Below are 113,495 nucleotides of genomic sequence, written 5' to 3'. Positions count from 1 at the left end.
TTTGGCGGTCGGTTAAAGGCAATGGTTTCAGGCGGCGCACCGCTGAACCCCGATGTCGGCGTGTTTTTCGATGCGATGGGCCTGACCATGCTGCAAGGCTATGGCCAGACCGAGGCTGGGCCGGTGATATCGTGCAACCGCCCGCGTGTCGGCATCGGCATGAACACCGTCGGTCCGCCGATGAAGGGCGTCGAGGTGAAAATCGCCGAGGATGGCGAAATCCTGACGCGCGGCGAACTGGTGATGCATGGCTATTGGCGCAACGATGCCGAAACCGCGCGCGCCATTCCGCAAGACGGACCCAACGCAGGCTGGCTGCATACCGGCGACATCGGCCACATCGACAAGCAGGGCCGCATCGTCATCACTGATCGCAAAAAGGACATGATCGTCAACGACAAGGGCGACAATGTCTCGCCCCAGAAGATCGAGGGCATGCTGACGCTGCAGCCGGAAATTGCCCAAGCCATGGTCAGCGGCGACAAGCGGCCCTACATCGTCGGCCTGATCGTGCCCGATCCCGAATGGGCGCTGGAATGGGCGCGCGCCCAGGGCGAACACTTCGATTTCAAGGAATTGCAAAACCTGCCCGCCTTCCGCAACGCCATCCGCAACGCGGTGGACCGGGTGAACAAGGACGTTTCGGTGATCGAAAAGGTCCGCCAGTTCACTTTCGCGGACGAAGCGTTTTCCATCGACAACGAGGAAATGACGCCAAGCCTGAAAATCCGGCGGCACAAGATCAAGGAGCGCTACGGCGCACGAGTGGACGCGCTGTATAAGGCGTGAGGGTAAAAAGGCATGGTAATTATCCCCCTCGCTTAAGGTTCTCGCAATTTCGTCATCCTGAACTTGTTTCAGGATCCATCCATCAACACACACTGCTGTTTGTGGGGAGAAATGGATGCTGAAACAAGTTCAGCATGACGGAGTTGGAGCTTACGTTGCCGAAGAAGATAATGGCCTAAGGGCGTGAGAGGGCTTCTCGCGCAACCTTTGCAGGGCCACCCCTGACCCCTCCCGTAAATGAGAGGGGAGCGAGACTAACGCAGCCGCAGGCGGCGTTAGTCGCAACGGGGTGGGCTTTCCGGCATATCGCACTGGCGACTACCCGTTGGCCTGCGCCTTTAACTGGTAGAGCAGGTCCAGCGCCTCGCGCGGGGACAGGGCGTCGATGTCGAGACCGTTCAGCCGCTCGCGCAGGGCGTCGACCTTTTCCTCTGCCGCTTCGATGGCGGCCGCAAACAGAGGCAAGTCATCAAGCCCTGCGGCAAGACCGCCGGTTGCCGCACGGCCTTTCTCCAGCTTTTCCAGCACGGATTTGGCGCGTTTTACCACGGGCGCTGGCACGCCTGCCAGCCGCGCAACGGCAAGGCCATAGGACTTGTCCGCCGGCCCTTCGGCCAGTTCGTGCAGCAGCACCAAATCACCCTTCCATTCGCGCGCGCGGACGTGGTGGAGCGAGAGCGAATCGCACGATTCGGCAAGGCGCGCGAGTTCATGGTAATGCGTGGCGAAGAGGCAGCGGCTACGGTTGATCGAATGCACCGCCTCGACAACTGCCCATGCCAGCGCGAGGCCATCATACGTTGATGTGCCGCGCCCGACTTCATCAAGGATCACAAAGCTGCGCTCGGTCGCTTGTGACAGGATCGCGGCGGTTTCGACCATCTCGACCATGAAGGTGGAGCGCCCGCGCGCCAGATTGTCAGACGCGCCTACGCGGCTGAACAGGCGGTCGACCATGCCGATGGTTGCGGCCTGTGCGGGCACGAACCCGCCCGCTTGCGCCAGCAGCACGATCAGCGCGTTCTGGCGCAAAAACGTCGATTTACCGCCCATGTTCGGCCCGCCGATCAGCCAGAGGCGATCAATTGGCGCAAGGCGGCAATCGTTGGCGACAAACCGTTCGCCCTTGGCCGCCAGCGCGGCTTCCACCACCGGATGCCGCCCGCCGGTGATCTCAAGGCACGGCTCGTCCACCACGCGCGGCAGGGACCAGCCACCTTCGGCTGCGCGTTCGGCCTGGCCTGCCGCCACGTCGATACGCGCAAGGGCTGCGGCGGTTTGGGCGATAGCGGCCTTGGCCAGCACGGCTTGGCCCACCAGTTCCTCGAAATGCACCTCTTCGGCGGCCAGCGAATGGCCCCCGCTTTCCGCAATGCGGCTGGCCTCTTCGTGCAGGGCCAGCGCGTTGAAGCGCACCGCGCCCGCCATTGTCTGGCGATGGGTAAAGCCGGATTCGGGCGCCATCAGCCGGTCAGCATGGCGCGCGGGCACTTCGATGAAATAGCCCAGTACGCCGTTGTGGCGGATTTTCAGCGCCGCCACGCCGGTGTCATCGCGGTACTTTGCCTCAAGCGCGGCAATCGCGCGGCGCGAATTGCCCGAAACACGGCGCAATTCATCCAGCGCCGCGTCATACCCTTCGGCAATGAAGCCGCCTTGCGACCGTTCGGTCGGCGGTGCGGGCACCAACGCGCGGGCATAAAGATCAACCAGCGCGCCGTGCCCTGCCAGCGATGGCAGAAGGTCATCCAGCGGCGCAGGCCGGTCCGACCTAGCGCGCAGCATATCGTGCAGCCGCCGCGCTTCAGCCAAACCATCGCGCAATTGCCCCAGATCACGCGGAGAGCCGCGCCCTGCCACCACCCGCCCCAGCGCACGGCCGACATCGGGCAAAGCGCGCAAGACGCCGCGCAGATCACCGCGCAACAGCGGATCGTCATGCAGCCAGCTGACCAGTTCCAGCCGCCGGTAAATGGCGCGCGAATCCGTCAGCGGTGCCGACAAGTCCTCGGCCAGCAGCCGCGCGCCTGCGCCCGTCACGCAACGGTCAATCGCTTCCACCAGACTGCCCTTGCGCGCACCGCCGGTGCTGGTCAGGATTTCAAGGCTGGCCCGCGTGGCTTCATCCATCGCCATGTGCGTGCCTGCCTCACGCGCGACGGGCGGCAGCAGCAATGGCAAAGCGCCCCGGCCCACATGGTCAAGGTAACCGATCAACCCGCCTGCCGCTGCCAGCATCGCGCGGGTGAACTGGCCAAAGCCATCCAGCGTGGTGACACCGTGCACCGCCTTCAGCCGCGCTTCGCCCTCATCACTGCCGAATGACCGATTCGGCCTTGCCACGCATCCGGACGGCGCATCATCCCATGTTTCAGGCGCAACTATTTCTGTTGCCCCCAGCCGCGCCAAAGCGGCACCCATCTGATCAGCAGAGCATTCTTCCAGCTCCATCCGTCCGGTGGAAATATCGCAAGCGGCAATGCCGATGACCCCGCGCACATCGCACACCGCCGCCAGCACATTGGCGCGGCGCGGTTCGAGCAGGGCTTCTTCGGTCAGCGTTCCGGCGGTGACAAAACGCACGATGTCGCGCGCGACCAAAGCCTTGGAACCCCCGCGTTTCCTGGCTTCTTCGGGCGTTTCAACCTGTTCGGCAATGGCCACGCGGCACCCTGCACGGATCAGGCGGGCAAGGTAGCCTTCTGCGGCATGGACCGGCACCCCGCACATCGGGATGGGCGCTCCGCCATGTTCACCGCGGCTGGTCAGCGCAATGTCGAGCACTTGCGCAGCGGTCTTCGCATCGTCGAAGAACAGCTCGAAAAAGTCGCCCATGCGGTAGAACAACAGGCAGTCGCTCGCCTGCTCTTTCAGAGCAAGATATTGCGCCATCATCGGAGTTGGGGCATTAGGCGTCACGCGGAGGTGGCTAGACCAGCCGCGCGTGTTTCTCAAACTGTCAAAGCCGGATATCCGCAACTCTGCACCAAACGGGCTAGAGCCGGCACCGGTCTTGCGGGTTGTGGGTGTGGAGTAAACAGGGTTTTGACGCAAGTCCGCGAAAAAGATTGGTTGGCAGGTGTCAAACACTTGCTGGCGCGCGCCGGAGCGTTGCCGTGGCTGTCCGGCCCCGGCATTGCCATTGGCGTGCTGTTGATCTGCCTGCCTTTCGCGCTGGTCGAAGTGCCGCCCCTGATCGATATTCCCGGCCACATGGGTGCCGCCGCGATTGAAGCGGCTGGCCCCGGCAATCCGCTGGAAAAGTATTTTACGTGGAAATGGGTGTTCACGCTGAACATCGGCGGCGGCGTGCTGATGAAAGTGCTGGGCGCACAGTTCGGCATCCTGGCGGCGGGCTGGTGGAGCACAGTGCTGGCCACGGGCCTGTTTGCAGGCGGTTGCCTGTGGACCATCCGCATGCTGAACCCCAAGGGCGGACACGCTGCGGCATGGTCCTTGATGTTCGTGTTCAGCTTTCCGCTGCTGACGGGCTTCCTCAACTACATCCTTGCCACCGGCCTTGCGCTCACCGCGTTTGGTGCATCGCTCTGGCTGGAAAAGCGCAACCCGCGCGCGCGCGCCGTAATGCTGGTGGTGGCGCAACCGGTGGCCATGCTGTGCCACGCCATCGGCGGCTTGCTGCTGGCATTGCTGGTTGGCGCACATGCCTTTGGCCGCGCCATGGACGAACTGCCTGAAGGCTGGCGCTGGCGTGATCTGGCCAACCGTGAATGGCTGAAATCACTGGACTGGAAGGCCATCGGCCTGCGGTTGTGGCAGGCCTGCTGGCCGCTGCTCGCCACGGTCATCACCATCGCGCTGTGGAAAGCGTTTTCGCCCGAAACCAAATCGGTCAACATCTGGCGCTGGGACCAGAAGGCATGGTCCTTTGTCCTGACGTTGCGCGATCAGTCCAAGCTGCTGGATTTCGGCACTTCGATCATTGCGGGCCTGCTGGTGCTGGTCGGGCCGTTTCTTGGCGCGCGCTGGCGCTGGCGACAGGGCTTGCCCGCGCTGATGGTGTTCGTGCTGTTCCTTGCCATCCCCAGCGATATCAACGGATCATCGTTTGTTGATATCCGCCTGCTGCCGGTTGCTGCAATGCTGGGCCTAGGCCTTCAGGACTGGAGCCGCGCGCGCAAGCCGGAATGGGCCAAGTGGGTCGCCTACAGCGGCATGGGCCTGCTGGCGCTGCGCCTTTCGGTCACGGCGTGGAGCTTTGCCGGGTATGAGGACGATTACAAAAAGCAGCTTTCGGCGCTGACGCACGTTGAACCCGGCAGCCGCGTGCTGGCCTTTGTCGAACACTCGTGCATCAACGAATCATGGCGCAATACCCGCCGCGATCACCTTGCCAGCCTTGCCAGCCTCTACCGGCAGGCGTGGGTGAATGATAACTGGGCGGTTCCCGGCCTGCACATGGTGGTGCCGCGTTTCCGCCCCGGGCGCAATTTCACCGCCGATCCATCGGAATTCGTATGGTCGCGCCGCTGCGCCGGTGGCTGGCGTCGTACAGTCGATAACGCGCTGAAGTTCGCGCCGATTGAACGCGTCGATTATGTCTGGCTGATCGATACCGGCCTGCCGCGCAAGGGCGACCCGCGCCTGCAACTGGTATGGCAGGAAAACCGCAGCATGTTGTTCAAAGTGCGCCGCCTTGGCATGCCCGCCTTGCCGCCAAAAGATTTGTGAAAACGCCCGCAACCGGCGCCTCGAAGGCAGGATTGATAGGTCCTGCCCCTATGCGCCTTGACGTAGCGGCCAAGGTCCGACAGTGGCTTAAACTTATCGCCAGATAGACGGGGAACATGATGTCCGAGGAAAGCAACGTCCGCTTCACCGAGCGCGAGGCGCTTTTCTATCACAACACGATCCGCCCCGGTAAGATCGAGATCATCGCATCCAAGCCGATGGCGACCCAGCGCGATTTGAGCCTTGCCTATTCCCCCGGCGTTGCCGTGCCGGTGCGCGCCATCGCGGAAAACCCGTCCGATGCCTATGAATATACCGCCAAGGGCAACCTTGTAGCGGTCATTTCCAACGGCACGGCCATCCTTGGCCTTGGCAATCTGGGCGCGTTGGCGTCCAAGCCGGTGATGGAAGGCAAGGCGGTCCTGTTCAAACGCTTTGCCGATGTGGATTCCATCGACATCGAACTCGACACCGAAGACGCGGACAAGTTCATCGAAGCGGTTGCGCTGATGGAGCCAAGTTTTGGCGGCATCAACCTTGAAGATATCAAGGCGCCCGAATGCTTCATCATCGAACAGGCGCTGAAAGAACGCCTGAAAATCCCGATCATGCACGATGACCAGCATGGCACCGCGATCATCTCTGCCGCCGGACTGCTGAACGCCTGCTTCCTGACCGGGCGCAAGCTGAACGAGGTCAAAGTCGTGGTCAACGGCGCGGGCGCGGCTGCCATTGCCTGCACCGCGCTGATCAAGGCGATGGGCGTACGCCACGACAACGTGATCATGTGTGACCGTTCGGGCGTGATCTATCGCGGCCGTGAAGGCGGCATGGACCAGTGGAAAAGCGCGCACGCGGTTGATACGACCGCGCGCAGTCTTGAAGACGCGCTGGATGGTGCGGATATCTTCCTCGGCCTGTCTGCCGCAGGGGCGCTCAAGCCTGACTGGGTAACGAAAATGGCCCCGCAGCCAATCATCTTTGCGATGGCCAATCCGGACCCTGAAATCACCCCGCCCGAAGCCAAGGCGATCCGTCCCGATTGCATCGTCGCCACGGGCCGGTCGGATTATCCCAACCAGGTCAATAACGTGCTTGGCTTCCCGTTCATTTTCCGCGGTGCGCTCGATGTGCGCGCCACGGCGATCAACGAGGAAATGAAGATTGCCGCCGCGCGCGCGATTGCCGAACTGGCGCGTGAACCGGTGCCTGAAGAAGTTGCCGCCGCCTATGGCATCAACCACACTTTCGGGCTTGATTACATCATCCCCGCGCCGTTCGATCCGCGCCTGATGGAAGTCGTATCGTCCGCCGTGGCCAAGGCCGCGATGGATTCAGGCGTTGCGCAAAAGCCGATCGAGGATTTTGACGCCTATCGCAACAGCCTCAAAGCACGGCTGAACCCCACCACGTCAGTGCTGACCAACGTCTTTGCGACGGCCAAGAATGATCCCAAGCGCGTGGTCTTTGCCGAAGCCGAAAACGAAGTCGTGCTGCGCGCGGCCATCCAGTTCAAGGATTTCGGCTATGGCACGCCGGTATTGGTGGGCCGTACGCCTGCCGTGCTTGATCTGCTGACAGAACTGGGCGTCAGCAATCCGGAAGCTTACGAAATTCACAACTCGTCGGTTTCGCCGCTGGTGCCCGAAATGGTCGCCTACCTTTATGAAAAGCTCAAGCGTCGCGGTTATATGGAACGTGACGTGAAGCGCATGGTCAATCATGATCGCAACGTCTTTGCCTCGCTGCTGGTTGCGCTGGGCCATGGCGATGCCTTGATCACCGGCATGACGCGCACGTTTGCGCAGTCGATGAAGGACGTGCGCCGCGTGCTTGAGCCCAAGCCCGGCCATTTGCCATTCGGCATCCACCTGATGGTCGCCAAGAATTACACCGTGTTCATGGCCGATACGACCGTGAACGAGCGTCCATCTGCCGAAGACCTTGCGCATATTGCCAAGGAAACCGCGGCTGTTGCCCGCCGCATGGGCCACGAACCCCGCGTCGCGTTCCTGTCCTACTCAACCTTCGGCAACCCATATGGCCGCTGGCTTGATACGGTGCGCGGCGCAGTGGCCATTCTGGATGAAGAAAATCCCGGCTTCGAATACGAAGGCGAAATGGCGCCCGATGCCGCGCTTAACCCCAAAGTCATGGCGAACTACCCGTTCAGCCGCCTGTCCGCCCCTGCCAACGTGCTGATCATGCCGGGCCTGCAATCGGCCAATATCTCGGCCAAATTGCTGCGCGAACTGGCAGGCAATGCGGTGATCGGCCCGATGCTGATCGGCATGGAAAAGCCCGTGCAGATCGCCGCGATGACATCGATCGCGCCCGATATCCTGACGCTGGCCGTGTTGGCAGCAGCCGGAATTGTCGGCTGATGGGTTGAAACACTCACCCCGCTTGGCCTGTGCAAGGGGCAAGCGGGGTGGTTATCGTCCAGCCATTGCCTTGACCCGCGCCAGATAGGTGCGGCCAATCCGCTGCACCGAACCATCGGCCAGTTCCACAGACCACACGCCCAAGCCATCATGCTTCAGGCCCGCGATACGGTCTTTGCGCACGATGGTTGAACGGTGCAGGCGGATGAAGCAATCAGGATCAAGCCGCGCTTCCAGTCCGGCGATGGTGTGCAGCATCATGTAACTGCGCTGGCCGGTGTGGAGCCGCACATAATCGCGTTCGGCATCAATGCGTTCAAGATCGGCAGCGGCCACGCGGATCAATTCCGAACGGTGCGGCACCCAGAATTCATCGATCCACTCACTTGCCGGTTTTTCCGGCACAAGCGGCGTTTCAACCGGCGCACTTTTCCGCGCTTGCGCCCGCTCTACCGCACGCTCCAACCGTTCTTGCGCCACGGGTTTCAGCACATAATCCACAGCGTCGCAGTCAAACGCCTCAACCGCGAAATCATCATGCGCGGTTACAAACACCACCGCCGGACGATTGGCCTGGCCCGCCAGCGCCCGCGCCACGCCAAGGCCGTCGACTTCGGGCATGGTCATGTCCAGCAACACAAGATCGGGCGTCAGCGCTTCGATCAGGCGCAGTGCCGCCGCGCCATCGCTGGCTGTACCGACCACTTGCAGGGCCGGGATGCGCGAACACAGGATCTGCATGCGCTCCACCGCCAAAGGTTCATCATCGACGATCAGCGTGCGCATCGCATTTCCCTCAACATTCGTTCCGCACAATCGGCACGGTCAGCACGGTGGCATATCCGCCCGCCGGCAGGGAACCGCTTTCCACTTTGGCCACATCTTCGCCAAACCGCGCGGCCAGACGGCTGCGCACATTAGCAAGACCGATCCCGGTGCTGCCTTTGACGAAACCTTCGCCCGGCCCGTCATCGGCTACGGTCAGGATCAGGAACCCGCCTGCCTCGCGCGCGGAAATGCGGATGGTGACCGGACGGATCGTGGTGGAAACGGCATATTTGATCGAGTTTTCAACCAGCGGTTGCAGGATCATCCCCGGCACACAGGCGCTCAACAGATCATCGGGCACGTCAAATTCGCACTTAAGCCGTTCAGGGAAGCGCACCGCTTCGATATCGAGATAGTGGCGCTGCAAGGCCAGTTCGTCCTCCAGCGGCATGTCCTGTGTAGGATCGCCCGCCAGACTGTGGCGATAAAACCGCGAGATCGACTGGATCATCCGCTCGGCCTGTTCAGCCCGTCCGACCATGACCAGCGCCGACAGCGAATTGAGCGTGTTGAACAGGAAATGCGGGTTCACCTGATAGCGCAAGCTGCGCAATTCTGCCGCCTTGGCCGCGCGCGCATATTGCCCTTCGCGATATTCCGCCGCGCGCAATTGTTCACCATTGCCCAGCGCCAGATAGAGCGCAGCCCATGCAATCAACAGGAAATAGCGGCCCAGCGCCACATCGGTCAGCTGCCGCCACAAGCCTTCGCTTTCCACCGACTTGCGGATGATCGTCACACTTTCAGGCCCGCGCACTTCTTCGCCGATCACGTCGGACGGCGATATTGCAGGAACATCGGGCGCAGTTGCCTGTGCGGCCTTGGCACGGTTGACGCGTTCGATAACCTGCCGCTTGGCTACCTCCAAAGCCTGGGCGTTACGCAGCGCCTTTTCTGCGGTTTGCCTCGCTGCCACGCGCTGCTTCTCGGCCGTGGCGCGGGCGCGCTCTGCTGCTGCGCGCGCCTTTTGGGCAGCAATCGACGACGCGGGGTTTGCGGGGGCTTCAGGCGGCTGTGGCGGTTCGGGCGCGACAGCATCTGCCACCGGTTCCACCGATTCCACCTCATCATCGGCATCGCTGCGGATGATATAACCGCCCGTGCGGACTTCCGAACGGCCATCGGCAAATTTGCGCACCACGACCCCTGGCTGCGTAATCACCATGCTGCCATCCTCGTTCTGGACGACTTTGGTGTTCTTCATCGTTTCGGCAACGGTCTCCTCGACCATCGCCTCCAGTTCCGCCAGCGTTTCATCATCAAGCACGGCGTTGGGCGATGCTGCTGCACCCGATGAAGCCTTTGTTTTCGGCGGTTCAACAGGTTCAGGCGGAACAGGGGGCACCGGAGGCATGAGGCCTTCGTCCAGCACATCGACCAGCACATTGCCTGCCATATCGTGCCGGATCTGCACGCCGGGACTGCCATCGGCATTGCGCACCGTCACTTGCTTTGCGGTTTGCCCGTCAGCCTGTTCGCGAGAGATGCGCTCGATCATGCGCTGCTCAACGGGGGCAAAGGCCCACTGGTTGACCACGGCCAGTGCCAGTGCGGCAGGCAGCATGATTACCAGCGCCGCGCCGCCGCGCACGGGCAACGACCGGCCATCAAACCGGCGCAACAGGGGCCAACAGGCAACCGTCACCACGATCCCCGCCACCGTCACCGCCGCGCGCCGCCACAACAGGTCGGAAAAGTCGCCCAGTTCCACCACCAGCCCGCGCACGGTAATCAGCAGGAAATAGCACAACCACAGCGCCACCGCGGACAGCACGACTTGTCGCGCAGGCACGCGCGCTATGCCGGGATCGATGCCGGCAGTGGAATTGGCCAATGTCATTTGCACACGCCTAAACGCGAACGGCCCGACGCACCAGAACGGTGGTCGGGCCGGATATGCGGTTTATCGAACGTGTTATTCCCCGAAATAAGCCAATTCAGATATTTTCGTTAATCTGTTACGAATGCAAAATTCCGCCTTAAACGCGGAAATCAGGGGAACTTAATTAATGTCAGAAGAAGCAGGATCGGCAGCCAACGAAAGTGCGCCGTCACAAACAGTCGAGTGCCCATTTTGCGCCGAAGATATCTCCGTGAGGGCCAAGAAATGCAAGCATTGTGGCGAAACTGTAGATGTGACACTGCGTCATGCGGAAGAAGCCCTCCGCGCCAGCAACCGCAACACCAATGTATTTATGAATGCGGCGGTATCATCCGGTCCGCAATATCAACGCCCCATCAAAAGCAAGGTTACGGCAATCATCTTGGCATTGCTACTCGGCGGCATTGGCGGTCATAAATTTTATCTTGATCGGCCAGGGCAAGGCATTCTCTACCTCATCTTCTGCTGGACATTCATTCCATCTGTGATCGCATTGATCGAAGCAATCATCTATGTCGCCACTAGTGATGAAGCATTCCACCTCAAATATGGCTGACTTGAAATAGGCGGCGCGGATAATGGCGCCGCCTGACTTCAAACCAAAAGGCCCTCGTCCGCAATCTTCTTTTTCCACACCAGCGGGGCAAGCTGGTGGACGTTGTTGCCTTCGCTGTCCACGGCCACGGTCACCGGCATATCCTCGACCGTGAATTCATAGATCGCTTCCATGCCAAGGTCTTCAAAGCCCACGACTTTGGCTTCCTTGATCGCGCGCGCCACCAGATAGGCCGCGCCGCCAACCGCCATCAGATAGGCCGATTTGTGCTTGGCAATGGACTGCGTGGCGGCAGGCCCGCGTTCCGCTTTGCCGACACTGGCCAGCAGGCCAAGGTCGAGCATCAGGTCGGAGAAGCTGTCCATCCGCGTGGCGGTGGTGGGACCAGCAGGGCCGACAACTTCTTCACGCACCGGATCGACCGGGCCGACGTAGTAAATCACGCGGCCCTTGAAATCGACGGGCAGTTCCTCGCCTTGCCCCAGCATGTCCTTGATGCGCTTGTGCGCAGCATCGCGGCCCGTCAGCATCTTGCCGTTGAGCAGCAAGCGGTCACCCTGTTTCCAGCCCTGCACCTCTTCTGGCGTCAGCGTATCAAGGTTCACGCGCTTGGCCGCCGAATCAGGCGCCCAGTGCACTTGCGGCCATTCATCCAGCTTGGGCCGTTCCAGATAGGCGGGGCCGGAACCATCCAGCGTGAAGTGCGCGTGGCGCGTGGCGGCGCAGTTGGGGATCATGGCCACAGGCTTGCCCGCAGCATGGCACGGCGCGTCCATGATCTTGACGTCAAGTATGGTCGAAAGCCCGCCAAGCCCTTGTGCACCGATGCCCAGTGCATTGACCTTGTCGAAGATTTCGATGCGCATGCGCTCAATGTCGGTCTGTGGCCCGCGCAGCTTCAACTGCGCCATGTCAATCGGCTCCATCAGCGCCTTCTTGGCCAGCAGCACGCAATGTTCCGCCGTGCCGCCAATGCCGATGCCCAGCATTCCCGGCGGGCACCAGCCAGCACCCATTTGCGGGAGCATTTCCACCACCCAATCGACAATCGATTCGCTGGGGTTCATCATTTTGAACTTGGACTTGTTTTCCGACCCGCCACCCTTGGCAGCAACGTCGACCGAAACCTTGTTGCCTTTGACCATATCCACGTGAAGCACGCAGGGCGTATTGTCCTTCGTATTGCGGCGGGTGAAGGCGGGATCGGCAAGGATCGACGCGCGCAGCTTGTTGTCCGCGTTCAGATAGGCCCGGCGCACGCCTTCATCGACCACATCCTGTAAAGACAGGTCTGATTCGAGGCGGCAATCCTGGCCCCATTCGATGAACACGTTGACGATGCCGGTGTCCTGACAGATCGGGCGGTGGCCTTCGGCGCACATCCGGCTGTTGGTCAAAATCTGCGCAATCGCATCCTTGGCAGCCGGGCCCTGTTCGGCCTCATAGGCATCGCCCAGCGCGCGGATGTAATCCATCGGATGGAAATAGCTGATGTATTGAAGGGCATCAGCCACGCTTTCAATCAGATCTTCTTGCCTGATCGTCACCATTTCCGCCATCGGTCTTCGCTCCAAGTCCTAGAGAAACTGCCAACGCCCCTTACGCTTCGATAATCGACATGCAAATCCCTTGGAAAGCACAAGTCGATATTCTAAGGCGTTGGCGGTGTTGATGGCCGCGCCTACAAGCCGTGCCAGTTTATCAGAAGATGAGGGTTGAAATGACCGTGGTTGAAGATCGCCCGGCATCGGCTGAGATGCTGACTGCCCGCCGCGCAATGATCGATAGCCAGCTTCGCGTTACCGGGGTGAATTCGCCCGCTATTCTTGCCGCTTTTGCCAAAGTGCCGCGCGAGGATTTCGTGCCGGAAGAACGCCGCGCCGTGGCCTATGCCGATCGTGCCGTGCCGCTCGCCGATGGCACCATGCTCTCGCCCGCACTGACATACGGGCAGATGCTCGAAGCCGCCGAACCGGCGAAGGCCGACAGCGTGCTGGTAATTTCGGGCAACGGATATCTGGCTGCACTTGCCGGACAGCTTTGCAGCAACATTACGCGCGCCGCCAATTTGGCTGCCGCCCAAGGCGGGCCATACTCGCTGGTTCTGATTGATGGCGCTGCCGAAGTCCTGCCCGATCGGCTTTGCACCTTGCTGGCCGATGATGGCCGCGTCGTCACCGGTCTGGTTGAGCGTCATGTGACACGGCTCGCCTTGGCCCGCAAAGCCGCCGGACGTGTCGTCCCGACTGCCTTGGGCGAAGCTGACTTTGCGGTCCTGCCCGAATTTGCAGCTCCCAAGAGCTGGAGTTTCTAAGGCTTATGCCGCCCTTGAAGGCTCTGTGCCTTTTACTGACGACCAGCGCTGCCCTCGCGGTGTCGACACCTGTCTTGGCGGATGATCTGCGCGAGGCACTGGTTGCGGCATATAATACAAACCCGACGCTGCAAGGCGCGCGGGCTACGCAGCGGGCAACCGACGAAGGTGTGCCACTGGCGCGCGCGCGGGCCTTGCCCAGCCTGTCGGGGCAGGCGAACTACACACGATTTCTGCGGCAGAACCCGCTATCGTTCGTGCTGCTCGACAGCTCAAAGAGCGTCGACGTCAGCCTGGGCATTCCGGTTTACTCGGGCGGCGCTGTAAAAAACGCGATCCGTGCAGCCAAGACCCGCGTCGAAGCGGGCCAGGAAGATTTGCGCGCCACGGAATCGGGTGTCTTCGCCCAAGTTGTCGCAGCCTATATGGACGTGATCCGCGATAGCGCGATTGTCGGGCTCAGCCGCAACAACGTCGAAGTTCTCGACGTCAACTTCAAGGCGACGGGTGACCGTTACGAAATTGGCGATCTTACCCGCACCGACGTTGCCCAATCGGATTCGCGTCTGGCGCTGGCGCGTGGTGATTTGCGCAATGCCGAAGTCAACCTGATCGCCAGCCGCGAACGCTATATCCAGATCGTCGGCAAGGCGCCGGTTGATCTTGCACCGCCGCCACCGCTACCCGGCCTTCCCGCAACGCCGGACGAAGCGGTGAACTTCGCACTGGAGAACAACCCGGATCTGCTCGCCGCGCGCGAACGCAGCAAAGCGGCGGGTTATGATGTGAAAATTGCCGGTGCGGCAAAACTGCCCACGGTATCGTTGAGCTCTCAGGGAAGTTATCAGGATACGGCGGGTACGTTGGCCGGTGCCGGAGGAGGATCTTTCAAGCAGCGCGCGACGACGGCCCAGGCAGGCGTCAGCGTTTCGATCCCGCTGTTCCAGGGCGGCGCTCCGGCAGCGCAAACCCGCCAGGCCCAAGCGCGCGAATCAGCCACGCTTGAACAGGAAATCGCGGTTGAGCGCGAAGTCATCGCATCGGTGCGTTCGTCCTACGCTTCGTGGAGCGCGGCGAACGAAATCATCGCAATGAACCAGACCGCAGTCGACGCCGCCGCGCTCAGCCTTGAAGGCGTGCGTGCGGAAAACACCGTGGGCAACCGCACCATCCTCAACATTCTTGACGCCGAACAGGAACTGCTGCGCGCGCAAGTCCAGCTCGTCACCGCGCGGCGTAATGCCTATGTTGCGGGCTTCAACCTGCTGGCCGCAATGGGCCGCGCGCAGGCCCAGGACCTCGGGCTGGATGGCGGTGCGCTCTATGATCCGCAGACCAATTATGACCGGGTGCGGCGCCGCATGTTCGATTGGGACCGTGATCCTGATCCAAAACCGGTATCGACACGTACCGTTGACACACCGGCGCAGAATGCGACAATCACGCCGACACAGCTTCCGTAAAAAGAATCGGTGTCAGGGACTTTCGGGGAGCAGCTTCAATGCGCCAGGTTGGCGAACCATCCGTCGAGGAAATCCTCGAATCGATCAAGAAGGTCATTGCGCGCGATAGCCGCACGGAAGCACTGACCCGTGCCGAAGCGGTGCAAACGCGTCCGCGTGCCGAAGTGACCCAGTCGGTTACGCCCGACCCTGCCGACAGCCCTGTTGAAGTTCTTGAACTCACCGAAGCTGCAGGTGAAGCCGAAGATCATGTCGATGATCACGGCCTGATCGCAGAGACGACCACAGCCTCAATGCGCGAATCGCTTGCCGCTTTGTCGATGCTGTCGCAGCCCGGTGTCGCCCCGCAAATCGTGCGTTCGGGCGAAACCTCGCTTGAAGGTCTGGTCCGCGAAATGCTGCGTCCGATGCTGGCCGACTGGTTGGAGGCCAACCTTCCGGCCATGGTCGAAAAAATGGTGTCTGCCGAAATCGCACGGATCGCTGGCAAGCGCGGCTAATACTGGCTCCAAATGACCAACCCTGCAAAAAAGCTGGCTCTGGCAGAGCGGGCGCTCGAAAAGCTGGGCGGCTTTGCGATGAAGCGCCACATCCTGATCTGTGCGGGCGCTGACAAGGACAAGTGCGCGCCCCGCGATGAAACCGAAGAAGCGTGGAATTACCTTAAAAAGCGGCTGTCCGAACTGGGCCTTGGCGGCAATCAAGGCATTCTGCGCAACAAGGTAGGCTGCCTGCGGGTATGTCTGGTCGGGCCGGTCGCCGTGGTTTACCCCGACAATGTCTGGTATCATTCGTGCCATCCGGCCGTGCTGGAACGGATCATTCAAGAACACGTGATCGGCGGCGTTCCTGTCGAGGAATTCCGGCTGAACCCTCCCACCGATGACGCTGCGCCCGCCTGAGGAGGCCAACGGTTCGGACGTTACGTCGCGCGATGCGTTTTGTACGCGTTGGCCGCGCGGCGGATGTGGGTATTGGTGATCGCACCTGCCCACACGCCATCACGTACGGCAAAGGCGCTGACCAGATCGCGGTGATCGCGCTGGCTTTGCTCCATGTCGGCGCGCGAATATTGCTCTGCCGTGCGGTGAACCACCACTTGGCTGACCACAAAGCGTAGCAATTGTGCCAGCCGTTCGGACTGCGCCGCTGCCAGAATACCGGCATGGAACCGGCGGTTACCTTCGACAAAGCCCGATACGTCAGGCTCCCCCGATTGCCGGATTGCAGCATCGATGAAGTCGCAATGGGATTGCAGCGCTGCGATCTGTTCATCCGTGATCAGCCGCGCCGCGCGCTGTGCGCAATGGCTTTCCAGCATGGCGCGCAGGGTGAACATCTCCTCCTCGTCCTCATCCGACCAGACGGGCACGAAAACGCGATTGGTGTCTGAGCGCTGAAGCAGCATTTCCGCCACAAGTTCGGCAATCGCTTCGCGCACCGGTGTGCGCGAAAGCCCGCAGAACTGGGCAAATTCATCTTCGGGCACGAATTGCCCGGCGGGAAAATGGCCGGACAAAACCCCGGCCCTGATCTTGCGATACGCTTCTTGCGAGGCCTTTGACACATCACCCCCTGAAGCCGTGGGAAGAGCGGTGCAATCACCACTCTTCCCATGCCTTTTTCACCTTAGAACGACGCGCCCACTTCCACCCCGATCAGGCGGCGCGCGCCCGGCGTGATGAACGATCCGCCAAATTCGATCGCCGGAATGGCTTCAGCCACGAACTTGCGGTCGAACAGGTTTTCCGCAAACACGGCGATCCGGTAGCGGTCCGTGGTGATCCCGGCACGCACGTTCATCACACCAAATGCATCACGCTTGGCCACATCATAGCGCGCATTCCCGACCACGCCGGGCAATGCCAGTGCCGATATCGGCAGCAGGCCGGAGAACAGCGTCGGGCGCTCCTGATCCTGCACCGAATGGAACCACGTCGGGCCGGTAATGCGATAATCGGCGCGGAACAGCAGCTTGGCGCTGCCTGAAAGAGGCGCGGTGATTTCGCTGCCAAGGTTGATCGTCCAATCGGCGGTATAGGGCGATTTGTTGCCCACCGTGTAAGGCCGCGATGCGTTGCGCTTGATTTCGCTGTCGGTCACGTTGAACGAACCGAACACCTTCCAGCCGTCAACGACCTTGCCGGTCAGGTTCAGTTCCGCACCCTTCACGTCCACGCGGTCAATGTTCGAAACCACGCGCAGCAGGCCGAAGCTGCCGACAAAGAATTCGAAGAACTGCATGTCGTTGACCTGCGTGTAGTACCCGGCAAGATCATAAGTGATGCGGCCATCCAGCACTTCGCCCTTGATGCCCGCTTCAAACGCGCTTGATTTTTCCTTGCGGTACAAGTCGTTGATCGTCACGCCAGCATTGATGAACTGGTTGAAGTTGGCGTTCACCACAGCGGCCGAACCCTGATTGTTGAACCCGCCCGATTTGAAGCCGATGCCCCAGTTGGCATAGATGTTCAGTTCCGGCGTCGGGTGGAAGCTGGCCGTGATCTTGGGCTGCAACTGCTTGAACGTGGCGCTTTGCGGGGTGAATGCGCCAAACGCCAGACCGGGGTTGATCGGCCCGCCGGTGAATGGATCTGCCACGTTGGGCACCAGCGAATTGGCCTCGCGGTCCTCGATGTCATAACGCAAGGCAAGCCCTGCGCTGAACACATCGGACGGCTTCCATTCCGCTGCACCGAATGCTGCATAGACATTGGTGTTGAATTCATCGGCCAGCAACAGCGAAGTCGGGTTGCTGCTGTTTGGAGCGTTGTAAAGCTGCTTGATCACGCCCGCGCCGGTATCTGCGCCAAGGCTGACGCCGGTCTTGCGATCGATGTGCAGGTAATAAGCGCCCAATTGCCATGTCAGCGGGCCATCATCGTTTGATAGCAAGCGCACTTCTGCGCTGTAATCGGTCTGTTCGCGCAGCTGGTACTGCGTGCCGTCGCACGTCGTCGGGCTGTATGGTCCGAAGGTGGAGCCGTTGGCCGGTGCGAAGATGAACGGCACAGGGATCTGGCCAATCGCGCCGGGCTGGTTGACGGGGAATCCGGTCAGCGCCGCCGTGCTGGCAAAGCAGCTGGCAACCGAGCTGTTCACCGCAGGATTCGCGTTGCTGATGTAGCGCGCAAAGTCGGCTGAAGTGCCATCGGCAACAAGGTCTTGCTTGACGTCAGAATAGAGGCCCCAGGCAACCAGCTTCATGCCATTGCCGAATTCATGATCAAGTTTGGCCGAAACGTCGAAGCTTTTCTGGTCGTTCGTCGCACGGATGTTGTTCGAGAATGCGAACGGGTGCTTGTTGATGTCCTCATAAAACGCAGGGTTCACCGCGCCGAACAAGGGCAAGTGGAACGCGGCGTTGAACGGCAGTGATGCGCCGCTGAACTTCGAATAGCGCGCCTTGACGTCAAGCTGCGTCGCAGTGCCCTGCCCAACCATGATCCGGCCATCAACCGCCCAGCTTTCCTTGTCGTCCACCGTCTTGGCATTGCCAAGGAACGAATTGCGCCACCAGCCATCGGTGGTGAAGTAATAGCCCGACAGCACGAAGCCGACATTGTCGCCCAATGGTCCGGCGACATGCGCGGTGGCTTCGACCGTGGCTTCATTGGCATAGGAAGCGCGCATGGCCCCGGTCAGCGTGTCGGTCGGCTTCTGCGTTTGCAGAACAATCGCACCTGCCGCAGCGTTGCGGCCATAAAGCGCGCCTTGCGGGCCTTTGAGGATTTCGACCTGCGTCAAAGTGCCCTGTGGCTGGTTCAATTGCGCGGTATTGGTCTTCAAAATGCCATCGACCACCAGCGCGACCGAGCTTTCCGCATCGCGCGCACCGTTGATACCGCGAATGTTGATCTGCGTGTCGCCTGCCTCGGCGGTTCCGGTAACAATCGTTACGCCGGGCGTCAGCTGCGCAAAATCGTCCGCCTTGTTGGCGCCGGTGTTTTGCAGCGCTGCTGCGGTCAAGACCGCAACCGAGGCCGGTACATCCTGCAACCGCTCATTCTGCCGACGCGCGGTGACGATGATGGCATCGCCCTCATCTTCGGCAACAGCGGTGTCCTGCGGCGCTTCCTGCGCGAAAGACGGTGATGCGGCGGCGAGCAGAAGGCCCAATGCCGATGACGTGATTAAAAGACGGCTAGCACGCATTCTCAAACCTCCCTGTTGGTTCGATTACGTTGAAAATCTTTTTCGTAAGCGTGTGCGGGGCAACCCTCACCCCAACACGCACTCTTGCGAGGCTAGCAGCTTATTGTATACAAAGCACTGCGGTCAAGGTGGAAGAAAACATGCACCAACGTGCAGGTTTCGGCCTCAACTCAAATGGCTGCACAATCTTTGCACGGTTTCGATTTGGTTTTTTGAATACGAATTGGCATTTTGCACACGTCTTTGGTGAGAGCGATGAACTTCCGGCACACCCCCACTTCGGCGATTTCATCGGCCCGCCTGCCGGCAAGGGCGCCCGCGTGAACCGGGCTATCACCTTTCTCGAAGTCGGCCCGCGTGACGGGTTGCAGAACGAGAAGGCACTCGTCTCCACCGCCGACAAGCTTGAACTGATTCGTCGCAGCATTGCAGCAGGCGCGCGGCGGATCGAAGTGACCAGTTTTGTCAATCCAAAGCGCGTGCCGCAAATGGCCGATGCCGAAGCTGTCTGCGCCGGACTGCCCAAGGTGGACGGCGTCAGCTACATCGGGCTTGTCCTGAACGCCAAAGGGGCAGAACGCGCCATTGCCACCGGCGCATTGCACGAACTGGGCGCAGTTTGCGTTGCCACTGACAGTTTTGCCATCGCCAACCAGGGCCAGACCAGCGGCGAATCGGTGGATGCAGCCAAAGCGATCATCGCGATGGCGCAGGCTGCGGGCCTGAAGGGTCAGGTTACCATTGGCGCATCATTTGGCTGCCCGTTCGAAGGCGAGGTGAGCGAGGACCGCGTCGTGGCCATGGCCGTCGCGCTGGCGCAAGCCAACCCTATCGAGGTGGGCCTTGCCGACACCATCGGTGTTGCCGATCCGGCGCACGTCTCGCGCCTTGTCCGCCGCGTGGTGGAAGCCATCGCACCGGTCCCGGTGCGCGTCCATTTCCACAACACACGCGGCACCGGCATCGCCAATGTCTGGGCCGCGGTTGAAGCAGGTGCAAGCGTGGTCGACGCGGCTTTGGGCGGCCTTGGCGGTTGCCCCTTTGCACCGGGCGCTGCAGGCAATGTGTCAAGCGAGGACGTGGTCTATATGCTGGGCCGCGCAGGCGTGGCAACCGGCATGAACCTTGGCACAATGATCGAAACCAACCGCTGGCTTGCCGATGTGATGGGCCGCAAACTTCCCGGAATGGTGGCCCAGGCGCCCGCTTTCCCGAAATCTGATCAGGAGTAACACCCGATGGGCTATCGCCTTGGCGTCGATGTCGGCGGCACTTTCACCGATCTGCTGCTGTTCGATACATCCAGCAGCGCGTTCTGGCGGCACAAGACGCCATCGACCCCGCACGACAGTTCCGAAGGCATCCTGAACGGGGTGACGGCCATCTGCGCCAAGGCCGGAATCGGTGCGGGGGACATCGATTATTTCCTGCACGGCACAACCGTGGCCACCAATGCCGTGCTGGAAGGCAAGGGCGCGAAGGTCGGTCTGGTCGCGACCGAGGGTTATCGCCACATCATGCAAATCGCGCGCAGTTTCGTGCCGGGCGGGCTTGCCGGATGGATCATCTGGCCCAAACCCCAGCCGCTGGCTGCGTTGGAAGATACCGTCACGATCAAGGGCCGCATGGATGCCGAAGGCAACGAACTGCGCCCGATCGATGACGCCGACATCCGCACGCAGCTTTCGGCGCTCAAAGCCAATGGCGTTGAAGCGATCACCGTCAGCCTGATCAACGCCTATACCAACGGCGCGCACGAAAAGCGCGTGGGCGAACTGGCGGGCGAAATCATGCCGGGCGTTCCGGTATCACTCAGCCATGAAGTCCTGCCCGAAATGCAGGAATACGAACGCACGCTGACCACGGTTGCCAATGCTGCGGTGCGCCCGATTGTGGGCAAGTACGTATCGAACCTGCGCTCGCGCCTTGCCGATGCCGGGATGAACGGCAAGCTCTCGCTGCTGCGTTCTGACGGGGGATTGATGAGCGCGCAAAAGGCCGAAGAGCACCCGGTCAACATCCTCATGTCCGGGCCTGCTGGTGGCGTCACCGGCGCAATCTGGGTGGGCCGCAATGCAGGCATCAAGAATATTCTGACGCTCGACGTCGGCGGCACCAGCACCGACGTTGCGCTCATTGAAAACCTCGAAGCGCGCCGCCAGCGCACCACCGAGGTAGGCCACCTTTCCGTCCGCGCCTCTGCCCTTGACGTCAAAACCGTCGGCGCAGGCGGCGGATCAATCGCTTATGTTCCTGAGCTGACAAGAGCCCTTCGGGTCGGGCCACAAAGCGCAGGAGCAGTGCCGGGGCCGGTCGCCTATGGAAAAGGCGGCACGTTGCCCACCGTAACCGACGCCAACGTTGTGTTGGGTTACCTTCCCGAGAACCTTCTGGGCGGCACATTCAATCTGGATCGTGAAGGCGCGAAAAAGGCGGTGCAGACCATCGCCGACGCCCTCGGGATCGATCTGATGGCCGCCGCGCGCGGGATCATCGATATCGTCAACGAAAACATGTTCGGCGCGCTGCGCATGATCTCGGTCCAGCAGGGCTATGACCCGCGTGACTTTGCGCTGATGGGCTTTGGCGGAGCGGGTCCGCTCCACGTCAACGCCGTGGCCCGCCTGATGGGATCGTGGCCCGCCATATCACCCGTCAGCCCCGGCGTGCTGTGTGCTTTGGGCGATGCCACCACGCGGATGCGCACCGAAACCGCGCGTTCGTTCAGCCGCCTTGCCACACAGACGCAAGCCGCAGACCTGATCGCCATTCTTGACGAAATGGCCGCACAGACCCGCGCCGATCTGCTGGCAGATGGCGTGCCCGAAGACGAGATCACCACCGCGTTCGAAGTCGATGTGCGCTATGCCGGACAAGCCTTCGAAGTGCCGCTGACGATCACCGCCGATGTCCTGACCAGTGATGGCATCGCCGGAATCCTTGCCCGCTTTGATGCCGAACACAAACGCCTGTTCACCTTCAACATGGATACCCCGCACGAGATCGTGAACTTGCGCGCCGTTGCCATGGGCCGCGCGCTCGATCTGCCCGCTGCGCCGCTGGAACAGGGTGACGGCAATCCCATTGCGGCCAAGATGCGCGATCACACCTTGTGGATGGACGGGCGCGAACAGGCCGCCGTGATTTATGATCGCGCCAAATTGCGCGCCGGAGACGTGATCCCCGGCCCTGCCATTGTGTGTGAAATGGATTCGACCACACTGATCGAATCCGGCTGCACCGGCACTGTTGATGCCGTCGGCAACATCCTGATCACCCTGAAGTGAACGACCTTCTCCCTCCTCCGTTCGTGTCGAGCGAAGTCGAGACACCGCGCACCAGTGTCTCGACTACGCTCGACACGAACGGCGGCAGGGCAGCAATTGATGGAGCATTATGATGCCCGCGACGATCATCCAGACCAACGAAACCCCCTTCAACCGCGTCCCCATCGATCCGGTCACGCTCGACATCATCGAGAACGCGCTGCGCAACGCGCGCATCGAAATGGACGCAACGCTGGTGCGCACCGCGATGTCTCCGGGCATCCGCGAACAGGGCGATGCCTTCCCGCTGATCGCCGATCATACCGGCAAGATGATCGTCGGCCAGTTCGGCAGCTTCATCGGCGGCTTCCTTGATAACTATGCAGGGACGCTGGAAGACGGCGACATGATCTTCCTGTCAGATCCCTATTCGGTCGGCGGCGCGGTCAGCCATTCCAACGACTGGCTGGTGCTGCTGCCGGTGTTCAAGGACGGACGCCTGATCGCCTATACCTCGATGTTCGGCCACCAGTCCGATATCGGCGGCAAAGTCGTCGGCTCGATGCCGATCAACGCCCATTCGATCTTCGAGGAAGGCGTGCGCATTCCGCCGGTAAAGATCTGGAAGAAGGGCGAATATAACGAAGATCTCGTCCGCCTTGTCATGCACCAGACGCGCAAGCCCGATTGGTGCGCGGCAGACCTTAACGCCCTGATCGCATCGTGCCGCGTGGCCGCCCGCCGCGTGATCGAAATGGCGCAGCGGTTCGGCGATGATGTCTATGTTTCGGCCACGCAGGAACTGCTGGCGCGCAATCACCGTGCGATGAAATCCCTGATCGGCATGGCGATTGCGCAAGAGCCAGTCAGCTTTGAAGACTATATCTGCGATGATGGCATGGGCTTTGGCCCCTACAAGATCAAATGCACGATGTGGCGCGAGGACGGGCGCGTAGTGCTCGATTTTGCGGGCACTGATCCGCAATCGGTCGCCTCGATCAATTTCCTGCTGAACGAGAACATGTTCAAGATGTTCTTCGGCATTTACATGATCATGGTGTTCGATCCGCAGATCTTGTTCAACGACGGGTTCTATGATCTGATCGATGTGCGCATCCCCGAAGGATCGCTGCTCAAGCCCAAATTCCCTGCCGCGCTCTCGGGCAGAACCCATGCGCTGGGCCGCATTTTCGATATTCTGGGCGGATTGCTGGGGCAAAAGACCCCGGAATTCCTCAACGCGGCCGGATTTTCATCAAGCCCGCACCTGTTCTATTCGGGCAATGATGAACGCCCCGGCAAAAAGGCCGAATGGTTCCAGCTGTTCCAGATCGGCTTTGGTGGCGTGCCCGGACGGCCAATGGGCGACGGTCCTGACGGCCACTCGCTCTGGCCGGGCTTTACCAACGTGCCCAACGAATTCCTCGAACGCTATTTCCCGATGGTGATCGAACGCTACGAATGCGAACCCGATTCGGGCGGTGCAGGCCTGCATCGCGGCGGCAACGGCATCCGCATGACCTATCGCTTCCTGTCAAAGGGCACAATCGCCATCCATGATGACCGCTGGTTCGTGCCGCCATGGGGCGTAAATGGCGGTGAACCGGGAGCGCGGGCGCGCAAGATCCTTGAAAAGGCCGATGGCACGCAGATCATCGTCGGCAACAAAGTGGAAGACGTTGAAGTGGAAGCGGGCGACCAGTTGCACTTCATCACCTGGGGCGGCGGCGGCTGGGGCGATGCTCTGGCGCGCGATCCGGCGCTCGTGGGCCTCGAAATCCGGCAGGGCCTGATCACGGCAGAAGGCGCAAAGGCCTATGGCGTGATCGCCGATGCTCACGGTACGGTCAACGCAGAGGCCACCGAGGCCTTGCGCACCGAACTGCGCAACACTCGCGGCGAACTGCCGCTGTTCAATTACGGGCCGGGCATTGAAGCCCTGCGCGCCAATTGCGAAGCGGAAACCGGCCTTCCCGCGCCGATCCAGCCCGAATGGCCGCTTCTCGAAGCGGCGGAGTGATCATAATGACTGCTGATAATCCCGGAGCTTTGCGCGATATCCGCGTCGTCGAACTCGGCCAGCTTCTCGCAGGTCCCTTCTGCGGCCAATTGCTGGGCGATATGGGTGCCGACGTGATCAAAGTGGAGCCACCCGTAACCGGTGATCCCATGCGCGATTGGGGCCAAGGCGCGGAAAAAGTCCAATGGGAAGTGATCGCGCGCAACAAGCGCTCGGTCAGCGCCAATTTGCGCGTGCCCGAAGGTCAGGCCTTGGTGCGCAAGCTGATCGCCCATGCCGATGTGCTGATTGAAAACTTCAAGCCTGGCACGATGGAAAAGTGGGGCCTGGGGCCAGACGTATTGCTCGCCGAACACCCCGGCCTGATCATCGCGCGCATGTCGGGCTATGGCCAGACCGGCCCCTATTCCGACCGTGCAGGCTTTGGCGGCATTGGCGAGGCAATGGGCGGCTGGCGCTATATCGTGGGCGAACCTGATCGCGCGCCCAGCCGAATGGGCGTGTCGATCGGCGATACCCTGACCGCGACTTACGGCTGCATGGGCGTGCTGGCCGCGCTGCACGAACGTGACCGTTCGGGCCGGGGGCAGGTGGTGGACGCTGCGCTCTATGAATCCGTGCTGCAAGTCATGGAAGGCCTCGTGCCCGAATATGACCGCACCGGCTATATCCGCGAACGCTCCGGCTCGGTCCTCAAAGGCATCGCTCCATCGAACGTCTATTCGTGCAAGGACGGCGAATTCATGATCGGCGCGAACCGCGCGGTGAAAATCAGGACGAGCTGGACGACCTGATCAACGCCTGGACCCGCACCCTGACGATGGATCAGGTCGACGCCCTGATGATCGAACACTCGATCCCAGCAGGCCGCGTCTACCGCGCGCCCGACATGCTGGAAGACCCGCACTTCAGGGCGCGCGAGGCGATCATCGAGGTGGAAACCGAACGCTTCGGCCCGCTGAAAATGCAGTCCAGCTTCCCCAAACTCTCCGCCACCCCCGGCTCCGTCCGCCGCCCCGCGCCATCGGTGGTTGGCCAGCACAACGCCGAAGTTTACGGCGAACTGCTCGGGCTCGGCGAAGCCGAACTGGCCGCGATGGCGCAACAGGGCGTGATTTGAGGCTGTAGCAGCCTATTCAAAAAAATGAGGGAAGTGGACAGATAAACAAAAAATTGAAATTATTGCAGATGCTGTTAACCATTTTTCTAATATTTAGTGGCGCCGAGCGTCATAAAATCGACCGACGGCATGAATACGAGGGCAATCATGGATAACTCCAAACTGTTTGCAGTGCTATTTGGACTTTTTTGGGCAATAGTTCCCATCAGTTGGGCGCATGCCAACCCAAGTCAAACCATAACACTCTCCACTCAAGTTTCTCCCCAATACGTATCAGGTAATTTAATTGGCTGCCAAATTTCATTTGAAGCCGTTAGAAATGATCCGGAATATTCAGAAGGTAGATATGTCTATCTGACAGGAAATTTGTCATATCTATACTTTGAGGGTAAAGATATGATATTATCTCTTAAATTGGGAGTTAAAGGCCTAGAAGAAAACTCATCCTTCCTAGCTCCTAATGAAGTTTATCTTATGAATGGACATGAGACAAATAAAGCAGACTTCTTGAACAGCAACGACAGTGGGGAAGGTTTTAAAATATTCGCATTTTCTTTTAGTGAAATTGGAATTGATGCTACGATTGGTAGTATTTCTAAAAATGAAAATTTTACTTTTTCTTACGCGATGACTCCCGGCGGTTTAAATGCAATCGTTCCAATTAATTTAAGAGTTGAAAAGGAGGATCTTTCAGATTCTAGTAGAACTGTCATCAGCGACAGAAACCCTGACGAGTGGAAAAATTGCATGAGTTCAACCTTAAAGGCGGCCAAAATGAGATTGAAATAAATGATCGCTCGGCATTTCCAATTTCCCGACTAACCCATTCAAACTATCCACCGCCCTTTTCCCGTTCAATTTCGCGCCAGCCGATGTCGCGGCGGCAGAAGCCTTGCGCGAAGTTTATTGCGTCAACAGCGGCATAGGCCAGATCGCGCGCCGCCTTCACGGTCGGCCCCTTGGCCGTCACGTTCAGCACGCGTCCGCCATTGGCCGACAGAACGCCATCGCCCGAAAGCGTAGTGCCTGCGTGGAATACTTTGGCACCGCCCGCCTCGGCTGCGGGGATATGGTCAATCCGCCCGCCCTTCTTGGGCGTTCCGGGATAGCCTTCAGCCGCCATCACCACAGTCATCGCCACGTCGGATGAAAAGCGCGGGGGCTGGATCGCTGACAGCTTGTTATCAGCGCACGCCAGCAGCAGTTCCACCAGATCACCTTCGAAGCGCATCATCAGCACCTGGCATTCGGGATCGCCGAAGCGCGCGTTGTATTCGATCAGCTTGGGGCCTTCGCTGGTCAGCATAAGTCCTGCGTAAAGCACGCCCGAATAGGGATTGCCCTCGTCCGCCATCGCTTTAACCGTCGGCGCGATGATCTTGGCCAGCGTTTCGGCTTCCAGTTCGGGCGTCAGCACACGGGCGGGGCTATAGGCGCCCATGCCACCGGTGTTGGGGCCGGTATCGCCATCGCCCACACGCTTGTGATCTTGCGCAGAGCCGAACGGCACGATGGTCGCCCCATCGGTCAGGGCAAAGAAGCTGGCTTCCTCGCCGGTCATGAATTCCTCGATCACCACTTCGGCACCCGCGGAACCGAACGCGCCATCGAACATGTCGTCCACCGCAGCCTCGGCCTCGGCCATCGTCATCGCCACGACCACGCCCTTGCCCGCCGCCAGTCCATCGGCCTTGATCACCACCGGAGCGCCAAAGCGCGCCAAAGCAGCGCGCGCGTCCACCAGTGATTTTGCGCGGACATAGCCTGCGGTGGGGATGCCAGCGCGTTCGCACAAGTCTTTGGTAAAGCCCTTTGATCCTTCCAGTTGCGCTGCCGCCTGGCTTGGCCCGAACACTGAAAAGCCCGCCGCTCTCAGCGAATCCGACAGGCCATCCACCAGCGGCGCTTCGGGGCCGACCACGATCAGGCCGATGTGATGCGTCTCGCAGAATGTCACCACGCTCGCGTGATCGGTCAGCTCCAGCGCCACCAGTTGCGCGTGTTCGGCAACGCCGGGATTGCCCGGCGCGGCATAGAGCTTGCCCAGCAGTGGCGATTGGGCCAGTTTCCAGCTAAGCGCATGTTCGCGCCCACCAGACCCGATCAGCAGGATATTCATGGCATTCCCTTCCGCGCCCGATAGCGACGACGACATCAACGGCTCGGGCGGGCTCCTAGCGAGGGAATCGGCTGGCGACAACGCTCCGGCCCTTTCCATCTCCGAGATTTCGCAACTGCTCAAGCGCACGGTCGAGGATCGCTTCGGATTTGTGCGCGTGCGCGGCGAGCTTTCGGGCGTCAAACGCGCGGCTTCCGGCCACTTGTACCTCAGCCTCAAGGATGAAAACGCCAAACTCGACGGCGTGATGTGGCGCGGCGGCGCGCAGAAGCTCGGCTTCCGCCCCGAAGACGGCGTTGAAGTGATCGCCACCGGCAAGCTGACCACTTATCCTGGCCGGTCGAACTACCAGATCGTGATCGACCGCATGGAAATCGCGGGCGAAGGCGCGCTGCTGGCGCTGCTTGCCAAACTGAAAGCGCGGCTTGACAGCGAAGGCCTGTTCGATCCCGCGCGCAAAAAGCCCCTGCCGTTCCTGCCGCGCGTGATCGGCGTGGTCACATCGCCCACCGGCGCGGTGATCCGCGACATCCTGCACCGCTTGTCAGACCGCTTCCCCACCCGCGTCATCGTCTGGCCGGTGCTGGTGCAGGGCCAGGGCGCAGGCGCACAAGTGGCAAACGCCGTGCGCGGCTTTTCCAACATGCCCGCAAATGGCCCGATCCCCCGGCCTGACTTGGTAATTGTCGCGCGCGGTGGCGGCTCCATCGAGGACTTGTGGGGCTTTAACGAGGAAGACGTGGTCCGCGCGGTGGCGGAATGCTCCATCCCGATCATCAGCGCCGTGGGCCACGAGACTGACACCACCTTGTGCGATTTCGCCGCCGATTTGCGCGCGCCCACGCCCACCGCCGCTGCCGAACTCGCGGTGCCGGTGCAGGCCGAGCTTGCCGCCTTCGTCGCCGATCTCAACGCCCGCCAGCGCCGCGCGCTTGCCCGCCAGCTTTCCCAGGCCAAAGAGCGGCTCGAAGCGCGCAGCCAACGCCTGCCCCAGCCGCAAACCCTGCTGCAAGGACAGGCCCAGCGGGTTGACGATCTGGCCGACCGCTTGCGCCGCGCCCTCGTTCACCGCACCGAAATCGCCGGATCGCTGCTCGCCCGCCATGCCGGAGCCTTGCGCCCCGCGCTGCTATCCGCACGGGTAGCGCGTGAGCGTGAGCGCCTTGCCGCGCAACGCCTGCGCCCCGAAACGCTGCTCCAGCGGATCGATCATGCACGCGGCAAAGTCGATGCGCTTGACCGGTTGCGCCGCTCGCTTGATCCCAAGGCCCCGCTGCAACGCGGCTATGTCCTCGTCACCGCGCCCGATGGCCATGTCGTGCGCAGCCGTGCCGATGCGGCAACGCACCCGGCGCTGCGTATCGAATTTGCCGACGGCACGCTGGATGTGGCGACAGACACCGCAAACCCGCCACCACGCCCTGCGCCAAAACCGCGCCCGGTTGCATCGCCGCCCGGTCAGCAGGAATTGTTCTGAAGCCACAAAGCCGCTAGGTTAGCTTTCATGTTAATGTCCCAGAATGACCGCCTTGCGCGGATGCACTATCTCCCCGGCAGTTTGCGCCAGTTGTCCGCAGGCGATCACGTGATCTGCGCCGTATCGGGCGTGAAAATCCCGCTCGATATGCTGCGCTATTGGTGTGCCGAGCGGCAGGAAGCCTATGCCTCGTGCGAAATTTCAACGCGCCGCCATCTTGAAGGCCAATGATCGGCAGGCGACAATTCATCGTGGGCAGCAGCGCGACCGTTGCTGTCCTAACGCTCGGCAACACGCCGCCCGTCCCCATCGCAATCGATAAGGGCGGGCAATTGACGCAAGGCGGGTGGCTGCGCGGCAAAGTTTCGCCCAATGTCAGCGCGCTAACTCTGGATGGCAGGCCGATCCCTTTCGCCAGTGATGGCAAATTCCTGATCGCGTTTGATCGTGATGCCGGTCCTGCCGCGCAATTGGTCGCGGTCCACACCAACGGCAGAAGCTTTGCGCTTCCGCTGGCGATCAGCCCGCGCGCATGGAAAATTGAACATATCAACGCCGCGCGCCGCCCCGGCGGCATTACGGACGAAAATTACGCCCGCCTGCGCAAGGCAGAACTCGCCCGCATTTCCGCCGCGCGCAAGATTGAAACCAGAGCGCAAGGCTGGCGGCAAGACTTTATCCGCCCCGCACCCGGCCGATTCTCGGGCCGGTTCGGATCGCAGCGCGTCTATCGCGGGCAACCCGGCGCTTATCATTCCGGCCTTGATATAGCAGGCGGCGCAAACACGCCCTTTGTCGCGCCGGCTGATGGCGTGGTGATTCTGGCGGCCAGCGCCCCCTTCAGTCTGGAGGGCAACCTCCTGATGATCGACCATGGCATGGGCCTCAACAGCGCCTTCCTGCACAGTTCACAACTGCTGGTTAGCCAGGGCGATTCTGTGGCCCGGGGACAAGCCATCGGGCGCATCGGGCAAACCGGACGCGCCACCGGGCCCCATTTGCACTGGTCGATGAAGTGGCACGAACACCGGATCGATCCCATCCTGATGCTGCGGGAACTGGTTACAGACGCAACCCGTTGACAGGGCCGGATGGCCGCTTGTTACGACAAAAGCAGTCTCGGTTGTAATTAATGGCAAGTGAACATGCGGTAAGTGTAATTTTTGCGCACCAGTCCCGATCTGCGGGAATGCTGGCATTCACGACCTGCCCCAAGGACAGTGTGGCACTTTTGCTACACACATTGCGGATTTATTTCGCAACTCTCATTCCTGTATGTAACTGACCGGCTAAATCCGCCAAACGGAGAAATCTTTTTCCGGATGCACCGATGTTTAACCACAACGAGACAACATCTGGTGCGGTCGGAAAAGTGCTTGTTGCCAATCTTCGGGGGCGCAGGCGGACAGGACAACAAGGGACTGTACACGTGAACAAAAAAACTTTCTCCGCGCTCCGAGCGAGCGCAGCGCCACTGGCGCTGGTAATTGCAGGCTTCGCCGCCTCAGCCGCCTTCGTTGCACCAGCAATGGCGCAAGATTTTACAAACGCTACCGCGAGCGGCCAAATCGTTGGCGAAGATGACGCACCGATTGCGGGCGCAACTGTTGAAATCCGGTCGAACGATCAGGGCTTTACCCGCTCGGTCACAACCGATTCTTCGGGCAACTACCGCATCCCCACCCTGCCACAGGGCACATACACCTTCACCGTAACGGCTGACGGTTATTCAACCTTCACCGATCCGGCAGTCCGCATCACGCAGTCTGAAGGCGGCAACTCGTTCCGACTTGCACCAGCAGGCGCCGGCACCGCATCGGCTGATGGCTCGATCGTCGTTACCGGTCAGCGCATCCGCGTTTCCGATTTTGACCGCACCACCACGGGCCAAGTCATCTCGGTCGCCGACGTTGCAGAGCGTATCCCCGTTGCACGCGATCTTACCTCGGTCATTCTGCTTGCTCCCGGCACCAGCCAGGGCGACAGCGCATTCGGCAGTTTGCCCTCAATTTCAGGCGGTTCGGTTTCAGAAAACACGTTCTTCGTCAACGGACTGAACATCACCGATTTCCGTGAAGGCCTCGGCTCTGTCACGGTTCCTTTCGAATTCTATCAGACGGTTGAAGTCAAGAACGGCGGCGTTCCTGCTGAATTCGGTCGCTTCACCGGCGGCTTCATCAACGCTGTTACCAAGTCGGGCGGCAACGAATTCCACGGCGGCATCTTGGTAAACTGGCAGCCCGATGGCCTGACAGAAGATCGCAAGAACACCCTGATCGACCAGAACGATCAAGATTCACGCGAACAGATTCAGGCAATTTTCAGCCTTTCCGGCCCAATCATCAAGGATCGACTGTTCTTCTACGGTTTCTACCAAACGAACTATAACAAGTTTGGTGATACGCAGTTGACCACCAATCCTAACACCACGATTGATGATCCAGCCAGCGCCGATCCGCTCGACCGTCTGCAGGTCCAACCCTACAGCACCGGCCTGCGTCGTCTTGAAGACAAGATCCGTTCGCCATTCTACGGCGGCAAGCTCGACTTCCTGCCATTTGACGGTCATCGCCTCGAGTTTACCTACTTCAACTCGACGCAGCAGACCTATCGTGATTCGTTTGGCGTAACCGACACCACAGGCGGCGGCTACGATTCGCGCGTTGACACCGGCGTTGTTCGCGGCGCGTATCAGAGCACGGCCATCATCGAAGAAGGCGGCGAAAACTTCGTAGGCCGCTACACCGGCCAGCTTACCGACTTCCTCACGATTTCGGGCGCTTACGGCAAGAACAAGAGCCAATACATTGCCGGTTCTTCGCAGCCGAACTATCCGTTCATCAGCGACACGTCGGGCAACTTCAGCCCTGCGCTTTCGGGTAACCCAATCCAAGGTATCGAAACCAACCTCGACACCCGCGAATTCTACCGTGGTGACGTCGAACTGTTCGTAAATGCCTTTGGTGAGCACCACTTCAAGGCAGGTTACGACCGCGAAAACCTGACGACTGACTCCACCAGCAGCTACACCGGCAATGTTGCTTACACATATGTGAACTCGGGTTCGGGCGACGTATATGTAACAACGCCAAACACGCTGTATGTCACGGGCCGTACCTTCATTAACGGTGGTGTTTTCACCTCGCGCAACGAAGCGTTCTACCTGCAAGACAGCTGGTCACTGTTCGACAACCGTCTGGTCCTGAACCTTGGCGTACGTAATGACCGCTTCTCGAACAACAACGTGAACGGCGAAACATACTACAAGTCGGGCAACCAGTGGGCGCCACGCCTTGCGGCCACATTCGACCCGTTCGGTGACAAGCGCACGAAGATTTACGGTTCTTATGGCCGTTACTTCCTGCCTGTCGTTGCCAACACCAACATTCGTTTGGCCGGTGCTGAACTCGATTACACCCGCTACAATCTTGTTTCGGGCGTAAATCCTGACGGTACTCCAATCCTTGGTGCGCCGGTTTTGGGCTTTGCTGACGCGGCACCATGCCCCGACACCAATGTTCGCAACTGCGATATCATCTCGGATGGTGTAGCAACGCCAACCATCGCTACCGTTTCGAAGAACCTGCGTCCGCAGTCGGTTGACGAATTCGTGCTCGGCTTCGAACATCAGCTTGGCAACGGCATTCGCGTTGGTCTGTTCGGCCAGTATCGTAAGCTGAATGACTCGCTCGAAGACATTGCAATCGATGCTGCTGTAAACAAGTATTGCGACGACAACAGCCTTGATTGCACGACTGCATCGGGTAGCCCGATCTGGTCAGGCTTCCACCAGTATGTGCTGGCAAACCCAGGTCGCGATGCGCAGATCACTCTGTCGGATCCGGTCAACGGTGAAACCACTCTGCGTACGATCGACTTCTCGGCAGCTGATCTTGGCTATCCGCGGGCACGTCGTACCTACAAGGCAATCACCGCCACGTTTGATCGTGACTTTGATGGCACGTGGAGCCTTTCTGCTTCGTACACATGGTCGAAGTCTGAAGGTAACATCGAAGGCGGTATCCGTTCGGATAACAGCCAGACCGACTCGGGTCTGACCACCGCATTCGACCAACCGGGTCTCGTCAACGGTGCCTATGGCTACCTGCCAAGCGACGCGCGTCACAAGTTCAAGGTCTTTGGCTCTTACAAGATTGCCGATTGGCTAACACTTGGCACGCAATTCCAAGCAGTGTCGCCACGCAAGTTTGGCTGCATCGGTCGCGTACCAGTATCGGTTGATCCATTCGCTGGTGCATATGGCGCGGCAGGTTTCTACTGCAACGTGGACTCCTCGGGTAACGTGATCACCAACCCTGCATTCAAGGCATTCCAGAACAACGCAGCGGGAACGAGCCTTTCGCTCACGCCACGTGGTTCGCAGCTTGAATCAGACTGGAACATCTTCACCAACGTGTCGGCCGTATTCACACTGCCAACCGACGCGTTTGAAGGTACCTTCCGTGTCGACGTGTTCAACGTCTTCAACCAGCAGGGCGTACTCGACGTTCGCGAATTGGGAACGCAGGGCAACGGTCGTCCACGCGGTGACTATGGCACCCCGCTGTCGTACCAGCAGCCGCGCTTCTTCCGCTTCCAGTTCGGCATCAATTTCTGATCTGAAGCGAAATACCGTGTAAAACGGAGGGGTGGCTTTCGGGCCGCCCCTCTTTTTTTGCCCGGCGCTTTTCTATAGGCAACCTGCATGACTTCCGAGCAAGCCGCGCAGTTGCTGCGCACCTTCGTCAGCGCCCTTGAACGCCGCAACAGGCGCGATGCCAATGCCGCTGCTTTCGCTTTGCTTGAAGGCAATCCGCCGCTTGGCAAAAACTGGCATTCCATCGCCAAAGTCATGCAAACCAATGGCGAATATACCGCCGCCAATGATGCGATGGCGCGTTATGTCGCCCATTATCCGGCCGATCCGCAGGCCCGCTTTCTTCAGGCTGCGATGCTGGCCCAGACCGGGCAACTGGAACGCGCACAGGAAACCATGGGCCACGTGCCCTTCGGCGTGCCCACCCCATCGGGCCACCATTACATTCGCGGCACAATTGCCGTGAACATGGGGCAAATGGAGGAGTCCGAGCGGCAACTTCTGGCAGCGCTGGATGTTGACCCGCAATTGGGGCAGGCCATGCTTTCCCTTTCCGCAGCCAGAAAGCGCACGGCGGGCGATCCTGTCGGCGACCGCATTCTTGCCGCTGAAACGGCTATGGCAGGCGCTCCCGCCCTTGAACGCGCGCATTATCACTATGCCGCCGGGCGGGTCCATTTTGACCGCAAGGAACCGGACGTCGCCTTCCGCCACTTTGCCCAAGGTGCTGCGCTTGTCCGCACATGGCGTCCGTACGATGCCGCCGCCGACGTGCGGGATGCCGCGCAATGCCGCGATGGCTTCGACCGGGCCTTCGTTGATCGCGTGAATGCCGGGGTGTCGATCGATACCAGCGCGCCGATCTTTGTCACAGGCCTGCCCCGTTCGGGCACGACGCTGGTCGAACAGATTCTCGTCAGCCATTCTGCTGTTACCGGCGGCGAGGAAATGGGCCGCATGGCGGTGGTGCAGCGCGATTTGCCCGGCAGTGGCGGCGCTGGTCTGGCAAGCTATCTGGCTGCGGGCGGCCATGCCGATGACCTTGCCGCCCTTTACATTCATCTGGGCCAGGAACGCTTTGGCAAACAGGGCCGCTTTGTTGACAAGGCGTTGAATACCAGCCGGTTCATGGGTCTGATTGCCGCCCTGCTGCCACAAGCGCCGATCATCTGGCTGCGGCGTGATCCGGTGGACTGCGCATGGTCAGCCTTTCGCACCTACTTCCTGCAAGGGCTCGATTGGAGTTGGGACCTTGCCGATATCGCGCAACACTTTACGCTGGAGGACGAACTCTTCCGCCACTGGACCGCGCTGTTTCCAGACCGCATTCTTGTCGTCGATTACGAAGATCTGGTGCGCCATCCTGACGACCACATTCGCCGCATCCTTGCGCATTGCCACTTGCCCGAAGAACCGCAAGTGTTCCGCCCGCACGAAACCCGGCGCGTCGTATCCACCGCCAGCGTCATGCAGGTGCGCGAACCGATCAACACTGGCGCAATCGGCCTGGGCGATGTTTACCGCGGGCACCTCGCCCCGTTTATCGCGCGCTATCGGGCACCGGGGCAAGACGCACCCGCCACATCCTGATCCCGCCGGAAGCGGCCAAAGGCATGGGTTCCAGCCACGCAGTCGCTTTGCCCGCGATGAGGTGGGCCATGAAGCCGTCGGGCGCAAGGCGGCTATAGAGCTGCGCCTCGCCATCTGTCGGGCAAATGACCACCATGGTTGCGCCGCGACGGGCCATGATGGCGCGGGCGCCGTGGTCTGGCCCCAGAAACGCAACGAGCAGATCGCGCATGGCATCGCTTGCGCGGTGATGCGCAGTGGCAACCACGGTATGCGGGGTGTTGACCAATATGGCCGGGCCCAGATCCAGCCCTGACAGGATTATGGTGGTGGGCACGCGGCCCAGCGCGGGCAGGGCCGCGGGAAGTTTGCACCGCTCCATCGCCGTTGACCGGGCCGGTTGGCGCATCACAGCCTCTCCCGCAAGGCCAATGGCCACGCCCGGCACCAGAAGTACCACCAGAAACACCATCCGCCCCAGTCTGCGCAAGACCAGAGGATCAGCCTGCCACGCGGAAACTTGCGCACGGAACTGCCAAGCCGCCGGGATCGTCGCGAAAAGGCAGGAAACCGCAGAAGCGCGCGTGACCAGCAGGCCGACCACGGTCGCCCCCGCCAGCAGCAGCGCCATATCCAGCCACCAATCGCGGCTCGCCTGATCCTGAGCATTACGCCACAACCGCCAGCAGGCGATCAGGCCGAACAATGGCAGCAGCACCATAGTGGCGCTGACAAGCAGGACTTGCCGCCAAACGGGCAAACCTTCGGACACCGAATCCAGCCACACGTTCTTGACCAGCGGATCAAGCGCGGCAAACGCGTCCAATCCCACACATTGCGGCGCGCGCGCTGCCATCAGCGCCAGCGCGCCAAGGCCGACACCGGCCAGCACAATCAGGCTTAACGCCGGAGGCCGACGGCGCAGGCGCGGCAGCAGCAAACAACAGCAACCCGCGCTCCACAACAGGACCATCACATGCACCGGCGAAACGGCATCGCAGTGATCGGCAAGGTCTGACAGCCCGCGCGTCAGCAGGAAAAGGACCGCGCTCGCCAGGCCGAGACTGGCCATGTAAGCGCCCAGCCACTCGCGCTGTCCGCGCAACAGGCGCAAGGTGCAAACCCCGGCAAAGATGATCGCCAAAGGCAGTGATTCCAGCGAAATCGCCAAAGCCAGCGCCAGCGCCAACCCGGCAACAGCCCCGCCCACACGCTCCCCGCGCGAGGCCATGCCGTTCAGCGCGACAAGCGCGAGGACGAATTGCCAGCCGTGGTGATCAATCGTCAGCGGCATCATGCGGATAGAGGCAGGAATGGCGGCAACCACCATTTGCGCGGCAATAATGCCCGATAATGTGCCAAACTGGCGCGCGGCCAGACGCGCGCTCAGCAGCATGGCCGAAGCCAAAGTCAGCAACGGCACCAGCACAATGGCCATGATCTCGGCCTGCGCCTGCCCCAGAAACGGGCGGAACAGCAGGATGACCACGGCCAGCGGGATATCCACGATGCGCGTCCAGTGCATCGCCACTCCATCGGGCGGGGCAATGCGATACTGGTGAAGATCAAACCAGCCCTGCCCGTTCAGCAGATCGCGGACCTGCTGCATACGCAAGGCATCGTCAGCATCCATGAACCCGGTAGGACCAATGCTCCCGCGCATCGCCACCATCATCAATACAGACGTGACAGCCCACAGCAGCAGCACCGCAACAACGGGCGTTTTGGCGCGGTCTTTGGTGAAAGGCGCTCCGGCCTGAATCGCCCTCATTGAAAGACAATCCGTTTGCGCAGCAGCCACGTCGCGGTAAAGCTGACGGCGATGGCGAGGATTTTGGACGCCCGCGAATCCATGCCCAGCGCTGTCCCCATCCCCACGATCAGGGTGGTCAGCGCAAGGCCGATCAGCGCAGACCCCACGAACAGCGCCTTTTGCCGCGTCCGCGCGCCCCGCTCTTCGGCAACACTATCGGCAAACACCGCCCGGCTTGAAAGCAGCCAATGCGCCACAATGCCCAGCGAATATCCTGCGGCCGAGGCAAGCACAGGCGCAATCCCCAGCGCCAGCAGCGCAAGGAATGATCCCATATCCACCGCCAGCGCGCCAAGACTGGCGAGCAGGTAGCGCAAAAGCAACATGCGGCGCAGACGGTTGATCATCGGCAGCATTATCCCGGTTATGGCTGGATCAAGCGGCCTTTGATGCGGGCTTGGCGGCAGATTTATCCGGCACGATGCGTTCAGGCACATCGCGCACCGATGCCAGCGCAGCGGCCTGATCGGGCGTTACCGCAACGCGGGTAGGGATCGCCTTTTCAGCGCCCTCGTCACCAGCCTCATGATATTCGGCGTCTTCGTTGACGCACCACGTATCGTAAATCCGCGCGCCTGCAGCGATGTTTTCCACCGTCAGCATCGCGGTCATCATCGCGTGGTCCTGATTGTTATAGCGGTGCATCCCGTTGCGCCCGACAAGGTGCAACGTCGGGTGCGCGGCTTCCAGTTCACTGCGCATTGCATCAACATTGGCGGCATATTCATCGTCGTAAACCGGATAGGCCTTTTCCTGTCGCACCACCACGCCGCCGATGACCTTGTCCGGGCTGACCAGGCCAAGGATCGCCATTTCGCGGGTCGCCAGCGCAATCAGATCATCGTCCGATGAATCCCACAGCGCGTCCCCTTCAAAGCAGAAATATTCCAGCCCCACGCACGCCACGCTTTCATCGGGCACCATTTCGGGTGACCATGAGCGGAAGTTCTGGATGCGGCCCACCTTCACTTTGCTATCGTGAATATAGATCCAGTTATCGGGAAACAGCTCTTCCGACCGGATCTTCAACGCAACGGTCAGGAAATCGCGATAGCGCAAGCGGCTGCCCTCAAGCGAGGACGCGGGCAGCGGATGCAGCCGCGCGGCCAGTTCACGCATTGGCGCCGAACTGATCGCATGGGCCGCCTCGATCATCACTTCGCCGCCGTTTGCATTGCTGGCCGACAAACGCCAACCGCCCTGCCCATCTGCGGCGAGTTGCTTGAAGGCATGGCCCATCAACACTTCGCCCTTGCCCGTCGCAAGGATCTTGTCGCGCGCGGCGTCCCACATCATGCCGGGGCCAAGGCGCGGATAGCGGAAGGTTTCCAGCAAAGTCTTGGTCTGCATGCCATCGTTCGGGCGCTTGTTCAGGCCCAGGCTGCGCTTGAGACCATCGACAACCGCGCCCCACAGCGAAAGGCCCTTGATACGTTGGGCCGCCCAGTCCGCGCTCATTTCATCGCAGGGCATGCCCCACACCTTCTCGGTGTAAGTCTTGAAAAAGATGGAATAGAGTTTCTGGCCGAACTGGTTGATGGTCCAGTCCTCAAAGCTTTTCACATTGCGGTTGGGAAAGGCCTTGGCCTGCGCAAAGCTTGCCATGCACAAAGCGGAACGCATTATGCCAAGGTTCCACAGCGCTTCGAACGCCCGCAACGGATAGGAGTAAAACTTGCCCTCGTAATAGATGCGGCTCATCCGCGGGCGCTGGATGAAATCATCGGGCAAAATCTCGTTCCACAAGTCCACCACTTGCTTGGATTTCGAGAAGAAGCGGTGGCCGCCGATATCGAACCGGTAGCCTTCATGCTCGACCGTGCGGCTGATACCGCCGACATAAGTCTGGTCTTTCTCGATGATCGCCACCGAAAATCCGCGCCGGGTCAAAAGATAGCCTGCGGTAAGGCCTGCAGGGCCCGCGCCGATGATGGCCACGTCAACCTTGCGGGTCTGCGCGCCACTTTGCCCGGACCGGCCCTCAACCACCTTCTCACCGCTAACCATCGAAGCCCCCGTCCAAGCGCTATTCGCTGGCCTTCAGAGGTGAACAAAAATGGCTAAGACTTGGTTAACAACAGCGTGCGGATGCGCGAAAAGTGCCTGTTTCGGCCTTATCCGTGCAGCTTATTTGCGATGTTACCAGACTGGCCCTCATCGGGTTGCAATGGCGCTGTAATCCGCGCCAATTCATCAAGCTGGAAGGTCTGTTCAAACAGCAATCCATAGTGCGGATGATTGCGCCAGCGCACTTTGGCATAGATTGTGGGCAAGGCCCCGGCTTCAATGCGCACCAACTCGTTCATTAACAGCCACTTGTCACACGCGACACTGCCACCGCGTTGCGAAATGTCCCTGAACCCCACGCTCACCGCCTCGCCGCCGGAATGGAGCATGGCATCGAGTTGAACCCGCAGCCGGACCTGCCGTTTCGGGTATGCGCCACTGTTTTCGTCCAGCAAACCTTCAAGGTTCACCTCGTCAACAAAGCGCAAACCTGCGTATTCACCCTCTTTCCAGATCACTTCCAGGGGGTAGCAATCACCATTGCTCATTTCGACAAGGATCGTGCTGTATTGGTCTGGCAGGGGCGAAAACAGGCGGACTTTGACGCCCATCGATGATGCATCGCGAATGATGCAGAGAAATTCGCGGGTACGTTGATCCTGATCGCTCCGACCGTCCGATACATCGGGAAGGCGTTCGTCATTGCGGGCCAAGCCAAATCCCCTTGCGTGGTGTTCTCGGCAAAAAACCGGGGATCACATGAGGCCCCGGCATGAAAAGTATAGCCCGCGAAGTCCTACTTTGGGGTTAACCACATTTCCGGAGTTGAACGTTTTTGCTTTCGGTCGGGACTTACGCCGTTGGCAAACACGATGGGTTTGCAAAGCCCCACCCCGTCATGCTCAACTCGTTTCAGCATCCATCGCTCAACAGGCTCTGTCGGTTTGAATAAAGAAATGAAAGGGTTTCACGCAGAGGCGCAGAGAAGAAGTGGAGGCGCGGAGGGGGCAGTCTTTGCCGCAAGGCCATCCAAAAATCCGGCCATAAACAATACGGCTATGTCAGCCTTGAAACAACAGCTTCGCCCCCAAACCCAACCTCTCCGCGCCTCCACTTCTTCTCTGCGTCTCTGCGTGAAACATGACAACCTTCGGGGAACGCCCCGCTCGCATGCGGTTCTTGCGCTAGCGTCATGCTGAAACAAGTTCAGCATGACGGTGGTTGAGAAGTCTCGGTGCCGGAAGGTGTAAACGCCAAATCGCCATTCAGTTGGCGGCTTTGCCCATCACTCTGGACCAATCGACCAATTTGAAGTTCTGGGCAGCCGGCGCATTGTTGCCATCCTGCGCCACAAAAAGTCCCATCGGATAGGACGGCCCGAAATCCCCCAACGCCAATTCGATTCCATCGGTATCGCTGGTCGCGCCATATTGGCCAGCAGCAATGCGAAAACGCTTGGTTGGCTGTGCCGTTGCCAGGTCCAGCAGGACATAAGCATTGTCGCCCTGGCTTGATGCCACCAGCCAGCCGCCCGTCGCGCCTTCAGGCGCAAGCGCCAGCCCCTCCACGTCATCTACCAGGCCCTGCCCTGCGCTCACTTTGGCAAATACGGTTGCGGCCAGACTGGCGCTGCGCAAATCCACCCGCCAGATGCCGATATCCTCTTCAGCCACATAAAGCGTGCCGCTGCGGTCATCGACAACGCAGCCTTCGGACTGCGTGGCGAACTTCACGTTGCGTAAATGCTCCGCCTTGATCGCGCCTTCACGTGCCACCAACCGGCTTTCGGCAACGGTGCCATCCTTCAACACCACATAGGCCCGCGCCATTTCACCATCGGCCAGCGCGCCACCCATGCAAAAACCATAAGCTTCAGCAGGCGCATGGCCTTGCGGCAGGAACGTCTGCGCGCCAAGCGTTGTCAGCTTGCCCGTTGCGCCATCCAGCGCGAACAGTGCGATGCGCGGTTCCGCCCGGTCGGAACGATCACTGGCCGCCACCACAATCACCCCGGGCCGCACTTCGCGCAGATCAACGTTATTGAGCGCGCCCGCCGCCACGAAATCGCGCACTTTGCCGTCCAGGCCATAGACATAAAGCCCGGCCTTCTTGTCCGTGCCCACAATCAGACTGGCAGCAGGATTGCCAGCATTGCGCCAGATCGCCGGATCATCCGCCGCGTCTGCCGCCGCTGTACCCACCGGCGCAGTCTCGCCCGAAGCCATGACGTCATGTGCCGGATAGAACGGACGCGGCGGGGTCTGCACCCCGGCGCAGGCGGTAAGGGCCAGCACCGGCAGCAAAGCCCCCGGTACCTTATGCAGCGCTGAACACGTAATCGAGGATAGGCCACGTGATGCGCCGCGAACGAAATGTTTCATATATCCCCTTTAAAACCCGGTTTCGGACCCGGGCATAGGGGCACAATTTGACATTCACGCAACAGCCAAGCGTCAAAAAGTACTATATTTCAGCAAGATGACGACGCTGGCCAGAAAAGCTTGGTGCGGACGGCGGGACTCGAACCCGCACGATCAAAGATCAAGGGATTTTAAGTCCCTGGCGTCTACCATTCCGCCACGTCCGCATGTGCAACTTGCGCTTGCCACAGCATCAAAGCCGCCGCAACGGTCAGTTGCAGCGGCTTGTGCATGGTGGCATTGTCATGGTGTGCGTCAGTCGGCGTTGAGCCGGACACGCATTTCCTTGCCAGCCTTGAAATAGGGAACGCGCTTGCCCGGGACTTCGACAGTTTCACCCGTGCGCGGGTTGCGACCCTTGCGCGGATCACGGTCACGCGTGGAGAACGCACCGAAGCCGCGCAGTTCCACGCGGCCACCATCAGCCAACCGCTTGGCAATTTCGTCAAAGAACACGTCGACAACGCGTTCGATTTCTTCGCTGCGCATATCCGGGCTCTCTTTTGCGAGAGCCTGCAGCAGCTCCGATCTAATCATTCGATACCCTCCGCCAGACGCAGTTGCTGCGTCCCCCTTTTGTTTACGACCCCTGCGCCCAAACCCCCGTAAGAACGCATTAAGCATTCCTGCCACGCAAAAACCCGCATTACAATCGGTTGATTTTGTCTTCGTCGCACCAAAATGAACAGATTCACCCCAATTCGGTCAAATTTGCTAACTTGAGGCCAAGCAAATGCATTCTTTGGACAATTACAGGCCATTCTTCGGTTAGGAATGATTCGCGCTCACGCTTGCGCAGCGCCTCAACGGCCCCTGCCGCAACGAACATTCCGATTCCCCGCTGGACCGTCACGAATCCTTCGTCCTGGAATTGCTGGTAGGCTTTGGCGACCGTCAAAGGGTTGGCACCCTGTTCAGCGGCAAATGAGCGGACGGATGGCAGCATCGTGCCTTCGGGATAGCGCCCTTCAAGAATGCCGGCGCAGATTTCATCGCGCAGGCGCAAATAGACAGGGCGGCCCGGATTGGTCATAGGTGATGCACTGCCATAATACAGTGATGCCATAATACGGCTGTGCACGCAACGACGGCCTTCCTCCACTTCAGACTGGTTGCGTTTGAAAATAGTTTCTTGCCACGCACGTTCGTGCCACTAAAGCCGTGACGCCACGCTCGGGAGAGGCGCATGGCACCTGGCAACAACGACGAGAACGCCCGCCCATATGGCTTCGGACAACATCAGCGCCACCAATCCTGCCCAACCGACGCATGGCGACTGGTTTGGCCATCCCGCACAATTGAAACGCCTGTTCACCACCGAAATGTGGGAGCGGTTCGGCTATTACGGCATGCGGGCCATTCTGACGCTCTACCTTGCCAAGCATTTCCTGTTCAACGACACGACCAGCACCGGCATTTACGGTGGCTTCACCGCGCTGGTCTATCTGACGCCGCTCGTCGGCGGGCTCATTGCCGACCGGTATCTGGGATCAAAGCGTTCGGTCAAATTCGGCGCGATCCTGATGGCGCTGGGCTATTTCATGCTGTGCTTTGGTGGCGATGCCGCCAAACCTTATGCAACGATTGAAGGCCAACGCTACGAAGTCAGCATTGCCGAAACGAACGGGGCCGAAGTGCGCTCGCTCGAAATGGGTGGTCAGCGCCTGCAAATCGTCGGCAATGATGACAAATCGGTCTCGTTAAAGGCGGCAGACGGCACCGAAGCACGGCGCATTGCGCCCGGCGGCTTTGAATCCGATGGCGAACGCTCGCCCTTCCACGTCGCATTGCTGCTGGTCGGCTTGTCCATCGTCACGGTCGGCAACGGCTTTTTCAAACCCAATATCTCGACCATGGTCGGCACGCTTTATGCCGATGGCGACCGGCGGCGCGATGCGGGCTTCACCATCTTTTACATGGGCATCAATCTCGGCTCGCTGATTTCGCAGTTCTTCTGCCCGATCCTGGCCGAAGCGGTGGGCTGGTGGGCAGGCTTTGGCCTTGCAGCCCTTGGCATGACATTCTCGTGGTTGCTGGTGCAGTTCGATGGCGGGCGGCTGAACGGCTATGGTGAGCGCCCTGCCGGAGCCGATGCCAGCAAGGACTGGCTGATCTATGGCGCGGCACTGGTCTGCGTCCCGCTGTTCTGGTTCCTGTTCATGAACCTGATGGCCTATGTTCCGCCACAGGCTGGCGAGGGCCTTGCAGGTTATTTCCTCGGCCTGCCGATCATGGGCAAGCTGATGTTCGGCACGTTCCTGATTGCGGTGCCCGGCATCCTGATCTGGGCACTGACGGCGGGCAACCGCGTCGAATTCCAGATGATGGTCGCCGCGATGGTGCTGATCGTGTTCAACACCGTGTTCTGGACCCTTTTCGAACAGGCAGGCTCATCCCTCACCCTCTTTGCCGAACGCAATACCATGCTGGAAGTGGGCTGGACCCGCCCGCTTTTCGCCATGTTCCGTGATATTCCCGCCAGCTATTACGCGTTCTTTGCCGTGCTGCTGGGCGGGTTGGGCCGGGCGCTGGCATGGTTCTTCGGGCAGGGCGAAGTGCCGGCCACACGCCGCAAGCTGAACATCGGCTTTGGCGTGGTGATGATCTCGGGCTTTCTCGGCATGGTCTATGCCCGCGCGCAGGGCTTCGGCAATGATCCGGTCTATGTCATGCCAGCAGGCCAGACGCAGATCTTCAACGCGCTTTTCATTGTCACCCTGGCCCCGCTGTTCAGCGTGATGTGGAATGCCATGGCGCGACGCGGGGTAGAGCCATCAATCCCCGTCAAATTCGCGCTGGCCCTCATGGGCGTTGGCGGCGGTTTCCTGCTGCTGGTCTGGGGATCGCAATTCGCCGATGCCCAGTTCAAGGTCGGGCTGGTCTGGCTGGCAGGGCTGTACCTGATCCATTCCATGGCCGAACTGTGCATTTCACCCGTCGGCCTTTCCATGATCACCAAGCTGTCGATGGCGCGCATTGTCGGCATGATGATGGGCGTGTGGTTCCTGTCGATTGCGGTCGCGCAATATGTGGCGGGCATGGTCGCACAAATTGCCAGTGTGGAAACCGTGGGCGGGCAGGTCACCAACCTCAAGGTCAGCCTCGATACTTATGTCGGCGTGTTCACCACAATCGGGTGGATTTCTGTCGGCATCGGCGTGGTGTTGCTGGTGGTGGCCGTGCCCCTGAAGAAGCTCATGCACGGCGTTACCTGAGTGTCTGATCTCAGACCTTAAAGCATCCGATTTGATCCCATCTCGTCATGTGACGGGAAGACGGGTCAAAGTGATTGGTGTAACCTGTGCAAACGTATTTCAGGGCTGCGTGCAGCGCGCGTGTGCAACACGCAGGGCCGCAAAGATGTGGGATGGTTGCATCCACGTGGCTTCGTTCTGGATATGATAAATATAAACGCAGGGTAAGGCAGCATCATCTATGGACAACACAATCCTTCCTCTGGCCCTCGCCATGGCCAGCTTTGTCCTGACCCATTTTCTGATGTCCGGGCCGTTGCGACGGCCGCTTGTTTCAGCATTGGGTGCGCAGTGGTTCCTGCTGTTCTATTCACTGGTTTCGCTGGGCACATTCGCATGGGGCGCCGTGGCCTATGACCGGGCGTCTGCAACCGCGCCGCTGTGGAATGGCATGCATCCTTTCGCATGGATCATTGGCAGCATCCTGACCATCATTGCGCTTGCACTGATCATCCCGTCTTTCGCACGAAACCCTGCCCTGCCCGGTGCAAAGGCTGCGGGACTGGGCACGGTTATTCCCACCGGCGTATTCACCATCACCCGTCACCCGATGATGTGGGGCTTCAGCCTTTGGGCCTTGGGGCACATCATCGTTGCACCCGAACTGCGCGTGATCATATTCATGGGATCGCTGATCCTGCTTGGCCTGCTCGGCTCACACTTTCAGGACCAGCGCAAACTTGCCGAAAACACGCGCGAGTTTGAACCGTGGCAGCGCCGCACATCGTTCTGGCCCGACGTGCGCCAATTCACGCGGCTCAAGGCAACATGGCTGGTCGCAGCAGTGCTGTGGTTCATCGCCACCGTGGTTCACTGGGAAGTGTTCGGCATCCCCGCAGGTCCGTGGCTCTGGCTTGGTTAGTTACATGGAACTGAAGTTCATCTCATAAATTCTTCGTCATGCTGAACTTGTTTCAGCATCCATCTTGCCCCGCGCACTTTCGCCTCGCGGCAGCGCAATGGCCCGGTTTGCTGCAAAATTCGGGCGTAAGTGCGCGTGGAGGAATGGACCCTGAAACAAGTTCAGGGTGACGATCCATTAAAATTGCGAACTTCGATTCCACCATACTAGAGCGGGATGACGTTAACCTGACTCAGATCTCCGTTCGTGTCGAGCCCTTCGAAACACTCAGGATAAACTTCCGACTTCGCTCGACACGAACGGGACTTGCTTTGGATCAGTGTAAAGTCATCACGACCTAATCATGTAAATCTGAAATTCGCCACATCATTTAGTCACCCCGGGCTTGACCCGGGGCAAGGCTTTTTTTGGCGCCTTTGCGCCAAAAAGAAAAACAGCGGGATCCCGGGTCAAGCCCGAGATGACGACAATGTAGTGAACTTCAGTTCCGTGCCACTCGCGCCACTGCCTCAGGCGCGGGCTTCGCCAACTCCGGCGCTGTTGTGGCGCAAGGCTTTCAGCACGGTTTCCACAATATGCGGCGCGTTCAGCCCCGCCTCGTCATATTGCTTGTCCGGCGCACCGTGGTCCTGAAACACATCGGGCAGGCGCATCGTGCGAATTTTCAGGCCTGCATCGGTCAGCCCTTCATCGCTGGCCAGCGTCAGCACATGCGCGCCAAGCCCGCCGATCGACCCTTCTTCCACCGTGATGATCACTTCATGCGTGATCATCAACTGGCGGATCAGCGCCTCGTCCAGCGGCTTGGCAAAGCGCAAGTCGGCAACCGTGGTGGAAAGGCCTTTGGCCTCCAGCTGGTCAGCCGCCTTCATCGCCTCGGCCAGACGCGTGCCGAGCGATAGCAGCGCCACCTTTGAACCGTGGCGCACGATCCGGCCCTTGCCGATTTCCAGCCGTTCCAGCACCTCTGGCATGGCCACGCCGGTACCATTTCCGCGCGGATAGCGGAACGCAATCGGCCCGCTATCGTGGCAGGCTGCGGTATAGGTCATATGCGCCAGTTCGGCTTCGTCAGCCGCCGCCATCACCACAAGATTGGGCAGCGTTGCCAGATAAGTAATATCAAACGATCCGGCATGGGTCGCACCATCGGCCCCGACCAGTCCGGCGCGGTCAATCGCAAAGCGGACGGGCAGGTTCTGGATCGCAACGTCATGCACAACCTGGTCGAACGCGCGTTGCAGGAACGTGGAATAGATCGCGCAGAACGGGCGCATGCCTTCGGCAGCAAGCCCTGCGGCAAATGTCACCGCATGCTGTTCGGCAATGCCCACATCGAACGTCCGGTCAGGGTGGGCCGTGGCAAATTTGTCCACGCCGGTACCACCGGGCATGGCTGCGGTAATCGCACAAATGCGCGGATCACTGTCAGCCAGCTTGGCCAATGTTTCGCCAAACACGTTCTGGTACGCAGGGGCAGATGCCTTGGCCTTGACCTGTTCGCCTGTGCCCACATCGAACTTCTGCACGCCATGATACTTGTCAGCCGCCGCTTCAGCCGGGGCATAACCCTTGCCCTTTTGCGTCACCACATGGATCAGGCACGGGCCTTCGGCGGCATCACGCACATTTTCCAGAATGGGGATCAACTGGTCGATGTTGTGGCCATCAATCGGGCCGACGTAATAGAAGCCCAGTTCTTCAAACAGTGTGCCGCCCATCGCCATGCCGCGCGCAAACTCGTCGGTTTTGCGGGCCGCTTCGTGCAAGGGGCGGGGCAGTTTTTGCGCAAGACGGCGCACGATTTCGCGCATGCCCAGGAACGGGCGCGACGATACCAGCCGTGCCAGATAGGCCGAAAGCCCGCCCACCGGCGGCGCAATCGACATATCGTTATCATTGAGGATCACGACGAGCCGGTTGCCCGCCGCCTGCGCGTTGTTCATCGCCTCATAGGCCATGCCCGCGCTCATCGCGCCATCACCGATCACGGCAATACCCCGGCCCGGGCGATTCGTCATCTTGTTGGCAATGGCAAAGCCCAGCGCGGCCGAGATCGACGTTGAAGAATGCGCGGTGCCGAACGGGTCGTATTCGCTCTCGCTGCGCTTGGTAAAGCCGGACAGCCCGCCGGGCTGGCGCAATGTGCGGATGCGGTCACGCCGTCCGGTGATGATCTTGTGCGGATAGGCTTGATGGCCCACATCCCAGATCAAGCGGTCCTCGGGCGTATTGAACACGTAATGCAGCGCCACGGTCAATTCAACCACGCCAAGGCCGGAACCCAGATGGCCGCCGGTCGTGCCAACCGCCGAGATCATTTCCGCGCGCAGTTCATCGGCCAGCTGACGAAGCTGGGTCGGCGCAAGCATGCGAAGGTCTGCGGGTTTATCTACCGTGTCGAGCAACGGTGTCGCCAATACTGGACTCATTTTTTATTCTCTACACCGTTGCATTGGTCGTGTCGAACTTCCCGTATAGGCAAACTGTCATCGTTTGAAAGAGGCATGTGAAAGGGGCACAGGCGCTTATTCCCCCTCGCCGCACCGGCTGCACAATCCGCGCAGTTCCACCACCGGACGCACTTCGGCAAAGCCCGAAATTTGCGCCGCCGCACGCAAGGCACCGGTCAAGCTGTCATCATCGATATGCGTCACCGCACCGCACGTATCGCAGATCAGGAAAATGCAATCATGGCGGCATCCGGGATGGCTATTGGCCACATAAGCGTTCGCGCTTTCGATCCGCCGCGCCAGATTGGTGCGCACAAACAGGTCAAGGATGCGGTACACCGAATTGGCCGCTACCCGCTTGCCCCGGCTGGCCCCCACGCTCTCGGCAATATCATAGGCCGAGGCCGGTTTTTCGCGCGCCGCCAGCGCCGCAAACACATCGGCACGCATATCAGTCCACTGTTCGCCCGCTTCGACAAGCGCATGGCGCGCAGCGTCAACCAGCTTTTCGCCAGCAAAGTCGTGGTGGTGATGGTGTCCGGACATATCGCCAAGATAGGGCGCGCTTGCCCGAAGCGCAAATCAGTTACGCGTAAACACCGACTTGTACAGATCGGGGAACATCCGCCTCAACGCCGCCACCTTGGGTGCGTCCCACCGGCGGATATAGCCATGGTTCGGATTGTTGACCATGAAGTCCTGATGATAGCTCTCGGCCGGATAAAACGCCTTGTACGGCTCCACCGTCGTCACCACCGGCTTCTTCCACAAGTCCAGCCGCTTCAATTGCGCCAGATACCCTGCCGCGACGCGCACTTGCTCTTTGTCCATCGGTACCAATGCGTTGCGATATTGCGTACCGTGATCAGGGCCTTGATAATTCAACTGCGTCGGGTTTGCCCCCACTGCAAAGAACACCTGCAGCAATTGGTCATAGCGGATTTTGGCAGGATCATAGGTCACCCGCACCGCCTCGGCGTGGCCGGTCCGTCCGGTGCCTACCGTATCGTAAGAAGCGTCTTTCTTCGCCCCGCCGTGATAGCCTGAAACGACGCTGGTCACGCCCTTCAAATGGCTGAACACGCCTTCGATGCCCCAAAAGCAGCCACCTGCAAACACGGCCACTTTCTTGCCCGGCGTTTCATTGGCTTGCACCGCAGCTGCAGGCGTTGCCATCACCTCTTCGGCAAGCGCAGTCTGCTGGCATGCCGCAGTCATCACCCCCACAGCGATCAATGCAGCAAGGGTGCGCCGCACCATGTTACTGGCCAACCTGGTCGGTCAAATCCGCAGACGCAAACGCCGTGGCCCCCGCCGTCAGGCCCATCACCGCAATGCCCATCAGGAAGCCGAATGCCAGTGATCGGAAAAAGTCAGGCTTGAACAGGCCCATCGTCGTGCTTTCAAATTGCGGTCAGTTAACGTCAGACTCTGCATTGCCGCCGGCAGTCTTAACGTGAGGTGACGCCATGCACAGCTGCACTTTGATGCCGACCCTCTTTCCGCAAAGCGTTGCTTGCCTGCGGCAGGCCGATTCTACGCGCGCAATTGCACCCAGACCGGCGCATGATCGCTCGCCTTTTCGCGCCCGCGATAATCCTTGTCCACGCCCGCTGCGATCAACCTGTCAGCCAGTTCGGGCGAAAGCAACGCGTGATCGATGCGGAAGCCGTGGTCACGCTGCCAGGCCCCTGCCTGATAGTCCCAGAACGTCCACACCCCGCCCTGCGGATTGAACAGGTCAATCGCATCGGTCCAGCCATCGTTGAGCAACCGGCGATAGGCATCGCGCGATTCAGGCTGCATCAGCGCATCATCGGCCATCGCCTTGACCGAATAGGTGTCCTTGTCTTCAGGGATCACGTTGTAATCGCCAATCACCAGCGCAGGCACTTCCTCGGCGGCAATCTGCGCCATGCGGGTGCGCAGCCGCTCCATCCAGCGCAGCTTGTAATCAAACTTCGGCCCCGGCTGCGGATTGCCATTGGGCAAATAGATGCACGCCACGCGCACGCCGAACACATCGGCCTCAAGATAGCGCGAATGTTCGTCCTCGGGCTCCCCCACCAGCCCGCGCTGCACCTCTACCGGCTTTTCTCCGTCAGCCAGGATGGCAACGCCGTTAAAGCCTTTCTGCCCGTGCCAGATCGCATGATAGCCGATCTTCTCGAACTCGGCGGCGGGAAAGCCCTCATCCTGCGTCTTGATCTCTTGCAAACACGCAACAGATGGCCGGGTTTCCTCCAGCCATTCCAGCAAGCGCGGCAACCGGGCCTTGATCCCGTTGATATTGAACGATGCAACTTTGATCATATGGCGAACGAGGAACCGCAGCCACAGCCCGATGCCGCTTGCGGATTGCTCACCCGGAAGGCCGCACCGCCCAGCGATTCCACATATTCCACCACACTGCCTTCCAGCAGGCCAAGGCTGACAGAATCAACCAGCAGTTTCACGCCTTCAGTCTCGGCAATCGTATCATCAGCTTCCGGCGCATCGGCCAGCCCGAATTTGTATTGAAAGCCCGAACAGCCGCCCCCTTCGACCGACAGCCGCAGGATTGCAGGCTTGTCCTGCTTGGCCGCGATGGTGGCAACGCGCGCGGCAGCGCTTGGGGCGAGCGAGATGACAGGTTCAGACATGGGCACAAGATAGGGGCTATGCAGCCAAACCTCAACGCCTGAACCACACAGCGCCGGATTAGCGAACATCCTCGAACGGGTCTTCGATTGATTCGTCGTGGCCCGTTCCGCTGGACAGGAACACCAGTCCCATCAGCGCGGCCATCAACATGATCGTCAGTCCCACGCCCAAAGCCGTGGCGATGTACAAGTGGATCGAAACAAACCCGTACCAGAAATAAAGCAGCACCAGTACCGCCAGCACGACAAGGCCGGCAAAAGCGCCCATCCACTTCATCAGCATGCGATAACGCGCCCACGCAAAGCTTGCGTTGATGGGATCATCCAGCGGGGAATGGCTTGCCATTAGCGTTCGAACCTTTGCGCATCAAAATGGTGAAGGCAAATGCTTTCGCAAGGGCCGAATCGGTGTCATGATCCAGCAGGGAGACCAATGGAACGCAAGACGCCCAAAGGCGCATGCGCGGCCATCAACCAATCGGAGGATGCCATGACAATTGCCCAAGTTATTGCCGGACGCGGTGAAGTGTGGAGCTGCAGTGCAGACGACAACGTGTCGGATGCCATCACCATGCTGGCCGAGCACCGGATCGGTGCGCTTCCCGTGCGTGATGGCGAAACCGGCGTTGCAGGCATCTTTTCCGAACGCGACATGATGCGCTGCCTGCACAAACACGGCGAAGCTGCGCTGCACATGAAAGTGCGCGACATGATGACCGCGCCGGTCATCACTATCACGTCGGGCACCTCCGTGCTCGAAGCGCTCGCCCTGATGACCCAGCGCCGCTTCCGCCACTTGCCCGTGGTCGATGGCGGCACGATGGTCGCCTTCGTCTCGATCGGAGATCTGGTAAAATACCGCATCGACAAGATTGAAGCCGAAGCCGACGCCATGCGGTCCTACATCCAGCAGGCCTGAACCTGCCGCGAAGGCCACCCTTCTCCCCCCCCCCGCTTGCGGGAGGGGTCGGGGGTGGACCTTACGCTCTTACGCGTCTTAGATCGTGATGACTTTACACGGATTCAAAAAAGTCCCGTTCGTGTCGAGCGAAGTCGAGACACCGCGCAAAGTGTCTCGACTTCGCTCGACACGAACGGAGATCTGAGTCAGTGTAACGTCATCCCGCTCTAAAAGCAGCAATCAACCCAGCCGCGCTGCAACCAGTTCCTGCAAGTCCGCCTCTGGCCGCGCGCCATAGTGCGAAATGATCTCCGCCGCGCAAATCGCGCCCAGCGTCAGGCACTCGGCCAATGAACGGCCGCGCACATGGCCGAACAGGAACCCTGCCGCAAACAGATCACCCGCTCCGGTCGTGTCCACAACCTTGTCAATGGGCTCAGCAGGCACATGCGCGCTTTCCCCGCCGCTTACTGCATGCGCGCCGTTTTCACTGCGGGTAACGACAACAGTCGGCACTTTGGCAGCCAATTGTTCCATCCCGGCGTGGAAATCTTCCACGCCCGTCAGCGCCGCCAGTTCATGTTCGTTGGCAAACAGAATGTCGATCTCGCCCGCGTCGATCAGCGCGCGGAAATCATCACCATGACGCGAAATCACGAACGCATCAGACAGCGTGAACGCCACTTTGCGCCCTGCATTGCGTGCCGCCGCAATCGCGCGGCGCATCGCCTTGCGCGGCTCTTCGGGGTCCCACAAATACCCTTCCAGATACAGGATGCTGGCGGCTGCGATGGTCGCGTCATCCAGCGCCGCTGCGGGCAGGAATTGCGATGCACCCAGGAACGTGTTCATCGTACGCTGGCCATCGGGCGTCACAAAGATCAGGCATCGCGCCGTTGGCGGATCGCTTTCGCGCGCGGCGGTATCAAAGGCGATGCCGCCAGCGCGAATGTCATGGGCAAACACTTCGCCCAACTGGTCGTCTGCAACCTGCCCGATGAACGCACATTTTGCCCCCAGCGCAGCAAGCCCTGCCAAAGTATTCGCGGCTGATCCGCCCGAAATCTCGCGCGCAGGCCCCATCGCATCGTACAGTTCGCGGGCGCGGTCGGTATCAACCAGAGTCATCCCGCCTTTGGCCAGCCCAAGCTGGTCAATGTCGGCATCATCACACGGTGCCATGACATCGACGATGGCGTTGCCGATGGCGATGACGTCATAAAGCGGTTCGGACATTTGGCGGTGGCCCTGTTCAATCTGGTGCGTGAATAAATGTTCGCGCACCGCCTAGCGACTTCGCCTGATTGCGGCAAGCGCAGCCAAGAGCCAGATGGAACTGAAGTTCATCTCATAAATTCTTCGTCATGCTGAACTTGTTTCAGCATCCATCGTGCCGCGCGCACTTGCGCCTCGCGGCAGCGCAGCGGCCCGGTTTGCTGCAATATTCGGGCGTAAGTGCGCGCGGAGGAATGGACCCTGAAACAAGTTCAGGGTGACGATCCATTAAAGTTACGAACTTCGATTCCACCATAGTAGCCGCGCTGAAGTGCGCGCGTGATGCGCCAGAAGGTTGGCTGCGGCGTTGACCCGGTGGGCAGGCCGCGCCATTCCCGCGAATGTGATTATGCCGTTTACCCGCTCCACCGTTGCGCTTGCCGCACTTGCGCCCATGTCGCTCCTGCTCGCATCTTGCGGCGGGGGGGCAACATCATCGGGCGGCCCTGCCCAGGTCCGTTCTGTTGCGCCGCCTGTCCGCACAAATGTGCCGCGTCCTGCCCCCGTCACGCGGCCCTCTGCGCAAATCCAGATGATCCCCGGCCTTGAAAGCGTGATCGGTGCCGATGCGCTGCAATTGGGCCGGATTTTCGGCACGCCCCGGCTTGATCTGATCGAAGACGATGCACGCAAGCTGCAATGGACCGGAACGGCCTGCATTCTCGACGTCTATCTCTATCCGCAACCCGGTTCATCGCGCGCCACCGCAACTTACGTCGATGCCCGGCGCGGCGATGGACGCGATGTTGACCGCGCGGCGTGCGTCGCCGCGCTCAGGAAGGCCCCATAACCGCGCAGGTCGGCACAGTGGGCAACATTGCCCACGGCGCAAAGGCCGGAACGCCACTTTGCGCAACATCGGCCAAGCTGTAGCGATCAAGCACCGCCATAAACGCCGCCAGCGCCTCGGCCAGAACACTGCTTAACGCGCAGTCATGTTTCAGTGCACAATTTGCACAATCGGCCAGCCGCATGCCGCGTTCCAGTTTGCGGACAACGTCGCCCACGCGAATGTCGGCGGCCGGTCGTGCCAGGGTGATCCCGCCATTGCGCCCGCGCCGGGACACGGCAAACCCTTCGTGGACCAGTGCCTGCGCAACTTTTGCCACATGGTTGTAGCTCAGCCCCTGCTGCGCTGCGAATGAAGGCAGGGCAATCGCTTCGTCATTGCGCGCGAGCATAATGAGCAGGCGCAATCCAAAATCGGTGTGCTGGGTCAATTGCATGCTTCATCCTGTCGAATTTTCGCTTGCCTTAATCAAGCATTTTTAATACCGGTATATGAATTACCTGATTGGAGAGACCCCATGCGCACTGCTTCCGAACACGCCAAAACCATCGTCAAGGCTACTGCACCCGCCATTGAAAAGCATGGGCTTGCCATCACCACGGCCATGTATGCACGGCTGTTCCAGAACGCCGAGGCCGCAGCGATGTTTGATAAAGCTGCGCAGGACAGCGGCGAACAGCCGCGCCGTCTGGCAGGCGCAATTCTCGCTTATGCCAAAAACATCGACAAGCTTGAAAACCTTGGCCCTGCCGTTAACCGCATGGTCGCCCGCCACGTGGAAAGCGGTGTAAAAGCAGAACATTATCCGCTGGTAGCAGAAGCGCTTTTGCCCGCCATTCGCGACGTTCTGGGCGCTGATACCGCAACCGATGAAGTGCTGGCCGCATGGGGCGAAGCGTACTGGATGCTTGCCGACATTCTCATCGCGGCTGAAGCAGAAGCCTACGCCGCCGCCTGATCTTATGATGCCACAGCCTCGCGCACGCGGTCCAGTACCGCACGCGCAGGCTCGTGCTCACCCAGCATGGCAAACGTGCCGTTCATGGCGAACACGCAATGGCCATGAACGGTTGCCAGCAAGGACCGCGTCAAGCTTGCAGCCTCGCCCTTGCGTGTTGCGGGCAATGCCGCGCGCACCTCGGCCACTACAATGTCAAAAATCGCACGCACTTGCGCCTGATAGGTTTCGGGCGGGCTAAGGTCGTCGGGCAGCCGGAAATCATAAATCGCAGCCCAAGCGTGGCGGTGTTTTGCCGCAAATTCGAAATAGGCTTCAATCGCGTGGCCCAGCCTGCCCCCTTGCGATTGCTCCAGCCGCCGCTCCAGATAATCGCGCCACAACGCCAGCGTGCGCCCGTTTATGGCCAGAATCAGCGCATCATAGCTGCCGAACACGTTGTAGATCGTGCCGATGGAATAGCCGATGCGCTTGGCCACCTCGCGCGCGGAAAAATGCGCAAAGCCAACTTCTTCCATATGGCGGTATCCTGCCGCCACGATAATCTCGCTCAATTCCGCGCGGCTGTGATCGGACCTGCGTCCCATGGTTTGCGCCCCAATGTTTTCGCCGGTGATTCATGTGCTTGGTTTGACTTTACGCGCTAAACTGAACACCGTCTAATAAAATAATTGAACGCCGATCAATTTTGCGATACACCCCCGATTCGAATAGGGGAACTGGGCATGGAATTGATCGTCACAGTGTTGATGTTCATCGGGGGCGGCCTGCTGCTGAACACGCGTTCACGGCTGTCGCGCACCGAACACCGGCTGCTACTGGTGGAAAACGAACTGCGCCGCCGCATCGCCGCAGAAGCGCAGCCTGTTCCACGTGAAACACCAGCCACCCCGCCCCCATCGCAAAGCGCGCCCGAACCGGCAGCTCCAGTACCCGCCGCGCCCCTCCCGCCCCGCGAGGCCCGCGTCACAGTGCCCGTGGTGATAAAAACCGCGCCGGAACCTGAACCACAAGCTCCTGCGCCAGTACTTCATCAACAAACGCCAAAACCCGCCCCTGTCAAAACCGGTCCCGCATTCAATTTCGAAGACTTGTTCGGCCGCAAATTGCCAATCTGGGCAGGCGGCATCACGCTGGCCATTGCAGGCGTCCTCATCGTCAAATATGCCATCGATGCAGGCTTCTTCGGGCGCATCTTCACCCCCGGCGTTCAGGCCATCTGCGGCGTGCTGTTCGGCCTCGGCCTCATCGGCGGCGCGGAATGGGCATGGCGCAAGCGTGATGTTGTGGCCGATCCACGCGTCGCACAAGCGCTATCGGGCGCGGGCATTTCCACACTCTATGCCGCCCTGCTCGTCGCCCACAGCCTCTACGGGTTGATCGGCCCGATGACGGCCTTTGCGGGACTGGCGCTCGTCACCGGCGGCGCGCTGTGGCTTTCGCTGCGCCACGGCATGCCATCGGCCTTGCTCGGCCTTGCGGGCGGCCTTGCCGCGCCTGCATTGACGATGGGCCTTGATGCCAACGTTCCGTTGCTCGCAGCCTATCTCGGCTTCACCATCGCGGGCCTTGCCGGTGTCGCCCGCGTGCAACGCTGGCCGTGGCTTGCCATGATTGCGCTGGTCGGCGGCGCAGGCTGGAGCTTGTGGCTGATCATCGCGGGCAAGGCCTTCGCCTTGATCGGCGCGCTCTCGGTCTTCGGCTTCGTCGCGCTGCTTGCCCTGCTCATCCCGCTGTTCGTGTTCACCGAAAACACACAGCGCATCACCCGCGCCATCTCCGCCATCATCGGCGCGGCGCAATTGGGCCTGCTCGTCGCGCTGGGCGGGTTCCAGCCGCTGCACTGGGCCTTGTTCGCCCTGCTCGCCAGCGCAGGCCAGTTCCTGGCGTGGCGCGAAAAGTTGCTCGACCTCTCGATCATCCCCACCACCAGCGCCGTCCTGTCCTTCATCCTGCTGATGGTCTGGGACACCATGTCGATGGCGATGCTGCTGACCATCGCCCTCGTGCTGGCGGCCATTCACGCAGGTCCCCTGCTCGCGCGGCTATGGCAGACACCGGCAACGCTTCAGCGCGCGGTCGAACTATCCGCCATTGCACTGTCAGCCCCGATCCTCGCCCTGCGCCACGTCAACTACCCCGATGACGCCGAAACCACGCTGGCCTCGCTCGGCGGCGCTGCACTCGTCTTCGCCAGCGCCGCGCTGGGCTGGAATTGTGTAGACCGCCGCAACGACAAACGCTTCGCCACCCTTATCGCAACCGGCGGGCTCCTGATCACCGCAGCCATCTGGTGCGGCCTGCCCATCTGGCAAGCACCCGTCGGCGTCATGGCACTGGCCTGCGCTCTGCTCGTCTTTGCCCCACGCACCGGCGATCACCGCATCGAACCGGTTGCGGCAAGTTTCGGCGGCCTTTCAGTGCTGATGCTTTTGGCAACGACCATGCCGGACCGATCAATGGAACTCGCCGCCCTGTTCGGCGATTCGGCAAATCCGTTCAACACGCAATCCTTGCTGCGCTGGTCCGGCACAGCGCTTGGCGCGATTGTCTTTGCGCTCTTGGCCCAAACCCGCGCCGTTCGCTGGGGAGCGCAGGCAGCCGCAACGCTGCTCACCTATGGCACGCTGGCCCAAGTCCTGCGGCCTATCGCCCTCCCCCTCGCCGCGCCGCTCGGCCTCGTCGCGCTCGCCCTGCACCAGCGCAAAGCGGGCGTGCGCCCGCTGCTTGTGCCCGGCGCGCTGCTGCTGACGCTGATCGCAGGTTGGGCCTTCCTGCCGGTCATGCATTGGCTCGATTTTGCCACACGGTCATTGGGCGGAGTGCCGATAACGCTCGACCGCGCAGAATTGGCCCCCCTCGCCCTGCTCCGCCGCCTCGCCGCGCCTGCCCTGCTGATCGCAGGTGCATGGTGGCTGCTGCGCGACAAGGCATCGCGCGCCGTCCGCATCACTCTAGTCGTAACCGGCGCCGTGCTTGGCGGCATTGCCCTGCACAGCTTCTACCGCCACGGCTTTGCCGCGCTGATCGGTACGGATTTCGTGCAGTACGGCCTTGCCCAACGCCTTGTCTGGGCAGCGGCTCTGCTCGGCAGTGCAGCCCTTCTCCACAACCGCAACGCGACAACAGCTGCCATCGCGCTCACCACCGCGGCCGCGCTGCACACCGCTTGGTACAGTCTGATGCTGCACAATCCGCTGTGGAGCGCGCAAGCCGTCGGCGCATTGCCGCTGCTCAACCTGCTCGCCCCGCTGTTTGTGCTACTCCCGCTGTGCCTCCTGCTTTTGGAACGCACTCCCGGCCTGTCCGCTACTATCGCGGCCAAGCTGAAGCAACCCGTCCTGATGGCAATGGTTATCGGGTTCACTTGGGCCACTTTGCGTCAGGCCTTCCACGGCAGTCTGCTCGTCACCCCCGGCCTCAGCGATTCAGAAGACATCGCGCGCTCCTTGCTTGGCATAGCGCTGGCCATCGGCTTCCTGCTGTGGGGCATTCGTCAAAAGCTGCACAATTGGCGGATCGTGTCACTTGTGCTTATGCTGGCCGCCGTCGCCAAGGTCTTCGTGCTTGATGCTGCTGGCCTTGAAGGGCTGCTGCGCATCGCCAGCTTCGTCGCACTGGGCTTCAGCCTGATCGGCATTGGCTGGCTTTACAGCCGCCAGTTGCGCAATACGTCCGGTTAACGCAGCATCTGAACGCGCTCAAAGCTTCGGCAAGGTCACGCCACGCTGTCCCATGTACTTGCCTGCGCGGTCGGCATAGCTGACCTCGCACGGCTCGTTGCCTTGCAGGAACAGGAACTGGCATGCGCCTTCGTTGGCATAGATCTTGGCAGGCAGCGGCGTGGTGTTTGAAAACTCCAGCGTCACATGGCCTTCCCAGCCGGGTTCCAGCGGGGTGACGTTCACGATGATGCCGCAGCGCGCATACGTGCTCTTGCCAAGGCAGATCACCAGCACGTCGCGCGGGATGCGGAAATATTCCACCGTGCGGGCCAGCGCGAAGGAATTGGGGGGGATCACGCAGCAATCGGTCTTGCGATCAACCAGACTCGCCCCGTCAAAATTCTTGGGGTCAACAATTGCCGAATCGACATTGGTGAAGATCTTGAATTCATCGGCCACGCGCGCATCATAGCCATAGGACGACAGCCCATAGCTGATGCAGCCATCGCGCCGCTGGTTCTCGACGAAAGGCTCGATCATCCCCTCGCTCAACGCATGTTCGCGAATCCACTTGTCAGAAAGAATGGCCACGTCAGTTCCCCAAAATCAGTTCAGGCAAGATTGGCCGGACCGAAGGCGTTGGGCAATAGCACTGACAAGCGCATTTCCACCACATCGCGTTCACCCACGCACAGCACCAGCGGATCAGTGCCGCCCAGTGCTGCCAATTCGTTCAAAATCTGCCGGCAACGCCCGCACGGGCTGATCGCCGCATCGACGCGTCCCTGCATGCCGCCCAGCACCGCCACGGCCAGCAATCCGCCGCGCCGTCCGCCATGCGCCGCGATGGAACAAGCCACCGTCTCCGCGCAGAGCGACAACCCATAACTGGCGTTCTCGAAATTCGCGCCGGTCACAATCGCGCCATCATCAAACAGCAGCGCCGCCCCCACGTGAAAGCCGGAGTATGGCGCATAGGCCGTGCCCATCGCGGTGCGCGCCGCTGCAATCAGCGCGTCGCGGTTAGCAGCCAAAACATCGCTCATTGCTGCACCACCACCCAGCGGATCGGTCCAGACGTGGCGTTAAGCCGCAATCGGCCCGTCGCCGTCCACATCACCCATGGCCGTCCGGCATAGCCCGGTTCTAGAAAGTCCTGCGAAACCCAGATGTTGCGGTCAATCATCGCAGCCAGATGATATTGGTGCTCCAACCCGCTTGAAACCATCAGGATCACCGGCTTTTCGGCGTGTTTTTCGACCTGGTTCAGAAACGTCGTCAACTCGCTTTGCATCTGCGCCTCGCCCGGAGCCGCAGGGCACGTACGCGAATCGATATCGAGTGCGATGGCAGGGGGCAGCAAATCGAAATCGCGTGGCACAACAGTTACAAAGTTGGCGGCTTGCGCTTCTGCCGGGGCGCACAGATCATAGACATGGACCGCACCGACCTGCATCCCGCGTCCGCGCGCTGCCTCAACCGCTTTGCCAAACGCCGTGTCGCGCGTGCCGGTACCCTCGCTGGCGGTCAGATAAGCGAAATCTGCGCCCGCCCCACGCAGCAAGCGCCAGTCAACCGGGCCGTCATCATCACTAAGCCAAACGCCCTGCACCGGATAATCCGCGCGATCAGGCCGCCAGTTGCGCGCCGTCCACCAGGCAAAGCCCGCAGCGATCAGCACCACCAGCAGCAATGCCGCCATCAGACGTCTGCGCGCCGGGTTCCTCTTTCTGGCCATGATGAAGCTTGCGCGCCCTAAGATTCGAGTCAGGCCCTGATATGCAGCACGCAGATCAGGGTAAAGAGCCGCCGCGCGGTGGGGAAATCGGTTTCGATCTTTCCGTCCATCCGTTCCAGCAACATGTCTGCCGCCTCATTATGGATGCCGCGCCGCGCCATGTCGATCGTCTCGATTTCCATCGCTGACGCTTTGCGAATAGCCTGATAGTAACTGTCGCAAATCGCAAAATATTCGCGGATCGGGCGGCGAAAGCGGCCAAGCCCCAGAATCACTGTTTCCAGTTCATCCCCGGCATCATTGGCCACCGCCATGATCAGCCGCCCATCCTCAACCGCCAGCCGCAACCGATAGGGGCCCTCGTGCCCCGCCGTGAACGAACGCACCGGTTTAAACGCGTTCTCCTCGATCAGATCGAAAATTGCAACGCGACGTTCCTGCTCGATATCGGCATTGCGCCAGATGATCGTCGCTTCGTCCAGCTCAATGTGCGAGATGCGCGGGTCGGCCATGAGGAAGCCTGTCTTACAGACGCATGACGCACGGGCAAGTGCTTTACCCGATTCACTCCCCGCTATCCACAGGCCCCAGCCGTTGCCGCACGGGGCACAGTGGGGCACTATGCATGCCATGTCAGCCAGTGAAGCCATTCTGTCCCGCGAACCGTCCGAGATTCGCACCCTTCCTTCCAACGTCGAAGCAGAGGCTGCCTTTCTGGGCGCGGTGCTGATCGACAATCGCATCCTTGAAGAGTTGCAAACCCCGCTAAAGGCAGACCACTTCTTTGCCGCTGTGCATGGCCGGGTTTATGAACGTATTCAGGCGCTTATTGACCGCAAAGCGGTAGTCACGCCGGTCACGCTCAAGCCCTATTTCGAAACGGACGAAGGCCTGAAGGAGCTTGGCGGCACCGCCTATCTCGCGCGGTTGACGTCGGACGGGCAGGGCTTGCTCAACCCGCGTGAACTGGCCGAACAGATCTATGATCTGGCGCTGCTGCGTGAATTGATCACCGTCGGGCGCAATCTGGTCGAAGGCGCGCTTGATACCAGTGATTCGGTGGCCCCGCTGGAACAAGTCGAAAAGGCCGAAGCAGCGCTCTATGCCGTGGCCGAAGGCGCACAGACCGGCAGTGAAGCGCAAAGCTTTGGCGTTGCCACCCGCACTTCGCTTGAAATGATTGAAAAAGCGCTGCTTTCGGGCGGCCACATTTCGGGCAAGACCACTGGCCTGACGTCGGTGAACGAAAAGATCGGCGGCCTGCACGATTCGGACCTTATCATCCTTGCCGGACGTCCGGGCATGGGCAAAACCTCGCTCGTCACCAACATCGCATTCAACGCCGCTGACCGCCTGCGCCGCGATATGGCCGATGGCATCACGCTCAAGGATTCGGTCGGGGCAGGGGTCGCCTTCTTCAGCCTGGAAATGAGCGCGGACCAGCTCGCCACGCGTATTCTGGCCGAACAATCGGGCATCAGTTCCGAAGCCTTGCGCATGGGCCGGATCAGCCGCGAGGACTTCCAGCAGCTTTCGTTCGCCAGCCAGCGCCTTGCCGAACTGCCACTCTATATCGATGACACCCCGGCGCTGACCATCGGCGCATTGCGCGCCCGCGCCCGCCGGTTGAAGCGCCGCCATGACATCGGCCTGATCGTGGTTGATTACCTCCAGTTGCTCCAAGGTTCGGGCCGCTCGGGCGATAATCGCGTCAATGAAATCTCGGAAATTTCGCGTGGGCTCAAGACTTTGGCCAAAGAACTTGCAGTTCCCGTAATCGCGCTCTCGCAGTTGTCGCGCGCGGTGGAACAACGCGAAGACAAACGCCCGATGCTGTCCGACCTTCGCGAATCAGGCTCTATCGAGCAGGACGCCGACATGGTCTGGTTCGTGTTCCGCGAAGACTATTACGTGGCGGCCAAAGAACCCAAAGTGCCGCAGGGCAATGACGATTCGAAAACGCAGGAAGCCCATGCCGCATGGCAGGCCGAAATGGAGCGGGTTTACGGCCTTGCCGAATTGATCGTGGCCAAACAGCGCCACGGCTCCACCGGCAAAGTCCGCCTGCGATTCGAAGCCAAAGTCACCCGCTTCAGCGATCTTGCGCCTGATGACATGCGCGCCAATTCTTATGGGGATGACGAGTAAGCAATGCGCGTTGCCAGTCGCATTGTGAAGTTCGTCTTGGCCCTTCAAACGCGGCCAAGGTTTGTAAGACAAGCCAGCCTGCCTTTGGGTAGACAACTCACAAAAGAGCTTTAACCTTCGGGCGATGAACCATAAGATCAGGCGGTACAGACGCGCAATAAAGGGACTTGTGGTTTCAGCTTTGCTGAGACTCAAGGGCGTCAAGGTCGCTGACCGGATCGTGATTGAGGGCCGTTCGCCGTTCTTTCTGGTTGAGGGCGATCTCAAACTTTGCTCCCGCATCAGTTTCCGCTCTTTGTATGGCAGAATACGGATCATCGCCTTTAAAGGTGCGCGCCTCTCGATTGGTGCACGGTGCTTCATCAACAACGGATGCATCATAGAAAGTCGTGATGAGGTCGAGATTGGCGATCATTGCCTGATCGGCGATGGAGTCCAGATCATGGATTACAACTACCATCAGGTAAACAAAGGATCCGAACCGCGTTGCGCCAAAGTTCGAATCGGAAGAAACGTATGGCTCGCCAACCGCTGTTTGGTGCTCCCAGGGGTGAGCATTGGCGATCATAGCGTGGTCGGTGCCGGAGCTGTCGTCACGAAGTCCTTTCCATCCCGCTCAATCATTGCTGGAAACCCTGCCTGTTTGGTTGGTCAAGTGAAGTGTGAAGACGATTGGATTAGACACTAAAAGGCCTTGCTAGTGAGCAAACGCCAACAGGTTGGGTTTTCAGTCCATTGGATTTTGGAAGCAGACCTCCTAACGGGCTCTGCATTTCCTTGACTTTTCCACACTTGCGGCCTAGCTGCCGGTCTTTCCGTCTTATCAAGTGTATCGGAGTGCCCTGATGGCGCGCGTAACCGTCGAAGATTGCGTCGACAAAATTCCAAACCGTTTTGACCTCGTCCTGCTGGCAGCTGAGCGCGCCCGCTCGATCTCTGGCGGCGCAGAACTGACCGTAGATCGCGATCGCGATAAAAACCCGGTCGTGGCTCTGCGTGAAATCGCCGAAGAAACGGTGCGCCCGACTGTGCTCAAGGAAAACCTGATCCAGTCGCTGCAACGCGTGCTGCCGGATGACGATGATGAAGTCGATGAAATCGGCTCGCTCTCGCAATCTGCCGAGGCACTGCGCATCACTGCAGCGGCACCCGTGCGCAACACGTCGCTTGGTGCCGATTACGACGGTTGATCCGCAGCGAAACCAGACAGCAAAAACCCCCGGCGACAAACCGGGGGTTTTTTGTTGGTCACGTATTTTCCATCCGCTCGGCCATCAGTTCCCAGACCTTGTTCATGGCTTTCATCGGGCGGACCATGACTTTGAAATCCACGATCCGTCCTTCCAGATCGAAGCGGATCAGGTCGATGCCATTGACCGCAATTCCGTCCATCTCGCACTCGAATTCAAGGCAGGCCTCTGGCCCATCGGTCAACTCGCGGACATAGCGGAAGGTGCCGTTGCCAAAGACTTGGCCTGCTGCCGTCAGGTACAGCATCACCTTTTCGCGGCCTGCCTGCGGAGTGTGGACCACCGGCGAATGAAACACCGCATCATCAGCGACGAGCTCGTCGAGCAAGGCGGGATCATTGCCCAGCATATAGCGATGCCATGCTGCCAACCCAAGTTTCATGCCGCGTCTCCCGTCAGGTGTTTGAAGGCCGGTTTTGGGGCAGGGCGGGCGCGCCGGCATTGATCCGGCGCAACCCACAGCCGGAATTATCCCAGATGTTGCGCAAAAAAGTCGCGCGTGCGCCGGTCCGCCAACGCTGCGCCATCTTCATCACGCCTGTCCCCCATCTCGGCGGCAAAGCCATGATCAAGTCCTGCGTAATCGTACAGCGTCACCTTCGGGTGCGGATCAAGGCCTGCATGGATTGCCGCCTGCGCTTCTGGCCCGACAAAGTGATCAGCTGTGGGAATGTGCAGGAGAAGCGGATTGGCAATGGCATGCGCTTCGCCCAGCATCTGGTCGATCATCACGCCGTAATAGCCGACCGAGGCATCGATATCGGTGCGCGTCGCCGCCATATAGGCCATGCGCCCGCCAAGGCAGAACCCGACCAGCCCGACTTTGTCGATGCCTTCGTAATTCCGCAAAAACCGGATCGCTGCTTCGATGTCCTGAATACCCTTGTCCGGATCATATTGCCCGAAATAGCCGAACGCTTCCTGCATCTGTTCGGGCACATCGGGATCAAGTTCGACGCCGGGTGCGAACCGCCAGAAGATATCGGGCGCGAGGGCCATATAGCCAAGATCGGCCCAGGCCTTGCACTTGTGCCGAATGCCAGCGTTAACACCGAAGATTTCCGGCACCACGATAATCGCCGCACGGATCGGACCGTCCGGAGTAGCAAGATAGCCCGGAATGTTGCCTTCATCGTGCAGCGCTGCAAAAGTGATCTTTTCGCCCATGGTCATTCATCCTGTGCATTATGATCTTTGGTCGATGCTATGTTGGCCCCGGGCGTGGACTTTGCCAAGCGCGCATGACACTCTCACATCAACGAATTTTGCGAAAAAGGATGCGCAATGAAAGTTTCGATGGAAGTTGATTGCACTCCGGAAGAGGCCCGCCGCTTCCTTGGCCTGCCCGATGTTTCGAAAGCCAACGACGTTTACGTCGATAACATTGCCAAGGCGATACAGGGCGTGACCAGCATCGAACAACTTCAAGGCTATGTGAAGCAGGTGGCCCCGATGGGCGAAATGGGTCTCAAGCTGTTCCAGCAATTCATGGAGCAGGGTGGAATGGGTGGGTTCTCCGGCAAGAAGCCTAAGGACTGACGCGCGCCATGTGATGGTGTAGGGCAGGGGCGTGACTGATACGATCTTTGCCCTGTCGTCTGGCCCGCCACCCGCCGGAATCGCCGTCATCCGCATCAGCGGGCCCCAGGCCGGAGCCACACTTTGCGCGATGGCGGGCAAACTTCCGCCACCACGCCGCGCGACGTTTGCCAGTTTGCGCGATCCGCGTGATGATACGCTGCTCGACCGGACGATGGTGCTGTGGCTGCCCGGCCCCGGAACTGCGACGGGTGAGGACAGCGCCGAACTGCACTTGCATGGTGGCCGTGCCGTGGTCAGCGCAGTCGACACAGCGCTTGCCCGCTTGCCGGGTCTGCGTCGCGCAAGTGCCGGGGAATTTACCCGGCGCGCGTTTGCCAATGGCCGGATCGATCTGGCCGAGGCCGAAGGGCTGGCTGATCTGCTGTCAGCCGAAACGGAGTTGCAGCGCCGCACTGCCATGGCGATGGCCGATGGCGCGCTTTCCCGCGAAGTAAACCGCTGGCGGGATGCGTTGCTGGGCCTGTCGGCACGGCTTGAGGCGGCACTCGATTTTTCGGATGAAGACGATGTGGGTGAGGGGGAAAGCCTGCTTCCTGCAAACTTTGCGCGCGATTGTGCGGCGCTGGCCAACGAACTGCGGCAATGGCTGGACCGCCCGCGCGCCGAGCCTTTGAAAGAAGGTTTCCGCGTCGTGCTGGCAGGGCCGCCAAATGCGGGCAAGTCTACGCTGTTCAATGCGCTGGTTGAACATGAAGCCGCGATCACCGCAGCCGAACCCGGCACGACGCGCGATGTCTTGACCCATGCGGTTGCGCTGGATGGCGTGCCGTTCACCTTTGTCGATACGGCGGGCTTGCGTGATGAAGGCGCGGGCGAGATCGAGCGGATTGGCATAGCCCGCGCCCGCGCCGCTGCGGAACGTGCTGATCTGATCCTGTGGTTGGGGCCAGAGGGGGAGGGACCGCAGGACCGGCCGTTGTGGGAAGTGGCGGCGCAGTGCGATGCGCCTGATGCGCCGCGAAAGTCTGCGAGCGCACTGCATCTTTCGGCGATGACGGGCGAGGGGATGGACGCCTTGCGCCAGGCGCTTGTCATTCACGCCAAAAGCGCTTTGCCCGCACCTGGCGACGCTGCGCTGAACATGCGGCAGCACCGGCTGCTTTCGCAAGTTGAGGAAACACTTGCGCGTAACCAGCATGAACAAGACCCGTTGATCGCGGCAGAACACTTGCGCCTTGCGCGGCGGGCGCTGGATGAACTGGTCGGGCGCACGGGTATTGAGGACATGCTGGACGCGTTGTTCGGGCGCTTTTGCATCGGCAAGTAGTGTTTCACGTGAAACACGCACCAAGCACACCCCACCGCAAATGTTCCACGTGAAACACAAACCGCTTTGACCGGACCGCACATTCGCACTATCGACGCGCAATGCACCAGTTCGACATCATAGTCGTCGGCGGCGGACACGCCGGCGTTGAGGCGGCGAGCGTTGCCGCACGGATGGGCGCGCGCACGGCGCTGGTCTCGTTCGATCCCCACACTATCGGCGCGATGAGCTGCAATCCGGCGATTGGCGGATTGGGGAAGGGCCACCTTGTCCGCGAGGTTGATGCCTTTGATGGATTGATCGCCCGCGCGGCGGATGCAGGGGCCATCCATTACCGCATGCTCAACCGGTCAAAGGGCAGCGCCGTGCAAGGCCCGCGCGTTCAGGCTGATCGCAAACGCTTCCGTGCCGCAATTCAGCAAATGATCGCTGCGCAGCCGAACTTGGTTGTGATCGGTGGTGAAGCCGCAGCACTGCGATTGGACGGCGGCAAGGTGACCGGCCTGGACCTCGCCGATGGCACCGCGTTGACCGGCAAAGCCGTGGTGCTGTGCACGGGCACTTTCCTTGGCGGTAGGCTGTTCCGGGGCGAGGAACGCATGGAAGGCGGACGCATTGGCGAGGACGCCGCACACCGGCTTGCCCAACAATTGCGCGGCGCAAATCTGCCGATGGCGCGACTTAAGACCGGCACCCCGCCGCGCATTGACGGACGCACGATTGATTGGGCGCGCTTGCCCGAGCAGCCGAGCGATGCCGAGCACTGGACAATGTCGCCGCTCAATACGGCGCGGCCCTTGCCGCAAGTGTTCTGCGCGATTGCCCGCACCAATGCCCGCACGCATGACATCATCCGCAGCGGGCTAGACCGCTCCCCGCTGTTCACCGGCGCGATTGATGCGCTGGGGCCGCGCTATTGCCCTTCAATCGAGGACAAGATTCACCGTTTTGGTGATCGTGACGGGCATCAGGTATTTCTGGAACCCGAAGGTCTGGACGATCATCTGGTCTATCCCAACGGCATTTCCACATCGCTGCCAACAGACATACAAGTGGCGATGATCCGTTCGATGGAGGGGTTGGAAAGCGCCGAGATTACAGTGCCGGGCTATGCGGTTGAATATGACCACATCGATCCGCGCGCCTTGCGTCGCAGCCTTGAAGTGAAAGCCATTCCTGGCCTGTATTGTGCGGGGCAAATCAATGGCACAACCGGATACGAGGAAGCCGCCGCACAGGGACTGATCGCGGGCATGAATGCCGCCGCCACAGTGCTGGGGCGTGATGCGCCCGAACTGGACCGCGCCAACAGCTATATGGCGGTGATGGTGGACGACCTGACATTGCATGGCGTGAGCGAGCCTTACCGGATGCTGACCGCCCGCGCCGAATACCGGCTGCGCCTTCGTGCAAACAATGCCTCGACGCGGTTGACGCCGCTGGGCCTTGCGGTTGGCTGCATTGGTGACGAGCGGCGAACATGGTTTGAGCAGCGCTGTGCGGATCGTGCAACGCTGGACGCTGCACTGGCGCAAGAGGCAAGCGCCAATGATCTGGAGCGGCAGGGCATGGCCGTGCGCGCCGATGGATCGCGTCGGCCATTGACCGAATGGCTGCGCTTTCCCGAAGTCACATTGACGGGGCTGCAACCCTGGATCGGGGAAGGGGATATTGATCCCTTGTTGGCCGAGGAAGTGGAAGAAGACGCAGCCTATGCGCCTTATCTCGCACGGCAGGAATCAGAGCTGCGCGATTTGCGGGCGTCCGATGCCGTCCCCTTGGGCGATGGTTTCCCGTTTGCCGACGTTCCCGGCCTTTCCCGGGAAATGGTGGAGCGATTGGACAAAGCCCAACCCGATACATTGGCCGCTGCGGGACGGATTGCAGGGATCACGCCTGCAGCCTTAGCCAGCTTGCTGGTCCACGCCCGTCGGCGGATTGCGGCATGACCATCGCATCAGAAACCGAAGCGCGCGATTGGTTGCGCACCACATTAGGCGCGGATGATGCCGCAATGGCGCGGCTTGGCACACTAGCCGATCTGTTGATTGGAGAGAATGAGCGCCAGAATCTTGTTGCGCGCGGGACATTGCCGCATGTCTGGCAACGCCACATCCTTGATTCTGCGCAATTGTTGCATGTTTCACGTGAAACACTGCCCGATGGTGCGTGGCTTGATCTGGGGACCGGTGCGGGATTTCCCGGGCTCGTGGTGGCTGCCCTACAGCCTGAACGCCCTGTCGTGCTGGTAGATTCGCGGCGTTTGCGGACCGAATGGCTGCAAACGGCCGCTGATGCGCTGGCACTAAGCAATGTGCGCGTTGTCCTTTCACGTGTTGAGGATTTGCCATCAGGCCCCCACGCTGTCATTTCCGCCCGCGCATTTGCACCGCTGGACAAGCTGGTGAAACTTTCCGCGCGGTTTTCCACACCAGACACGCTTTGGCTGTTGCCGAAAGGGGCTGGTGCACAGCATGAACTGGATGTGCTTCCCGAATCATGGCGTCATGTGTTTCACGTGGAACAATCGCTGACCGATCCTGATGCAGGGATCATCGTTGGCCGCCTTCTGGAAGGGCAGCACACCGCCGTCGTAGCATCCCGATCTTCCAAAAAGGCCAAGCGTTCATGATCACAATCGCGGTCGCAAACCAGAAGGGCGGGGTGGGCAAGACCACCACTGCGATCAACATCGCCACGGCTTTGGCGGCCACTGGCTGGAAAACCTTGCTGATCGACCTTGATCCGCAGGGCAATTGCTCCACCGGCATCGGCATTTCAGCGGCCGAGCGTGAACGCTCATCCTACGATCTGCTGATTGATCAGGCGCGCGTTTCGGAATGTTTGATGCATACCCGCATCCCCAATCTGGACATCGTTCCCGCTACGGTTGACCTGTCGGGGGCCGAAGTGGAACTGGTCACGATTGAGGACCGCACCCATCGGCTGCGCAAAGTTCTGGGCGAAGATACCGGCCATGACATCTGCCTGATCGATTGTCCGCCATCGCTGGGCCTGTTGACGCTGAACGCGCTGACCGCTGCGGATTCCATCCTTGTGCCGTTGCAATGCGAATTTTTCGCACTGGAGGGGCTTAGCCAGTTGTTGCAAACCGTTGAGCGCGTTCAGGAGCGCTTCAATTCGGACCTCAGCATTCTGGGCGTTGTGTTGACGATGTATGACCGGCGCAACCGCCTGACCGATCAGGTTGCAGATGATGTGCGCTCATGCTTGCGCGATCTGGTGTTTGAAGCGGTGATCCCGCGCAATGTGCGCTTGTCTGAAGCGCCGAGCCATGGCTTGCCTGCGCTGATCTATGATCATGCTTGCCCCGGATCACAAGCCTATATGAAATTGGCGCGCGAACTGATCGCACGTCTGCCCAAACAGAGGATTGCCGCATGAGCGATGATGCAGTGAAGGTTGCGCCACGGCGCACCGGTCTCGGTCGCGGTCTTGGCGCCTTGATGGGGGAAGTCCGCCGTGAGGAGCCGCTTGCGCGTGTTTCGGTTTCGGGGCCTGAAGGAAATGCGCCGCGTGATGGCGGCCTGGCGATGCTTTCGGTTTCATCAATCGAGCCGCATCCGGAACAGCCGCGCCGCCATTTTGATGAAGAGGCGCTGGAAGAACTGGCCCAATCCATTGCCGCGCGCGGCGTCATCCAGCCGGTGATTGTCCGCCCGTTGGGCAACAACCGCTATCAATTGGTGGCGGGTGAACGGCGCTGGCGGGCGGCACAAAAGGCGCGGGTCCATGAAATTCCCGCCATTGTGCGCAAGCTGGACGAGCGCGAGGTGGCGGCACTGGCGCTGATTGAAAACTTGCAGCGCAGGGATTTGAACCCGGTCGAAGAAGCGCGTGCCTATCAACGCCTGGCCGATAGCGAGGGGCTGACCCAGCAGGAAATCGCCAAGTTCGTTGATAAATCGCGCAGCCACGTGGCCAACATGATGCGCTTGCTCGGGCTTCCGGATGATGTGCTGGAAATGGTCGTGCGTGATGAATTGTCGATGGGCCACGCCCGTGCGCTGATCAACGCGCCAGATCCCGCCGGTATTGCGCGCGATGCGGCAGCCAAGGGTTTGTCAGTCCGCGATGTCGAGAAACTGGCGCGCAAGGCAAGCCGTCCGGAAGCTGGCCGGCGACAGGCAAGAGCAGCAAAGGACCCGTTCGGGCAGGCCGACATTGTTGCGATCCAGCAGCATCTTGAGGATTTCCTCGGTCTCAAGGTTACCATAACGCCGGATAATGATCCGGCGACAGGTGCGGTGACGATCCGCTACAAGACGCTCGATCAATTGGACCTGATTTGCCAGCGTTTGACAGGCGGTGAATTCTGACCGCTTTGCCTGTCCGAAGGTGTATTAATTAAGCGATTAAATTCTCATTGACCGGTGCCCTTGGTCGCGCTTACTTTCCCGCGTAATCAAAACACAACCGGAGAGAATGGCCATGTCGCTCGATCTAATCCCGCGCAGTGCATATAACGAAGACCACGCAGCTTTCCGCGAATCCGTCCGCCGTTTTCTGCAGGACGAGGTTGCACCCAATGCGCAGCAATGGGCCGAAGATGGCATCGTGCCGAAATCCATCTGGCCCAAGGCCGGCGCGCTGGGCATGTTGTGCCCGACGGTGCCCGAAGAATACGGCGGGCTTGGCCTCGACTTTGGTTACAACGCCATCGTTGATGAAGAGAGCGCCTATTACGGGCGGGCGACCACAGGGTTTTCGCTGCATTCCGATATCGTCGTCAATTATCTGATTGCTTACGGTTCAGAAGAGCAGAAGCGCAAATGGTTGCCGCTGATGGTATCGGGCGAGGTGATCACCGCGATTGCAATGACGGAACCCGGTACCGGTTCCGACCTTCAGGGCATGCGCACCACGGCGAAGAAGGACGGCAACCACTACGTCATCAACGGATCGAAGACGTATATCACGAACGGCCAGAATGCCGATCTGGTACTGGTCTGCTGCAAGACGGATACCGAGGTTCAGCCTGCGTGGAAGGGTGTTTCGATCGTGCTGGTCGAAGCCGGTAGCGAGGGCTTCGAGAAGGGCCGCAACCTTGACAAGATCGGCATGGATGAGGCCGACACTTCGGAATTGTTCTTTAACGATGTGCGCGTTCCCATCACCAATTGTCTGGGCGAAGAGGGAAAGGGCTTCATCTATCTGATGAGCGAATTGCCGCAGGAGCGCTTGTCGATTGCCGTCAGCGCGCAAGCTTCGGCGCAGCGGGCATTCGACGATACGGTAGAGTTCACACGCGAGCGCAAGGCATTTGGCAAGCCGGTGCTGGATTTCCAGAACACGCGCTTCACCCTGGCCGATCTGAAGACCAAGCTGCAAGTGGGCTGGGCGCATCTCGACTGGGCACTGTCGCGTCATCTGCGCGGTGAACTGACCGCGGAAGAAGGCGCTGCGGCCAAGCTGTGGCACACCGAATTACAGTGGGAAGTGATGGACAAATGCCTGCAACTGCATGGCGGGGCAGGTTACATGAATGAATATGCCATTGCCCGTGCATGGCGCGCGGCGCGCGTGACGCGGATCTTTGGCGGCACGAACGAGATCATGAAAGAGCTGATCGGGCGCAAGCTCTAACACGTCCAAACGGAAACGGCCCGCTTTGCCTTATGGGCAGCGGGCCGTTTCACGTGAAACAAAGGCGGTTGGGTTAGCCGGTGTAGACGCGCTTTTCCTTGATCCGCTTTTGCTTCACAGCAGGAGCGCGGCGCGGGATCGAGCGGCGGCGCACCGGTTCATCGACCCAGCGTTCGGTCACGACGGTGGTTTCAACACAGGGCTTTTGCGGCCCGTTCATCACCGGCACCATCATGTAACCGTAGGGCGCATATCCGCCCGGAGCGCCTTGGGCCTGCACCGAACGCGCATAATCATCGCATTCCTGGCGCAAACCACGGTCTTCGGATTTGTCGATGACGTTGCCGGCAATTGCGCCCACGGCGGCCCCCGCCACCGTACCAAGCACGCGATTGCCACCAGCGATGCGATTGCCCAGAACCCCGCCAACGAGACCGCCAATCAAAGCACCGCCGATGCCACGGTCACCATAGACCTTGCGGCAGCGCTCTTCCATTTCGGCCCAACGCGGATCGGGCTGCTGGTAGGCTTGCTGAGGATAGGCCTGTTGCGGGTAGGCCTGTTGCGGGTAAGCGTAAGGTTGCGCCATCACGGTCATGGGCCACGGCGCGCCCATCATGGGCGGGTAATAGATTGGACCCTGCCCATAGGCTTGGCCATGATAGGCACCCTGCATCGGTGCGGAGTGATGATCCTTCGCCAAGGCGGGCGAGGCGGCGAGTGTGGCGATGACGAGCGCGGCGCTGGTCAATCCGGAAAGGCGCATGCGGCGAAGCATTGATGGTTCCCCCTGGGGCCCGGCGCAGCTTGCACCGGTTGTTAACGGGAAACTTACCATCACATCCCGCAGGAATCCAAGGTTCCCGCAGGCACAGAGTCAGCGCTGTCCCGAATCGGGTCAGGAATTCAGATGCAGGTTACCAATGCCGCCGCCAACGCCTTGATGCCGCGCGCGTCGTCTGGCGTGAAGCGGGCGGGGGAGGGGCTATCAAGATCGATCACCGCGATGACCTGTCCGTCACGCAATACAGGCACGACCAGTTCCGAGCGGCTTTGCGCGTCACAAGCAATGTGGCCGGGGAAGGCGTGGACATCGGGCACCAGTTGGGTTTGGCCGGTGGCGGCTGCGGTGCCGCACACCCCTTGGCCCAGCGCGATGCGGATGCAGGCAGGTTTGCCCACAAACGGGCCGAGAACGAGGCCATCGCCGACCATGCGATAGAACCCGGCCCAATTGAGATCGGGCAGGAATTGCCAGATCAGCGCGGCGACATTGGCCATGTTGGCAACGCCATCAGGCTCGCCATCCGTGAGGGCGCGGGCGGATTCGACAAGATCGGCGTAAAGATCGGCGCTGGACTGGCCGGGGGTGGGGGCAAAGCTGAACATCTTGACCGCCTTAGCGCAACTTGCAGATCATCGCCAACACGTCCCCATTGCCCAAAAGGCTTTGCGGGCATAGATTTGAGCCTATGAACCTTATCAAGAAAATTCTGGTCACGCTGGCCGTGATCCTCGTCCTGTTCGGCATATATGTCGCCTGGTCCATCCGCGGGTCATCTGCACAGTTTTCTTTGCAGGAGACCACCGGAATCCGGCCGAAGCTGGCCACGCCAGATAGCCAGATGATACCGACCATCCGCACCGCTGATCCGATCGGTTGGAAAGATGGCGAAGCGCCAGTTGCAGCCAAGGGCCTGCAAGTGACCCGGTTTGCCGACAAGCTGGACCATCCGCGCACTGTGGTGGTCCTGCCCAACGGGGATGTGCTGGTGGCCGAAACCAATTCACCGCCACGCCCGCAAAGCGGGATTACCGGCGCGGTGATGGGCTATATGATGCGCAAGGTTGGCGCAGGCGGGCCTTCGCCCAACAAGATCGTGCTGCTGCGCGATGGCGATGGCGACGGCAAGGCCGAGCAGCGCTTTGTTATGGAGAACCCGGCACTAAATTCGCCCTATGGCATGGTGCTGCGCGAGGGCCGCTTGCTGGTGGCCAATCATGATGCAGTGCTGTCATTCCCCTACGAACTGGGCCAGACCACGCTTTCTGGCACGCCAGAAAAGCTGGTCGATCTGCCCGGCGGGGGCAATCACTGGGCGCGCAACCTGATCCTCAGCGCGGATGGCAAGCTGTTGTATATCAGCGTCGGGTCTGCATCGAACATTGCCGAGGGCGGGATCGAGGCGGAAAAAGGCCGCGCGATGATTCACGAATATGACTTTGAAAAGAAGCGTATGCGGGAATTCGTGGGCGGCTTGCGCAACCCGAACGGCCTTGATTGGAACCCCAACAGCGAAGAGCTGTGGACCACGGTGAACGAGCGCGACATGCTGGGATCGGACCTTGTGCCTGATTACCTGACCAATGTGCCGTTCGGGGCGAATTATGGCTGGCCGTGGGTCTATTGGAAGCGGAACATCGATTGGCGGGTTGATGCGCCAATGCCGCAATACCTGATGGAATATGTGCGCAAGCCCGAATACGGCCTCGGTTCACACGTCGCGCCACTCGGCCTTGCCTTTGCCAAGGAAGGCAACCGCATGGGCGCAAAGTTTGCCAACGGTGCGTTTGTGGCGCGGCACGGATCGTGGAACCGCCGTCCATTGGCGGGGTATGACGTCGTTTTTGTCGGCTTCGATCAACGCGGTAACGTGTTGAAGCAACCACCGCTTCCCGTGTTGACCGGCTTCCTGTCAGATGATGAAGAAGCGCGCGGACGCCCGACTTGGGTGGCCTTTGCCAAAGATGGCGCATTGCTGGTGAGCGATGATACAGGCGGGGTGATCTGGCGCGTGATCGCTCCGGGCGCACAGCCTGCGCCTGCGCCGGTTGTCCTGCCCAAGCGGGTGGCACCGCCCAAGCCCAAGGGCACGGGACGGTTCATCATGAAGCCGAATGCGGATTCGGAGTTGTTGAGGCCGAAGAATTGATTTTGTTTGGTTGGCTTTAGACTCTGCCCACCCCCAACCCCTCCCGCTTGCGGGAGGGGGGTAAATGCGCTTTTTGGCAGTGGGCAATTACGAAAGCGAACGCCCTGCGCGGCCTGCCAGTTCGTTGACATATTGCCATGCCACACGGCCAGAACGGCCGCCGCGCCGTTTGGACCATTCCAGCGCATCGCCTTCGTCATAGGCAAGGCCGTAATGCGCGGCGTAACCGGCGATAATCGCGAGGTATTCGTCCTGCGTGCAATTGTGGAAGCCGAGGCTGAGGCCGAAGCGGTCGGCAAGGGCGAGGCGATCATCCACCGCATCGCGCAGGTTGATCGGATCATCCTGTTCGGACAAGTGGCGTTCGACAATCGCGCGACGGTTTGACGTCACCGCCAGACGCACATTGGCCGGACGCGCTTCAACCCCGCCTTCCAGCCACGAACGCAGCTTGCGCGCGCCCGATGTGTCACCTGAATCAAACCCCAGATCATCGAGGAAGACGAGGAAGCTGCGGTCTATCCCGCGCAGCTCCGTGAACAATTGCGCCAAACCAGCGTCAGGGCTTGCCTGTACCAGTGCAATCGAACCGGGCAGGGCAGTTTGCGCCGCCAGCGTTGCCGCGCGTAGCAGCGCCGATTTGCCCATGCCGCGCGATCCCCACAGCAGCATGTCATGCGCCGCAGCGCCGCGTGACAGGCGCGCGACGTTTTCAACCACCGCCGTCTTCTGTTTGTCGATCCCCTGCATCAGATCGAGGACAGGGGCATCCAGCCGGTCAATCCCGCGCGCGGACTTGCCGTCCCAGACATAGGCGGGGAAGGCGAGCCAATCGGTTTGCGGGGCGGGCACAGGCGCAAGCCGTTCAAGCGCCTGTGCGATGCGGTTCAAAAGGTCTTCGTTCATCCTGCCAATTCTTCGCTGTCCAGATCATACAAAAGCGCTGCGCCAGCCATGGCCGATGAGCCGAGCCCGCGCGCTTCGGGCACGATCACGCGGTTGAAGAACTTGGTCACGGCGGTTTTGGCGTGAAGCCCCGAAGCACGCGCCTGACAGCCCAATTGCCAACCGGCGACCGCGACTGCGCACATTGTGGTGAAGGGGACCGAGCCTGCAAGCTTGTCATCAAGCGATGCGGTTTCGCTCATCCACTGGCCGATGGCGGCGGCATCTTTGGCCAGAGCGGCCACTTCGGGCACATCTTCCATCTCGGTGGCGATTTGCGCCATCAGGCTTTGCAGCACGCCGCCATTCTCATAACCCAGTTTGCGCGTAACAAGGTCTGCTGCCTGAATGCCGTTGGTGCCTTCATAGATCGGCGCAATGCGCGCATCGCGATAGTGCTGGGCCGCGCCAGTTTCTTCAACAAAGCCCATGCCGCCGTGCACCTGGATGCCAAGGCTGGCGACTTCACAGCCGATGTCCGTTCCCCATGCCTTGAGCATGGGCACGAGCAGTTCGGCACGCTTTTGCGCCGCTTCATTGCCGAGCGTGCCGCGATCCACTTGTCCGGCGGTGTAATAAAGCAGTGCGCGAGAGCCTTCGGTCAAGGCGCGCATCCGCATCAGCATGCGTCGCACGTCTGGATGTTCGATAATCGCCACGGGTGCCTTGCTGGCCGATCCGGCGCGGGCAGATTGCACGCGGTCACGGGCATAGGCGCTGGCTTGTTGCAAGGCGCGCTCGGCAATTTGCACGCCTTGCGAGCCGACGTTGATCCGCGCCGAATTCATCATCGTGAACATGGCGCGCAGGCCGCCATTTTCGTGCCCCACCATCTCGCCAATGCATTCACCGGCATCGCCAAAGGACATGACGCAAGTGGGCGAGGCGTGGATGCCGAGTTTGTGTTCGATCGATACGCAGGTGACATCGTTGCGCGCGCCGATGGAGCCATCCTGTTCCACGTGGAACTTCGGCACGATGAACAGCGTCATGTTCGCCAAAGGTGATGTAGATCTTGGTGCCGGCAATACGGTATTTACCGGCGTGAGGACCTTCGGTGACGGGCGTGGCGGTGGTGCGCAGCGCGCCGACATCCGATCCTGCCTGAGGTTCGGTCAGGTTCATCGTCCCCGACCATTCTCCGCTGATCAGTTTAGGCAGATAGAGCGCCTTTTGCGCGTCCGAACCGTGATGGTCGAGCGCTTCGATGGCGCCGACGGTCAGCATGGGCAGCAAGGTAAAGCCCATGTTGGCCGCGCCGAGCGTTTCCAGCGCAGCCGTTGCAAGCGTGAATGGCAGGCCTTGGCCGCCGAATGCCTCGGGTCCGGCGATGGAGCCCCAGCCTTGTTCGACAAACGCCTTGTAAGCATCAGCATAACCGGCAGGCAGGGTGACAGCACCATTGGCCCACTTTGCCCCCGCCTGATCGCCAATGCGGTGCAGGGGTGCCCATTCACCGGCTGCGAATGCGCCGACACCTTCGACGATGGCTTCGACCAGATCGGGCGTTGCGGCGGCAAAACGCTCGCTTGCGGCAATCTCGTCGATGCCTGCGCTGACCTTGATGGCAAGGATCTGATCGGCGGTTGGCGGCGTGAAGGTCATCGTATCTATCTCCCGTCGGGCAGCGCTTGCACGCGGCCGCCTGCACCCTATAGCGGGAAGCCATGGAGCCGACAAAGCCTTCCAAAGTGCAAACACCTGACAGCGAAGGGCTGTTACAGGCTGCGCAGATCATCCGCGCAAGCGGCACGGTCGCCGTGCCGACCGAGACGGTCTATGGCCTGGCCGCGCGGGCGGACGACGATGGCGCAGTCGCTGGCATCTATCGCGCCAAGGGCAGGCCCGATTTCAATCCGTTGATCGTGCATGTGCCTGACGTTACGGCAGCGCACCGTCTTGCGGTGTTTGATGATCGCGCCAATACGTTGGCAGATGCGTTCTGGCCGGGGCCTTTGACTATGGTCCTGCCCCGCCGTGACGATGCCGGATTGGCCGCCGCCGTGAGCGCGGGACTGCCAACGGTGGCCATTCGTTGCCCCGCCCATCCGGTGATGCTGGCCCTGTTGAAAAATTGTGGATACCCGCTGGCGGCACCATCAGCCAATCGCAGTGGCGGGGTGAGCCCGACCAGCGCCGCCCATGTGGCCGATTCGCTGGGGGACCGGGTCGATCTGATTCTGGATGGCGGGGCAACGGCGCAGGGCATTGAATCAACCATCGTGGCTTTGCGCGATGATGGTTCTTGGGCGATTCTGCGTCCCGGCCCTGTGACCGAAGCGCAGATTGCCGGTGTGCTGGGCGGAGTGAGTGCCGCCATGACGTCATCAAAAATCGAAGCGCCGGGGCAGTTGGCCAGCCATTATGCGCCGGGAAAGCCGGTGCGGCTTGAAGCTGCAAACGCGGCTGCGGACGAGTTTATGATCGGCTTTGACAAGGTGGCAGGAGCCGTATCGCTATCGCCTACCGGCGATTTGGCCGAGGCGGCGGCGCGGCTTTATGCTTGCCTGCATTTGGGTGCGACGGCCGAGCAGCCGCGTATCGCCATCGCGCCAATCCCGCACGACGGCATTGGCGTGGCAATCAATGACCGGCTGCGCCGAGCAGCAGCTTAATTCCGTTCGTAGGGGACAGAGCTGCGCATGGCGTTCATCTCGCCGTAGATTTCGCGGGCAGTGTCGCACGCATCATCATTGCCACGGTCACACCTGCGCAGGGCGCGGTCATAATCGCGTGACAGTTCGCCATAGCGTTCTTCACGCTGGCGGATTTCGCGCCCGCGGCGTTGGTCGCGTTCAGATTGGCTGACGGTGACGCGGTCATAGACCCCCGCGGTGGTATTCACCGCATTGGCACCGGCGCGCACGGGCATCGTCACCAGATCAAACGCGCTCTTCGCAACACATCCGGGCAGTACGGCCAGGATCAAGGCAACATTGACAGTCCGCAATCTCATGTGACGTTCCCCGATCCTGTCAAACACAGTCGCGCGGGGTCTATAGCAGGGCGAACATTGACGGTATGTGATCAAACACGCGTGGTGCCGTATTTATTTCACGGTCTGTCGGACGCTTCACTGCTGTCTGTTGCGGGTGTGACGCCGTTTTCGCACACCAACTTGCCTGATCCGACAGAATTGACCTTGCAGGTGGCGCGGCCAAACACGCGAACTTCACCCGAGCCAACGATGTTGGCGTTGACGTTCCCGTTCGAGGCGAAGCGCGCATTGCCTGATCCGGCGACATCGACTTTCACCTCGTCGGCGTTCAAACCATCCATTTCAGCATCGCCGCTGCCCGCCACAGTCAGCTTCATGGCCTTGGTCTTGCCTCCCGCGCGCAACTTGCCCGAGCCGACCACATTGATATCAAGTTTGGGGGTATCAATCGCGCGCGCTTCGACGATCCCTGAACCGGCGACCACGATTTTCGCTTCCGGGCCGCCCATTTGATCAGCGATGACATTGCCTGAACCTGCAAGCACGATCTCGCTAAGCAGCGGCAGGGTGACATTGACCGTGGCGGCGCGCTGGGTTGTGCCGATCTTCCAATCGTCATGGACAATGCCAAGCCCGCCTTCTGACAAGGCAAATCGCAGCTTGTCAGCACTTTCGCCCTCAACCGTGATCGCCAGTTTGTCACCGCGCACGACGCGCACATTTTCGGGGCCAAACAGCGTAATTGCGGTGGGGGCAGGGCCAGTCATATCGAGTTCGGCCAGTGGCACGCCCTTTTTGCCATCGAACGCAATGTTTGCTGCGTCACACCCGGCAAGCGCCGTAGCCAACCCCAACATCGCGACACCAGCGACGGCACGAACGAGCGTTTGCAACATGACCTTAATCCTTCTCACTGTGTTAGGGGTGTAACACGGTGATGCGGTATGCGCCATGTCATTGGTAGAGCGGGGCGGGGCGTTGATCGGACAACGTTGTAAAGAGGGGTTTCGCGCAGAGACGCTGAGGAAGCAGAGAACGCTGAGAAACAAGTCATCGCCTCTGCGAGCTCCTGTTCCTCTGCGCCTCTGCGCGAAACAAAAATCCGAAGCGGAGGCTGCCAGCATCATCCGCCAAAGCGGGCGAGGTCGTGCTTGGAGCTGACACAAACCCAAAAAAGGCCCCCGGTTTCCCGGAGACCTGTTTTGCAACGCAAGAATTGCGAAACAGCGTTATGCCGCTGGTGTTTCGTAGTACTTTGGCGCGTGTTCGTTGAGGATTTCGAGGATCTTCTTGAGCGCAGCAGGCTCGTCCGTCTTTTCCATGGCGGCGAGTTCACGCGCGAGGCGTGACGATGCCGCTTCGAAGATCTGGCGTTCGGAGTAGGACTGTTCGGGCTGATCATCAGCGCGGAACAGATCGCGGGTCACTTCGGCGATGGAAACCAGATCACCTGAATTGATCTTTGCTTCGTATTCCTGGGCGCGGCGCGACCACATCGTGCGCTTGACCTTGGGCTTGCCCTTCAGCGTATCGAGCGCTTCGCGCAGCGTCTTGTCAGACGACAGCTTGCGCATGCCGATCGATTCAACCTTGTTTACAGGAACGCGCAAGGTCATGCGTTCTTTTTCAAAGCGCAGAACATAAAGCTGGAGCTTCATGCCGGCAATTTCTTCGTCCTGAAGCTCGACCACGCGGCCGACACCATGCTTTGGATAAACGACGTAGTCCCCAACATCGAAGGCGAGAGCCTTGACTGCCATTGGTATTCCTTTCGACGCGGCACAGACGAGCCAACGGTCACAGGGTGCTTCATCGGGGAAAAAGCAGCAAGGCACCGCCCATCAGGCAGTCTTGCGAGGCCCAGCGATCCGTTTGCTTTTGTTGTCCTGCCTTTTCGTGGTGAAAAGGCGCCGGACAGGGTTGAACCCACCGGCGCTTGGCAGGCTTACTAACACTTCTGCAACAATTTTACCAGCCCCGTGTGTGCAGCGCACTGTAAATCGTTTGTTGCCGCCATTTCAGCGGCAACACCGTGCATTACCAGACAGGGTGGAAAGGGGTGGCAGGCGTCAGATCAATCACCTTCGCCAGGTTCAGCCGAGAAGTACTTGTCGAACTTTCCGTCTTCGCCCTTATGCTCATCAGCATCGGCGGGCGCGTCCTTCTTGGCGGTGATATTGGGCCATTCCGCCGAATATTTGGTGTTCAGTTCCAGCCACTGCTCAAGGCCCGATTCGGTGTCAGGCAGAATCGCTTCGGCAGGGCATTCGGGTTCGCAAACGCCGCAATCGATGCATTCGCTGGGGTTGATTACCAGCATGTTTTCGCCTTCATAGAAGCAGTCGACGGGGCAAACCTCGACGCAATCCATGAATTTGCAGCGGATGCAGGCGTCTGTGACGACGTAGGTCATGGCGAATTTCGTCCCTCAGTAACTCTTTAAGGCCGTGCTAGAGGCGTTGCACCCAGATCGTCAAGCACCCGATAGCACCCCTGCGCTTCTAATGCGGGTCCACGGCGTTCAGGAATGCTCAAAACCTCGATCACGCTTACGCGGGTGGGCAAAGGCAAGACCAGCACATCGCCGCATTTCACATCGGCACTGGGGCGTTCCACACGGCGGCCGTTCAGACGGATGTGGCCATCAGCCACCCAGTTTTGCGCCATTCCGCGCGATCCGGAAAACCGCAAAAACCAAAGCACCTTGTCGATCCGCAACTGCGCCTCTCCCCTATCGTGTCACAAGTTCTGCCAAGGCCGCAAAAGCCCCTGTTGGCGGCGGCAAAGAAATCGCTTCAGGCGCTGCGCCTGTGCGCACCGGGCGCCATTCCCATAGCGGCGGCATGGCTGGACCCTGCGCCCCTTCAGACAGGGCACGGCCCATAAATACGCGAAAGCCACCGGCCCGCAGCAAGGCGGCAAAGCTGGCGGTGGATAGCCCCATCGAGCGCGCCACACCCGGATCAAGGTAGAACCGCCGCCCCTTGGTTGCCAGACGCGTGCGATGTGCCGCGTGCAGCAGCTTTTCAGCCAGATCAACGCGCAAGCATTCAGCGCCGAGGCGGCGATAGCCCAGCGGCGGTTCTTTGCCGATGATGACGGGGCTGGCCGATACAGGCGCGGCAAGCGGGCGGGCTCCCCACACCGTTGCCAGCGTCGCCCAAAGTTTTAGGGGTGCTGGCCGCAACATGGCAGGCACGAACAGATCAAGCGCACCAATCCGCACGCCCAGCTTCTTCATGCGATCGCGTTGTGGGCCATCAAGCCGGTCCAGCCCGGAATCCTCGCGTGGCAATATGCCGCCTGCCTCAACCAGATGGAGAAGCAATGCCCGCAAGTTTGCACCGGAATCACTGGCGCGGCTCGCCTCTGCCAGATTGACCAAGGGACCGAGCAGGCGGGCAACATGGGCCGTGAACCAATCTTGCAATGCCTGCAAAACACGGCCTTTCAGCAGCGGTGGAAACCGGTCCAGCGTGGCGTCGGGCTTGATCCTGGGTTCCAGCAATCCGCGCCCGCGTTCCAGTTTGGCCACGGTAATGCCGCGCCAAACCAGCGCCGCATTTTCTACCGTCAAACCGTCAGGCTCTTTGGCACTGGCCAGAAGTTCAACCGCGCGCGTTTCAAACAACGCGGGCAAATGCCGTTCTGCTGCCGCCAGCAACAGCTTGCGGTCTGCCGCGCGGGCGAGGGGATCAACCACGAAGCGGAAGCCTTCGAGATGGCCGATGGGTTCATCATCCACCAGTACGGCACCGGAATCTGACAGGCGCACCGGCAATAGCCCCGCGTCAGACCCCGCCTTGCGCATCAATACCGTGGTGCGGCGATTGACAAAGCGTTCGGTCAGCCGCGCGTGAAGCGCATCGGACAGGCGGGTTTCCACAGCGCGGGCGCGGGCCGACATTTCGTCCTTGGCCAGCACCCAATCGGCACGCTGGGCGATATAGGACCATGACCGGATCGCGGAAATGCGGCCTTGCAGCGTGTCGATATCGCCTGAAGGAATATCAAGCTGGGCAATGGCCTGCGCCACGTAATCCGCCCCCAGATATCCGTGGCGCAAATCCTGCCACAACCGCGCGACAAAGCGGCTGTGGGTTTCTGCGCCTTGCTGGCGGAAATCGGGCAAGCGGCACACGTCCCAGAACCGCTGGACCGCACGAGGCCCACGAATGTCTGATGTGTCCGGCTCTTCCGACAAACGCTTTAATACCGCCAGGTCAATGGACTGGGGTGGAATGTGCAATTCGCTGCGTGGTGGCAGGCTTTCAAGGTCCTCGATCAGCGTGGCGAGGCTGTCGAAACGCGGCTCTGCCTCACGCCAGAACAGTTTGGTCAGCGGCGGGAAGCGGTGTTCTTCAATCGCATAGACTTCTTCTTCGGAAAATTCGGGATCATGCCCGCCCATTCCTGCCAGCGTTCCGAACGTGCCATCGCGCTGATGGCGGCCCGCACGGCCTGCAATCTGCGCCATCTCTGCGGTGGTCAGGCGGCGGTGGCGGTGGCCATCGTATTTGGAAAGGCCCGCAAAGGCGACGTGATGGACATCGAGGTTCAGGCCCATACCGATGGCATCGGTTGCCACCAGATAATCAACCTCGCCCGACTGGTACATCGCGACCTGGGCATTGCGTGTTTGCGGGGACAGCGCGCCCATGACCACGGCTGCGCCACCACGGAACCGGCGCAGCATTTCGGCCATAACATAGACCTGTTCAGCACTGAACGCGACAATCGCGCTGCGCGGGGGAATGCGCGAAAGCTTCTTTGCGCCGATGTGCGTCAGTGTGGAAAAGCGCGGGCGGGAAATGATTTCTGCCTCGGGCACCAAGGCCTTGATCATCGGCTGCAAGGTGGCCGATCCCAGCAGCATGGTTTCTTCGCGGCCCCGCGTGTGGAGCAACCGGTCTGTGAACACGTGGCCGCGTTCGGGATCGGCAGAGAGTTGCGCTTCATCCAGCGCGACAAAGGCCAGATCGGGCCTGCTCGGCATGGCCTCGACCGTGCACAAGTGCCAGCGCGCGCCTTTAGGCTCGATGCGTTCCTCGCCGGTGATCAGCGCGACGTTTTCGGGGCCTTTGATGGCGCAAACGCGGTCATAAACTTCGCGCGCCAGAAGCCGCAGCGGAAAGCCGATGGCGCCCGATGAATGCGCGCACAACCGCTCAATCGCCAAGTGGGTTTTGCCGGTATTGGTGGGGCCAAGCACCGCCTTGACCACTCCGGTATGAGCGGTTCGCCGGATCTGCGCTGGCGTGCGGTTGGCCATGGATGGGAATGTGGCGGGCTTGGTGCCGGTTAACAAGCGCGCGGTGTGAATTTATCCCCTGCCCGAAGGGGTGATTTAATAAGAAGGGCGTTTGACAACAGGCCCTCCCCCGGCCCCTCCCGTAAACGGGAGGGGGGATTGGAGAAAGGCCCGGATTTCTCCGGGCCTTGGGTTATTGATTCATCGTGGCGAAGAAATCTTCGTTGGTCTTGGATTCCTTCATCTTGTCGAGCAGGAATTCCATCGCGTCGATTGTGCCCATCTGCATCAGGATGCGGCGCAGGACCCACATTTTGCTGAGCTGGTCCTTGGCGACGAGCAGTTCTTCCTTGCGGGTACCGCTCTTGCCCACGTCCAATGCGGGGAAGATACGTTTGTCGGCAACCTTGCGGTCGAGCACGATTTCCGAGTTGCCGGTGCCCTTGAATTCTTCAAAGATCACTTCGTCCATACGGCTGCCGGTATCGATCAGCGCGGTGGCGATGATGGAAAGCGAACCGCCCTCTTCGATGTTGCGCGCAGCACCGAAGAAACGCTTGGGACGTTGCAGGGCGTTGGCATCGACACCGCCGGTCAGGACTTTACCCGATGATGGCACGACGGTGTTGTAAGCACGGCCAAGGCGCGTGATCGAATCCAGCAGGATCACCACGTCGCGCTTGTGTTCGACCAGACGCTTGGCCTTTTCAATCACCATTTCAGCAACCTGCACGTGGCGGGTGGCAGGCTCGTCGAAGGTTGAGGAAATGACCTCGCCCTTCACGCTGCGCTGCATGTCGGTGACTTCTTCCGGGCGTTCATCGACCAGCAGGACGATCAGGAACACTTCGGGATGATTGTCAGTGATGGCCTTGGCCATGTTTTGCAGCAGCACGGTTTTACCGGTGCGGGGCGGCGCCACGATCAGCGCGCGCTGGCCCTTGCCCTGCGGGCTGACCAGATCGATCACGCGGGCCGATTTGTCCTTGACCGTGGGATCAAGCGTATCAAGGCGCAGGCGCTCGTTCGGGTAAAGCGGGGTCAGGTTATCGAAGTTGACGCGGTGGCGCACGGCATCAGGATCATCAAAGTTGACCTTGATCAGCCGCGTGATCGAGAAATAGCGTTCGCCATCCTTGGGCGCGCGCACTTCGCCTTCCACGGTATCACCCGTGCGCAGGCCCCATTTGCGGACCTGGTTTGGCGAAACGTAAATGTCGTCAGGCCCGGCAAGGTAATTGGCTTCAGGGCTGCGCAGGAAGCCGAACCCGTCGGGCAGGACTTCGATGGTGCCGATGCCAAGGATTTCCTCGCCGTCTTCGGCCATTTCCTTGAGGATGGCGAACATCAGGTCTTGACGGCGCAGCGTGCTGGCGCCTTCGACCTCAAGCTCTTCGGCCATCTGGACCAGCTCGGCGGGGGTTTTTTTCTTCAATTCTTTCAAATGCATATCACGTGTATCCAAAGCAAAAGCTGGAAATGGCCGGAAGCCTCTAAGGGGCTTGGAGAAAGCGAGAGGGCGGCTGCACCGAGGCAGCACATCTGTTTCCGGTGGGTCGCGGAATATGCCTGTGGGGCCGGTTAGTCAATCGGGGTGATCGTTAACGCAAAGAAGTTCGTTTCGCGCAGAGGGAAAGGAGAAGCGCAGAGAATGTAAAAAATCTGCGAAGCAGAAATGTTCGACGAAAATTGGCTGCATCTGGCCAACTGCCAAATCCCTGCGGCCTCTTTTTCCACTGCGTCTCTGCGCGAAACCCTTTTCAAATTCTGCCGAACTTAAAAAGGCTTCACGATCACGAGAATGACGATCAGCGCCGCTGCAATGCCGGGGATTTCATTGAGCAGGCGCAGTTTCTTGCCTGTCAGCTTGCGCTGTCCGGCGGCAAGCAGTTGCGCGTAATTGGCAAGCCAGAAGTGATAAGCGGTGAGGGCCAGGACTGCGGCAAGCTTGGCGTGGAACCAGCCTTGCTGGAACGCATCGATGCTGACCGCAAGCGCAAGACCGAGTACCCACACCACAACCAGCGCAGGCCACATGATGATCTTCATCAGCTTGCGCTCACGGTCTACCCAGATGGCGTTTTCGGGCGAACCTTCAGGCGCTTCCTGATGATAGACGAAGAACCGGGGCAGCATGAACAGACCCGCCATCCAGAAGATCACGAAAATGAGATGGCCGGCCTTCAACCAAAGATAGATCATCGCCAATACCTGCTGCATGATTTGCGGTTCCGCGCTGCCCGTCTCGACGCCCTGCCATTATTTTGGCGGGACATCGATAGTTTGCAAGGGTCGCGAAAGGGCAGTTGTTACCGCGACCAGCCGCGCACGATCTTCAGAAGCTGTTCGACGTGTTCGATGGGCGTGAACTGGCCGATGCCATGGCCCAGATTGAACACGTGTGGCCGGTCGGCAAAAGCTTCAAGCACGCGGATGGTGTGGGCTTCGAGTTCCGCACCGCCCGATAGCAGCAAAAGCGGATCGAGATTGCCCTGAACCGGCATGCCTGCGGGCAATTCGCGCGCAGCCCACAGCGGATCGATGGTTTCATCCACGCCCACCGCATTGACGCCGGTTTCACGGGCATAGGCCGCCAGCTTTTCACCGGCGCCTTTTGGAAAACCGATCACGGGCACATGCGGATAGCGGCGCTGCATTTCCGCGGCGATTTTGGCGTTGGGGGCGATTACCCAGCGTTCGAACTGCGCAGGGGCAAGACTGCCCGCCCAGGAATCAAACAATTGCAGGCCTTCTGCGCCCGCTTCGACCTGACCCGAAAGGTATTCGATGGTCACATCGGTGATGGCATCGATGATGGCCTGGAACGCCTGCGGATCGCGATAGGCCATGGCGCGCGTGTCGTGATGATCGCGGCTGCCTTCGCCAGCGACCATATACGTGGCAACGGTCCACGGACTTCCTGCAAAGCCCAGCAGGGTCGTCTCAGGGCCTAACTGGGCCTTGACCTTGGCCACGGTCTCATAAATCGGCGCAAGACGCTCAGGCACGGCTGTGAGGCTGTTTAAGGCGGCATCGACGAGCTTGGGGGAAAGGTGAGGACCTTCGCCTGCCAGGAACTGCAAATCCTGACCCATCGCATAAGGGACGATCAGGATGTCCGAAAACAGGATCGCGCCGTCAAAGCCGAAACGCCGGATGGGCTGGACCGTAACTTCGGCAGCAGCATCGGTATCGTAGACCAGCGCCAGGAACCCGCCACGCTCTGCACGCAGTTCGCGATACTCGGGAAGGTAGCGTCCGGCCTGACGCATGAGCCAGATCGGACGACTGGCAAGATTGGCACCTTGAAGCGTATCGAGAAGTGGGCCGGGCATCGCGGGTTTCGATCCATTCTACTTAAACTAGATTCTTAGAATCAGGTTGATGGTAATAGTTGGCCCTGTGGAAAGCGGGGATGGCGTTTCTCTGCCTGATTTGTGAGTCGGTTTCCACCCTTTTCCACAAGCGCGACTCTGTCCCGAATATGGTCAAGACAAACTTCTCAACGCTCTCCACAGGCTGGGGACAAGCTAGCGGACCTGTCGATAAGCGGGGGTCAATCAGGCGGGAAAGAAGCATGGAATTGACGCTTCAACTTGTCCCCGATCCTGTCCCGTGGTTTATCGGTCCTGTATCCACAGGATCATCCCGACCCTTGGCCCACCCTTGGGCCGACCCCCTAAGAAGGCGCGAAAATGCAGCGTTTGCACCTGCACCTCTTGTCAGACTCCACCGGCGAAACGCTGGAGATGATCGCCAAGGCGGCGCTTGCCCAGTTTGATGGCGCCGATGTGGTGCGCCACTTCTGGCCGATGGTGCGTTCTATGCAGCACCTTGACCGTATCATGGGCGAAATCGCCGCAAACCCGGGGCTTGTGCTTTATACACTGGTCAATCCCGAGACGCGTGAACGGCTGGAAAAGCGCTGCGTCACGCTTGGCCTGCCCAGTGTTGCGGCGCTTGATACCGTCACCGATGCGCTGGAACAGCAACTGGGCGTTCAGGCAAAGGGCCGTCCGGGCCGGCAACATATGATGGATGAGGCCTATTTTGCCCGCGTTGATGCTATCCAGTTCACCATCGCCCATGATGACGGGGTGAATTGGGAAAACTGGGAGGAAGCGGACATTCTCCTGGCGGGCGTGTCGCGCAGTTCCAAAACCCCGACATCGATCTACCTTGCCAATCGCGGGTATAAAGTCGCCAATATCCCGATCGTGGTGGAAAGCCCGCCGCCCTCGATGCTGTTTTCGCTGGGTCGCCCGCTGATCGTTGGGCTGACGACCAGCCCGGAACGCCTGATCGCGGTGCGCCGCAACCGGCTGCTATCGCTCAATCAAGCGCCCGAAACCGCCTATGTGGATAACGATCACGTGACGCGCGAAGTGCAGTATGCGCGGCGGATGTTTGCCGATAACGGCTGGCCGGTGATCGATGTTTCGCGCCGGTCTATTGAAGAAACCGCCGCTGCTGTGATCAACTTGTACAACGAACGCGCTGCCGCAGGCGGCGGTAGCGATGGTGTAAAACCGATATGACTCTTGTTCTGGCAAGCCAAAGCGCATCACGCAAAATGATGCTGGACGCCGCCGGAGTGCCGTTCGAGGCGCGCGCGGGCGATGTGGATGAAGGCGCGATCAAGCGTGAACTGATCGGCGTGCCGCCTGCCGATATCGCGATGATCCTTGCCGAAGCCAAAGCGCTGGCGGTGTCGGTCAGCATGCCCGGACGGTTGGTGCTGGGCGGGGACTCTCTGGTCGAAGTGTGCGGGCGCTTGTTCGATAAACCGGTCAGCCGCGAGAATGCTGCCGAACATCTGGCGTTCTTTTCCGGCAACGAAATGCGGCTGCATTCCGCTGCGGTTTTGATGCGTGACGGGCAATGTGTGTGGCGTCATGTGGAATGCGCGCGGCTTAAGGTACGCAGCCTTTCCGACAGCTTTATCCAGAACTATCTCCACAGGGAATGGCCCGCCGTTTCGGGCTGTGTCGGCGTGTTCCGGATGGAGGCGTTGGGCGCGCAATTGTTCGAATCCGTCGATGGCAGCCACTTCACGGTGCTGGGCATGCCGCTGCTGGCAGTGCTTGGCGCGCTGCGTGATCTGGGTGAGCTTGAAGCATGAGCCAGCCTTACGCCGAGGTGATTGGCGATCCGATTGCCCAATCCAAATCGCCCGTCATTCACGGCTTCTGGCTTGAGCAACTGGGCCTTGAGGGGCGTTACAACCGGACGCACGTGAAGGCAGAAGGCATTGCCGATTATCTTGCGACGCGCAGGGCTGATCCCGACTGGCGCGGCTGCAATGTGACGATGCCGCACAAGCAGGCGGTCATCCCCTTGCTGGACCGGCTTGATCCGCTGGCCGCGCGGATTGGTGCGGTGAACACGATTGTGCCTGAAGATGGTGCGCTGGTGGGCTACAACACCGATGCGCCGGGTTTCCTTGAACCGTTGCAGCCATTGCTGGCACAGACCCATTATTTCCGCATGGCGCGCGTGCTGGGCACTGGCGGCGCAGCGCGGGCGATTATCGCGGCGCTGGCCGATGCGGGCATGGTGATCGTGCTGGCCGGGCGCAATGTGGAAAAGGCGCGCGCGCTGCTGGATGAACTCGATCCCGAGGGCGAACATCACGTCGCCCCGCTCGATCATTTTGCCGATGCAACCGACTTTGCCTTTGATGATCGCGAAAGCTGCCTTGATCTGGTGGTCAATGCGACGGCATTGGGCATGACCGGCCAACCGCCGCTGGTTTTTGATATGAGCCACGCCCCGCCGGGATCGGTGTTCTATGACATTGTCACCAGCCCGCTTGAAACAGACTTCCTCAAGGCGGCCAAAGCGTCAGGCTTTGCCACGGTGGATGGCTTGTCGATGCTGATCGGACAGGCCGACCATGCCTTCCGCCGCTTTTTCGACGCGACGCCGCCGCGCGGGGAAGCCGACGCTGAACTGCGCGCAAGGCTGCTGGCATGAGCCGCCCGTTCGTTGCAGGCCTGACCGGGTCCATCGGCATGGGCAAATCTGCCGTGGCGCTGATGCTGCGCGAAATGGGCGTGCCGGTTTTCGATGCCGATGCCGCCGTGCACCATTTGCAAGGGCCGGGGGGCGCGCTGCTTCCTGCGATTGAAGCGGCCTTTCCCGGAACGACCGGCCCCGAGGGCGTGAAGCGTCAGGAACTGGGGGCCAAAGTCTTTGGCGATCCCGCCGCCCTGAAGCGCCTTGAGGCCATCGTCCACCCGGCCGTGGCGCAAATGCGCGAGGCGTTCATGATTGAACACATGGGCGAACCTGTGGTGGTGTTCGATATTCCGCTGCTGTTCGAAAAAGGGCACGGCGCGGATCTTGATGCCATCTTTGTTGTTTCCGCACCTGCGCAGGTGCAGCGCCAACGCGTGTTGGCGCGGCCGGGCATGACGCCTGAAAAGTTTGCGCATATCCTTTCGCTGCAAGTGCCCGATGCCGAAAAGCGCGCGCGCGCCACCCACGTGATCGACACTGGCGTGACATTGGAAGAAACCCGCGCGCAAGTGGCGGCACTGGTCGCCGGTATCCGTGAAAAAAACCCGCGCCGTTAACTGCAACGCCCCTTGCCAGTCCCCTTATGCAGGTCCACATATCCAATAATGCGTGAGATCGTTTTCGATACAGAAACGACCGGCCTCGATCCAAGATCGGGGGATAGACTGGTGGAAATCGGCTGCATCGAAATGATCAACCGGGTGCCCTCCGGCGCGGTCTATCACTGCTATTTCAATCCTGAACGCGATATGCCCGCCGAGGCTGAGGCTGTGCATGGCCTGTCCATCGCGTTCCTTTCGGATAAGCCCAGGTTTGCGGAAAAGGCGGGCGAATTCCTCGAATTCATCCAGGATTCGCCGCTGGTTGCGCACAACGCCGGGTTCGACTTCGGTTTCATGAACACCGAGCTTGAGCTGTGCGGGCTGGCACCTGTCAGCCGTGACCGGATGATCGATACGGTGGCGATTGCCCGCCGCAAACACCCCGGCGCCAAACTCAGCCTTGATGCCTTGTGCTCGCGCTATGGAATCGACCGTAGCCACCGCACCAAGCACGGGGCCCTATTAGACGCGGAACTGCTCGCGCAGCTTTATGTTGAGTTGCAGGGCGGACGACAGATCGGTCTGGAACTTGCTGCAGAAGCAAGAATGATGACCGAACAGTCGGTGATCGGCATATCATCGTCGGTCACCCGCACCTTCCGTTCCCCGCGCCCGCATGTCGCGAGCGAGGAGGAGCTTGCCCGCCATGCCGAATTTATGGCGGGTTTTAGCGAGCCGATCTGGTCACGCTGATGGTGTGAGAAGGATCGCTTGCCCGAGTGCACAGGAGAAGTGAAATATGGATATTCGCGTTTCGGGACACCAAGTCGACACCGGCGCTGCCTTGCAGACCCATGCCGAGGAACGTCTTTCCACCATCGTCGACAAGTACTTCTCCCGAGCGCTTTCCTCACATGTCACGATGGGGAAAGCCCCGCATGGCGGTTTCCGCTGCGATATCGTCACGCATGTGACCAACGGCCTGATCCTGAAAGGCGGCGCCAGTGCCCAGGACGCACACGCCGCATTTGAGCAATCTGCCGACAAGATCGAAAAGCAGCTGCGCCGCTACAAGCGCCGCCTGACCGCGCGTCACGAAAACGCCGATCATGCACGCAAGACCGATGAATCAAACCTTGTCATCCAGGACGCGACTTACACCGTGTTTGCCCATGACGAGGCAAGCGAAGACGAACCGGCCGATGCACCATTGGTGATTGCCGAAACCCGCGTCGACGTGCCGACAGCCACGGTCGCCGATGCGGTGATGATGCTTGATTTGCGCAACACCAACGCCTTGATGTTCAAGAATCTGGGCACAGGCGTGCACAACATGGTCTATCGTCGCGGTGACGGATCGATTGGTTGGGTTGAACCAAAGTAATCGCCGGTACTTCCCAGCAACTTGAAAAAGGGGAGGGGACGGCAGCGTTCTCTCCCCTTTTTGGTTGCGGCGGGCAAACGCGCTTTGCTCTTGCGTTCATGTGCATTCGGGCGCATTGCGCGGCCCAATTCACCGTGCCTTAGCACTTTTGTGATCTAACCTATCCGCAATATGACGGCTTTATTTACCCTTGATCAACAGGCCGTCCGCATGGTGCGCGCCGACACCAAGCAGCAGATCCTTGCCGATCTGTCGCGCTGCTTTGCCGACGTCTACATGCTTGACGGCGAAGTTGTGGCCGATGGTATTGATGAGCGGGAAAAGCTGGGCAGCACAGGTTTTGGACGCGGTGTCGCGATTCCGCATGCGCGTATCGATGGGCTGGAACGCCCGGTTGCTGCCTTCTTCAGGCTTGAAAATCCTGTAGAATTCGCAGCGGCTGACGGCATGCCGGTGGATTGCGTGTTTGGCCTGCTGTCGCCTTCGCAAGCCGGGGCCACACATTTGCAGGCATTGGCGGCCATTTCGCGGATGATGCGTGATGAACGCATGCATGAACGGCTGGTTTCGGCTCCCAACGCCGAGGCGCTTTACGGCTTGCTGGTCAATGTCCTCGACCGTGACGCCGCCTGATCCAGATCCAAAAAGCGGTGACAGCGCCACGCTACATTGGCGGGCGCTAGAAGGCCTTTACGGGTCGGCACCGGTCAACACCTTGTTTGAATCGCGGCTCGAGGTTGTGTCGGAAGGCATTTCGCGCATTCATTTCAACGTCACGCGCAGTTGCTTCCACGCCGCCGGTGCCGCGCATGGCACCATCTATTTCAAGATGCTGGATGACGCTGCGTTCTATGCGGCAAATACCATGGTCACAGACCGGTTCTTGCTGACCACATCATTCAACCTGTTGTTCACCCAGCCGATTGGCGAGGGACCGTTGATTGCGGAAGGTCGCTGGATTTCTGGCCGCCGCCGCGTTCTGGTGGCAGAAGCGCGGCTGATCGATGCGCAAGGTGAAGAAGTGGGCCGGGGCACCGGCACGTTCCAACGCTCGCGCATCCCGTTGTCCAGCCTTGAAGGTTACAACGCCGGCCTGCGGGCGGCACTGGTGTGACGGAAAACCGGCTCCCTGCCCACCTTGAAGTATCGGGATTGCTCCGCACGGCGCAGGCCAATGGCGATTTCGGCATGGTCCTGCACAAGGGTGAACGCGACAGCGGTACAATCCTGATTGTTATGCTGGATAATCAGGGGCTTGGCGTACTTTTTGAACGCATGCCGCAGCTTGACGGCAGCCGAAAATGGACCCAAGTAAAGGTCCAAGTACCTGATAATAAGTCAGAATTTGAAGACTATCTGGACCGTCGGAAGGATCAGGACCCTGACGTTTGGATAGTTGAACTGACCATCGCAAAAGCGGAACAGTTCATCCGGGACAACCTGTCGCCACGGTGAACAAGGGTTGACACTTTTGCATTGCACAATAAAGGCACCTGACCGATTTTGCGCAGGCGATGACGGAAAGCGATACCGCTAACCGCATTGGCACGCAGACGGGGGGCAACCGACATGGCCCTTCGGCATTCCGCCCCCGCACTTGGCTGTCCGGCTTTGTGCGGCAGGGCTTTTTGTCGCGCCATGGATGGAAGCTCACCGCACTTTGACGATGATGGATGAGCAAGAAATTACGGTACGCTGCTACGCTGAGCATGGCTGCGACTTTTATCACAACGCTTCTCAGCACGAGTGGATCCCATGCCAGCGCGCAAGGATTCAACGCTCCGGCCGCTATAGCGACCACGTTTATCTCCCAGCCGGTTATCCAGACCATTGCTCAAGAGCAGGTTGATACCGCCGAGCCGCAAGATGCGATCACCGCCTCTTCGCTGGCTGATCTGGTAGAAAACACACAAGCACCCGCCACCCTTTCCAACGAACTGGAATGCCTGGCAGGAGCCATCTTTTTCGAAGCGAAGGGTGAATCACTGGCTGGCCAGCTTGCCGTTGGCCGCGTGATCGTTGCGCGTTCGCAATCAGGCCGTTTCCCGGCGTCCTATTGCGGCGTTGTATACCAGCCCTCGCAATTCTCGTTCATTCGTGGCCGTTCGATGCCCGCGATCAACCGTTCGGGCCACCAATGGCAGAACGCGCTGCGCGTTGCCGTGGTTGCAGATCAGGGCACATGGAAAAGCCCGGTCGAAGGCGCGATGTTCTTCCACGCCGCGCATGTCTCACCACGTTGGGGCAAGTCGCGCATGGCCAAGATTGACGGTCATATTTTCTACCGTTGATTTCAGCGTTTTTCGCGACATGAAAAAAGGCTGGTTCCCTTGGCGGGAGCCGGCCTTTTTCGTTGGCGACAAAACAGGGGTTTCGCGCAGAGGCGCAGAGAAAGCAGGGGCCGCAGAGAGGTTGTACCTGCGGCAAGGCCGCGCTTAATCTCAAAACCCTCCAAAGCGGATACCCGGCGAGGGAGATTGGGCCTTACGGCCTTTTTTTATCTCTGCGCTCTTTGCTTCCTCTGCGCCTCTGCGCGAAACAAAAAGGCCCACCCCCAACCTCTCCCGCAGGCGGGAGGGGCGCTTTTCGTCAATGGCGGAAGTGGCGCATGCCGGTGAAGACCATGGCGAGGCCGGCTTCGTCTGCAGCTTTGATGACTTCATCATCGCGCATCGAACCGCCGGGCTGGATGACGCAAGTTGCGCCTGCTTCGACGGCGGCCATCAACCCGTCGGCAAACGGGAAGAACGCATCCGAGGCCACGGCCGAACCGTGCGTGCGCGCTTCGGTAAAGCCGTGCGTTTCTGCCGCTTCGAGCGCCTTGGCCGCAGCAATGCGCGATGAATCGCGGCGGTTCATCTGGCCTGCGCCGATGCCTGCGGTCACGCCGTCCTTGGCATAGACAATAGCGTTTGATTTCACATGCTTGGCCACGGTCCAGGCGAACAATGCGTCGGCCAGTTCCTGTTCGGTCGGTGCGCGCTTGGTCACGACTTTGAGGTCAGCCTTGGCAACTTTGCCGGAATCGCGATCTTGTACCAGCAGGCCACCGGCGATGGGCACGGTGATCAGGCCCTTGCGGTCAGGATCGGGCAAGCTGTCCACCAGCAACAGGCGCAGGTTCTTCTTGCGCTCAAACGCGGCCTTGGCGGAATCGTCAGCACCCGGAGCGACAACGACCTCGGTGAAGATTTCGCAAATGGCGTTGGCGGTGGGGCCATCCAGTGGCACGTTTGTGGCAACAATGCCGCCAAAGGCCGATACGGAATCGCATTCGAGCGCCGCTTTCCACGCATCCAGCAGCGTATCGGCAGTGGCCACGCCGCAGGGATTGGCGTGCTTGACGATCACCACGGTCGGCTTGGCGCCGCTGAATTCGCCCACCAGTTCCAATGCCGCATTGGCGTCATTGTAATTGTTGTAGGACAGTTCCTTGCCCTGGATTTGCGTGGCTTGGGGAAGGCCGGTGACCGCAGGATTGCGTGGCACATAGAGCGCGGCGTCCTGATGCGGGTTTTCGCCATAGCGCAGCGTGGTAACGCGCGTGTGTGCCGCAGCCAGCACAGGCGGGAAATGCTCTTGCTGGTCAACAGTGGCAAACCACTGCGAAATGGCAGCATCGTAAGCTGCCGTGGCGGCATAGGCCTTGGCCGCCATCTTGCGCCGGAAGGCCAGCGTGCTGGCGCCACCTGTTTCGTCAAGTTCGGCGAGGAATGCGGAATAATCGGCAGCGTCGGTCAGGATCGTGACGAAGCCGTGATTCTTGGCGGCAGAGCGCACCATCGATGGCCCGCCGATGTCGATGTTCTCGATCACTTCATCGCGTTCTGCGCCTTTGGCAACGGTCGCTTCGAAGGGGTAAAGGTTGACCACGACCAGATCGATGGCGCCAATCGCATGTTCGGCCATCGCGGCGGCATGTTCGGGATTGTCGCGTACGGCCAGCAGTCCGCCGTGAATCGTCGGGTGCAGGGTCTTGACGCGGCCATCCATCATTTCAGGAAAGCCGGTGTGTTCGGACACGTCCTTGACCGTAAGGCCCGCATCGCGCAGCGCCTTTGCGGTGCCGCCGGTTGACAGCAGTTCAACGCCGCGCGCCGCCAGAGCCTTGCCCAGATCGACAAGGCCGGATTTGTCGGACACTGAAAGCAGCGCCCGTTTGATGGTAACCGTCGTCACGTGAAATTTCCTATCTCATCTTCTTGAGCAGCCAGGAGAAGCTCTCACCGCTGCGGGGAACTTTGGCCGAGATCACCAACTGGCGTGTGCCGATAGGGCGTCCCTGACCGTCTGCCCAGAGGCTTTCCTCAATGGTGATCGCATCGCGGCCAGACCGGAACTGCCACAGGCTGCCGTCCATCAGGGCAAGCGTAATGCCTTTCCCGTCGGAACTTGCGGCCAGTTCGATATGGGGACCAAGATGAAAGCGCAAGACGACACCGATGGTGCCGCGTTTGCCCTTGCGTCCGGCAGGCACCAGCAGATCTTCGCCGCGCAATTCGCTGCCATCATCACGCAGGATCAGGATGCGGCGGTGGACCAGGCCAAAGCGCCCGACATAGCCGTTGTGGCTGGCCTCGATCCGTGTCGCGCCGCCGCCCAGACTGTTGGGTCCGGTGCCGTCTGCCGACAAAGTGCGCCGGTCAACTTCAACTTCGGATACGCCCGATCCCAACCGGCCATTGATCAGCACCGCTGTGGAATTGAAATCATCGATGGTCAGCGTGGAATGCGCGCCGGTTCCGCGCAAACCTTGTTCCAGCCGCAGCGGAATCAAGCCGCCGGCAAAAGCCGCACCGCCGCAATTGACGAAAATCCGGTCATGGCCATGGCTGAATTCAAACGCGAGCGTTGATGCGCAGCCATCGCGGGCGTGGCGCGCAACCGGCGGCGGTCCTGCATCAAATTGCAGCACGGCTTTGCCCGCCGTCGCGCGTTGATAGCCCCACTGGCGGGCATCGCGCAAAGGCCGCGTGCGCACGCCGCTGATCTTGATTAGCGCCTCGATCCGCTCAGCCTCGACAGCGCCCGCACCTTGCCAATTGCCAAGACCGCCATCGCCATGCAGCAGCGCCAGCAAGGGCGGCACCAGCAGGCCCAGCATCGTGCCGATCTGCGGTAGCGGCTCTGTCCGCACCGCTTCATAGCAGGCACGCAAGCTGACGAGCAGTTCTATCGCTTCGATCTGGCACAGCGGGCTGCGCGACAGGACGCCGCCATCATCGCTGACCAGTTCGCCCAGCGCGCGCACCAGACCGGCTTCGGCAAACAGCCGCCGCGCCTTGCCATCTGCCACGATCAATCCGGCAGCAACCAGCGCACACCAACCTGCCACTTCCGAAAGCTGGTCTTCGGCCTTGCCGACGTGGCGATCAAGCCAACGCGCGGTTTCATCGATGGTGTGCAGCACGCGATTGCGCAAGCTGCGGTCCTGGCCCGACAGGACCAGCGGCGCATGGACGATCCAGTTGAGCAAGCGGTGGCCGACATTGCCGATGTCCCATGCCGGCGTAGGATCAGGCTTTGGATTGGCGGTAAGCCAGACCGAAACGATCCGTTCGGCCACTTGCGTACATTGCGAACGCTGGCCGCCCGATTCCAGATCCCGCAGCCAGCGGAAGCCATGCACCATCCGCTCGAACGGTGGCGGCAGGCGTGGCCCCGAAAATGCCGTATCAGCAATTGGCGACTTGAAGCCGTGCACGAGAAAATGCCCCGCGCGCAATGCCTTGCCCGCCGCCGGATCGCCGGGGAGGGGATTGGTCACCGTCGCGGTCAATTGGGTTTTGGCGCGTTTGCGGAAGGGGTAAATTGCGCTGGCGGGCAGGCCCAGACCATAGGCAAAACGGATCAACCGGTCACCGGCACCCAGCGAAGGTGGCGCAAAATCGGCAAGCGCCAAAGCCCGGCCCGGTTCCACCGAAGCCGCATCGGCCGCTGGCAGGGAACCCTCGTCCATACGGAGATAACGGTCCTGCGATCTGGCCAGCGGTTCCTCCTTTGTCGGGTCAAGCGGCAATGCCGGTGCCGACCGCGAGGATGCCGCAGTCGCCGCCGGGCGGCTTCCGATTGTGGAGAAGCCGCCGTCCTTCATATCAACCCAAAGCCTTCAATGCAGCAATGTTGGCGGCGTATTGGCTGGGCCCACCCCGGAAAGAGGCGGTTCCGGCCACCAGCACATCGGCGCCTGCCTCAACGCATGACCGGATCGTCTTCAAATCCACCCCGCCATCCACTTCGAGGTGAATATCGCGACCGGATTTGTCGATCATCTTGCGGATGGATTCGATCTTGCGCAGCTGGCTGGAGATGAAGCTTTGGCCGCCAAAGCCGGGGTTCACGCTCATCACCAGAATCAGGTCTACATCATCGATCAGGTAATCGAGCATCTTGGCAGGTGTGCCGGGATTCAAGGAAACGCCGGCCTTTTTACCAAGGCCCTTGATGGCTTGCACCGTGCGGTGGATGTGTGGTCCGGCTTCGGGATGGACGGTGATGATATCGGCCCCGGCATCGGCAAAAGCCTGCAAGTAGCCATCCACTGGCGAGATCATCAGATGAACGTCAAACGGCTTGGTCGTGTGCGGGCGCAGCGCCTTTACCACCATCGGGCCGATTGTAATATTGGGGACGAAATGGCCGTCCATAACGTCAACGTGAATCCAGTCAGCACCTGCTTCGTCAATCGCGCGTACTTCTTCCCCCAGACGGGCGAAGTCGGCGGACAAAATCGAAGGCGAAATAAGCGGTGTCATCTGTCGTCTTCCTGCGGCGGTAACACAGGACATTTGCAAAGGCTTTGGCATCAGCCTTCTTGCCTGCAAATGGCTACCCCACACCCCAGCGGTTACCGCTCGCGAATCAGGGGGGCAAGCATTATGCGCGGGCTTATCCACACGGAATGTCCCGCTTTGGACGCGATTCGTGTGGGCATGGTTCGGGCATTCGTCGATGAACGGTTCATCGCACATAAGTTCAGCGATCATTCACGGCACGAATCTTACTTAACGTCGCTGAAATCTGCCGGTATGTGGCTGGCAGGGGATATTACCGGCAAGGCGCAACTTGTGCGACCTCCTCGACAAGCGGGGCGGTTCAAGGTTGCAACATGTCGGAAAGACACATCGAATTTGGGGCTTTTGACATGATCCAGCCGAGACGCTTGTACGCCACGGCCCTTGCTATTGCTGCCGCTGCCACCGCGCTGACGGGGGCCAGCACAGCGTTTGCTGCCAAGGCGCCAGTGCGCGCAGATGGGCCGAATTGTGCAGGGCCGGTCAGCGATACGTGGGTCAATGTAACGATTGATCGCGTCCGCAATGGCAATGGCCTGATGGCGGTGACACTTTACGCGGATGAACCGCGCAAGTTCCTCGTGAAGAAGGGCTCGATGTACGTTGGCCGCGTGCCTGCAACCGCGCCCGAAACCAAAATGTGCCTGTTTGTGCCCAAACCCGGCGTTTATGTGCTGGCAGTCTATCACGACGAAGACTCAAGCACGACGATCAAGCGCAGCGGCATGTTGGGCCTGCCTGAAGAAGGCTTCGGCTTTTCCAACAACCCTGCAACGATTGCGAGTATTCCCTCGTTCCGTTCGGTGCGGCTGAACATCGCCAAGACGGGCCTGTCGACACGGATTCACCTGAAATATCCGTGATTGGGGGCGGGGGCTGAACAGCTCCCGCCTGCCGTTCAGTACCTTTTTCGTTCAATCCTTCCTGAAACAAGTTGCGGATTATCCATCCGCATACATTGTCCTTTTTTCGCCACCCTGAACTTGTTTCAGGGTCTATCTCTCCATTCAAACTGACGCTGCTTGCCGAGAGATGGATGCTGAAACGAGTTCAGCATGACGGAATCAGGGAATGGCCATTAACGAATGGGACAACCGTCAAACAAGTTGAACGGCGATAAGTCCGGCTTCCATCCCTGAGGGAAGGGATCGGGGTTGGCTTCAGCGCCTTGCGTTCAATCCTCGTCTGCGGTGATCTGCACGCTGGCGAAGGTGTGGGCCAGATGCCAGGGCGCAAGCTCTTCGGCCAGTTCGTGCGCGCGTGGATCGTCGACGTCCATCCACCAGGCATCGTCAATGTCCATGGTTCCGGCGCGGCCCGCGTCGGCAAGGCGCTGCATTCCGTCTGACAGGCTGCCCGATTTGCCCGCCGCAATCGCATCGCGAATGGCAATGGCCAATTCCGGCGTTGCCAGAAACGCGCCGCAATCGACCGCATCATAAGGCGCGATGGTCTTGCCGATGGCGGTGATGCGGCCATCGTCGTCCATCTTGACCCATGTGGCGTCATCAGGATCGACCAGCGGGCTATCCACGCGGCGGTCAATCGCCAGAGTGACGCCACGCTCAGGGCTGTCTTCTGCCAGCAGCCGCGCAAGGATATCGGCCTCAAACATATGGTCGGCCATCATCAGCAGATAATTGCCTTCGCACCGCGTGGCCCCTGCCATTACCGAAAAGCCGTTGGGCGTGGACCAGTCAGACAGGCGCACCGGCACGATCTCGATCCCTGCGCGCATGGAAAGATCGGCGAGGAACGCTTCGACCAGATCGGCCTTGTGCCCGGTCACCACGACCACGCGCGTGACGCCCGCCTGCATTGCCTGACGCACGCCGATTTCGATCAGCGGGACGCCGCATACGGGCGTCAAAGGCTTGGAGGGCGAAAGCTCGGCCAGGCGGCTGCCGTAACCGGCGGCAATGATCAGCGCGTCCATCGGGATTCTCTGTATTCGTAAATGGTCTTGAACATGAAAAGGCCGACCAGACATCCGCCCGGTCGGCCATTTTTCATTGCGTGAAGCGGCGCGCTTATTCGGCGGCCAGCTTTTCGGCCGAGGCATATTCCTCAACCATTTGCGCTGCGACATCGTCGTTGAACTGCTGCGGCGGATGCTTGCAGAAGTAGGCCGACGGGCCGATCAGGGCGCCACCTTCGCCACGCTCAAGCGCGACCTTGCAGCAACGGATCGCATCCATCACGCAAGCGGCAGAGTTCGGGCTGTCTTCAACCGAAAGGCGAAGTTCCAGATTCATCGGAACGTTGCCCCACTGCTGGCCTTCCATGCGGATGAAGCACAGCTTGTTGTCCTTTTGCCAAGGAACATAGTCCGAAGGACCAACGTGGATGTTTTCATCGGCAAGACGCGTGGCAAGCATGGCTTGCACGGCTTCTGTCTTCGATTCCTTCTTGCTGCCCAGCCGCTGACGGTCGAGCATGTTCATGAAATCGGTGTTGCCGCCGGTGTTGAGCTGATACGTGCGTTCAACATTCACGCCGCGCGCTGCAAACAGGCTGGACAGAACGCGGTGAACGATCGTGGCGCCAACCTGGGCCTTGATATCGTCGCCCACGATCGGGATGCGCTTTTCGCGGAACTTGGCTTCCCATTCAGGCGTCGAAGCGATGAACACGGGCATGCAGTTGACGACGGCAACGCCGGCTTCAAGCGCACATTCCATGTAGAATTCGGTGGCCTTTTGCGAACCGACGGGCAGGAAGTTCAACAGAACTTCTGCGCCAGATTCCTTCAGCGCGGCAACGATGCTGTCGTGCGTGGCTTCGGCTTCGTCAGCGACGATAAAGCCCTTTTCGCCTACGCCGGTCATGTGCGGGGCAACGCCGTCCGACACAAAGCCCATGATGACCTTCGCGCCGGTTGCCGGAACGTTGGGTTGGAAAACGGTGGTGTTGTTCGGGCCAGCGAAAATCGCTTCCGAAATGTCCTTGCCGACCTTGCGTGCATCAACATCGACGCCCAGCACGAAATCGACGTCACCCGCGCCATAGCCGCCGATCCGATCATGGATCAGGCCTTGCGACGAATTGTTGTTGCGGTAGTAGGCAACCCCCTGCACCAGCGAGCTAGCGCAGTTGCCTACGCCGATCACGGCGACCTTTATTGGCTTCATGAATACAGATCCCTTCACACAGGCGCCCAGGGGCGGCTGTAACGATAACGCCTCATTTATAAATCGCGCGCCAAAAGCAAGAAGATTCCCCGCCGTCAAGCATGCTTAGGCACGAGGGCAAGGATAACTGCTACCAGCCAACCCGCCGCCGCGATTGCAAAAAGGGCCAGGACAAGTGTCGCAAACCCGAATGCAATCAACAGTGCAAACACCAGCGCGAAAAAATCGCGGCTGGTCATAAATGTCAGCCATTGCATGATTTGCGATGGCTTTTCGTCAACGGCACTGTCCGATCCTGCCATCGGTTCAAGCGCAGAACCCTGTTTACGGTTCCTAGCTGCACCTTTGGCGCGGTAGTGCTCCTTGACAAGATCAAAGCTGAACGGGGCATTGCTACGTGCCGCCGCTCGTCCAATTAAAAAAAGCCCCATAGCGAGCAAAACGAGTCCCGTATAGCCAAGGCTTGCACCAATTATGCGACCCTGCATTTGCAGGTTGAGCGCAGTGCCCAAAAGGAACGTCAAATTGGTGGCAGCATCTATCAGGCTATCCATGCGCGCGCCCTCGTTCGAGGTGCGCCATGTTGCGCGCGAGATTTCGCCGTCCACGCCATCAAAAATGGAAGCGGCCTGAAACAGCAAGGCCCCTGCGATCAGTCCCCATTCGCCGCCCAGCAGCAGACAGGCAAACATGGCAATCGCAATGACCGCGGTGCCATAAGTTGCGTGAACGGGCCGAAAACCGGGGAAACGCAAGGCCACGCTTGATAGGGCCTGCGATACCGGGCGGTTGATATAACGTGATACGATCCCGTCGGTGGGCTTGGCGGTGGAGCGCAGGATATTGCGCCCGGCCACCTGCAACCGGTCAACCGCATCTTGGCCTGCAGCAATGGCGCGCGCGATGGCTTCATCAATGCCGTGGCCTGATGCGATCTCTATTCCGTCGACGGGTTCATTGCATCCGGCCACGGCATCGGCAATGGCCTGTGCCGGTGGCAGCGCGTCACCGCGGATCACGGCTACGCGTGCCAGTGGCCTTGCTGCATTGTTGCCAAAAAGCACCGGCATCGGGCCGCAAAGACGTTCGGTTTCAGACCGAGTCGCGGCGCTGGGCTGCCACCCCGGGCCTGCCAGCACTTCGCATGCAGCGATTCCGGCAAGGCGCGCTTCACGCACGACACGTGCGGCAGCAGGTACGCCCGCCACCAGCAGATCGGCATCATGCCCGGCTGCAAACACAATTAATGCCGATGTGGAAATGTCCGGAACATCCTCGTCTGGGTGCGTCGCCCTGACTTCGCACACATATGCAGTGCAAACTCTGCACTGGCCCTGTTTACCCGGGCATTCAATTTATATAGCCTTAACAGCCAATCGCCAAGACATGACGGGATCGTAGGAGTGCACAAAATGACAGGGTCTGCGGACGGGCAGGACGCCAAGCGCCCTAAACGCCCGCGTGAAATGCAGGATTCCCTGAATTTCTACCTCTATCATCCGCTGGCGTGGAAACTGGCAAAGCTGCTGTCACGTACCCCTTTGACCCCGAACATGGTATCGGTGATTGGCGGATTGCTGGTGGTTTTGGCAGGCGTTGTCTATTTCAACATGGATTCCACCGGCGGCACGTGGGCGCTTGGCTGGCCATGGGGCGCACTGCTCGGGCTGGTTCTGCACATGAGCTGGCATGTGGTTGACGGTGCAGACGGCGATCTGGCGCGGTTGACCGGAAAATCCAGCCCGATCGGTGAAATGGTGGATGGGGTGTGCGATTATGTCAGCCATATCGTCGTCTATGTGCTGCTGGCTTTCGTGTTGACCCGCACTCATGGTGCAGGCGTGGCGTGGGCGTGGACGCTGGCAGCAGGCATCTCGCACATCATCCAGTCCAACCATGTCGAAGTGCAGCGCCGCTTCTATCAATACTGGACTTACGGCGTCCCATGGCTGAACAATGCGCGCGATAATAACGCAGGCCTGTTCGGTTCAACCAACCCCGTCGCGCGATTGTTTGAAGCTGTGGCGCGCGGATATCTGTACCTTGCCGCCGGAATGACCCCGCATGCCCGCCGCATCGACGCAGCAGTCGGCGATGCCATGGCGCAGCATGATACCGTGCGGCTTGGCGCGATCCGTGCCGAAGTGGCGCGCGAACAGAAGCCCTTGCTCAGCTTCCTCAAACTGCTTGGCCCCAATCCGCGTGCCATCGTGCTGGGTCTGGCGATGATTGCGGGAAGCCCGATCTGGTATTTCTTCTATCAGGCCGTTGTGCTGAATGTGCTGCTGGCAATCTCGGTCATCCTGCACAACCGCGCTGCTGTTGCCACCGCCACGCGGGTTGACGGGGCAACAGGTACGCCGTCTGCTGCGTTCAATTGATCCGGTAACGGTCGAGCGACAGGACGCCGGGCTGCATCTTGCGCCACGTTCCTATCAGCAGAACATAAACCGCCAGTGCCAGCAAGGGGGGCACGGCTTTTAGCCAGCCCTCGGGCGTATCGCGCAACACGCCCGTCCGTGCGATCCATCCGCCGCCTGCGCCCAGCACGACAGCAATCCCTGCGGCGGCAACGGGCACGCCTGCATGAAACAGATGACGGCGCACGCCAAGGCCGACCAGCCAATATCGCCGCAGCACCGCTGCAATCACCGCAGCCACCAGCATCGCCAAGGACGCGCCCAGAATGCCGTACTGCGGCGTCAACAGCGGGATTCCGGCCGCTGCAATCGCAATCAGGATCACATTGACCTTCAGCGCCAGCGCAGGGCGGCGGTAATAGAGGATCAATTCCGACACGCCGAACGCCCCGTTGATCGTCTCGGCCAGAACCATCGCCAGAAGCGCTGCATATCCCGCAGCATAGCCGGTGCCGAACAATTCCAGCAGCGCATCACCGGCTGCCGCCATCAGCAGGACCAATCCCAGCTGGATGGTCAGGACCACGCGCGTTGCCGCCGCCGTTGCCTCGCCGGTTGTGACGTCACCATCGGTGCTCATCGTCCGCGCGGTCAATGGCGTCAAAATGCCGTCAAATGCCTGGCGCACTTGCAGAACCGGCGTACGCAATTGGCGCAGCACCCCGTAAACACCGGCTGGCGCATCGCCCAGCAGGAAGCCTACCAGATAAAGGTCGATCCGTTGGGCAAGAGCCGACAGGAAATCGCTCCCGCTGGCAGGCATCAGGCCGCGCGCGCGTTGCATCAAGGCGCGCGGGCGTGGTCGCCAGTGCGGCAAATGCAACGGGCCAAGGCAATGCCGCGCAGACCATATCGAAAACAGCGCCAGCGCCAGCGATGCAATCCAGTAGCCCGCCAGCATGCCTGTTTCAGTCATGCCGAAGTACCATGCACCAAGCACCACTGCGGTCAGTACATATGGTTCAACCAGTCCGCGACCGATCACCTCGTACCGCATCTTGTGCGTCCAGCGGGTGGCGGCCAGAGCTACGTCGCCAGTGTTTTGCAGCAGCACTGACGGGATCAGCAGCGCAAAGGCAAAGCGCAACTGGTCTGAAACCATCACTGCCGGCAACAAATGCGTGGCCATGACCAGCAACACTGAAAGCAGGGCACCTGCAATGGCTGCCAACAACAGCGCATCCAGCAAAACGTGCATGGGCGAGCGCGGCGAATCACCCCGCGTCTCTTCTTCCAGCCATGGAAAGATCATCCGCCGCAGGCCAAGGCTGGCGATGGGCGCTGCCAGTTCGACAACGGCAGTGGCCATCGTGAACACGCCATAATGGGCCGCGCCATAAAGCCGCGCACCGATATACAGGAACGAGGCCCTTGCCGCGAACCGGATGACAAAGCTGAAGGCGTTGGACCCGACGCCGCGCGCGATGATGTTCTGTGGGGCGCGTGGCGCAGGCATGGGCGGCGATTGGCGTCAAATCCGCCGCTTGGCAAGTGTCAGGCGCTGTCCTTTTCCAGCGCGAAGACACCGATGATTACCACCACTACGGCCAAGGCTTCCATCGTGCCCCACGCCAGCCATTGCGAATGGCTGTAAAGCCACACGCCGATGGCGGGCGCTGCCACATAAGCAGCGCCGTTGACCGACGTAATGATGCCCGCAGCCTGCCCTTGTTCGGCGCGGGTGACGGCCAGACTTGCGCCTGATGTGAAACCGGGCCGGAACATGCCAAAGCCCAGCGAAGCAACCGCAAAGCCCACCGCAATGCTGTGCAGATCCGTGCCCATTGCCACCGGCACAATGCCCAGTGCGCCCAAGGCCATACCCCAGATCGTGGATGTGCGCGGGCCCAGCCCCAGCATCGGGATCAGGCCCCATTGCGCCAGCAGGGTGGCAAATGCGCCTGCCATCAGCACCAGACCGATCGGCCCTGCTGCTGCATCAGGATCACCGCGCAAGCCCAGCCGGTCCATCAGCAGAAAGCCGATCACGCCCAGCAGCATGGCTTGCGAATGCCCGCCAACAACGCCCGCGATCAGCCACTTGCGCAGCCGCTTGTCCGTCCACCGCACACGGTCCACACCCGTGTGCGCCGGTTCGGCTTCGGGCAGTTCGTCTGGTGAACCGTCTGGCGTTTCGTCAACGATGCGCGGGTTGGACGATGCACTGAACGGAGCAGACATAACCTCGCCCCGCCCGCTGAAGCGTGGATCATCGTCAGGCAGGCGCGTGCGGACAAGGACCAGCACGATCAGGCCAAGTGCCGCAAAAATCGCGAACGGACCCACTACGCCAAGCCCCGGCAAAATCATCAAGGGAGCCAATGCCGGGCCGACAACCGTGCCAAGGCCAAAGCTGGATGCGACCAGCGACAACGCTTTGGTCCGGTCAGCCCTACCCGTGCGGCTGGCAACATAAGCTTGCACCGCAGGCGGCGCTGCCGATCCGAAACCGCCATAAAATGATCGCGCCAACGCAAACAGCACCATCGTCAAAACGCCGCTTATCCAGCCGCTCAGGCCGATCCGCAAAATTACCGCACACAGCGCAAAAGATATGACGAACCCGGCAATGCCCAGCGCCATCATGGCTTTGCGCCCGCGCCGGTCTGATCGCCGCGCCCAATACGGCGCCATCACCACCCACAACAGTGCCGACCATGAATAGGCAAGGCTTACCCAGACATCGGCAATGCCCAACCGGGTGCCGATGGATGGCATGACTGATTGCATCGCGGTATTGCCCGCCGCCGATACCAGCATCACCATAAACAGCAGTGCCATGCGCTCATTCGGCAGACGAATGTCAGCTCCGTTCATGGCCCCGTTGGTTGATCCGTTCATGGCTTTGTTCCTGGCTTTTCCGGCAATCTTGTCCACGCTTGGTTCATCCAACGTGGGTAGTGGTGTCGATGTATGCTTGCAATGATGTTGCAAATTTGCGACCGCATGTTTCAGCTTGTTCGGCAGAGGACCGTTTTACTCGATGACTTCGACCCAGGCGGCGCGTGAGCCTCTTCTTCAACGAGCCAAACGCAAGGCAGAACGCGTGCTCGGCCCCGCCGGCATCTTCTTCAAAGGCTTTGTCAAGCACCCGGCAATGGTCGGCGCGATTGTGCCGTCTTCAGGCCGCACGATTGAACGTGTGCTGTCCAAGGTTGATTGGGATGAATGCCGCCTGTTTGTGGAATACGGCCCCGGCGTTGGCACATTCTGCCGCCCCGTTCTGGAAAAGCTGCGCCGTGACGGCCAGCTGATCGTGATAGACACCAACCCCGATTTCATCGAATATCTTTCGAAGACCATCGGTGACAGCCGCTTTACCGCGGTTCACGGATCGGCCACCGATGTTGAAGACATTGTTCGCGCGCACGGTTTTGACCATGCCGACTATGTGCTGTCGGGCCTGCCGTTTTCGAACTTGCCCGAAGGCGTAGGTCCGGCGATCATGAGCGCAACCCACCGCGTATTGCGCACCGGCGGCGCATTCCTGGTCTATCAATATACCGCCCGCGCCCGCGCTTTGATGAGCCAGTACTTCCGCCATATCGACAAAGGCTTCGAACCCGTCAACGTGCCGCCCTGCGTCATCTCATGGGGCTGGAAAGAGTAGTTCGTTCTTTTCTCCCCTCCCGTTTACGGGAGCGGGTGGGGGAGGGCCTGTTAACCCACACCCCCAAAGCTAAGCAACTTACTCGAAAATCCCCACCACTTCAGCCTGCGGTGGCCCTGCCATCTGACGATAGACCGCAGCCAGCATCGCAATGAAATAGACCAGCGCCGCCGATGTGATCGCGCTCGATATGGCCGCTGTCAGCACTTGTTGCACGCCGCCATCCGTGGTCAGCACCAGCACCACACCCACCAGCATCATTGCCAATCCATAGACAATGGCAAAGACCAGTCCGGCAAGGATGAAGAAGGCAAGCAGCCGCCCCGAATTGCCGCGCGTCAGTGCCCAGGACCGGCGCAAAGCATTAATCGGGTTACGCTCAGCCTCGATTGCCAGCACCGGCGCGACCAGAGCCATGCGCAAGCTGCACCAGATCATCGCTACAAATGCAGCCACGATTACAAACGCGGCCAGCGCTTGCACGCCCGTCAATGCCGAAAGGCTGACCAGTAGCAGAAACGCAAGGCCCAGCGCGCCGCCAACGATAATTTGCGCGGCGACATAAGGCAGTAATGCCTTGAACCCGCGCTGGATGGCTTGGCCCACCATAGGCCGCGCCGGATCGGTCATCACAATCAGCATGGTGACCGTACCTGCCATTTGCAGCAGCGTGACGATAACCAGAAGCGGCAGTGAAGATTGCCAAGCCTCGGCGATCGTTTCCATCATCCGTTCGGGCGATGTGCCGGGGGGCATTTGCGGTTCAGGCACGAACACCGAAAACGCAAGGCTAGGGAGCAGGAAGAACACCCCCGCAATTGCCAACAGCATGTCGCGGTTGGTCGAAACGAGGCGCGTCGCGGTTTTCCAGGCGAGGCTGCTATCCAAACGGGGTGTCATTTGCGCCTGATAGCAGCGCAAACCCCGCTTTGTCGAACCCCCGATTTGCGTGGTGGTTCTCACGCCCCTCTTGAAAGGCGGGGCTGACGGGGCCATGCCCAGACGATGGCGTCCAGCAACACACTCGAAATCCGCCGCGAACAAACGCAAGTCCCCTATCGCGAGGCGTTGGAGGCGATGACCACGCGCAATGCGGCGATTGCCGATGGCAGCGCGCCAGAGCTGATTTGGCTGCTGGAACATCCCCCTGTTTACACCGCCGGAACCAGCGCCGATCCGCAAGAATTGCTCGATCCGCGTTTTGACGTGGTTCAGGCCGGACGCGGTGGGCGCTATACTTATCACGGCCCCGGCCAGCGGATCGGTTATGTCCTGCTCGATTTGACGCGGCGCGCGCGGGATGTGCGCGGGTTTGTCCATGCGCTTGAAGGGTGGGTAATCGCTACGCTGGCCGATTTCGGCGTCGAATCATGGCGCGCTGAAGGCCGCGTTGGCATCTGGACGCACGGGGCCGACGGGCGTGAGGCCAAAATTGGCGCAATCGGGGTGCGCATCCGCCGCTGGGTCACGATGCACGGCTTTTCCGTCAACCTCTCGCCCGATCTTTCGCACTTTGGCGGTATTGTGCCGTGCGGGATCGAGGAATTTGGCGTTACCAGCCTTGCCGCGCTGGGCCGCGATGTTACAGCACAGGCTTGGGATGAAGCGATGTTGGCGCATGTCGACAGCTTCCTTGCCCAGCTTGAAAAGCCCTGCCCGCCGGAGTCTACCTGATGCGTCGCACGTCTACGTCTACGTCTGCTTTTGCGCTTTGTGTTGCACTGGGAATGATTGTCGCAGGTTGTGACAAGACGGCGCAAAGCACCACAGGTGATGCGGTGACGGGCGAAGTCATGCCCGGATCAATCAGCGATGCGATGATCGATCTCGACACTTCCACCGCCACGCCCCCGATGGCACCGGTCAAGCCGGTTGAAAAAACAGCGGCCAAAGCATCGTCCGCCGATGCCGGGCCGGAGGGCGAGCAAGCCGGCGAACCTGATGCTGCGCCTGCCGAAAAAGCGCCGGTGTCGTCAGCTGATACCGAGTAATTGCCTGGCCATCTTGACGTGCGGCTGATCAATCATGCGGCCGTTATATTGCAGCGTTCCCGCGCCCGGATTGCTGGCAAATAGCGCGACAATCGCTTGTGCTTCGGCCAGTTCGGCTTCGGTCGGGGCAAAGGCTGCGTTGATGATCGGCACTTGCGCGGGGTGAATGGCCAGCATGCCGGTAAAGCCATCGGCGCGGGCCGATTCTGCGGCGCGGCGGGTGCCGTCCTCATCTTTGAAATCGTCGTGCAGTGTATCGATGGCCCACACGCTTTTTGCGTGGGCGGTCAACAGGCATTGCGCGCGGATAAAGCGGAACGCATCAGTCCAGGCTCCAATGGCATCGCGCTTGCGGCTCGCACCCAGCACTGCCGACAGGTCTTCAGCGCCCCACGTCAGTCCGGAAAGGCGCGGCATCGCTTCATCAAGATAGGCGGTGATCGTCAGCGCGGATCGCGCGGTTTCGCTGACCAGCGGCAGGATGCGCGTCGTTCCCACGGCAATCCGGTTGTGCTGTTCCAGTTCATAGATTTCGGCTGAAAGCTGGCGGATCTGCTCCGGCCCTTCGCACTTGGGCAGCATGACGCCATCAGGTGCGCCGGCCATGACCACCGCAAGGTCATCGCGCCAAAGGCCTGTGTCAAAAGCATTGATCCGCACCCAGCGCGCCATGGCGCGGCTTTCGATCACGTGATGGCGGTGAACCGACAGCCAGTCACGCGCCATGCCACGCGCTTGCGCTTTAGCAGAGAGCGCCACGGCATCTTCAAGATCAATAATTACCGCATGCGCGCCCGTGCTCATGGCTTTGCCCAGCTTCTTTTCGCTGTCACCGGGAACGAACAGCCATGATCTGGGCGGCATGCGGTCTTACTCCTCAAAAATCAGGCGGCTGCAGTTTCTTCAGCCAGCGTCGGATAATCGGTGTAGCCGACTTCGCCGGGACAGTACCATGTCTGCGGCACTCCCTTATTCGGGTTAATATGCGCATCTGTCTGAATACGCTCGACCAGATCGGGGTTGGAGATAAACGGACGGCCAAAGCTGATCGCATCTGCGCGGCCCGATGCCACATCGGCTGCGGCCTCTTGCGGGGTGTAATCGCTGTTCAGCACGAGTGGTCCTGAATAGATTGCGCGAATGACGCCATCTTGCTGGGGTACGTCGGTAGCGCCAAAAGTGCCTTCCGGCCCCGGCTGGCGCAGTTCGACAAAGCTGACGCCCAATTCTTCCAGCACGCTCGCGGCTTCGCCAAAAGTGGCTGCAGGATTGCTGTCATCGACGCCTTGCGAATCGCCATTGGGCGAAAGTCGGATCGAGACGCGCTCCTTGCCCCAGACCGCGATCAAACGCTCCACCGCTTCACGCATCAACCGCACGCGGTTTTGCGGGGTTCCGCCATAGATGTCATCGCGCAAGTTGCTGCCATCACGCAGGAACTGGTCAATCAGGTAACCATTGGCGGCATGCAGTTGCACGCCGTCAAAGCCCGCCTTCTTCGCGTTTTCAGCCGCGCGGGTATAATCATCCAGCAATCGCGGCATTTCATCCAGACGCAGCGGGCGCGCCGTTTCGTGGTCCTTGGTGCCTTCGTTGGTATGGGCATGGCCCGGAGCGCGGGTGGCCGATGCCGAAACGCCGGGTTCGCCATTCAGGAACGACGGGTGGACGATGCGCCCCATGTGCCACAATTGCAGGATGATCCGGCCACCGGCGGCGTGGACCGCGCTCACAACCGGCTTCCAGGCTTCGACCTGGGCATCGTTCCAGATGCCCGGCGCATTGGGCCAGCCAAGGCCTTCCTGGCTGATTCCGGTGGCTTCTGTGATGATCAGCCCCGCGCTGGCGCGCTGGCGGTAGTATTCGATCATCAATGGCGTTGGCACATGGTCCTGTGTCGCGCGGCCCCGCGTAAGGGGCGCCATGATGATGCGGTTGGGCAAATCGATCGCGCCAAGACGGATGGGCTGGAACAGCGGTTCATGCATGCTAGGGGTACTCCTGAAAATTTTCATGCGATGCCATTTGGTTTCGCTTTGCAACTGGATTAAGTCGGGCCTCCCATGATTTCAAGAGACAGCGCCCAACCAGATCCACCAAAGGTCATGCATTTCCTTGCCTTGCTGACAGGAAATTTTGCCTTGGCGCTCGGCCCGTGGTTTGTCCGCATTGCCGATAGCGGCCCTGTATCGGCTGGCTTTTGGCGATTGTTTCTGGCCCTGCCCCTCCTCGCCTTGTTCGCAAAAGCGCGGCGTGAACCGCTGTGGGGCTATGCGGCAAAGGACTGGGTAATCCTTGTTGGCGCAGGCGTGGTATTCGCGCTTGATCTGGCCAGCTGGCACGTCGGCATCGAAATGACCAAACTTGGCAACGCCACCCTGTTTGGCAATTCGGGCAGCGTCATCCTGATGATCTGGGGCCTGATCGCGCTACACCGCCGTCCCCATCTGCGCGAATATGCAGCCGTTGCGATGGCGCTGGGCGGGGCAGGGCTGTTGCTGGGCCGGTCAATGGAGATCGATGCGCGCACGCTGGTGGGCGATCTGTTCTGCATCCTCGCCGGACTGTTCTATGTGGTTTACATCCTGATGGTGCAAAATGTGCGCAGCCGCTTCGGATCGTGGGGCCTGCTGTTCTGGTCCAGCGTGGCAGGCATACCTGTCCTGCTGTTCACGGCCATTGCCCTGGGCGAACCGGTGATGCCCACAAACTGGTGGCCGCTGATCGGCCTGATGATCGCCAGCCAGATTTTGGGGCAGGGCCTGCTCGTCTATTCGCTCGGCCACTTCCCCCCGCTCGTCATCGGCCTCGTCCTGTTGACCCAGCCTGCCGTATCAGTCGTGCTCGGCTGGTTCGCATTCGGCGAAGTCTTGGCTCTGCCCGATGCCATCGGCATGGCACTGGTCGGCGCGGCGCTGGTATTGGCGCGCGTGGCCGAACCTGCAAGCGAGCCGGAAAACGGCTGAATACCGCCAATCTCGACACATCCCCACTCGCCTGCTATATGTGAATCACATAGTCCGTGAGGATGGAGTTCGAATTCGATCCCGCCAAAGACGAAGCCAACCGTTTCAAGCACGGTTTAAGGTTGGCGTTCGGGATGCGGATTTTCGCTGATCCTTGGCACCAAATATTTCCATCGTTCCGCCCGGTCGATGGCGAGGATCGATACAAAGTGGTCGGCATGGTCGAAGGCAAACACTTTACCCTCGTTTATGTCGAACGCACGGATAAGCTTAGATTGATTTCTGTTCGTCGGAGTAATGCCAGTGAACAAAGAGACTACGATCGCGATTCCCGCTGATCCTGACGATCCTGAAGATTTCGACGTCAGTGTCGCAGGGCTCGAACGCGCGCACATGGGGCGGCGCTTCCGCGTGTTGCGCTTCCGTCTCGGCCTTAGTCAGCAGGAATTTGCGACGGCTTATGGCATTCCCGTTGCCAATTTGCGCCAATACGAAATGGCGCGGCATATGCCCCCACCCGCCGTCCGGTCTTACCTCAAAGTGATCGAAGCCGAGCCGGAAATGGTGCGGCGGGTGATGGCCGCAGGCTAGGGTCAGGACCTATTAATCCCGCCTTCGAGGCGCCGGAATGGCGAACATATCGGGCGGATAGGTGCGCCGGGAAGGCTGGTTGCCTTTCCAAGCAA

Annotated in this window: 107 protein-coding genes, 1 tRNA gene and 3 pseudogenes (1 of these 111 running past the window's edge); 55 read left to right on the top strand and 56 right to left on the bottom strand. The window is 60.3% G+C overall.

Features of this window, described 5'->3' with window-relative positions; translation table 11 throughout:
* Nucleotides 1–789, top strand: partial view of an AMP-dependent synthetase/ligase gene (locus B7Y89_RS14410; protein ID WP_292939211.1) — the end only. It extends 987 nt beyond the left edge of the window; only the last 789 of its 1,776 coding nucleotides appear in the window; the start codon falls outside the window, past its left edge; it ends in the stop codon at nt 787–789.
* Between the two features lie 318 nt (nt 790–1,107).
* Here the strand turns inward: B7Y89_RS14410 and mutS are convergent, their stop codons facing one another.
* Nucleotides 1,108–3,684, bottom strand: a complete 2,577-nt coding sequence (gene mutS / locus B7Y89_RS14405; RefSeq protein WP_292939210.1) for a DNA mismatch repair protein MutS — start codon at nt 3,682–3,684, stop codon at nt 1,108–1,110.
* 177 nt (nt 3,685–3,861) lie between these two features.
* On the opposite strand from mutS, the gene B7Y89_RS14400 reads away from it, so the two are divergent.
* Both B7Y89_RS14400 and B7Y89_RS14395 read left to right on the top strand, forming a co-directional pair.
* Entirely contained in the window at nt 3,862–5,481 is a 1,620-nt protein-coding gene (locus tag B7Y89_RS14400; protein WP_292939187.1) for a hypothetical protein, read from the top strand.
* A gap of 119 nt (nt 5,482–5,600) precedes the next feature.
* Nucleotides 5,601–7,865, top strand: a complete 2,265-nt coding sequence (locus B7Y89_RS14395) for an NADP-dependent malic enzyme (protein WP_292939209.1) — start codon at nt 5,601–5,603, stop codon at nt 7,863–7,865.
* A 51-nt stretch (nt 7,866–7,916) separates the two neighbouring features.
* Here B7Y89_RS14395 and B7Y89_RS14390 read toward each other — a convergent pair whose 3' ends face one another.
* Both B7Y89_RS14390 and B7Y89_RS14385 read right to left on the bottom strand, forming a co-directional pair.
* Nucleotides 7,917–8,651, bottom strand: a complete 735-nt coding sequence (locus tag B7Y89_RS14390) for a LytTR family DNA-binding domain-containing protein (RefSeq protein ID WP_292939186.1) — start codon at nt 8,649–8,651, stop codon at nt 7,917–7,919.
* 10 nt (nt 8,652–8,661) lie between these two features.
* Nucleotides 8,662–9,393 (bottom strand): annotated as a pseudogene (locus B7Y89_RS14385) (histidine kinase); the annotation flags it as partial.
* 1,309 nt (nt 9,394–10,702) lie between these two features.
* Here B7Y89_RS14385 and B7Y89_RS14380 point away from each other — a divergent pair.
* Complete coding sequence (locus tag B7Y89_RS14380) at nt 10,703–11,131, top strand: TM2 domain-containing protein (RefSeq protein ID WP_292939185.1); 429 nt, start codon at nt 10,703–10,705, stop codon at nt 11,129–11,131.
* Between the two features lie 38 nt (nt 11,132–11,169).
* Here the strand turns inward: B7Y89_RS14380 and B7Y89_RS14375 are convergent, their stop codons facing one another.
* On the bottom strand, nt 11,170–12,690 hold the full coding sequence (locus tag B7Y89_RS14375; protein WP_292939184.1) for a fumarate hydratase: 1,521 nt from the start codon (nt 12,688–12,690) through the stop codon (nt 11,170–11,172).
* 161 nt (nt 12,691–12,851) lie between these two features.
* On the opposite strand from B7Y89_RS14375, the gene B7Y89_RS14370 reads away from it, so the two are divergent.
* Genes B7Y89_RS14370 through B7Y89_RS14355 form a run of 4 tightly spaced genes read left to right on the top strand, consistent with a single transcriptional unit; the run spans nt 12,852 to nt 15,810 of the window.
* Entirely contained in the window at nt 12,852–13,445 is a 594-nt protein-coding gene (locus B7Y89_RS14370; RefSeq protein ID WP_292939183.1) for a protein-L-isoaspartate O-methyltransferase, read from the top strand.
* 5 nt (nt 13,446–13,450) lie between these two features.
* Nucleotides 13,451–14,908 (top strand): TolC family outer membrane protein, encoded by a 1,458-nt coding sequence (locus B7Y89_RS14365; RefSeq protein ID WP_292939182.1) that lies wholly within the window; start codon nt 13,451–13,453, stop codon nt 14,906–14,908.
* A gap of 38 nt (nt 14,909–14,946) precedes the next feature.
* Complete coding sequence (locus B7Y89_RS14360) at nt 14,947–15,408, top strand: DUF2497 domain-containing protein (protein WP_292939181.1); 462 nt, start codon at nt 14,947–14,949, stop codon at nt 15,406–15,408.
* 12 nt (nt 15,409–15,420) lie between these two features.
* The gene (locus tag B7Y89_RS14355) at nt 15,421–15,810 is read left to right on the top strand and encodes a (2Fe-2S) ferredoxin domain-containing protein (protein WP_292939180.1); all 390 of its coding nucleotides are present in this window, start codon (nt 15,421–15,423) and stop codon (nt 15,808–15,810) included.
* A 20-nt stretch (nt 15,811–15,830) separates the two neighbouring features.
* On the opposite strand, the gene B7Y89_RS14350 is transcribed toward B7Y89_RS14355, so the two are convergent.
* Both B7Y89_RS14350 and B7Y89_RS14345 read right to left on the bottom strand, forming a co-directional pair.
* Nucleotides 15,831–16,475 (bottom strand): GntR family transcriptional regulator, encoded by a 645-nt coding sequence (locus tag B7Y89_RS14350; protein ID WP_292939179.1) that lies wholly within the window; start codon nt 16,473–16,475, stop codon nt 15,831–15,833.
* Between the two features lie 62 nt (nt 16,476–16,537).
* Entirely contained in the window at nt 16,538–19,063 is a 2,526-nt protein-coding gene (locus B7Y89_RS14345) for a TonB-dependent receptor (protein ID WP_292939178.1), read from the bottom strand.
* A 320-nt stretch (nt 19,064–19,383) separates the two neighbouring features.
* Between B7Y89_RS14345 and B7Y89_RS14340 the strand changes: the two genes are divergently transcribed.
* The 5 genes and pseudogenes from B7Y89_RS14340 to B7Y89_RS14320 all read left to right on the top strand — a co-directional run bounded on the left by B7Y89_RS14340 (nt 19,384) and on the right by B7Y89_RS14320 (nt 26,258).
* Nucleotides 19,384–20,295, top strand: a complete 912-nt coding sequence (locus B7Y89_RS14340) for a hydroxymethylglutaryl-CoA lyase (RefSeq protein WP_292939208.1) — start codon at nt 19,384–19,386, stop codon at nt 20,293–20,295.
* A gap of 6 nt (nt 20,296–20,301) precedes the next feature.
* The gene (locus B7Y89_RS14335) at nt 20,302–22,350 is read left to right on the top strand and encodes a hydantoinase/oxoprolinase family protein (RefSeq protein ID WP_292939177.1); all 2,049 of its coding nucleotides are present in this window, start codon (nt 20,302–20,304) and stop codon (nt 22,348–22,350) included.
* Between the two features lie 112 nt (nt 22,351–22,462).
* Nucleotides 22,463–24,349, top strand: a complete 1,887-nt coding sequence (locus tag B7Y89_RS14330; RefSeq protein ID WP_292939176.1) for a hydantoinase B/oxoprolinase family protein — start codon at nt 22,463–22,465, stop codon at nt 24,347–24,349.
* 5 nt (nt 24,350–24,354) lie between these two features.
* Nucleotides 24,355–25,469: pseudogene (locus tag B7Y89_RS14325) on the top strand (CoA transferase).
* Between the two features lie 147 nt (nt 25,470–25,616).
* On the top strand, nt 25,617–26,258 hold the full coding sequence (locus B7Y89_RS14320) for a hypothetical protein (protein ID WP_292939175.1): 642 nt from the start codon (nt 25,617–25,619) through the stop codon (nt 26,256–26,258).
* A gap of 43 nt (nt 26,259–26,301) precedes the next feature.
* Here B7Y89_RS14320 and purD read toward each other — a convergent pair whose 3' ends face one another.
* Nucleotides 26,302–27,588, bottom strand: coding sequence for a phosphoribosylamine--glycine ligase (gene purD / locus B7Y89_RS14315; protein ID WP_292939174.1), 1,287 nt, complete (start codon nt 27,586–27,588; stop codon nt 26,302–26,304).
* Here purD and xseA point away from each other — a divergent pair.
* From xseA to B7Y89_RS14290, 5 genes are all read left to right on the top strand, one after another.
* A complete protein-coding gene (gene xseA / locus B7Y89_RS14310; protein ID WP_292939173.1) occupies nt 27,587–29,065 on the top strand; it encodes an exodeoxyribonuclease VII large subunit in 1,479 nt (492 codons plus the stop codon). The two genes, purD and xseA, sit on opposite strands and share 2 nt — an antisense overlap.
* Nucleotides 29,066–29,092: 27 nt before the next feature.
* Nucleotides 29,093–29,296 carry a DUF2093 domain-containing protein gene (locus B7Y89_RS14305; protein ID WP_292939172.1) on the top strand — a complete coding sequence of 68 codons (204 nt, stop codon included), beginning with the start codon at nt 29,093–29,095 and terminating at the stop codon, nt 29,294–29,296.
* Entirely contained in the window at nt 29,293–30,147 is an 855-nt protein-coding gene (locus B7Y89_RS14300; RefSeq protein ID WP_292939171.1) for a M23 family metallopeptidase, read from the top strand. Before B7Y89_RS14305 ends, B7Y89_RS14300 begins: the two co-directional genes overlap by 4 nt.
* A gap of 347 nt (nt 30,148–30,494) precedes the next feature.
* Entirely contained in the window at nt 30,495–33,683 is a 3,189-nt protein-coding gene (locus B7Y89_RS14295) for a TonB-dependent receptor (RefSeq protein WP_292939170.1), read from the top strand.
* Between the two features lie 87 nt (nt 33,684–33,770).
* Nucleotides 33,771–35,252 (top strand): tetratricopeptide repeat-containing sulfotransferase family protein, encoded by a 1,482-nt coding sequence (locus tag B7Y89_RS14290; RefSeq protein ID WP_292939169.1) that lies wholly within the window; start codon nt 33,771–33,773, stop codon nt 35,250–35,252.
* Here the strand turns inward: B7Y89_RS14290 and B7Y89_RS14285 are convergent.
* The 8 genes from B7Y89_RS14285 to B7Y89_RS14250 all read right to left on the bottom strand — a co-directional run bounded on the left by B7Y89_RS14285 (nt 35,203) and on the right by B7Y89_RS14250 (nt 42,537).
* On the bottom strand, nt 35,203–37,002 hold the full coding sequence (locus B7Y89_RS14285; RefSeq protein WP_292939168.1) for a hypothetical protein: 1,800 nt from the start codon (nt 37,000–37,002) through the stop codon (nt 35,203–35,205). The two genes, B7Y89_RS14290 and B7Y89_RS14285, sit on opposite strands and share 50 nt — an antisense overlap.
* Complete coding sequence (locus tag B7Y89_RS14280; RefSeq protein ID WP_366416251.1) at nt 36,999–37,391, bottom strand: GtrA family protein; 393 nt, start codon at nt 37,389–37,391, stop codon at nt 36,999–37,001. Before B7Y89_RS14280 ends, B7Y89_RS14285 begins: the two co-directional genes overlap by 4 nt.
* 28 nt (nt 37,392–37,419) lie before the next feature.
* Complete coding sequence (locus B7Y89_RS14275) at nt 37,420–39,051, bottom strand: NAD(P)/FAD-dependent oxidoreductase (protein ID WP_292939166.1); 1,632 nt, start codon at nt 39,049–39,051, stop codon at nt 37,420–37,422.
* A 107-nt stretch (nt 39,052–39,158) separates the two neighbouring features.
* Nucleotides 39,159–39,764, bottom strand: coding sequence for a PilZ domain-containing protein (locus B7Y89_RS14270; protein WP_292939165.1), 606 nt, complete (start codon nt 39,762–39,764; stop codon nt 39,159–39,161).
* Nucleotides 39,765–40,316: 552 nt separating this feature from the next.
* Entirely contained in the window at nt 40,317–41,432 is a 1,116-nt protein-coding gene (locus B7Y89_RS14265) for a phytase (protein ID WP_292939164.1), read from the bottom strand.
* A gap of 121 nt (nt 41,433–41,553) precedes the next feature.
* A tRNA-Leu gene (locus tag B7Y89_RS14260) sits at nt 41,554–41,638 on the bottom strand.
* Between the two features lie 88 nt (nt 41,639–41,726).
* The gene (locus B7Y89_RS14255; protein ID WP_292939163.1) at nt 41,727–42,008 is read right to left on the bottom strand and encodes an integration host factor subunit beta; all 282 of its coding nucleotides are present in this window, start codon (nt 42,006–42,008) and stop codon (nt 41,727–41,729) included.
* Between the two features lie 154 nt (nt 42,009–42,162).
* Nucleotides 42,163–42,537, bottom strand: a complete 375-nt coding sequence (locus B7Y89_RS14250; protein WP_292939162.1) for a GntR family transcriptional regulator — start codon at nt 42,535–42,537, stop codon at nt 42,163–42,165.
* 157 nt (nt 42,538–42,694) lie between these two features.
* Between B7Y89_RS14250 and B7Y89_RS14245 the strand changes: the two genes are divergently transcribed.
* Both B7Y89_RS14245 and B7Y89_RS14240 read left to right on the top strand, forming a co-directional pair.
* Entirely contained in the window at nt 42,695–44,686 is a 1,992-nt protein-coding gene (locus tag B7Y89_RS14245) for a peptide MFS transporter (protein WP_292939161.1), read from the top strand.
* 220 nt (nt 44,687–44,906) lie between these two features.
* Complete coding sequence (locus B7Y89_RS14240) at nt 44,907–45,587, top strand: NnrU family protein (protein ID WP_292939160.1); 681 nt, start codon at nt 44,907–44,909, stop codon at nt 45,585–45,587.
* A 509-nt stretch (nt 45,588–46,096) separates the two neighbouring features.
* Here the strand turns inward: B7Y89_RS14240 and dxs are convergent.
* The 7 genes from dxs to B7Y89_RS14205 form a co-directional block, all read right to left on the bottom strand.
* Nucleotides 46,097–48,019, bottom strand: a complete 1,923-nt coding sequence (gene dxs, locus B7Y89_RS14235) for a 1-deoxy-D-xylulose-5-phosphate synthase (RefSeq protein ID WP_292939159.1) — start codon at nt 48,017–48,019, stop codon at nt 46,097–46,099.
* A gap of 96 nt (nt 48,020–48,115) precedes the next feature.
* On the bottom strand, nt 48,116–48,586 hold the full coding sequence (locus B7Y89_RS14230) for a transcriptional repressor (protein ID WP_292939158.1): 471 nt from the start codon (nt 48,584–48,586) through the stop codon (nt 48,116–48,118).
* A 36-nt stretch (nt 48,587–48,622) separates the two neighbouring features.
* Nucleotides 48,623–49,300 carry a peptide-methionine (S)-S-oxide reductase MsrA gene (gene msrA, locus B7Y89_RS14225; RefSeq protein ID WP_292939157.1) on the bottom strand — a complete coding sequence of 226 codons (678 nt, stop codon included), beginning with the start codon at nt 49,298–49,300 and terminating at the stop codon, nt 48,623–48,625.
* Between the two features lies 1 nt (nt 49,301).
* Entirely contained in the window at nt 49,302–49,433 is a 132-nt protein-coding gene (locus B7Y89_RS14220; protein WP_292939156.1) for a hypothetical protein, read from the bottom strand.
* A gap of 143 nt (nt 49,434–49,576) precedes the next feature.
* Entirely contained in the window at nt 49,577–50,350 is a 774-nt protein-coding gene (gene xth, locus B7Y89_RS14215; protein WP_292939207.1) for an exodeoxyribonuclease III, read from the bottom strand.
* Complete coding sequence (locus tag B7Y89_RS14210; protein ID WP_292939155.1) at nt 50,350–50,682, bottom strand: iron-sulfur cluster assembly accessory protein; 333 nt, start codon at nt 50,680–50,682, stop codon at nt 50,350–50,352. Before B7Y89_RS14210 ends, xth begins: the two co-directional genes overlap by 1 nt.
* Before the next feature lie 58 nt (nt 50,683–50,740).
* The gene (locus tag B7Y89_RS14205; RefSeq protein WP_292939154.1) at nt 50,741–51,028 is read right to left on the bottom strand and encodes a hypothetical protein; all 288 of its coding nucleotides are present in this window, start codon (nt 51,026–51,028) and stop codon (nt 50,741–50,743) included.
* A gap of 144 nt (nt 51,029–51,172) precedes the next feature.
* On the opposite strand from B7Y89_RS14205, the gene B7Y89_RS14200 reads away from it, so the two are divergent.
* The gene (locus B7Y89_RS14200; protein WP_292939153.1) at nt 51,173–51,601 is read left to right on the top strand and encodes a CBS domain-containing protein; all 429 of its coding nucleotides are present in this window, start codon (nt 51,173–51,175) and stop codon (nt 51,599–51,601) included.
* A 222-nt stretch (nt 51,602–51,823) separates the two neighbouring features.
* On the opposite strand, the gene B7Y89_RS14195 is transcribed toward B7Y89_RS14200, so the two are convergent.
* Entirely contained in the window at nt 51,824–52,819 is a 996-nt protein-coding gene (locus B7Y89_RS14195; protein ID WP_292939206.1) for an adenosine kinase, read from the bottom strand.
* Nucleotides 52,820–53,207: 388 nt separating this feature from the next.
* Between B7Y89_RS14195 and B7Y89_RS14190 the strand changes: the two genes are divergently transcribed.
* Entirely contained in the window at nt 53,208–53,648 is a 441-nt protein-coding gene (locus B7Y89_RS14190) for a hypothetical protein (protein ID WP_292939205.1), read from the top strand.
* Here the strand turns inward: B7Y89_RS14190 and B7Y89_RS14185 are convergent.
* The gene (locus B7Y89_RS14185) at nt 53,632–54,084 is read right to left on the bottom strand and encodes an Rrf2 family transcriptional regulator (RefSeq protein ID WP_292939152.1); all 453 of its coding nucleotides are present in this window, start codon (nt 54,082–54,084) and stop codon (nt 53,632–53,634) included. The genes B7Y89_RS14190 and B7Y89_RS14185 overlap by 17 nt on opposite strands.
* An 81-nt stretch (nt 54,085–54,165) precedes the next feature.
* On the opposite strand from B7Y89_RS14185, the gene B7Y89_RS14180 reads away from it, so the two are divergent.
* Nucleotides 54,166–54,606 (top strand): globin domain-containing protein, encoded by a 441-nt coding sequence (locus tag B7Y89_RS14180; protein WP_292939151.1) that lies wholly within the window; start codon nt 54,166–54,168, stop codon nt 54,604–54,606.
* Nucleotides 54,607–54,608: 2 nt separating this feature from the next.
* Here B7Y89_RS14180 and B7Y89_RS14175 read toward each other — a convergent pair whose 3' ends face one another.
* On the bottom strand, nt 54,609–55,193 hold the full coding sequence (locus tag B7Y89_RS14175; protein WP_292939150.1) for a TetR/AcrR family transcriptional regulator: 585 nt from the start codon (nt 55,191–55,193) through the stop codon (nt 54,609–54,611).
* A gap of 138 nt (nt 55,194–55,331) precedes the next feature.
* Here B7Y89_RS14175 and B7Y89_RS14170 point away from each other — a divergent pair, with 138 nt between their 5' ends.
* Nucleotides 55,332–58,289, top strand: coding sequence for a DUF2339 domain-containing protein (locus B7Y89_RS14170; RefSeq protein WP_292939149.1), 2,958 nt, complete (start codon nt 55,332–55,334; stop codon nt 58,287–58,289).
* 18 nt (nt 58,290–58,307) lie between these two features.
* On the opposite strand, the gene dcd is transcribed toward B7Y89_RS14170, so the two are convergent.
* From dcd to B7Y89_RS14150, 4 genes are all read right to left on the bottom strand, one after another.
* Entirely contained in the window at nt 58,308–58,862 is a 555-nt protein-coding gene (gene dcd, locus B7Y89_RS14165) for a dCTP deaminase (protein ID WP_292939148.1), read from the bottom strand.
* 20 nt (nt 58,863–58,882) lie between these two features.
* A complete protein-coding gene (locus B7Y89_RS14160) occupies nt 58,883–59,317 on the bottom strand; it encodes a cytidine deaminase (RefSeq protein WP_292939147.1) in 435 nt (144 codons plus the stop codon).
* Nucleotides 59,314–59,973: a glycoside hydrolase family 25 protein gene (locus B7Y89_RS14155; RefSeq protein WP_292939146.1), complete on the bottom strand. Its 660-nt coding sequence runs from the start codon at nt 59,971–59,973 to the stop codon at nt 59,314–59,316. The genes B7Y89_RS14160 and B7Y89_RS14155 overlap by 4 nt, the downstream gene beginning before the upstream one ends.
* A gap of 65 nt (nt 59,974–60,038) precedes the next feature.
* A complete protein-coding gene (locus tag B7Y89_RS14150; protein ID WP_292939145.1) occupies nt 60,039–60,521 on the bottom strand; it encodes a UPF0262 family protein in 483 nt (160 codons plus the stop codon).
* Between the two features lie 118 nt (nt 60,522–60,639).
* Here B7Y89_RS14150 and B7Y89_RS14145 point away from each other — a divergent pair, with 118 nt between their 5' ends.
* Nucleotides 60,640–62,157, top strand: a complete 1,518-nt coding sequence (locus tag B7Y89_RS14145; protein ID WP_292939144.1) for a replicative DNA helicase — start codon at nt 60,640–60,642, stop codon at nt 62,155–62,157.
* A 175-nt stretch (nt 62,158–62,332) separates the two neighbouring features.
* On the opposite strand, the gene B7Y89_RS14140 is transcribed toward B7Y89_RS14145, so the two are convergent.
* Complete coding sequence (locus B7Y89_RS14140) at nt 62,333–62,725, bottom strand: hypothetical protein (protein ID WP_292939143.1); 393 nt, start codon at nt 62,723–62,725, stop codon at nt 62,333–62,335.
* Between B7Y89_RS14140 and B7Y89_RS18310 the strand changes: the two genes are divergently transcribed.
* Nucleotides 62,696–62,845, top strand: coding sequence for a hypothetical protein (locus tag B7Y89_RS18310; RefSeq protein ID WP_366416264.1), 150 nt, complete (start codon nt 62,696–62,698; stop codon nt 62,843–62,845). The two genes, B7Y89_RS14140 and B7Y89_RS18310, sit on opposite strands and share 30 nt — an antisense overlap.
* A gap of 157 nt (nt 62,846–63,002) precedes the next feature.
* Nucleotides 63,003–63,347: a DNA-directed RNA polymerase subunit omega gene (gene rpoZ / locus B7Y89_RS14135; protein WP_292939142.1), complete on the top strand. Its 345-nt coding sequence runs from the start codon at nt 63,003–63,005 to the stop codon at nt 63,345–63,347.
* Nucleotides 63,348–63,405: 58 nt separating this feature from the next.
* On the opposite strand, the gene B7Y89_RS14130 is transcribed toward rpoZ, so the two are convergent.
* Nucleotides 63,406–63,789 (bottom strand): nuclear transport factor 2 family protein, encoded by a 384-nt coding sequence (locus B7Y89_RS14130; RefSeq protein ID WP_292939141.1) that lies wholly within the window; start codon nt 63,787–63,789, stop codon nt 63,406–63,408.
* Between the two features lie 86 nt (nt 63,790–63,875).
* Nucleotides 63,876–64,574: a dienelactone hydrolase family protein gene (locus tag B7Y89_RS14125; RefSeq protein WP_292939140.1), complete on the bottom strand. Its 699-nt coding sequence runs from the start codon at nt 64,572–64,574 to the stop codon at nt 63,876–63,878.
* A gap of 117 nt (nt 64,575–64,691) precedes the next feature.
* On the opposite strand from B7Y89_RS14125, the gene B7Y89_RS14120 reads away from it, so the two are divergent.
* From B7Y89_RS14120 to B7Y89_RS14090, 7 genes are all read left to right on the top strand, one after another.
* Nucleotides 64,692–64,946 carry a DUF6489 family protein gene (locus B7Y89_RS14120; protein WP_292939139.1) on the top strand — a complete coding sequence of 85 codons (255 nt, stop codon included), beginning with the start codon at nt 64,692–64,694 and terminating at the stop codon, nt 64,944–64,946.
* Nucleotides 64,947–64,977: 31 nt separating this feature from the next.
* Nucleotides 64,978–66,276, top strand: a complete 1,299-nt coding sequence (mnmE, locus tag B7Y89_RS14115) for a tRNA uridine-5-carboxymethylaminomethyl(34) synthesis GTPase MnmE (protein WP_292939138.1) — start codon at nt 64,978–64,980, stop codon at nt 66,274–66,276.
* Nucleotides 66,277–66,377: 101 nt separating this feature from the next.
* On the top strand, nt 66,378–68,225 hold the full coding sequence (gene mnmG / locus B7Y89_RS14110; RefSeq protein WP_292939137.1) for a tRNA uridine-5-carboxymethylaminomethyl(34) synthesis enzyme MnmG: 1,848 nt from the start codon (nt 66,378–66,380) through the stop codon (nt 68,223–68,225).
* Nucleotides 68,222–68,908, top strand: a complete 687-nt coding sequence (gene rsmG / locus B7Y89_RS14105) for a 16S rRNA (guanine(527)-N(7))-methyltransferase RsmG (protein ID WP_292939136.1) — start codon at nt 68,222–68,224, stop codon at nt 68,906–68,908. The genes mnmG and rsmG overlap by 4 nt, the downstream gene beginning before the upstream one ends.
* Entirely contained in the window at nt 68,905–69,681 is a 777-nt protein-coding gene (locus B7Y89_RS14100; RefSeq protein ID WP_292939135.1) for an AAA family ATPase, read from the top strand. Before rsmG ends, B7Y89_RS14100 begins: the two co-directional genes overlap by 4 nt.
* Complete coding sequence (locus B7Y89_RS14095) at nt 69,678–70,616, top strand: ParB/RepB/Spo0J family partition protein (RefSeq protein ID WP_292939134.1); 939 nt, start codon at nt 69,678–69,680, stop codon at nt 70,614–70,616. The genes B7Y89_RS14100 and B7Y89_RS14095 overlap by 4 nt, the downstream gene beginning before the upstream one ends.
* A 112-nt stretch (nt 70,617–70,728) precedes the next feature.
* Nucleotides 70,729–71,883 carry an acyl-CoA dehydrogenase family protein gene (locus B7Y89_RS14090; protein ID WP_292939133.1) on the top strand — a complete coding sequence of 385 codons (1,155 nt, stop codon included), beginning with the start codon at nt 70,729–70,731 and terminating at the stop codon, nt 71,881–71,883.
* Between the two features lie 73 nt (nt 71,884–71,956).
* On the opposite strand, the gene B7Y89_RS14085 is transcribed toward B7Y89_RS14090, so the two are convergent.
* Both B7Y89_RS14085 and B7Y89_RS14080 read right to left on the bottom strand, forming a co-directional pair.
* Nucleotides 71,957–72,661: a glycine zipper 2TM domain-containing protein gene (locus B7Y89_RS14085; protein ID WP_292939132.1), complete on the bottom strand. Its 705-nt coding sequence runs from the start codon at nt 72,659–72,661 to the stop codon at nt 71,957–71,959.
* 128 nt (nt 72,662–72,789) lie between these two features.
* Entirely contained in the window at nt 72,790–73,272 is a 483-nt protein-coding gene (locus B7Y89_RS14080) for a GAF domain-containing protein (RefSeq protein ID WP_292939131.1), read from the bottom strand.
* Nucleotides 73,273–73,355: 83 nt separating this feature from the next.
* Between B7Y89_RS14080 and B7Y89_RS14075 the strand changes: the two genes are divergently transcribed.
* Nucleotides 73,356–74,816, top strand: a complete 1,461-nt coding sequence (locus tag B7Y89_RS14075) for a sorbosone dehydrogenase family protein (protein WP_292939130.1) — start codon at nt 73,356–73,358, stop codon at nt 74,814–74,816.
* Nucleotides 74,817–74,903: 87 nt separating this feature from the next.
* On the opposite strand, the gene B7Y89_RS14070 is transcribed toward B7Y89_RS14075, so the two are convergent.
* Together B7Y89_RS14070 and B7Y89_RS14065 are read right to left on the bottom strand one after the other, a co-directional pair.
* The gene (locus B7Y89_RS14070) at nt 74,904–75,722 is read right to left on the bottom strand and encodes a DUF815 domain-containing protein (protein ID WP_292939129.1); all 819 of its coding nucleotides are present in this window, start codon (nt 75,720–75,722) and stop codon (nt 74,904–74,906) included.
* A pseudogene (locus B7Y89_RS14065) lies at nt 75,719–77,366 on the bottom strand (acyl-CoA dehydrogenase family protein). The gene B7Y89_RS14070 and the pseudogene B7Y89_RS14065 overlap by 4 nt, the downstream one beginning before the upstream one ends.
* A 62-nt stretch (nt 77,367–77,428) precedes the next feature.
* Here B7Y89_RS14065 and B7Y89_RS14060 point away from each other — a divergent pair.
* Nucleotides 77,429–78,376, top strand: coding sequence for an L-threonylcarbamoyladenylate synthase (locus B7Y89_RS14060; protein ID WP_292939128.1), 948 nt, complete (start codon nt 77,429–77,431; stop codon nt 78,374–78,376).
* Here B7Y89_RS14060 and B7Y89_RS14055 read toward each other — a convergent pair.
* From B7Y89_RS14055 to hemE, 9 genes are all read right to left on the bottom strand, one after another.
* Entirely contained in the window at nt 78,373–78,717 is a 345-nt protein-coding gene (locus B7Y89_RS14055) for a hypothetical protein (RefSeq protein WP_292939127.1), read from the bottom strand. The two genes, B7Y89_RS14060 and B7Y89_RS14055, sit on opposite strands and share 4 nt — an antisense overlap.
* Nucleotides 78,718–78,815: 98 nt before the next feature.
* Entirely contained in the window at nt 78,816–79,595 is a 780-nt protein-coding gene (locus B7Y89_RS14050; protein ID WP_292939126.1) for a head GIN domain-containing protein, read from the bottom strand.
* 333 nt (nt 79,596–79,928) lie between these two features.
* On the bottom strand, nt 79,929–80,459 hold the full coding sequence (locus tag B7Y89_RS14045) for a CarD family transcriptional regulator (RefSeq protein ID WP_292939125.1): 531 nt from the start codon (nt 80,457–80,459) through the stop codon (nt 79,929–79,931).
* Between the two features lie 314 nt (nt 80,460–80,773).
* Entirely contained in the window at nt 80,774–81,112 is a 339-nt protein-coding gene (fdxA, locus tag B7Y89_RS14040; RefSeq protein ID WP_292939124.1) for a ferredoxin FdxA, read from the bottom strand.
* A 26-nt stretch (nt 81,113–81,138) separates the two neighbouring features.
* On the bottom strand, nt 81,139–81,417 hold the full coding sequence (locus tag B7Y89_RS14035) for an RNA-binding S4 domain-containing protein (protein ID WP_292939123.1): 279 nt from the start codon (nt 81,415–81,417) through the stop codon (nt 81,139–81,141).
* A gap of 13 nt (nt 81,418–81,430) precedes the next feature.
* Entirely contained in the window at nt 81,431–83,971 is a 2,541-nt protein-coding gene (locus B7Y89_RS14030; RefSeq protein WP_292939122.1) for a helicase-related protein, read from the bottom strand.
* A gap of 172 nt (nt 83,972–84,143) precedes the next feature.
* Nucleotides 84,144–85,400, bottom strand: a complete 1,257-nt coding sequence (gene rho / locus B7Y89_RS14025; RefSeq protein ID WP_054109228.1) for a transcription termination factor Rho — start codon at nt 85,398–85,400, stop codon at nt 84,144–84,146.
* A 326-nt stretch (nt 85,401–85,726) separates the two neighbouring features.
* Nucleotides 85,727–86,170 (bottom strand): CopD family protein, encoded by a 444-nt coding sequence (locus B7Y89_RS14020; protein WP_292939121.1) that lies wholly within the window; start codon nt 86,168–86,170, stop codon nt 85,727–85,729.
* An 89-nt stretch (nt 86,171–86,259) separates the two neighbouring features.
* On the bottom strand, nt 86,260–87,285 hold the full coding sequence (gene hemE / locus B7Y89_RS14015) for a uroporphyrinogen decarboxylase (protein WP_292939120.1): 1,026 nt from the start codon (nt 87,283–87,285) through the stop codon (nt 86,260–86,262).
* A gap of 360 nt (nt 87,286–87,645) precedes the next feature.
* Between hemE and B7Y89_RS14010 the strand changes: the two genes are divergently transcribed.
* The 11 genes from B7Y89_RS14010 (at nt 87,646) to B7Y89_RS13960 (ending at nt 94,188) form a co-directional block, all read left to right on the top strand.
* Nucleotides 87,646–88,488 (top strand): pyruvate, water dikinase regulatory protein, encoded by an 843-nt coding sequence (locus B7Y89_RS14010; RefSeq protein ID WP_292939119.1) that lies wholly within the window; start codon nt 87,646–87,648, stop codon nt 88,486–88,488.
* Nucleotides 88,485–89,072, top strand: a complete 588-nt coding sequence (locus B7Y89_RS14005) for a nucleoside triphosphate pyrophosphatase (RefSeq protein ID WP_292939118.1) — start codon at nt 88,485–88,487, stop codon at nt 89,070–89,072. The genes B7Y89_RS14010 and B7Y89_RS14005 overlap by 4 nt, the downstream gene beginning before the upstream one ends.
* Nucleotides 89,069–89,926, top strand: coding sequence for a shikimate dehydrogenase (aroE, locus tag B7Y89_RS14000; protein ID WP_292939117.1), 858 nt, complete (start codon nt 89,069–89,071; stop codon nt 89,924–89,926). The genes B7Y89_RS14005 and aroE overlap by 4 nt, the downstream gene beginning before the upstream one ends.
* Nucleotides 89,923–90,528 (top strand): dephospho-CoA kinase, encoded by a 606-nt coding sequence (gene coaE, locus B7Y89_RS13995; RefSeq protein ID WP_292939116.1) that lies wholly within the window; start codon nt 89,923–89,925, stop codon nt 90,526–90,528. Before aroE ends, coaE begins: the two co-directional genes overlap by 4 nt.
* Nucleotides 90,529–90,576: 48 nt before the next feature.
* Entirely contained in the window at nt 90,577–91,266 is a 690-nt protein-coding gene (dnaQ, locus tag B7Y89_RS13990) for a DNA polymerase III subunit epsilon (RefSeq protein ID WP_292939115.1), read from the top strand.
* 46 nt (nt 91,267–91,312) lie between these two features.
* Nucleotides 91,313–91,897, top strand: coding sequence for a ribosome-associated translation inhibitor RaiA (gene raiA, locus B7Y89_RS13985; RefSeq protein ID WP_292939114.1), 585 nt, complete (start codon nt 91,313–91,315; stop codon nt 91,895–91,897).
* Nucleotides 91,898–92,068: 171 nt separating this feature from the next.
* Nucleotides 92,069–92,530 (top strand): PTS sugar transporter subunit IIA, encoded by a 462-nt coding sequence (locus B7Y89_RS13980; RefSeq protein ID WP_292939113.1) that lies wholly within the window; start codon nt 92,069–92,071, stop codon nt 92,528–92,530.
* Nucleotides 92,505–93,011 (top strand): PaaI family thioesterase, encoded by a 507-nt coding sequence (locus B7Y89_RS13975; protein ID WP_292939112.1) that lies wholly within the window; start codon nt 92,505–92,507, stop codon nt 93,009–93,011. Before B7Y89_RS13980 ends, B7Y89_RS13975 begins: the two co-directional genes overlap by 26 nt.
* On the top strand, nt 93,008–93,352 hold the full coding sequence (locus tag B7Y89_RS13970) for a DUF1491 family protein (protein ID WP_292939111.1): 345 nt from the start codon (nt 93,008–93,010) through the stop codon (nt 93,350–93,352). Before B7Y89_RS13975 ends, B7Y89_RS13970 begins: the two co-directional genes overlap by 4 nt.
* 59 nt (nt 93,353–93,411) lie before the next feature.
* Nucleotides 93,412–93,561 carry a hypothetical protein gene (locus B7Y89_RS13965; RefSeq protein ID WP_292939110.1) on the top strand — a complete coding sequence of 50 codons (150 nt, stop codon included), beginning with the start codon at nt 93,412–93,414 and terminating at the stop codon, nt 93,559–93,561.
* Between the two features lie 45 nt (nt 93,562–93,606).
* The gene (locus B7Y89_RS13960; protein WP_292939109.1) at nt 93,607–94,188 is read left to right on the top strand and encodes a cell wall hydrolase; all 582 of its coding nucleotides are present in this window, start codon (nt 93,607–93,609) and stop codon (nt 94,186–94,188) included.
* Between the two features lie 298 nt (nt 94,189–94,486).
* Here B7Y89_RS13960 and purH read toward each other — a convergent pair whose 3' ends face one another.
* The 3 genes from purH to rpe form a co-directional block, all read right to left on the bottom strand.
* Nucleotides 94,487–96,076 carry a bifunctional phosphoribosylaminoimidazolecarboxamide formyltransferase/IMP cyclohydrolase gene (gene purH / locus B7Y89_RS13955; protein WP_292939108.1) on the bottom strand — a complete coding sequence of 530 codons (1,590 nt, stop codon included), beginning with the start codon at nt 96,074–96,076 and terminating at the stop codon, nt 94,487–94,489.
* 10 nt (nt 96,077–96,086) lie between these two features.
* A complete protein-coding gene (locus B7Y89_RS13950; RefSeq protein WP_292939107.1) occupies nt 96,087–97,856 on the bottom strand; it encodes a heparinase II/III family protein in 1,770 nt (589 codons plus the stop codon).
* 136 nt (nt 97,857–97,992) lie between these two features.
* The gene (gene rpe, locus B7Y89_RS13945; RefSeq protein ID WP_292939106.1) at nt 97,993–98,652 is read right to left on the bottom strand and encodes a ribulose-phosphate 3-epimerase; all 660 of its coding nucleotides are present in this window, start codon (nt 98,650–98,652) and stop codon (nt 97,993–97,995) included.
* A 389-nt stretch (nt 98,653–99,041) separates the two neighbouring features.
* Here rpe and B7Y89_RS13940 point away from each other — a divergent pair, with 389 nt between their 5' ends.
* Complete coding sequence (locus B7Y89_RS13940) at nt 99,042–99,554, top strand: DUF2141 domain-containing protein (protein ID WP_292939105.1); 513 nt, start codon at nt 99,042–99,044, stop codon at nt 99,552–99,554.
* A gap of 311 nt (nt 99,555–99,865) precedes the next feature.
* Here B7Y89_RS13940 and B7Y89_RS13935 read toward each other — a convergent pair whose 3' ends face one another.
* From B7Y89_RS13935 to B7Y89_RS13925, 3 genes are all read right to left on the bottom strand, one after another.
* A complete protein-coding gene (locus B7Y89_RS13935) occupies nt 99,866–100,627 on the bottom strand; it encodes an NTP transferase domain-containing protein (RefSeq protein ID WP_292939104.1) in 762 nt (253 codons plus the stop codon).
* 94 nt (nt 100,628–100,721) lie between these two features.
* On the bottom strand, nt 100,722–101,822 hold the full coding sequence (locus B7Y89_RS13930) for an inositol-3-phosphate synthase (protein ID WP_292939103.1): 1,101 nt from the start codon (nt 101,820–101,822) through the stop codon (nt 100,722–100,724).
* A gap of 95 nt (nt 101,823–101,917) precedes the next feature.
* Nucleotides 101,918–103,129 carry a CDP-alcohol phosphatidyltransferase family protein gene (locus B7Y89_RS13925; RefSeq protein WP_292939102.1) on the bottom strand — a complete coding sequence of 404 codons (1,212 nt, stop codon included), beginning with the start codon at nt 103,127–103,129 and terminating at the stop codon, nt 101,918–101,920.
* Between the two features lie 105 nt (nt 103,130–103,234).
* Here B7Y89_RS13925 and B7Y89_RS13920 point away from each other — a divergent pair, with 105 nt between their 5' ends.
* On the top strand, nt 103,235–104,203 hold the full coding sequence (locus tag B7Y89_RS13920) for a CDP-alcohol phosphatidyltransferase family protein (RefSeq protein WP_292939101.1): 969 nt from the start codon (nt 103,235–103,237) through the stop codon (nt 104,201–104,203).
* Here B7Y89_RS13920 and B7Y89_RS13915 read toward each other — a convergent pair.
* Nucleotides 104,196–105,698, bottom strand: a complete 1,503-nt coding sequence (locus B7Y89_RS13915; protein WP_292939100.1) for a lipopolysaccharide biosynthesis protein — start codon at nt 105,696–105,698, stop codon at nt 104,196–104,198. The two genes, B7Y89_RS13920 and B7Y89_RS13915, sit on opposite strands and share 8 nt — an antisense overlap.
* A 38-nt stretch (nt 105,699–105,736) precedes the next feature.
* A complete protein-coding gene (locus B7Y89_RS13910) occupies nt 105,737–107,083 on the bottom strand; it encodes an MFS transporter (protein WP_292939099.1) in 1,347 nt (448 codons plus the stop codon).
* A 142-nt stretch (nt 107,084–107,225) separates the two neighbouring features.
* Between B7Y89_RS13910 and B7Y89_RS13905 the strand changes: the two genes are divergently transcribed.
* A complete protein-coding gene (locus tag B7Y89_RS13905; protein ID WP_292939098.1) occupies nt 107,226–107,852 on the top strand; it encodes an NAD-binding protein in 627 nt (208 codons plus the stop codon).
* 78 nt (nt 107,853–107,930) lie between these two features.
* Here the strand turns inward: B7Y89_RS13905 and B7Y89_RS13900 are convergent, their stop codons facing one another.
* A complete protein-coding gene (locus B7Y89_RS13900) occupies nt 107,931–108,752 on the bottom strand; it encodes a hypothetical protein (protein ID WP_292939097.1) in 822 nt (273 codons plus the stop codon).
* 105 nt (nt 108,753–108,857) lie between these two features.
* Between B7Y89_RS13900 and lipB the strand changes: the two genes are divergently transcribed.
* Together lipB and B7Y89_RS13890 are read left to right on the top strand one after the other, a co-directional pair.
* Complete coding sequence (lipB, locus tag B7Y89_RS13895) at nt 108,858–109,526, top strand: lipoyl(octanoyl) transferase LipB (RefSeq protein WP_292939096.1); 669 nt, start codon at nt 108,858–108,860, stop codon at nt 109,524–109,526.
* Nucleotides 109,526–109,843, top strand: a complete 318-nt coding sequence (locus tag B7Y89_RS13890) for a hypothetical protein (RefSeq protein WP_292939095.1) — start codon at nt 109,526–109,528, stop codon at nt 109,841–109,843. The genes lipB and B7Y89_RS13890 overlap by 1 nt, the downstream gene beginning before the upstream one ends.
* Here B7Y89_RS13890 and B7Y89_RS13885 read toward each other — a convergent pair.
* Together B7Y89_RS13885 and B7Y89_RS13880 are read right to left on the bottom strand one after the other, a co-directional pair.
* Nucleotides 109,826–110,707, bottom strand: a complete 882-nt coding sequence (locus B7Y89_RS13885; RefSeq protein ID WP_292939094.1) for a CoA ester lyase — start codon at nt 110,705–110,707, stop codon at nt 109,826–109,828. The two genes, B7Y89_RS13890 and B7Y89_RS13885, sit on opposite strands and share 18 nt — an antisense overlap.
* A 20-nt stretch (nt 110,708–110,727) precedes the next feature.
* Nucleotides 110,728–111,831, bottom strand: coding sequence for an alkene reductase (locus B7Y89_RS13880; RefSeq protein WP_292939093.1), 1,104 nt, complete (start codon nt 111,829–111,831; stop codon nt 110,728–110,730).
* Between the two features lie 75 nt (nt 111,832–111,906).
* Between B7Y89_RS13880 and B7Y89_RS13875 the strand changes: the two genes are divergently transcribed.
* The 3 genes from B7Y89_RS13875 (at nt 111,907) to B7Y89_RS13865 (ending at nt 113,400) form a co-directional block, all read left to right on the top strand.
* On the top strand, nt 111,907–112,809 hold the full coding sequence (locus B7Y89_RS13875; RefSeq protein ID WP_292939092.1) for a DMT family transporter: 903 nt from the start codon (nt 111,907–111,909) through the stop codon (nt 112,807–112,809).
* Nucleotides 112,810–112,871: 62 nt separating this feature from the next.
* The gene (locus B7Y89_RS13870) at nt 112,872–113,147 is read left to right on the top strand and encodes a BrnT family toxin (protein WP_292939091.1); all 276 of its coding nucleotides are present in this window, start codon (nt 112,872–112,874) and stop codon (nt 113,145–113,147) included.
* Entirely contained in the window at nt 113,113–113,400 is a 288-nt protein-coding gene (locus tag B7Y89_RS13865) for a helix-turn-helix domain-containing protein (RefSeq protein WP_292939090.1), read from the top strand. The genes B7Y89_RS13870 and B7Y89_RS13865 overlap by 35 nt, the downstream gene beginning before the upstream one ends.
* The last annotated feature ends 95 nt before the right edge of the window (nt 113,401–113,495 follow it).

It is taken from the genome of Novosphingobium sp. 32-60-15, assembly GCF_002280675.1.
Classification (GTDB): Bacteria; Pseudomonadota; Alphaproteobacteria; order Sphingomonadales; family Sphingomonadaceae; genus Novosphingobium.
Note: the sequence above shows the minus strand (reverse complement) of the source record. Positions and strands in the feature narration are given on the sequence as shown.

Excerpts from the sequence above, each read along its gene's own strand:
- hemE (WP_292939120.1), bottom strand. The coding sequence starts at position 87,285 with ATGCCCGGCCCACTTCTCGATACGCTTCAAGGTGCCAATCTTGCCAGT.
- B7Y89_RS14130 (WP_292939141.1), bottom strand. The coding sequence starts at position 63,789 with ATGAAACTTGGGTTGGCAGCATGGCATCGCTATATGCTGGGCAATGAT.
- B7Y89_RS13975 (WP_292939112.1), top strand. The coding sequence starts at position 92,505 with ATGTCCTCGACCGTGACGCCGCCTGATCCAGATCCAAAAAGCGGTGAC.
- B7Y89_RS14140 (WP_292939143.1), bottom strand. The coding sequence starts at position 62,725 with ATGATCGCCAATGCTCACCCCTGGGAGCACCAAACAGCGGTTGGCGAG.
- msrA (WP_292939157.1), bottom strand. The coding sequence starts at position 49,300 with ATGGTGCGGCGCACCCTTGCTGCATTGATCGCTGTGGGGGTGATGACT.
- B7Y89_RS14280 (WP_366416251.1), bottom strand. The coding sequence starts at position 37,391 with ATGATCAACCGTCTGCGCCGCATGTTGCTTTTGCGCTACCTGCTCGCC.
- B7Y89_RS13935 (WP_292939104.1), bottom strand. The coding sequence starts at position 100,627 with ATGGACGCGCTGATCATTGCCGCCGGTTACGGCAGCCGCCTGGCCGAG.
- B7Y89_RS14210 (WP_292939155.1), bottom strand. The coding sequence starts at position 50,682 with ATGTCTGAACCTGTCATCTCGCTCGCCCCAAGCGCTGCCGCGCGCGTT.
- B7Y89_RS14150 (WP_292939145.1), bottom strand. The coding sequence starts at position 60,521 with ATGGCCGACCCGCGCATCTCGCACATTGAGCTGGACGAAGCGACGATC.
- B7Y89_RS13890 (WP_292939095.1), top strand. The coding sequence starts at position 109,526 with ATGCGTCGCACGTCTACGTCTACGTCTGCTTTTGCGCTTTGTGTTGCA.
- rpe (WP_292939106.1), bottom strand. The coding sequence starts at position 98,652 with ATGACACCGCTTATTTCGCCTTCGATTTTGTCCGCCGACTTCGCCCGT.
- rho (WP_054109228.1), bottom strand. The coding sequence starts at position 85,400 with ATGCATTTGAAAGAATTGAAGAAAAAAACCCCCGCCGAGCTGGTCCAG.
- B7Y89_RS14175 (WP_292939150.1), bottom strand. The coding sequence starts at position 55,193 with ATGGGACGCAGGTCCGATCACAGCCGCGCGGAATTGAGCGAGATTATC.
- fdxA (WP_292939124.1), bottom strand. The coding sequence starts at position 81,112 with ATGACCTACGTCGTCACAGACGCCTGCATCCGCTGCAAATTCATGGAT.
- B7Y89_RS14085 (WP_292939132.1), bottom strand. The coding sequence starts at position 72,661 with ATGCTTCGCCGCATGCGCCTTTCCGGATTGACCAGCGCCGCGCTCGTC.
- B7Y89_RS14010 (WP_292939119.1), top strand. The coding sequence starts at position 87,646 with ATGCAGCGTTTGCACCTGCACCTCTTGTCAGACTCCACCGGCGAAACG.
- B7Y89_RS14055 (WP_292939127.1), bottom strand. The coding sequence starts at position 78,717 with ATGAGATTGCGGACTGTCAATGTTGCCTTGATCCTGGCCGTACTGCCC.
- B7Y89_RS13980 (WP_292939113.1), top strand. The coding sequence starts at position 92,069 with ATGACGGCTTTATTTACCCTTGATCAACAGGCCGTCCGCATGGTGCGC.
- rsmG (WP_292939136.1), top strand. The coding sequence starts at position 68,222 with ATGACCATCGCATCAGAAACCGAAGCGCGCGATTGGTTGCGCACCACA.
- B7Y89_RS14205 (WP_292939154.1), bottom strand. The coding sequence starts at position 51,028 with ATGGCAAGCCATTCCCCGCTGGATGATCCCATCAACGCAAGCTTTGCG.
- B7Y89_RS14195 (WP_292939206.1), bottom strand. The coding sequence starts at position 52,819 with ATGTCCGAACCGCTTTATGACGTCATCGCCATCGGCAACGCCATCGTC.
- B7Y89_RS14070 (WP_292939129.1), bottom strand. The coding sequence starts at position 75,722 with ATGAACGAAGACCTTTTGAACCGCATCGCACAGGCGCTTGAACGGCTT.
- B7Y89_RS14060 (WP_292939128.1), top strand. The coding sequence starts at position 77,429 with ATGGAGCCGACAAAGCCTTCCAAAGTGCAAACACCTGACAGCGAAGGG.
- B7Y89_RS13915 (WP_292939100.1), bottom strand. The coding sequence starts at position 105,698 with ATGCCTGCGCCACGCGCCCCACAGAACATCATCGCGCGCGGCGTCGGG.
- B7Y89_RS13870 (WP_292939091.1), top strand. The coding sequence starts at position 112,872 with ATGGAGTTCGAATTCGATCCCGCCAAAGACGAAGCCAACCGTTTCAAG.
- B7Y89_RS13875 (WP_292939092.1), top strand. The coding sequence starts at position 111,907 with ATGATTTCAAGAGACAGCGCCCAACCAGATCCACCAAAGGTCATGCAT.
- aroE (WP_292939117.1), top strand. The coding sequence starts at position 89,069 with ATGAGCCAGCCTTACGCCGAGGTGATTGGCGATCCGATTGCCCAATCC.
- raiA (WP_292939114.1), top strand. The coding sequence starts at position 91,313 with ATGGATATTCGCGTTTCGGGACACCAAGTCGACACCGGCGCTGCCTTG.
- B7Y89_RS14185 (WP_292939152.1), bottom strand. The coding sequence starts at position 54,084 with ATGCAATTGACCCAGCACACCGATTTTGGATTGCGCCTGCTCATTATG.
- B7Y89_RS13965 (WP_292939110.1), top strand. The coding sequence starts at position 93,412 with ATGACGGAAAGCGATACCGCTAACCGCATTGGCACGCAGACGGGGGGC.
- coaE (WP_292939116.1), top strand. The coding sequence starts at position 89,923 with ATGAGCCGCCCGTTCGTTGCAGGCCTGACCGGGTCCATCGGCATGGGC.
- B7Y89_RS14250 (WP_292939162.1), bottom strand. The coding sequence starts at position 42,537 with ATGGCATCACTGTATTATGGCAGTGCATCACCTATGACCAATCCGGGC.
- B7Y89_RS14290 (WP_292939169.1), top strand. The coding sequence starts at position 33,771 with ATGACTTCCGAGCAAGCCGCGCAGTTGCTGCGCACCTTCGTCAGCGCC.
- B7Y89_RS13930 (WP_292939103.1), bottom strand. The coding sequence starts at position 101,822 with ATGAAGCCAATAAAGGTCGCCGTGATCGGCGTAGGCAACTGCGCTAGC.
- B7Y89_RS14360 (WP_292939181.1), top strand. The coding sequence starts at position 14,947 with ATGCGCCAGGTTGGCGAACCATCCGTCGAGGAAATCCTCGAATCGATC.
- B7Y89_RS14190 (WP_292939205.1), top strand. The coding sequence starts at position 53,208 with ATGCCGTTTACCCGCTCCACCGTTGCGCTTGCCGCACTTGCGCCCATG.
- B7Y89_RS14305 (WP_292939172.1), top strand. The coding sequence starts at position 29,093 with ATGTTAATGTCCCAGAATGACCGCCTTGCGCGGATGCACTATCTCCCC.
- B7Y89_RS14240 (WP_292939160.1), top strand. The coding sequence starts at position 44,907 with ATGGACAACACAATCCTTCCTCTGGCCCTCGCCATGGCCAGCTTTGTC.
- B7Y89_RS14170 (WP_292939149.1), top strand. The coding sequence starts at position 55,332 with ATGGAATTGATCGTCACAGTGTTGATGTTCATCGGGGGCGGCCTGCTG.
- B7Y89_RS14030 (WP_292939122.1), bottom strand. The coding sequence starts at position 83,971 with ATGGCCAACCGCACGCCAGCGCAGATCCGGCGAACCGCTCATACCGGA.
- B7Y89_RS13885 (WP_292939094.1), bottom strand. The coding sequence starts at position 110,707 with ATGCCGCCCAGATCATGGCTGTTCGTTCCCGGTGACAGCGAAAAGAAG.
- B7Y89_RS14180 (WP_292939151.1), top strand. The coding sequence starts at position 54,166 with ATGCGCACTGCTTCCGAACACGCCAAAACCATCGTCAAGGCTACTGCA.
- B7Y89_RS13900 (WP_292939097.1), bottom strand. The coding sequence starts at position 108,752 with ATGACACCCCGTTTGGATAGCAGCCTCGCCTGGAAAACCGCGACGCGC.
- B7Y89_RS14320 (WP_292939175.1), top strand. The coding sequence starts at position 25,617 with ATGGATAACTCCAAACTGTTTGCAGTGCTATTTGGACTTTTTTGGGCA.
- B7Y89_RS14045 (WP_292939125.1), bottom strand. The coding sequence starts at position 80,459 with ATGGCAGTCAAGGCTCTCGCCTTCGATGTTGGGGACTACGTCGTTTAT.
- B7Y89_RS14335 (WP_292939177.1), top strand. The coding sequence starts at position 20,302 with ATGGGCTATCGCCTTGGCGTCGATGTCGGCGGCACTTTCACCGATCTG.
- B7Y89_RS14365 (WP_292939182.1), top strand. The coding sequence starts at position 13,451 with ATGCCGCCCTTGAAGGCTCTGTGCCTTTTACTGACGACCAGCGCTGCC.
- dxs (WP_292939159.1), bottom strand. The coding sequence starts at position 48,019 with ATGAGTCCAGTATTGGCGACACCGTTGCTCGACACGGTAGATAAACCC.
- B7Y89_RS14245 (WP_292939161.1), top strand. The coding sequence starts at position 42,695 with ATGGCTTCGGACAACATCAGCGCCACCAATCCTGCCCAACCGACGCAT.
- purD (WP_292939174.1), bottom strand. The coding sequence starts at position 27,588 with ATGAATATCCTGCTGATCGGGTCTGGTGGGCGCGAACATGCGCTTAGC.
- B7Y89_RS13910 (WP_292939099.1), bottom strand. The coding sequence starts at position 107,083 with ATGAACGGATCAACCAACGGGGCCATGAACGGAGCTGACATTCGTCTG.
- dnaQ (WP_292939115.1), top strand. The coding sequence starts at position 90,577 with ATGCGTGAGATCGTTTTCGATACAGAAACGACCGGCCTCGATCCAAGA.
- B7Y89_RS14095 (WP_292939134.1), top strand. The coding sequence starts at position 69,678 with ATGAGCGATGATGCAGTGAAGGTTGCGCCACGGCGCACCGGTCTCGGT.
- B7Y89_RS14020 (WP_292939121.1), bottom strand. The coding sequence starts at position 86,170 with ATGCAGCAGGTATTGGCGATGATCTATCTTTGGTTGAAGGCCGGCCAT.
- B7Y89_RS14075 (WP_292939130.1), top strand. The coding sequence starts at position 73,356 with ATGAACCTTATCAAGAAAATTCTGGTCACGCTGGCCGTGATCCTCGTC.
- rpoZ (WP_292939142.1), top strand. The coding sequence starts at position 63,003 with ATGGCGCGCGTAACCGTCGAAGATTGCGTCGACAAAATTCCAAACCGT.
- B7Y89_RS14080 (WP_292939131.1), bottom strand. The coding sequence starts at position 73,272 with ATGTTCAGCTTTGCCCCCACCCCCGGCCAGTCCAGCGCCGATCTTTAC.
- B7Y89_RS14125 (WP_292939140.1), bottom strand. The coding sequence starts at position 64,574 with ATGGGCGAAAAGATCACTTTTGCAGCGCTGCACGATGAAGGCAACATT.
- B7Y89_RS14160 (WP_292939147.1), bottom strand. The coding sequence starts at position 59,317 with ATGAGCGATGTTTTGGCTGCTAACCGCGACGCGCTGATTGCAGCGGCG.
- B7Y89_RS13920 (WP_292939101.1), top strand. The coding sequence starts at position 103,235 with ATGACAGGGTCTGCGGACGGGCAGGACGCCAAGCGCCCTAAACGCCCG.
- B7Y89_RS14200 (WP_292939153.1), top strand. The coding sequence starts at position 51,173 with ATGACAATTGCCCAAGTTATTGCCGGACGCGGTGAAGTGTGGAGCTGC.
- B7Y89_RS14355 (WP_292939180.1), top strand. The coding sequence starts at position 15,421 with ATGACCAACCCTGCAAAAAAGCTGGCTCTGGCAGAGCGGGCGCTCGAA.
- B7Y89_RS14145 (WP_292939144.1), top strand. The coding sequence starts at position 60,640 with ATGTCAGCCAGTGAAGCCATTCTGTCCCGCGAACCGTCCGAGATTCGC.
- B7Y89_RS14300 (WP_292939171.1), top strand. The coding sequence starts at position 29,293 with ATGATCGGCAGGCGACAATTCATCGTGGGCAGCAGCGCGACCGTTGCT.
- B7Y89_RS14285 (WP_292939168.1), bottom strand. The coding sequence starts at position 37,002 with ATGAGGGCGATTCAGGCCGGAGCGCCTTTCACCAAAGACCGCGCCAAA.
- B7Y89_RS14100 (WP_292939135.1), top strand. The coding sequence starts at position 68,905 with ATGATCACAATCGCGGTCGCAAACCAGAAGGGCGGGGTGGGCAAGACC.
- B7Y89_RS14090 (WP_292939133.1), top strand. The coding sequence starts at position 70,729 with ATGTCGCTCGATCTAATCCCGCGCAGTGCATATAACGAAGACCACGCA.
- xseA (WP_292939173.1), top strand. The coding sequence starts at position 27,587 with ATGGCATTCCCTTCCGCGCCCGATAGCGACGACGACATCAACGGCTCG.
- mutS (WP_292939210.1), bottom strand. The coding sequence starts at position 3,684 with ATGATGGCGCAATATCTTGCTCTGAAAGAGCAGGCGAGCGACTGCCTG.
- B7Y89_RS14345 (WP_292939178.1), bottom strand. The coding sequence starts at position 19,063 with ATGCGTGCTAGCCGTCTTTTAATCACGTCATCGGCATTGGGCCTTCTG.
- B7Y89_RS14330 (WP_292939176.1), top strand. The coding sequence starts at position 22,463 with ATGCCCGCGACGATCATCCAGACCAACGAAACCCCCTTCAACCGCGTC.
- B7Y89_RS14265 (WP_292939164.1), bottom strand. The coding sequence starts at position 41,432 with ATGAAACATTTCGTTCGCGGCGCATCACGTGGCCTATCCTCGATTACG.
- B7Y89_RS14155 (WP_292939146.1), bottom strand. The coding sequence starts at position 59,973 with ATGGCGGCATTGCTGCTGGTGGTGCTGATCGCTGCGGGCTTTGCCTGG.
- B7Y89_RS14375 (WP_292939184.1), bottom strand. The coding sequence starts at position 12,690 with ATGGCGGAAATGGTGACGATCAGGCAAGAAGATCTGATTGAAAGCGTG.
- B7Y89_RS13880 (WP_292939093.1), bottom strand. The coding sequence starts at position 111,831 with ATGCATGAACCGCTGTTCCAGCCCATCCGTCTTGGCGCGATCGATTTG.
- B7Y89_RS13940 (WP_292939105.1), top strand. The coding sequence starts at position 99,042 with ATGATCCAGCCGAGACGCTTGTACGCCACGGCCCTTGCTATTGCTGCC.
- B7Y89_RS14005 (WP_292939118.1), top strand. The coding sequence starts at position 88,485 with ATGACTCTTGTTCTGGCAAGCCAAAGCGCATCACGCAAAATGATGCTG.
- B7Y89_RS14370 (WP_292939183.1), top strand. The coding sequence starts at position 12,852 with ATGACCGTGGTTGAAGATCGCCCGGCATCGGCTGAGATGCTGACTGCC.
- B7Y89_RS14120 (WP_292939139.1), top strand. The coding sequence starts at position 64,692 with ATGAAAGTTTCGATGGAAGTTGATTGCACTCCGGAAGAGGCCCGCCGC.
- B7Y89_RS14275 (WP_292939166.1), bottom strand. The coding sequence starts at position 39,051 with ATGGTTAGCGGTGAGAAGGTGGTTGAGGGCCGGTCCGGGCAAAGTGGC.
- B7Y89_RS14390 (WP_292939186.1), bottom strand. The coding sequence starts at position 8,651 with ATGCGCACGCTGATCGTCGATGATGAACCTTTGGCGGTGGAGCGCATG.
- B7Y89_RS13950 (WP_292939107.1), bottom strand. The coding sequence starts at position 97,856 with ATGGACGAGGGTTCCCTGCCAGCGGCCGATGCGGCTTCGGTGGAACCG.
- lipB (WP_292939096.1), top strand. The coding sequence starts at position 108,858 with ATGGCGTCCAGCAACACACTCGAAATCCGCCGCGAACAAACGCAAGTC.
- B7Y89_RS14395 (WP_292939209.1), top strand. The coding sequence starts at position 5,601 with ATGTCCGAGGAAAGCAACGTCCGCTTCACCGAGCGCGAGGCGCTTTTC.
- mnmG (WP_292939137.1), top strand. The coding sequence starts at position 66,378 with ATGCACCAGTTCGACATCATAGTCGTCGGCGGCGGACACGCCGGCGTT.
- B7Y89_RS14230 (WP_292939158.1), bottom strand. The coding sequence starts at position 48,586 with ATGTCCGGACACCATCACCACCACGACTTTGCTGGCGAAAAGCTGGTT.
- B7Y89_RS14255 (WP_292939163.1), bottom strand. The coding sequence starts at position 42,008 with ATGATTAGATCGGAGCTGCTGCAGGCTCTCGCAAAAGAGAGCCCGGAT.
- B7Y89_RS14220 (WP_292939156.1), bottom strand. The coding sequence starts at position 49,433 with ATGGGCCTGTTCAAGCCTGACTTTTTCCGATCACTGGCATTCGGCTTC.
- B7Y89_RS13960 (WP_292939109.1), top strand. The coding sequence starts at position 93,607 with ATGGCTGCGACTTTTATCACAACGCTTCTCAGCACGAGTGGATCCCAT.
- B7Y89_RS13905 (WP_292939098.1), top strand. The coding sequence starts at position 107,226 with ATGACTTCGACCCAGGCGGCGCGTGAGCCTCTTCTTCAACGAGCCAAA.
- B7Y89_RS14380 (WP_292939185.1), top strand. The coding sequence starts at position 10,703 with ATGTCAGAAGAAGCAGGATCGGCAGCCAACGAAAGTGCGCCGTCACAA.
- B7Y89_RS14050 (WP_292939126.1), bottom strand. The coding sequence starts at position 79,595 with ATGTTGCAAACGCTCGTTCGTGCCGTCGCTGGTGTCGCGATGTTGGGG.